Source organism: Streptomyces sp. NPDC051561, from assembly GCF_044454195.1.
Classification (GTDB): Bacteria; Actinomycetota; Actinomycetes; order Streptomycetales; family Streptomycetaceae; genus Streptomyces.
This window is the reverse complement of the sequence record NZ_JBITDM010000014.1, coordinates 1-111,285: the sequence shown is the minus strand read 5'-3', so window position 1 is coordinate 111,285 and position 111,285 is coordinate 1. Positions and strand designations below refer to the sequence as shown.

Below are 111,285 nucleotides of genomic sequence, written 5' to 3'. Positions count from 1 at the left end.
AGGGCGGACCGCTGCCGTGATTCCCGCGGCGGGCCGTGGCATACGGCTCGGGCCCGGCGCACCCAAGGCGCTGCGCACCCTGGGTGGAACCCCGATGCTGGTCCACGCGGTGCGTGCGATGGCCGCCTCGCGGGCCGTTTCCCTGGTGGTCGTGGTGGCCCCCTCGGACGGGGCCGGCGAGGTCAAGTCGATGCTCGACGAGTACGAGCACGCGCTGCCCGACCGGACCGAATTCCTGGTCGTGCCCGGTGGCGACACCCGGCAGGAGTCGGTGCGGCTCGGCCTCGACGCGCTGCCGGACGACATCACCGCCGTACTGGTGCACGACGCGGCACGGCCGCTGGTCCCGGTGGACACCGTGGACGCGGTGGTCGAGGCGGTACGGGACGGGGCGCCCGCCGTGGTGCCGGCGCTGCCGCTGGCCGACACCGTGAAGCAGGTCTCCCCGCGTTCCGGCGGGGCGCCCGAGCCGGTGGTCGCCACTCCTGAGCGGGCGCTGCTGCGCGCCGTACAGACGCCGCAGGGTTTCGACCGGGCGACGCTGGTGCGGGCGCACGAGACGGTGCCCGCGCAGGGCGAGGGCGCGACGGACTGTGCCGGGATGGTGGAGCGGCTGGGGGAGCCGGTCGTCGTCGTCCCCGGGCACGAGGAGGCGTTCAAGGTGACCCGGCCGCTGGATTTGGTGCTGGCCGAGGCGGTACTCGCACGGAGGAGGGCCAACGATGGCTTCTGAGAAGGAGAACTCTGCCGGGCCGGGGGCGAGGACGGGGCCGGCGACTGGTCCGGTGACTGGGCCGGTGATTCCCCTGGTGGGGATCGGGACCGACATCCACGCCTTCGAGCGGGGGCGTGAACTGTGGTGTGCGGGGCTGCACTGGGAGGGCGAGGAGTTCGGTCTCGCCGGGCACTCGGACGCGGATGTGGTGGCGCACGCGGCGTGCGACGCGCTGTTCTCGGCGGCGGGGGTGGGTGACCTCGGTGCGCACTTCGGGACGGGGCGTCCCCAGTGGGCCGGGGCGTCCGGCGTGACGCTGCTGACCGAGGCGGCCCGGATCGTGCGGGCCGAGGGCTTCGAGATCGGGAACGTGGCCGTGCAGGTCGTGGGCGTGCGGCCCAAGGTCGGCAAGCGGCGCGAGGAGGCGCAGAAGGTGCTGTCCGCCGCGGTGGGCGCACCGGTGTCCGTCTCCGGGACGACGAGCGACGGGCTCGGGCTGACGGGCCGGGCGGAAGGCCTGGCGGCGATCGCCACGGCGCTGGTCTACCGCGCCTGAAGGGGGAGATGCCGGGCCTGGCGGGGAACCGCCGGGCCCGAGTGGGGAAGCGGCTGCCGCCGGCGGCCGCTTTCCGGGCCGACTCTTGTTGCATGTCTCTTGCACGTACGCTTGACGTGCACGGATGCGGCAAGAGTGGAGGCGACGGATGTACGGCGCGATCGAGACGCGGGCGCCAGGGCGGCTCCGTGACGCCGGTGACGCAGGCTCCGGATACGTTCTGCGCCCCGCCACCGCGGAGGACATCGGTGGTGCGCGCGCCGTCATGCTCGACACCGTCTACCGGGACCTGAAGTCGGGGTATGTGCCCCGCTGGCACGCGGACATCATCGACCTCGACGGAACCTATCTGCGGCCCGAGCGGCGGACGCTCCTGGTGGTCGAGAGGGACGGGGAGATCGTCGCGACCGGGGCCGTCCGGGACCAGGGGCCGCAGTCGCCGCCCAATCCGGAGTGGGTCGCCGCGCGTTTCCCGTCCGGGGCGACCGCTCAGCTGTGCCGGATCTATGTGCGTCCCGAGCATCGCCGGCATGGGCTCGCGCGGGCGCTGGTGAGTGAATTGTGCGACTTTGTCGTCAAGGTCGGTGGGTATGAGGCGGTCTATCTGCACACCGATCCGGCCGTGCCGGGTGCCGAGCCGTTCTGGCGTTCGCTGGCGGCCGAGGTCTGTGACGAGCGGAAGCTGCCCGGTGGGGGGCAGGGCATCGTCCACTTCGAGCTGCCGTTCCCCGGGTGCTTGCCGCCCGCACCCTGCCCGCCCGCACCCCGCCCGCTCGCTAAGTGACAATCGTTTTCATGTAGGGTCGTGACATGTCCTTCATACGCCGCCGTCGTGTGCTGCCGCTGGCAGCCTCAGCCACCGTGCTGACCCTGTCCGTCACCGCCTGCGGAGGCGGTGGTTCCGGGTCGGCCGGGGGAGACGGCGGACGCCTGCGCGTCGCGCTCGCCTTCCCGCCCGCGCAGGCCATGTCGCCGTACGGGGACGACGCGGTGACCCTCAGCCGGCTCGCGGTGGTCGAGGGGCTGACCTCGCTCGGCAAGAACGGCGAGGCACTGCCCGCGCTGGCCACCGAGTGGAAGCCGGACGGCGACCGGGCCTGGACGTTCACCCTCCGCAAGGCCGCGTTCCAGGACGGGAAGGCGGTCGACGCCCCCTCCGTCGTACGCGCGCTGGAAGCCGCCGAGAAGGCCTCGCCCAAGCCGCGAGTACTCAGCGAGACGGACATCGACGCCACCGCGCAGGGCGCGCACAGCGTGCGGATCACCACGAAGAAGGCCGACCCGCTGCTGCCCCAGCGCCTCGCCAACCCCTCCCTCGCGATCCTCTCCGAGGGTGCCTACAAGCCCGGCGGCAAGGTCGACCCGGTGGGCCGCGCCACCGGCCCGTACACCCTCAGCAAGCTCAATGGCGCCGTCAGCGCCACGCTGACCAGGAACGACGGCTACTGGGGTACGAAGGCCAAGGCGCCCGGCGTCGACGTGAAGTTCATCGCCGACGGCAAGGCGAGGGCGAACGCGCTGCGCGCCGGGCAGATCGACATCGCGGAGTACGTCCCGGTCTCCCAGGCCTCGCTCCTGGAGCAGGGGCAGGTGCGCGAGGTGCCGACCGCGCGGACCAACAGCCTGTACCTGAACACGGAGCGCGGCGCCTTCGCCGATGCCGGACTGCGGGCTTCCGCACGGGCCGCCATCGACAGCAAGGCGCTGGTCGAGGGCGTCTACGAGGGGCGCGCCGACACCGCGCAGGGCCTGTTCGGACCGGGTGTCGCCTGGGCGGCGAAGCAGCGGGTGCCGGTCGAGGGGCGGCCCGCGGCGGCCCCCAGGGAGAAGGCGGCGCAGGCCGGGGAGATCGTCCTGGCCACGTACACCAACCGGCCCGAACTGCCGGAGGTGGCCACCGCCGTCCAACAGCAGCTGGAGCAGGCCGGGTTCAAGGTCCGGCAGGTGGTGCGGGACTACGCGCAGATGGAGGCCGACGCACTCGCGGGCAAGTTCGACGCGTTCATCCTGCCGAGGAACACCCTGCTCGACACCGGCGACCCGTCCTCGTACCTGAGCAGCGACTTCACCTGCGCCGGGTCCTTCAACATCTCGCAGCTCTGCGACAAGAAGGTCGACGCGGCGGTCGCGAAGACCGTCGAGGCGGTGGAAACCAAGGACCGGCAGACGGCGGAGATGCGCGCGGAGGCGGCGATCCTGTCGACGGACGCGGTGGTTCCGCTGGTCCACGAACGGTTCGTCCAGGGGGTCGCGGAGGGCGTCGAAGGCGTCTCGCTCGACCCGATGGAGCGGACGCTGGTCACCGCCGACACACGTATCGGATGAGAGCGCGGGGCCTTGCGGGGCGGGTCGTCGCGCTGCTCTGTGTGGTGCTGGCAGTCGGGCTGCTGCCCTGGCTGACCAGGAACGACCCCGCGTTGACGATCCTGCACGCACGGTACGCCGACCGTCCGCCGACGCCGGAGACACTGGCCGCGATCCGGGCCGAGACCGGGCTCGACGGCGGGCCCGTGCAGGTGCTCGGCGGGTGGTTCGGCGGGCTGCTGCACGGTGACTTCGGTACCTCGTGGGTGTCGGGCGCGCCCGCCGGGCCGGACGTGGGCGCGGCACTCGGGGTGTCGCTGACGCTGATGGGCTGCTCACTACTGGTGGCCGTGGTGCTGGCGGGGCTGCTGTGTCTGGGGACGCTGCGGCGTGGGGCGCGGCGGCGGATCGTCCGGGCGCGGGCCGGTGTGCTGGGGGCGGGACTTGCCGCACTCCCGGAGTTTCTGCTGGCGTCCGTGCTGGCGACCTTCTTCGCCGTACAGCTGGGATGGTTCCCGGCGGTCGGGTGGGGGACTCCCGGAGCCGTGGTGCTGCCCGCCCTGGCGATGGGGATTCCGGCGGGAGCGCTGCTCGGGCGGCTGCTGGACGACGCGCTTCCGGCCGCCTTCGCGGAGCCGTGGGCGAAGGCCGCCGCAGCGGGTGGGATACCCGGGGGCAGAGTGGCGCGGCACGCGGTCCGGCGGACGGTGCCGGGGGTGCTGCCGCAGTTCGGGTTCGTGGTGGTCGGGCTGACCGGCGGGGCGGTGGCGGTCGAGACGCTGTTCTCGATCCCGGGCCTCGGCGGGACCGCACTGGCGGCGGCGCTGGCCCAGGACCTCCCGGTTCTCCAGGCGTCGGTGCTGGTGCTGCTGGTGGTGGGGGCGCTGGCGGGACTGCTGGTGCGTGGGATCGGGCGGCTGCTGGTGGGGCCCGCGCTGCGGGACGGTGCGCTGCCCGCGCTGGTACGTCCGCGACTGTCGGCCGGGCGCGGACTGCGGTGGGCGGCGGTGCTGTTGACGGTGGTGTTCGTGGGGGTGGTGGTGGCCGGGTTGCTGCGGGATCCGTACGGGATCGACGCGGCGGCACGGCTGGGCGGCCCGAGCCTCGCGCATCCGCTGGGCACCGACTCGCTCGGACGGGATGTACTGGCCAGGCTGGGCCACGGGGCGGGGCGGACAGTGCTGATGGCACTGGTGGTGTCCGTGGTGACCCTGGTGGTGGGCGTGGCCGTGGGGCTGCTCCCCGGGGCCGGTGGCTTCACCGAGATGGTCAACGCACTGCCCGCGATCGTGGCGGGACTGCTGGTCGCGGGGGTCGCCGGGCCGGGCGCGGGGGCGGCCGCGCTGGCCGTCGCGGTGGTGGCCTGGGCGCCGCTGGCCGCGCACACGCGGGCGCTCCACGACCAGGAACGAGCGGCTCCGCACATCGCGGTGACGCGGTCACTGGGCGCGGGACGCTGGTGGGTGCTGCGACGGCACGTACTGCCGGGGGTGTGGCCGCCGGTGCTGCGGCACGCGGTGCTGCGGATCCCCGCCGTCGCGCTGGCGCTGGCGTCGCTGGGATTCCTCGGGCTGGGCGCCGCCCCGCCGGCCCCTGAGTGGGGCCGGATGCTGTCCGAGAACATGGCTTACGCGGAGAGGGCGCCGTGGGCGGTGCTGGGACCGGCGGGCGCCTTGGTCGTTCTGGGAATGATGGCGGTGCTGTGGGGGGCGGCCGGGGGTTCCTGGAGGTGGACCAAGACCGGTCCGGAGCGTGCCGTGGGCTCCGGGGCCATGGAGAGTGCGCCCGGGCCGTCCACAGCTGTGGACAAGGAATCGGCAGGGGTACGGGGATGAAGGAGGCGACCCGTCCGCCGGCGCCCGCGCCCGTCCCCGCTCCTGGTTCCGCTCAAGCAGCGGACACCTCCCTCGCCACCGGCACGCGGCGGACCGCCCCTTCCCGGTGGCGGGCTCTCGCCGAGGTGCGGGCCCTGCCCCCGTACATACGACTGCTCGCCGGGACCCAACTGGCCTTCAACGTCGGCTTCTTCGCCGTGCTGCCGTATCTGGCCCAGCACCTCGGCGGGGTGCTCGGGATGGCCGGGTGGGTGGTCGGGCTGGTGCTGGGGCTGCGGACGTTCAGCCAGCAAGGGCTCTTCGTGGTGGGCGGGGCGCTCACCGACAGGTTCGGGCCGAGGCCCGTGGTGCTGGCCGGTTGTGGTCTGCGGATCGCCGGGTTCGGGTGGCTGGCGTTCGCGGGGAGCACCGGGAGCGTCATCGGTGCCGTGCTGCTGATCGGGTTCGCGGCCGCACTGTTCTCGCCCGCGGTGGAGTCGGAGACCGCGCGGGAGGCGGTGCGGTACGAGGCGGCGAGCGGGACGCCGAGGGCGCAGGTGCTGGCGGTGTTCTCGGCGGCCGGTCAGGCGGGCGCGTTCATCGGGCCGCTGCTCGGGGCGCTGCTGCTGGGAGTGGGATTCCGGGCGGCCTGTCTGGCCGGGGTGGTCGTCTTCGTGGGTGTGCTGGCCGGGCACTGGCGGCTGATGCCGGCCAGAGAGGGCAGGCAGCCGAAGGAACACCGGCGCGGCGGGGTACGGGCGCTGGTGCGCAGCCCCGGATTCGGCATCGTCGCTCTGGCGTACGGCTGCTACCTCGTCTCGTACAACCAGCTCTATCTCTCGCTGCCCGCCGAGGTGGAACGGGCCACCGGGTCCCAGGCCGCGCTCGGCTGGCTGTTCGCACTGTCCTCGCTGCTGGTGGTGTGCGGGCAGCTGCCGGTCACCCGGTGGGCAGGGCGACGGCTCGGACTGCGGACCGCGCTGGTGAGCGGGCTGCTGGTGGTGGCGCTGGGGTTCGTGGTGGTGGCCGTATCGGTGCCGCTCCAGCTGCGCGGGGCTGGAGGGCTGGCGCCCGGGGCCGTGCTCGTGGTGCTGCTCACGCTGGGGCAGATGCTGCTGGTACCGGCCGCGCGCGCCCTCGTACCCGACCTGGTGGACGACCGGCACCTCGGTCTGGCGATGGGGGCGCTGTCGTCGGTGTCGGGACTGCTGGTGCTGGTGGGGAGTGCGGCGACCGGCGGGCTGACGGCCCGGGGCGGCGTGCTGCTGTGGGGCGTGCTGGCCGCCGTACCGCTGGCAGGCGCACTCCTTGCGCGGTGCCTGCGCCATGGCGGGCGGGCGGCGGGGTACACGTAGGACTACGTCAACCCGATGACGTATCGACCGAAAGGACCCACCGATGTCCGCCTCCCTCAGCGACCCGCTCAAGGCCCTCCTCGACAGCCCCGTCTTCATCACCGTCGCCACCATCCAGCCCGACGGCAGCCCCCAGCTGTCCCCGGTCTGGGTCAAGCGGGACGGCGACGACGTGCTCTTCTCGACCACCGTCGACCGGCGCAAGGAGAAGAACCTGCGCCGCGACCCCCGGGTAACCGTGCAGGTCCAGCCCGCCGAGTCGCCGTACACCTACGCCGAGATCCGCGGCACCGCCGAGATCAGCACCGAGGGCGGCCAGGAGCTGATCGACGAGCTGTCGCTGAAGTACACCGGCAAGAAGTACGCCGACTTCAACCCGACCTCCGTCAACGACGCCGAACGCGTCGTCATCCGGGTGCGCGCCCGCAAGGTCGTCGGCAGCATCTGAGCCGTACGGCAGACCCGCCCCCGCTCGTCACCGGGGGCGGGGTACGGGCCCGTTTCACGTGAAACACTCAGTACCCTTGTGGGGTGACTATTCGCCTGTACGACACCAGCGCCCGGCAGACGCGTGACTTCACCCCGCTCGTCCCGGGCTGTGTCTCGATCTACCTGTGTGGCGCTACCGTGCAGGGCGCCCCGCACATCGGGCACATCCGATCCGGACTGAACTTCGACATCATGCAGCGGTGGTTCGCCCACCGCGGCTACGACGTCACCTTCATCCGCAACGTCACCGACATCGACGACAAGATCATCGCGAAATCGGCCGAACAGGGCCGCCCCTGGTGGTCCATCGGGTACGAGAACGAGCGCGCCTTCAACTCCGGTTACGACGCGCTCGGTTGCCTCCCCCCGACCTACGAGCCCCGCGCCACCGGCCACATCCCCGAGATGATCGAGATGATGCGCGGCCTGATCGAGCGCGGCCACGCCTACGCCGCCGACGGCAACGTCTACTTCGACGTGCGCTCGTACGACGGCTATCTCGCTCTCTCCAACCAGGAGCTCGACAACCTCCTGCAACCCTCCGGCGAGGGCGAGACCGGCAAGCGCGACCCGCGCGACTTCGCCATGTGGAAGGCCGAGAAGCCGGGCGAGCCCAGCTGGGAATCCCCCTGGGGGCGCGGCCGTCCCGGCTGGCACCTGGAGTGCTCGGCGATGTGCCACAAGTACCTGGGCAGGGCCTTCGACATCCACGGCGGGGGGATCGACCTGATCTTCCCGCACCACGAGAACGAGATCGCCCAGGCCAAGGCGTTCGGCGACGACTTCGCCAACTTCTGGGTGCACAACCACTGGGTCACCATGGCCGGCGAGAAGATGGCCAAGTCCCTCGGCAACTCGGTCCTGGTCAGCGAGATGATCAAGACCTGGCGCCCCATCGTGCTGCGCTACTACCTCGGTACGCCGCACTACCGGTCCGCCATCGAGTACAGCGAGGAGGCCCTGCGCGAGGCGGAGTCCGCCTTCGCCCGTATCGAGGGCTTCATCCAGCGGGTGGCCGAGAAGGCCGGGGGCGTCGTCGAGGCAGCAGCCGAGGTGCCGCCCGCGTTCGCCGAGGCGATGGACGACGACCTCGGTGTCCCGCAGGCGCTGGCGATCATCCACACCACGGTCCGGCAGGGCAATTCCGCCCTGGCGGCCGACGACAAGGAAGCCGCCGTCGCGCGTCTGGCGGAGGTCCGCGCGATGCTCGGCGTTCTCGGTCTGGACCCGCTTGACGCACACTGGGCAGGCGAGTCCGATCGCGGCGAGGACCTCCACGGGGTCGTCGACACCCTCGTACGACTCGTGCTCGACCAGCGTCAGTCCGCGCGCGAGCGCAAGGACTGGGCGGCGGCCGACGCCATCCGCGACCAGCTCCAGCAGTCCGGGCTGGTCATCGAGGACAGTCCGTCGGGGCCGAGGTGGACGCTCGGGCCCCGCTAGCGGGGGCTGTCCCGTAGGGCCTTGAAAAGGGTCTTCCGATGTGCCGCCCGGGACCCCGGGCGGCACACTTTCATGTACGTACGTAGACGATCTGCATCGCCATGTGGATCGCCGGATCCACAGGAAACAGGTAGTCATGGCCGGCAACAGCCAGCGCAGGAACCGACGCACGACCAACAAGAAGGGCATGCAGGTCGGCAGTGGCGGCCAGCGCCGCAAGGGCCTTGAGGGCAGGGGCCCGACCCCGCCCGCCGAGGCCCGCAAGAAGCACAAGGCGAACCGTCTCGCCACCGCCAAGGCCAAGCACGCCCAGGCGCGCCGCCCCGCACCCCGCCGCGGCGGCGTCAAGGGCACCTCGGAGATGGTCGTCGGCCGCAACCCGGTCTACGAGGCCCTGCGCGACGGCGTCCCCGCGATCACCCTCTACGTCCAGCAGTACATCGACAACGACGAGCGGGTCCGCGAGATCCTCCAGCTCGCCGGCGAGCGCGGCAAGATCAACCTGATGGAGGCGCCGCGCCCCGAGCTGGACCGGATGACCAACGGCCTCAACCACCAGGGCGTCGTGCTCCAGGTCCCGCCGTACGAGTACGCGCACCCGGAGGACCTGGTCGCGGCCGCGCACGACAACCACGAGGACCCGCTGATCGTCGCCCTCGACGGCGTGACCGACCCGCGCAACCTCGGCGCCATCGTCCGCTCGGTGAACGCCTTCGGCGGCCACGGCGTGGTCGTGCCCGAGCGACGCGCGGCCGGCATGACCGCCGGTGCCTGGAAGTCCTCGGCCGGTACGGCCGCCCGCACCCCCGTCTCCCGCGTCACCAACCTGACGCGGGCGCTGGAGGAGTACAAGAAGGCCGGTGTCACGGTCGTCGGCCTCGCCGCCGACGGCGAGCACAAGGTCGAGGACCTGGAGCAGATCGGCGGCCCCGTCGTCATCGTCATCGGTGGCGAGGGCAAGGGCCTGGGCCGGCTCGTCGGCGAGACCTGCGACTACCGCGTGCGCATCTCGATGCCGGGCGGCGCCGAGTCGCTGAACGCCGGAGTCGCGGCCGGAATTGTCCTTTATGAGGCGGCGCGTCGCCGTAAGTAGTGGTTGGTTCTGCGCTAGGGGCCCCGGATTCGTCCGGGGCCCCTTCGTATGCCGGGGGCGTCCACCTGTGTTGACCTGCGAGGTCTGCCGGAAGGTGGGGATTTGACGGGTCTCGGACAGATCGACGCCGTCAAGGCAGTGTCCTAAACACACATCACTCGGTTAGATGAGTGTGGACACCAGAACACCCGGGTTCGACGATCAGCCCGCACTGAGCATGGTCAAGGTGCCCTGCGACCCGGCGCAGGTCATCGTCAACCACGCCAGTTTCCGTGTGCAGCTCGCGCCGAGCGCCGGGCGGTCCTCGCGTTCCTCCGGAGCGCCGGGCCGGAGCGCGCTGGACCAGCGCTCGCTGGACCGGACCGCGATGATCCCGGCGCTGAGCGGGGCCGGGGCAGCCATGGCGGGTGGTGCGGCCACGGCCGGTACCGCAGCCAGGCGCCGCCGGGCCCCCGTCGTCTGGACGGGGAAGTCCGCACCGGGCGACCCCGGCGCGGGCGGACTGCTACAGGCCGTACGGGACACGACCCTGACCCGCCCGGACGGTCCCGGCGGACCCGACGACCTCGACGCGGGCGCCACCCAGCTCATCCCACGGGTCGGCGCCCCCGACGACACCATGCGGACCCCGGTCGTCGGTGGCGACGGCGACGGCGAGCCGCACACCCGGATGCTGCCCAGAATGCGGCAGGCCGAGGGCGCGTACGACACCTACGAGGACGAACCCGCCTACGACGAGGACGAACCGCAGGAGGGGCGCTCGCGCACCGACGGGCGCGCCCGGCACTCCTTCTACCCCGACCGGCGGATGAACCTCGGTGTGGTGCTGCTGCCGCTCCGGGTCTTCCTCGGCTTCATCTCCATCTACGCCGGCATGGGCAAGCTCTGCGACCCCGTCTTCTTCGACGGCGGCGAGCGCGGCTCCATGGTCAAGTGGCTCAACTCGCTGCACCCCTGGGCGCTCGCCGAACCGCTGCGCGACTTCGCGCTCCAGCACCCGGTCGGTGCCGGGCTCAGCGTGGCGTTCCTCCAGGTCATCGTCGGTGTGCTGACGGTGCTGGGGCTCTGGCAGCGGGTCGCGGGCGTCATCGGGACGCTGCTCTCGGCGGCGCTGCTGCTGACCGTGAGCTGGAAGAGCGTCCCGGCGTACGACGCCCCGGACATCATCTATCTCGCCGCCTGGTCGCCGCTGATCATCGCGGGCGCCCCGGTGTACTCGCTGGACTCCCGGCTCGCGGGTGAGGCCTGGCGCACGCTGGGCCCGCGCAGCGAGATGTGGGAGCTGCGGCGGCGCGTCCTGCGCCGCGGGTTCCTGATGGTGGCGCTGGTCGTCGGTCTGACCCTGCTGGTCGGCTCGGTGCTCGGCGGTGCGGTCCGGTCCGCCGAGGTCGTCGTGCCCGGCCCCGAGGACGACCCGGTCAACCACCTGCCCGGCCGCCCGCTCCCCAAGGAGCCCGGCGCCAAGCGCACCGAACCGGCCCCGCGCAAGCAGGCCCCGTCGCCCACGGCCAGCGGTTCGGCCTCGCCGTCGACCCGCCCCAGCAGCACCGGCAGCCCGCGCGCCACCACCTCGGCGGGCACCACGGCAGGCCCCAGCCAGACCCGCGGCAGCACCGGACGCACCCCCTCCAGGGACACGGGCCCGGCCGCGACCACCGCGGGCCCGCCCGCCACCAGCACCGCGGGACCCACGTCCAGCGGCGGCACCGACGGTGGCAACGGCGGCTCCAGCACCGGTGGTTCGAGCACCGGAGGCTCCAGCGGCGGGAACACCGGGGGCTCCAGCGGGGGCAACGACAAGGTGATCGGCGGACTGCTCGGCTAGCGGGCCGTACGCACGACAGGACGGGAAAGGGCCCGGCACTTCAGGTGCCGGGCCCTTTTTTGTGCGTACGGCGGTGTACGGCAGCGGGGGTGCGGGGCCCGCGGTGCGGCCGGGCGGGTGTGGCCCTCAACGCCGGTGCGGCCCTCAACGGCCACGTGGCCCTCAACGCCCGTGCGGCCCTCAACGGGCCTGTGCGGCGAGTTCCTTGGCGGCCTCGGTCAGGTCCTTGGCGGTGTCGATGGCACGCCAGTAGGCGCCCTGGGGGAGCGGGAAGCCGGCCAGGCTGCGGGAGCGGGCGAGGCGCGGGAAGGTGGTGCGCTCGTGGTCGCCGAGGTCCGGGAGCAGGGCGGTGAAGGCGGCGGAGAAGACGTACACGCCCGCGTTGATCAGATACGGGGACGGCGGCGACTCGATGAAGTCGGTGATGTGGCCGAAGGCGTCGGTCTCGACGGCGCCCCACGGGATGCGGGGGCGGGCCAGCGCGAGGGTGGCGGTGGCGTCGCGTTCGGCGTGGAAGGCGGCCATCTCACGGAGCGAGAAGCGGGTCCAGATGTCGCCGTTGGTCGCGTGCCAGGGCTGCTCGGGGTGCGGGAGGTGCTGGGCGGCGTACTTGAGGCCGCCGCCCCGGCCGAGCGGTTCGCTCTCCACGACCGTCTGCACCCGCAGCGGGAGTTGGGAGGCGTTCTCGGCGAGCCAGTCCTGGAGGACCTCGGCGAGGTGGCCGCAGGAGACGACGGCGTCAGTGACGCCCTCCGCCGCGAGCCAGGAAAGCTGATGGCCGATGATCGGAGTCCCGGTTCCGGGAATCTCGACCATCGGCTTGGGGCGGTCGTCGGTGTACGGGCGCAGGCGCGAACCCTGCCCGCCCGCCAGAACGACGGCCTGGGTGGGCGTGGTGGGCGTGGTGAGGGTCATGCGGGGGACGATATGCGGCGCCCGGGGCGCCGCAGGTCACGGACAGGGCCGTACGTCGCGGTCAGTTGTGGAAGTGCGCGACACCGGAGGCGAAGGAGGTGTCGCAGACGGGGCGCGAATAGGACTGCGCGCGTGTGGGACCGTAGTGGGTGACGGCAGCACGGCCGAGCGCACGGGCGATCTGCATGCAGTGCTTGGCGAGCGACGGACGCCGCTCTACCTCGCGCTGGAGGTGCGTGAGCGCCGTGCCGGGGTCCTTTTCCTGAAGTTCCAGCAGCAGCCGGTCGCGCAGAATATCCTGCGGGGCACGGGACTTGGCCTTGGTGGACACGTCCTCGGCGGACGCGGTCAGGATCTGGGACTCGGGAGTGCCGGCCACCCACGGGACGCGGGTGACGGCAAGGGTCCCGGAGAGCACCAGGACGACGGGCAGTACGAGGGCGAGGGTTCGGCCGATTCGGCGGGCTGTGTGGGTCACGCGAGTGAGCGTAGCGGGCGGTGACGATTTGGCGACATTCAGTCACCCTCACGGGGGATGGTTCGAGCCCCCTTTTCGAATGGGGTGTTGACGCCCGAGGTCCGAATTGCCCGCTGTGCCGGGGTATTTGTCGACAGTGTGCGCAGGCGACCCGCGTATGCGGAAGGGACCCCGCGCCGAAGCGCGGGGTCCCTTCTGTCAGTTCACTCACCTGGCGGACGTACCCCGGTGGCAGTTGGCCCTCGGTGCCAGTCGGCCCCGGCGAGGGTCGCACTCGGTGGACGTCAGTCGCTGAGGCGCTCGCCCGTCTTGGTGGAGAAGACGTGCATCTCGCCCGGACGCGGGACGACGTGCAGCTCGGTGCCCTTGTCGGGGACGGCGCGGCCGTTGACCCGGACCACCAGGTCCTTGTGCTCGCCGCTGACGTCGGCGGAGCCGTAGACGTAACCGTCGGCGCCGAGCTCCTCGACGACGTTGACGGAGACGGCCAGACCGGCCGGGGCGTCGCTGGTGTCCTTCGACAGCGACCTGGCGGCCTCGCCGCCGCCGAGCTCGACGATGTCGAAGTGCTCGGGACGGACACCGACGGTCACCGTGGTGTCGCCCTTGTCCGCCGCGGCGGAGAGCGCCTCACGGCTGACCGGCACCACGCTGTTGCCGAACTTCACGCCGCCGTCGGTGATCGGGACCTCGACCAGGTTCATGGCCGGGGAGCCGATGAAGCCGGCGACGAAGAGGTTGGCCGGACGGTCGTACATGTTGCGCGGCGAGTCGACCTGCTGGAGGAGACCGTCCTTGAGGACCGCGACGCGGTCACCCATGGTCATGGCCTCGACCTGGTCGTGGGTGACGTACACGGTCGTGATGCCCAGACGGCGCTGGAGCGAGGCGATCTGCGTACGGGTCGACACACGGAGCTTGGCGTCGAGGTTCGACAGCGGCTCGTCCATGAGGAAGACCTGCGGCTCACGGACGATCGCGCGGCCCATCGCGACACGCTGACGCTGACCACCGGAGAGCGCCTTCGGCTTGCGGTCCAGGTACTCGGTGAGGTCGAGGATCTTCGCGGCCTCTTCGACCTTCTTGCGGATCTCGGCCTTGTTCACACCGGCGATCTTGAGCGCGAAGCCCATGTTGTCCGCGACGGACATGTGCGGGTAGAGCGCGTAGTTCTGGAACACCATGGCGATGTCCCGGTCCTTCGGCGGCAGGTGCGTGACGTCGCGGTCACCGATACGGATCGCACCGCCGTTGACGTCCTCAAGACCCGCGAGCATCCGCAGGGAGGTCGACTTGCCGCAGCCGGACGGACCGACGAGGACGAGGAACTCGCCGTCCTCGATGTCGATCTCCAGCTGGTCGACGGCGGGCTTGGTGGAACCCGGGTACACACGGGTTGCCTTGTCGAACGTGACTGTAGCCATGGTGATGTGCCCTTCTACCGGCAGGAACGTGCCGGACGATCCGAGTGGAAGGAAGATTGGTCTGGTCCACTGGGTGGACTGTCGGTGACGCTACCCGGGGATTTCGGTTCTGTCAGTAGTCCTGAGCTGTGAAATCCGCTGTCCATAGGGGCGGGCGCTCCGGTTAGACTTCTCGCACATGCCTCCTTAGCTCAGCTGGCCAGAGCAACGCACTTGTAATGCGTAGGTCATCGGTTCGAATCCGATAGGGGGCTCCAGCAGGGGAAACGCCCCGCACGGTTATCGTGCGGGGCGTTTTCGTGTGCAAAGAGGGTGGCGTCTTGCTGTGGTCTACCGCCCCGCGATCCGGTCCGCGATTCTGGCGATTGGGTGGGTGTCCGTTGTGCGGCCCGACAGTTCGCGACGGTCGGCTTCGCGGTAGGCGGCGTACATGGCCTGGACGCCGAGCCAGCGGAGGGGTTCGGGTTCCCATTTGCGGACGCGGTGGTTGACCCAGGGGAGGGTGGTCAGTTCGGTGGTGGTGCCCTGGCCGGAGTCCTGGAGGAAGAGGTCGCGGAGGGTGCGGGCGGCGAGGTTGGTGGTGGCGACGCCGGAGCCGACGTAACCGCCGGCCCAGCCGAGGCCGGTGGAGCGGTCGAGGGAGACGGTGGCGCACCAGTCGCGGGGGACGCCGAGGACGCCGGACCAGGCGTGGGCGACGCGGGTGCCGGCGAGGGTGGGGAAGAAGCGGACGAGGAGGTCGCGGAGGGCGGTGATGGTGGCGGCCTGGGTGCGGCCGTCGTTGTCGGTCTTCGAGCCGAAGCGGTAGGGGACGCCCCGGCCGCCGAGGGCGATGCGGTCGTCGGCGGTGCGCTGGGCGTACATGTAGGCGTGGGCCATGTCGCCGAGGTTCTCGCGGCCGTCCCAGCCGATGGTCTCCCAGAGGGCGGCGGGGATGGGGTCGGTGACGATCATCGAGCTGTTCATGGGGAGCCAGGAGCGGCGCTGGCCCTTGAGGCCGGCGGTGAAGCCTTCGGTGCAGCGCAGGATGTACGGGGCGCGGACGGTGCCGTACGGGGTGTGGGCGTGCTTGGGGGCGATCTCGGTGACGGGGGTCGATTCGTGGATCGTCACGCCGAGGGCTTCGACCGTTTCCGCGAGACCCTTGACGAGTTTGGCCGGGTGGAGGCGGGCGCCGTGCGGGGTCCAGGTGGAGCCGACGGCGCCGGTGACGCGGATGCGGGAGGCGGTGTCGCGGGCGCCGAGCAGTACGCGGTCCTTCTCGCCGAAGGAGAGTTCGGTGGTGTGGAAGGCGCGCAGACGGGCGAACTGGGCGGGTGTGTGGGCGACTTCGAGTACGCCGCCCTGGTGGATGTCCGCGTCGATGGATTCGGCGGCGGCGGTTTCGACGACCTCGGTGACGGTGTCGTTCATGGCCTGCTGGAGGCGGGCGGCGGCCTCCTGGCCGTGGAGTTTCGCGTAGCGGTCGCGGCCTGCGATGCCGTTGTAGAGCCAGCCGCCGTTGCGTCCTGAGGCGCCGTAGCCGCAGAACTTGGCTTCCAGGACGGTGATGTTGAGGAAGGGGACGGCCTTCTTGAGGTAGTACGCCGTCCACAGGCCGGTGTAGCCGCCGCCGACGATGCAGATGTCGGCGGTGGCGTCGCCGGGGAGGGGTTCGCGGGGGGTGGGTATGCCCTCGTCGGCGTACCAGAAGGAGATTCCTCCGTTGGTGGTGGGGGAGGTGCTGGTGCTGCTCATGCGGGCCTTCGTCCTGGTCGGCGTCCGGGCTGTGGTGCCGGGACGCTAGCGGGCGGGGGCGGGCTGCGGCAATGGGCGATCCGGGGGGTGGGGGCGGGTGGGTCTCGACGGTGTGTCGGGGGCGCCGGGCGGTGGTGCGGGAGTGGTGTGCGGGAGTGGTGCGGGAGTCGGAGGGCGGGTGGGCGCGACCTCGGGTGCGGTGCGGGCGTTGGGTGGGTATGACAGACGTTTTGTTCTTGCCGCCGCAGCTGACTCCTTCGCCCGTGCCCTCGCGTTTCGAGGGGCTGTCGCTGAAGCCGGAGAGGGTGGAGCGGATCAGTGATCAGCGGTGGCTGGTGTGGGTGACCGCGGATCAGTTGGCGGGCGGGGAGTGGGAAGGCGGGCGGCGGGGTTTCCTCGGGGGGAGCGCGGCCAACGAGGAGCTGACGGAGCTGCTGTGGCAGCGGCCCTGGGACTTCGGGGTGGTGGGGTCCGTGGTGCTGGGCGCGGAGGCGGTGCGGTGGGATCCGGCGGGGACCCGCAACCGGGGGCTGGTGCAGATCGCGGAGCCCGAAGTGGTGGACGGGGTGCAGCGGTTGGGGGTGCTGGAGCGGGCCGTGGCGGACGGGATGCCGGCGGACTGGCTGGGGCGGTCGGTGGTGCGGCTGGAGGTGGTGACGGGGCCCGCGGTGGGGGTGGTGCGCGGGGAGCTGGACGCGGAGGACCGGCGGCGGAACGTGGCGTCGGCGCAGGACGAACTCGTACGGGATCCGAATCTGTTGCGGCTGATGCGGGAGTTCAGGGCCGATGAGGTGCGGTTCGCGGTACGGCGCGGTGAGGTGCGGGAGCCTTACGGGGAGGGGTCGGCGCGGCGCTGCGTCACGGTCGAGGAGGCCACGGCGGCGCTGGCCTGTCTGGCGCCGGGCGCACGGCTGGAGGTGGCGCACGCGGCGGACAGCGCCCAGGGGCGTGAGCGGTTGTGGGCGGACCGGGCCGGGGCGGCGTACCGCACGGTCTTCAACGAGGACACCGAGGCGGTGGGGGTGCTGCGGGCGGTGGAGATCGCCCGGGAGGTTCGGGCCGTGGTGGAGCGGATGGGGCGGGGCAAGCGGTATCGCCATGCCCATCTGTGGCGTGATGTGCCCCAGTTGGTGGTGTGGGCGGTGGGGCGTCAGCTGCCGGTGGTGGAGCTGCACCGGGAGGAGCGGGGGCCGGGCGCGGTGGATTGGGACGCGCTGGTGCGGGAGCGGCTGGCGGGGCTGACGGTGGGGGTGGCGGAGGAGTTGCGTCGCACGTACGAGGAGATCCGGCCGACGGCGGAGACCGGGAGGCGGTTGCGGCACGAGGTGGTGCGGGGGCTGGGGTTCTGGGAGGAGTTGATGGGGGCGTACGGGGGCGGTTGGTCTAGTGGGTCCAGTGTGGGCTCCGGGGGTGGCGGCGCCGGGTGAGCGGGTAGCAGGCAAGGCCGAGGAGTACGGCGCTGAAGTGGCCGAGGTCGGTGAAGGTGCGGCCGTTGACCAGTGGCAGGGCGTAGAAGGTGAGGACGCCGAAGAGGTAGACGTACCGCCAGGGGGCGGGCAGGAGGTAGGTGAGGACGGCGACCACCCCGGCGAGTGCGTAACTCACCCCGACATCGAGGGTGTTGACCGATTCCGCCGGGGCCAGGTCGTGCCGGATCGCCCAGAGGAGGACGCCCTCGCTGAGGTAGGTGGCCCCGACGTGTGCGATCAGGGCGACGCTCAGCCAGCGCAGGGTGCCCAGGCGGTGCTCGACGGTGGCGTGGAAGAGGGTGTAGAGGACGGCGTACGGCAGCCAGCCGCGAAGTCCGTTGTCGCCGTCGATCCAGAACGCGGAGGAGATCAGGACGCGGGCGGGGTCCTCGGAGAGCTGACGGATGTTGGTGGAGCGCCGGCGGAGGAACTCGTCGGTGAAGGCGGGGTCCATATGGCTGATGACGACGGTGGTGAGGAAGAGGATCAGCAGCCAGAGGTAGGTGCCGGGGGCACGGCGGAGGTAGGACCAGACGGCTTGGACGGCGGTGCGGGGGCGGCCGGGCTGAATGGTGGTGGACATGGGGCGATTGTCCCGGTTTACCAGAAATTAGGTGCGTGGGGCCGCGCCGGAATCGTAGGGTCGGCCGGGTGAGCGATATCGAGATTCCGCAGGCGCTGGCCGAGACGCAGATCAGGTACGAGGGGGAGGCGGGCCGGGCGTTCGTCGAGTCGCTGCCGGGACTGGCGGCGGAGATGCTGGGCCGCTGGGAGCTGACCGTCGACGGGCCCTCGATGCACGGAATGGCCGCGCTGGTTCTTCCCGTGCGCCGCTCCGACGGCACCCGTGCCGCGCTCAAGCTCCAGGCGGTCAACGAGGAGAGCGAGGGCGAGGCGGACGCGTTGCGGGCCTGGGCGGACCTGGGTGCCGTACACGTACTGGACCATGAGCCGTCGAACGGCTCGCTGCTCCTTGAACGCCTGGACTCCGCACGGTCGTTGGACGACGAGCCGGACACCCGGCAGGGCGTACTGATCATCGCCGGGATGCTGGCCCGCTTCACGGCCGTGCCCGCCCCCGCCGGGATGCGCCGCCTCGGGGACATCGCTGAACGGATGGTCGCGGACACCCCCGACGCACTGAAGCTGCTCGACGATCCCGCCGAACGGAGGCTGGTCGCGGACTGTGCGGCGGCGGTACGGGAGGTCATGGGCGAGCCGGGCGACGCGCTGCTCCACTGGGACCTGCACTTCGAGAACGTGCTCGCCGGGACGGGCCGGCGTGCGGGATGGGTCGCCATCGACCCCAAGCCGCTGGCCGGTGACCCGGGCTTCGACCTGTGGCCCGCCCTCAACAACCGCTTCGACCCCGCCGACACGCAGTGGCGCTTCGACGCGATGACGGACGTCATGGGCCTGGACCGGGAGCGGGCCCGGGCGTGGACGCTGGGGCGGGTGCTGCAGAACGCGCTGTGGTCGGTGGAGGACGGGGAGGGGCTGGACGAGGACGATGTGGCGGTGGCGGAGGTGTTGCGGGGGACGGCGTAGCGGGGACGGGTCGTTGCGCAGGGTGGTTGCGTAGGGCGGTTGTGCAGGGCCGTTCCGCCGGACCTCCCGGACGGTGGCTCCGCCGGGATGCCCGGGCGGATTACCCTGCCGCCATGATCCGTAACGCCACTGTCGACGACCTGCCCGAGATCCTCTCCATGATCCGGGAGTTGGCCGAGTACGAGAAAGCCCTGGACGAGGTCCGGGCCACCGAGGAGCAGTTGCGCCGGGCGCTGTTCGGGGAGAGTCCCGCCGCGTACGCCCACATCGCCGAGACGGCGGACGGCGAGGTGGTCGGGTACGCGGTGTGGTTCCTCAACTTCTCGACCTGGCGCGGGGTGCACGGGATCTACCTGGAGGACCTGTACGTACGCCCCACCGCCCGCGGCGGCGGCCACGGCAAGGCACTGCTCACCGAGCTCGCGCGGACCTGTGTGCGCCAGGGCTACCAGCGCCTTGAGTGGTCGGTGCTCAAGTGGAACAAGCCGTCGATCGACTTCTACGAGTCGCTGGGCGCCCGCCCGCAGGACGAGTGGCACGTGTACCGGCTGACGGACAACGCGCTGGAGAAGCTCGGGAGTTGAGAGACGGAGTCCCGGGCGCGCGCGCTCTCACGGAATGAGGACCACCTTGCCGACCGTGCCGCGGCTCTCCAGGTCGTGGTGGGCCTTGGCCGCGTCCGCCAGCGGGTAGCGCTGGACGGCCGGGCGGAGTTCGCCGGAGGTGGCAAGGGCGAGGGAGCGGGTTTCCAGGGTGCGCAGGGGGTTGTCGCCGCCGACCTTGGCGAACATGGGCGGGCCGAGGACCTGCTGGGAGGTGATGCCGCGGTCGGCGAGTTCGGCGTCGGTGAAGGTGAGCGCCTCGCCGTCGTGGGGGCCCTTGTCGGACCAGCCGAAGACGATGTGTTCGCCGCCGGGGGCGAGGAGGTCGACGGCGGCGCGCCCGGTGGCACCGCTGACCGAGTCGAAGACGACGGTGGCGCCGGGGAGGTCGCGGGCGGCGAGGAACCCGGAGACGGCGTCCGGCCAGTCGGGGCGGGTGTAGTCGACGGCGAGGTCGGCGCCGTTGGCCTCGACCAGGGCGGTCTTGGCGGGGCCGCCCGCCAGGCCGATCGCGGTGCCGCCGGCGTTCTTGACGTACTGCACGAGCAGGGTGCCGATGCCGCCGGCGGCGGCCGGGATCAGCGCGACGGTGTCGGGGGTGACGTGGGTGAAGCCCAGGATGCCGAGGGTGGTGCGGCCGGTGCCGATCATGGCGACGGCTGCGGCTTCGTCGAGGGTGTCGGGGAGGGGGTGGAGCTTGGCGGCGTCGGTGACGGCGAGTTCGGCGTAGCCGCCGAGGGAGGGGGCGGGCAGGCCGAGGTGGGCGACCACGCGCTTGCCGAGCCAGGAGGGGTCGGTGCCCTCGCCGAGGGATTCGACGATGCCCGCGACCTCGCGGCCGGGGATGGCCGGCAGCTCGGTGGGGGCCGGGAACGGGCCCTGCATCCCCTGGCGCAGGGCGGTGTCCAGGAGGTGCACGCCGGAGGCCTTGACGGCTATCCGGACCTGACCGGGGCCGGGGGTGGGGTCCTCGGTCTGCTCGTAGGTGAGGTTCTCGGGCGGTCCGAAGGCGTGGAGGCGGATGGCGTGCATGGCGAACTCCCCTGTGTGTGAGCCTGGTTGACGGCACGAGCCGGTGACCTGTGTGGGTGTACCTGGCCGGTGGTGTGCGCCGGTTCGGCGGTACGGGGATCACTCTCGTACCTCAAGCGCTCTTGAGGTCAAGGTGGGCGAGGTCGCCATCGGGAAGGATGCCGCCGCGCAGGGCGAGGGAGGCGGCCTCCAGGGCGCTGTTGAAGGAGACCTCGGCGAGCATCCCGGGGGCGGCGACCTGGTCGCCCGCGAGGTAGACGCCGTTGCCGCGATCGATGGCGGGGCGGTCGCGCCAGGTGGTGCCCGGCAGGTCGAGTGCGCCGGTACGTCCGTCGGCGAGGGCCTCCGCGCGGTGGGTGACGCGGCTGCGCCAGCCCGGGAAGCCCAGGTCGAGGAGGTGTTCGGCGCGGGCGGTGCCGACGGACCTGGACTCGCCGGGCGCGAGGGGGAGTTGGGCCTGGATGAGCTGTTCGCCGGGCGGGGCGAGGGTCGGGTCCTGGGCGGTGAAGCGTTCGATCCAGCCGGGGGAGTCCAGGTCGGAGACGATGAAGGAGTCGTTGCGGCGGGTGCGCAGACCGAGGTCGAGGAGGGCGCTGCGGCCGCTCTCCCAGGCGAGGGAGTCGTCGCCGAGGAGGTGCCGGGCGGCGGCGAGGGAGGTCGCGACGATCACCGGGCCGTGGGCGGCGGCTTCGGCGAGGTCGCTGCCGGTGAGGCGGGAGCCGGTTTCGACGCGTACGCCGAGGGAGCGGGCGTGCGCGGTGAGGCGGCCCACGACCGAAGTCCAGCCGCCCACCGGGTACTTGGCCTCCGGCGGCGTGGCGAGCACCCGGTGCAGGCGCTCCTGCACGAAGCGGGCGGAGAGGGTGCCCGGGTCGTGGTGGAAGACGGCGACGCCGATGGCGTTCGCGGCGAAACGGGCGTGGCGGGGGCCGATGTGGCGGGTCGCCCAGGTGTGGAAGTCGGTGTCGACGGGGGCGGCACAGGCCTGCTTGCGGCCGAGGCGGAGTACCGGAAGCGGGGGCATCCGGCGGAGGGAGCCGTCGCGGTGGAAGCGGGTGAGGAGGGTCGCGCGGAGGGGGACGGCGGCGGCCGGGCCGATGAGGTCGCGCTGCTGGAGCCAGGTCCAGAGGGGGCCGCGGGAGTAGAGGGCGTGCGGGCCCTCGTTCGTCCTGTAGGGGGTGGTGGCGGTGCGGGCGCGGCCGCCGAGGGTGTGGTGGGACTCGTGGAGGTGGACGGGGGTGCCGGACTCGGCGGCGGTGATGGCGGCGATCAGGCCGGCGAGGCCGCCGCCGATGACGGTGAGGGGGGTGCGGGTGCGGGTGGTGGTGTTGTCGGTACTCACGGGGTGCCTTTCGGGTGGGGCGGAGTTGTCCCTTCTGGGGTGGTGACGGGTGAGGGGGGCGGGGGTGTGACATCGGGGGCGTTGTCAGTGGGGTGGGGGAGCATGGGGGGCATGGCACGTGAAGCGAAGAAGAAGCAGGTCCCAGCCGTACGACGCCCGGAGGTGCGGCTGCCTGAGCTGGTGGCCTTCGGGGAGGCGGGGCTGGAGTCGGAGGGGGATTACGACGGGCTGGAGTTCCGGGACCTGGACCTGGGCGGTCAGGAGGGGCGCGGGGCCCGGTTCATGGACTGCGGGCTGTACGGGGTGGCGCTGAACGAGACGCGGCTGAGCAGGGCGCGGGTGCTGGACTGCGTTCTGGAGCAGGTGCGGGGGGTGGGGACGCAGCTGGCGGAGGCGTCGTTGCGGGATGTGGAGATCGTCGACGCGCGGCTGGGCGGGACGCAGTTGCACGGGGCGGTGCTGGAGCGGGTGGTCGTGCGGGGCGGGAAGATCGACTACCTGAATCTGCGGAAGTCGAAGCTGAAGGACGTGGTCTTCGAGGGGTGCGTACTCGTGGAACCGGACTTCATGGACGCGAAGCTGGAGCGGGTGGAGTTCCGGGACTGCGTCCTGAGGGGTGCGGACTTCAGCGGGGCGACGATGCGTGACGTCGATCTGCGTACGGTGGCCGAGCTGGGCATCGCGCGGGGGCTGGACCGGCTGCGGGGGTCCGTCATCAGCCCCGCCCAACTCCTCGACCTGGCACCGCTGTTCGCGGCGGAGCTGGGGATTCGGGTGGAGATGTAGCGGGGCCCGGGGGGAGGTGCTGAGTCGGCGGGGCGCGGGGCAGGCGCTCAGTCGGTGATGCGCGGGAACTTGCTCATCAGGGACCAGATCACCGGGTTGTCGTCCAGCCCGTCGTGCATGTCCGTGAGGTCGGCGATCACGTCGTGCAGGAAGTCCCGGGCCTCGCGGCGCAGGAGTCGATGGCCGAAGGTCAGCGGGGCCTCCTCGACCGGCATCCAGTCGGCCTCCACGTCGACCCACCCGAAGCGGCGCTCGAAGAGCATCCGGTCGGTGGACTCGGTGAAGTCGATCTCCGCGTACTGGCGGTGCGCCGAACGGTTGCCGCGCGGGTCCTGGTCCAGCTGCTCGACGATGTCGCACAGCGCCCAGGCGAAGTCCAGCACCGGAACCCATCCCCAGGCTGTGGATACTTCCCGGTCCGCCTTGGTGTCCGCGAGGTACACGTCCCCGCAGAACAGGTCGTGCCGCAGCGACCGTACGTCCGCACGGGCGTAGTCCGTCTGCGGAGGGTCGGGGAAGCGGCGGGAGAGGGAGTAACCGATGTCGAGCACGTTGACGATGGTCGCACGGGGCGGGGCGGGGCGGAGAAACGTATCCGCTTGCACGTTCGGGTGAGGGTGAGGAGGTTCCGGGGCGGTGGTCCGGCCTACGCTGGGAGAGTCGCGCTGCGCGAAGGAGGTCCGTCATGGCACTGCCCGCACCGGAGTGGGATGCGTTCGAGTTCGAGGACGCGTCCGACGAGTTCCAGGACAAGAACCCGGCCATGTCGGTCGAGGAAGCCTTCGACAGGTTCAGCGCCGTCGCCCCCAGGGGCTGGCGCGTGGAATTGATCGAAGGGGACATCCACGTGACACCTCCCGCCAATGGCGAGCATGAAGAGATGGTGTCCGGAGTCGCGGAACAAGTGATTCTGCGGCGCGAGGACCGTGTGCTTCGTCCGTACACCGGCATCGGCCTCAACGTCCCCGGCGCCTCCAAGACCGGCAAGGTCGTCCCCGACCTCGTCGTCGCCCCCAAGGGCAGCTTCGACGACGAGCTGGAGTTCCACGACCCGGCCCCGGTACTCCTCGTCGCCGAGGTCACCTCCTCCGCCACCGCAGGCAACGACCGCGTCAAGAAGCTCCGGGGCTACGCCCGCGCCGGGATCCCCGTGTACCTGCTCATCGACCGCGAGGCGGGCAAGGCCCTCCTGTGCACGGAGCCCGCCGGTGACGGCTTTGTGAACAAGGTTCCGTACAGCATGCCGGGCAAGGTCCCGCTGCCCGAGCCGCTGGGCTTCGACCTCGACACGAGCGAGTTCTGACCGCACGCGCACGAACCGGATGAACCGCACGAACCGCACGCGCACGAACCGCACCCGCTCGAAAAAGGCTCACGGCAGCAGCCGCTGCTCCTTCGCCACCGCCACCGCGCCCGCCCTCGTGTCCACCCCGAGCTTGGCGTAGATGCGGCCCAGGTGGGTCTTCACCGTCGCCTCGCTGATGAACAGGGCGCGGGCGATCTCGCGGTTGCCCAGGCCGTGGGCGAGCTGGGCGAGGATGTCCGACTCGCGGTCGGTGAGGGTGGGGCGGCCGGCACCCCGCATCTGGGCCATCACACGGCTGGCGATCGGCGGGGAGAGGGTGGTGCGGCCCTGGGAGGCCGAGCGGATGGCGGCGAAGAGTTCCTCGGGGCGTTCGGCCTTGAGGAGGTAGCCGGTGGCGCCCGCCGCGATGGCCCGGGTGATGTCGGCGTCGGTGTCGTAGGTGGTGAGGACGAGGACGTGCGGGCCGGTGCCGGGTGTGCTGGTGGCGGCGATACGGCGGGTGGCCTCGACGCCGTCGATTCCGGCGCCGAGCTGGAGGTCCATCAGGACGACGTCGGGGGTCAGCTTGGCGGCCATGGCGACTGCCTCCTCGCCGTTGCCGGCCTCGCCGACGACCTCGATGTCGGGCTCGCTGGACAGGAGGGCGAGCAGTCCGGCCCGTACGACCACGTGGTCGTCGCAGAGGAGGATGCGGACGGGGGCGGCGGTCGTCATGGGGTGGGCTCCAGGGGGAGGGCGAAGGGGATCGCGGCGGAGAGGACGGTGCCCTCGCCGGGGGCGGACTCGACGGCGAGGGTGCCGCCGAGCTGCTGGACGCGGGCGCGGATGGCGGGCAGGCCGTGGCCGCGTACGTCGGTGGGGCCGGGCAGCGTGGCGAGGTCGAAGCCCCGGCCGTCGTCGGCGATGTCCAGGACCACCTGGTCGTCCAGGTAGGTGAGGGTGACGGCGGTGGTGGTGGCGCCGGCGTGCTCGCGGACGTTGGCGAGGGCGCCCTGCGCGATACGGAGCAGGGCGGACTGGACGCGGTCGGGGAGGGGGGTGGCGGTGCCGTCCAGGTGGAAGCGGGCGTTCTCGCGGGTGGCGACCGTACGGAGGGCTTCCTCCAGGCCGCCGCCCCTGGCGCCCGCCTCGGCCAGGTCGGCGGGGGCCAGGTCGTGGACGAAGCGGCGGGCCTCGGCGAGGTTGTGCTCGGCGATGGAGGTGGCGGTAAGGACGTGGCGGCGGGCGGTCGCCGGGTCCGTGTCCCAGGTGCGGTCGGCGGCCTGGAGCAGCATCTGCTGGCTGGAGAGGCCCTGGGCGAGGGTGTCGTGGATCTCCATGGAGAGGCGCTGGCGTTCGGCGAGGGTGCCCTCGCGGCGTTCGGTGGCGGCGAGTTCGCGGCGGGTGCGGATGAGGTCGTCGATGAGGGTGCGCTGGCGGGCGGTCTGGCGCTGCATGTACACGAACACGCCGGTGGCGATGGCGGCCACGGCGGGCGGCGCGAGCACCAGATTGGGGTCGAACCCGCCCTCGGCGAGCTGGAGTTGGGCCGTGACGACGAAAGCGGTGAGGAGGGTGACGAGGGCGAGTGCGGTACGGGAGGGCAGGGTGCGCAGCCCGGTGTACAGGAGCGGTACGGCACACCAGGCGAAGCTGGGCGCGAGGACGACCAGCACCACCCAGACGGCGACCACCGCGGCGAGGGCCGCGTGGGCGTGGGGCGGCTGGGTGGGTGCGTCGCCGGCTCCGGTCCTGGCCGCGTCGGTGCTGGCCGCGTCGGTCCTGGCACTGTCGGTCCTGGCCCCGGCTCCGGTCCTGGCCCCGCCCCCGGTGGGAGGGGGGTCGATGTCGGGTGCGGGATGCGCGGGGCGGACGTACAGCAGGGCGTAGAGGGCGGCGAGCGCGATGCTCAGGCCGATGATCCACGGGGTGCGGGTTTCGCCGGGGTGGCGCAGCAGGAAGCGCGCCAGGGAGGCGCCGAGCAGCAGGTAGAAGGCCGCGTGCATGACCAGGGCGAGCCAGCGGGAGTCCGGGTCGGGGTGGGGCCCCAGGCGGCCCTCGCCGTCGTACGTCCGCACCCTGCGCTCCTTGTCCGCCCCGTGTTCCTGGGCTCACCCGGGGCCGCGCGCCCGGACACCCGGGCGCGCCCGGTGCTCCGCCCGACCCGCACATACCGGCTCCGAACAGTACGTACACCCCCACCATGACCCACCGGGACCACCCCCGCATCAACCGATCGGCCGACCCCGGGGTCGGCCGCCCGGGCAGCCGGGAGCAGCCGGTGCACCGACCGTACGCGGGGGTGGGCGGACCCAGGATGGGAGGCAGACGGAGAGCGGCTCCCCCGCTGCTCTCCGTCTCCACGCTTCACTCCACTCCCTTCCGTAACGCAGCAGCTTGGAGCCCGCCATGAAGAAGCTCTCTCTCCGTGCCCGTGTCCTGACCGGTGGCGCCGCAGTCGCCGTCCTCGGTGCCGGCACCTTCGGGGCCGTGTCCGCCAACGCCACCGCCCCGGCCGCGGAGTCCGCCGCCGCCGTGAAGGCCGACGCCTCGAACCGCAACCTCCAGCAGTCCACGCACCTCACCGTCGCGGCCGCCACCAAGGCCGCCGAGGCCGTCCTCGACGCCGCGAAGAAGGAGAACCAGCGCGTCTCCGTCGCCGTCGTCGACCGCAACGGCAACACGATCGTCACCCTGCGCGGCGACGGCGCCGGCCCGCAGTCCCCCGAGTCGGCCGTGAAGAAGGGCTACACCGCCGTCTCCTGGAACGCCCCCACCTCCGAGCTGGTCAAGCGCCTCGCCCAGGCCCCGAACCTGAAGGACATCCCGGGCACCCTGTTCCTCGGCGGCGGCGCCCCGGTCCAGGCCAAGGGTGCGCCGATCGCGGGCATCGGTGTCGCGGGTGCGCCCAGCGGCGACCTGGACGAGAAGTTCGCCCAGGCGGGCGTGGCCGCGCTGAGCCGCTGAGGCTCGGTGCGCAGGGGAGCAAAGCGGGCCTGAGCGCGGGTTCCGGTGCGGGTGGGCGTATGTCCACCCGCACTAGGATCACCTGATGCAGCTGCCCCGCCGCCCCCGCCCCGCCCTGCTCGGCGCCGCCCTCGTCCTCGCGCTCGCGGGCACCTCCTGCACCACGGACGGCACCCCCAACGGCTTCGGCACCCCCGGTGCCCACGGCCTGCGCGACCCCCTCTTCCCCAAGCTGGGCAACGGCGGCTACGACGTCTCGCACTACGCCCTCGACCTGGACTACGACCCCGCCGCCCACCGCCTCAAGGGCACCGCCGAGATCACCGCGAAGGCGACCCAGGACCTGAGCGCCTTCAGCCTCGACCTCTCCAGGCTCACGGTCGACGGGGCGACGGTGCAGGGCGAGCAGGCCGCCGCGAGCCAGGCGGGGACGGAGCTGACGCTGCGGCCCCGGAAGGATCTGCGCAAGGGGGAGACGTTCAGGACGGTGGTCCGGTACTCCGGTGAGCCTGGCCGCCTCACCAACGCCGACACCGACCAGGAGGGCTGGCTCCGGTCCGAGGACGCGAAGGTGTCGGTGGCGGTGGGCCAGCCGACCGGGTCGATGGCATGGTTTCCCGGAAACAACCACCCGTCCGACAAGGCGACGTACGACATCAAGATCACCGTTCCCGAGGGTCAAACCGCTGTCTCCAACGGCGAGTTGAAGACTCCGCCCCGCACCCGCAACGGCCGCACCACCTTCGACTGGCAGACGCGCGAGCCGATGGCGAGCTACCTCGCGATGCTCGCGGTGAGCGACTTCAAGGTGTGGCGGAGCGAGGCCGTCGCGGAGCTCGCGGACGACGAGGAAACGCCCGTACGCAAGGTCCCCGTCTACGCGGCGGCCGAGGCGTCCATGGATGCGCCCAGCCTCCAACTCCGGCAGCGGATCCCGGAGATGATGGAATGGGCGGTGCTCAACTTCGGTCCGTACCCGTACGACTCGATCGGGTCAGTCGTGCTGCGCAAGGGCGATGTGGGGTACGCGCTGGAGTCCCAGACCAAGCCGGTCTACAGCGGGATCACCGGCGGCGGGAACTCTCTCGAAGACGCCCAGCTGCACGAGATCGCGCACCAGTGGTTCGGCAACTCGGTCTCGCCGAAGAGCTGGCGAGACATGTGGCTGAACGAGAGCTTCGCGACGTACGCGGAGTGGCTGTGGGACGAGGACCACGGGGGCGCCTCCGCCCAGGAGCAGTTCGAGGAGGCCTTCGAGGACGACAGGAACTGGGCGTTCCCACCCGCCGCCCCGCCGGGCCCCGCGAACATCTCGGACCACCCGGTCTACGGGCGTGGCGCCATGGTCCTGCACAAAATCCGACAGGCGGTGGGCGACGAGCCCTTCCTGGAAATCATCCAGGGCTGGGCCGCCGACCACCGCCATTCCAACGCCTCCACGGCCGACTTCACCGCGTACGTGGACGAGCGGACGGACAAGGATCTGTCCGACGTCTGGGAGAGCTGGCTCTACGGTGACGACCAGCCGTCAACTCCCGAGGGGTGACGCTTACTTGACGTTGACGCCGGTCCAGGCCGCCGCGACCGTCTTCGCCTCGGTGCTGTCCGCGCCGAACAGGTCGGTGGCCGCCTTCAGGGTCGCCTCGCGGGCGGCCTTGTAGTCGGTCGTCGAGGTCATGTAGGTCGACAGGGCCTTGTACCAGATCTGGTACGCCTTCTGCTGGCCGATGCCGGTGACCTTCGACCCGTCCTGGGTGGGCGAGTCGTACTTCACGCCGTTGATCTCCTTGGCGCCGCTGCCCTCGGCCAGCAGGTAGAAGAAGTGGTTGGCGATGCCGGAGGAGTAGTGGACGTCCACGTCGCCGGCCTTGTCGCTCCAGTAGTCCAGCGACTGGCCGTCCTTGCTGGGCTTGTCCATGTAACGCAGCGGCGTGCCGTCGCCGTTGATGTCGATCTTCTCGCCGATGAGGTAGTCACCGACGTCCTCCTTGTTCTTCGCGAAGAACTCCACGGCGGTGCCGAGGATGTCGGAGGTCGCCTCGTTGAGGCCGCCGGACTCGCCCGCGTACTCCAGGTTGGCGGTCGCCGCGGTCAGGCCGTGGGTCATCTCGTGGCCGGCCACGTCGATGGCGGTCAGCGGGTGGGTGTTGCCGATGCCGTCGCCGTACGTCATGCAGAAGCAGCTGTCGTCCCAGAAGGCGTTGACGTACGCCTTGCCGTAGTGGACGCGCGAGTAGGCGGCCTTGCCGTCGCCCGCGATGCCGTTGCGCTTCAGCTCGTCCTTGTAGAAGTCCCAGGTCATCGCGGCGCCGTAGGCGGCATCGGTGGCGGCGGTCTGCGGGTCGTCCGCCTTGCCGTTGCCCCACTTGTCGTCGGCGTCGGTGAACAGGGTGCCGGTGCCGGTCTGGCCGCCCTTGAGGTCGTAGGTCTTGTGGCCGCCGCGCTCCCCGTCGGTCAGCTCGAAGCCCGAGCCGCCCTTGGTGGAGGTCAGCGGGACCTCGCCGCTGTACATGCTGGCGCCGCTGCCGGTCTCGATCTCGTCGTACGAGTAGAGCTGCTTGCCGGTGGCTGCGTCGGTGACGGTGTGCAGCCGGCTCGGCGTGCCGTCCTTCTTCACACCGGTCTTCACGGTCTCGAACGCGAGGGTGGGCTTGCCGCTGACCGCGAAGATCACCTTGCGCGCACCGGCCGCCGCTGCCGACTTGAGCTTCGGGGTGGTCGTGGCGACGGCTATCTTCGCGTCCGTCGCCCGGTCGACACCCTTGACCTTGCCGCTCTTGGTGACATGGGTGACCAGGTCGCCGCCGAGGACGGGCAGACCGGCGTACGTCCGCTCGTAGCGGGTGTGCACCGTGCCGTCGGCGTCCTTGATGACGTCACGCGCGACGAGCTTCTCGCCGCCGCCGAGGCCAAGCGCTCTGGCCGTCGAAGTGGTCGCCGCCTGGGCGGACTTGATGTCGTTGGCCCGTACGGCGGCCGCACTCGCCGACTGGGCCTGGGCGCTACCGGCGTTCTGGGCCTTGTCCGGCGCCGCGGTGGCGGTCCCGGTTCCGGCCTGCACACCGACGACGACCATGGCGGCGGCCGCCACCATGGCGGCCGCACGCTTGGTGTTGAGAACAGAGCTCTTGTGGGGGTTCATGCGCTCTCCATCACTCGAATCCGTGGGGGGTATGAGGCTGAGCGATGTGAGAGTGACATCAAGGTGCCGAAGTTGTTCGCGTACAGACCAAACACTCACAACTCTTTGACCGGTACTTGCCGTTCATGGATCGGTTCTGTCGAGGTTACGGAGGAGGTGTGGCGCACTGGGATCACGGGGTGAACGATCTTCAGCCGGTGACCTCGAACGTCAGATGCGCGGACAGAGACCGCAGGAACTCCGCCGCTTCGAAGGTCGCCGCCGACGCCACCCGTCTCTCCAGTCCGGCTGGGCGGACACCTCGGCGGCCGTCGGATATGCGTGTGCACGGGCGGCGCCGACGTGGTTAACCTTTCGACTTCTCTGCTTACTCCCGTAGTTGGGGCACGTCCGCCCAAGGAGCTGATGCGTGATGTCACCCGTCCCCGCCGACCCCACCGCGGTCCACCCGATGCCCGAACAGCCCCGCGTCGTACTCCTCAAGCCCCTCGTCACCTCCCCCCTGATCGAGGTCGGCGACTTCACCTACTACGACGACCCGGACGACCCCAAGGCCTTCGAGACGCGCAACGTCCTCTACCACTACGGCCCCGAGAAGCTGATAATCGGCAAGTACTGCGCCCTGGGCGAGGGTGTCCGCTTCCTGATGAACGGCGCCAACCACCGTATGGACGGCCCGTCCACCTTCCCGTTCCCCATCATGGGCGGCTCCTGGTCCGACCACTTCGACCTGATCACCGGCCTCCCCGGCCGGGGCGACACGGTCATCGGCAACGACGTCTGGTTCGGCTACCACTCCAAGGTCATGCCGGGCGTCCGCATCGGCCACGGCGCGGTCGTCGCCTCCGGCGCGGTGGTGGTCGACGACGTCCCCCCGTACGCCATCGTCGGCGGCAACCCGGCCAAGCAGATCCGCCTCCGCTTCGACGAGAAGACCATCGAGCGGCTGCTGGCGGTGGCGTGGTGGGACTGGCCCCTGGACCACATCACCACCCATATGCGCACGATCATGGCGGGCGACGTGGCGGGTCTGGAGAAGGCGGCGGGGGAGTTGGCTGCATAGGGCCACATGGTGGGGGCCGCAGACGGCTGTCTCACCGAGACGTGCCTGACCTGTGCGTGGGTTGATGGCGGGGGGTGCCGTCGCTGTCGGCCGGGTGGTCAGTGAGGGAGAGCAGGCGGTACGTCGCCAGGCAGGTGGGACACGCGTGGAGGTGGCCGCCTCCTCCGGTCCCCGCGTGGAGGATGCCCACGGTGGTCGGCCGACCGGTTTCCTGCTTGCACCACGCGCACCACTCGCGGGGGAGTGCCGTGGCCCCCTCAACTTCCCGGCAGCCAAGTTCGATCAACTCCCGTACGCGGGAAGGGCGGCAGAGGGACGTGGGCCGGTCCCCGCGCGTAACCCAGTGCGGCCCGGGCGGCCCGACCCGTTCCGGATGCGGCACACCGAGCCATGCCCCCTGCCCCAGACACGTACCGAAGGCGCAGACCCAGGTCTCGGTGGTTCGGGGTGGGACGAGGGCGTAGTACATGGCGCTGTGGGGGTCGAGGATCAGGGGTCCGGCCGGCGATCCGTTCGCGGCGAGTGCGGCGCGGACCAGTTCTCCCGGGACGCGGACGGCGTCGAAACGCCGGCCGAGAGGGAGGAGGGCGACGCCTCGGTCCGCCCATTCCGCGTGGGTGTGGTCCGGAGTGTCGGAGGCTTCCGCCAGCCAGCGGGCTGTGGGGTGCGCACCTCTCCGGTCGCACTCGGTGTCCTGTGGATCCACGCCTCTGTCCGTCATCGCACTCTCACTTCCCTTGTGGGTACGGGCAGTACGCGACAACAAGCGTGCGTCGCCCTGCGTACACAAGTGACAGTGGACCGGTGGACCGGTCCAGTCAAGGCTGAGTCAGAATTCCGACCCCATCGGGTAGTCCTCTTCGGTCTCCCACAGCCTCCCGGGGGTAACTCCCTCTTCAGCGACCAGGGTTCGTCCCTCGGCGTCATAGGCGGTGTGCAGAACCACGGCGGCTCCGGCGGGCGGGTTCACGTTCAGCAACTCCGCTTCTTCGGGAGAGAGCAGGCGCACTGTGGTGATGTCCCGGCCCCGCTTCGGGCCGCGTCCCGTCTGCCGGGTCACGTAGTGCGTCGTACCTTCGGCGATCGGCCCTTCATCCGTGAGACGAGGGGCACCCTCCGCGACGTCCGAGCTGAACCAAGCCGTCACCAGCGTCAGTGGGCTGCCGTCCGGCAGGAGCAGGAGGCGCATCCGGCGCAGGGCGACTTCCCCCTCCGCGAGACCCAGGGCATTGGTGATGCGCGCGGGTGGGACCCGCCAATCCGGCCTGCCCAGGCGCCGGAACGGAGCGCCGCCGTCGATGCGCGCCCCCGACCGCCTGTTGCCCGCCGGGCGCGCCACCGGCGTCTCGGTGACAGCGAATCCGGCGCCTGCGCGCGCCACCACGAGGCCGTCCGTCCGCAGTACGTCCATGGCCTTGATGGCGGTGGCGCGAGACACATTCCACTGCTCGGCCAGATCCCGGCCGGAAGGCATCAGACACCCCGGCGCGAACTCACCCTCCGCGATCCGGGCCCGTAGCGTCTCCGCGATCTGCTCGTACTTCAGGGTCGCCACTCTTGCTCCTCAGGCTCTGATCAGCCGGACCGGTCCACCGGTCAATTTACGGCCGGCCCTCTGGCTACCGTCCAGCGGAGCGGCAGAATGCGTCCATGACGACGACTCCGGAAGTGGCGCGCTGCATTCTCGACTTCTACGGCTCGACCATCGACGAGAGCAGTCGCTTGTCGGGGTCGGCCGATGGGCGGTTGGAGATGGTGCGGACACAGGAGTTGTTGCGGCGACATCTGCCGGAGGCGCCGGCCAAGGTGCTGGACGTAGGAGGCGGGCCGGGGGTGCACGCGGCTTGGCTGGGGGCGGACGGGTATGGCGTGCATCTGGTGGATCCGGTGCGACGGCATGTCGAGCAGGCGCAAGTGCAAGGGTGCAGCGCGGAGTTGGGGGATGCCCGGAGCTTGAGTGCCGGGGACTCGACGTACGACGTGGTCCTGGTGATGGGCCCGCTTTATCACTTGGTGGAGGCGGCGGACCGGCGGCAGGCGCTGGCCGAGGCGTTTCGGGTGGTGCGGCCGGGCGGGCTGGTGGCTGCGGCGGGGATCAGCCAGTACGCGTCGCTGTTCGAGCACACGGCGTTCGGGCATCTGGACCGGGAGCCGGTGCGGGAGAGCATCGAGCGGATTCTGGCGTCGCATGTGCACGACGGGAAGCGTGGGTTCACCGAGGCGTACTTTCACAGTCCGGAGTTGCTGGGAGAGGAAGTACGGGGAGCCGGGTTCGGGGAAGTGGTGGTGTACGGGGTCGAGGGCCCGGCCTGGGCGCTGCTCAAGGCGACCGAGCAGTACGGGGGCGAGGGGGTTGCCGAGTCTTCGCTCTTCGCGTCGGCGTTGACTGCGGCGCGGCTGGCGGAGCCGTATCCGGAACTTCTCGCGGCGTCCTCGCACTTGCTGACGGTGGGAGTGAAGCCCCAGGTCGAAGGCTGAGCTTCGAGCGGCGAAAGTCGAGACGTTTTCTCTGAGGAATGGAGGGGGGTCTTACCCACCCTCCCTCCCCCTTCGCGGGCGCGACATGTGCCACTGCGGCATCAACTTGCCGCAGTGGTAAGTGAGATGACTTTTGGTAACCGTGTCGCGACGGGGGGTGTCGGGCGTGTACCGTGCGTCACGACTAACGACCCCCGGAGGCGCTACGAACGCCTCAACGGGGGTCTCACCAGTGAGATCGACGCCCGTAGAAAGGCGATCCCATGGCTGTCCAACAGCTTAGCCGTGCCCCGCACGCCCCCGCCCACCCCATGGCCAATCCCGGCTTCGGAAAGCAGTCCGCGCCTGATCAGGAGGCCCGGCACCGGGGTGAGTTCGCGCATCTGCCGGTGCGGGAGGCTGCCGTCGCCGGGTACATCGACCGGCTGCCGGACGGGGCCGACATCAGCATCAAGACGCTGGCGAGGGAGATGGCCGGGTACGGGCAACAGGCACTCGCCACCGCCCTGCGCACACTCTCCGAGGCGGGGCACCTGCGACGGTTCCGCGAGCCGCTGTGGGGCGCGGACGACACCGTGCGGTGGGTGCAGCGGACGTACTTCTCGCGGACGGCGCGGCCCGACGCCTGGTGGCAGTCGATGGTGCGGGGCGAGACCACGGAGGACCCGGCGCCCCAGGCGCAGGTCGAGGTGCGGGCGTACGAGGCGCTGGCCAGGCTGTCCCATCAGGTACCGCAGCTCGCGCTGTCCGAGAACGCGTGCGTGGAGTTGGCACCGTACGCGGCGGAGTGGCTGCGGCGGGGAGCCTCCGAGGACCGGTTGACGAGGGTGCTCGGGGTGCTGGTGCCCAGGGTGGTGCACAGCCCGTTCGCGTATGTGCAGTCGAAGCTGGTGCGGGAGCTGCCTCCGGAACTGCCGGGGCCCCGGCAGGGGGTGGCGGTCATGGAGTGCACCGGGTGCGGGGTGCCCGGTGCGGCCGAGGCCCTGCCCGGCGGACTGTGCAGGCCGTGCAGGAGCGTCCCGTACGTACGGGAGGAAGCGGGCCTGCCCGCCGACGTCGTCCACGGAAAGGCCCGGCGGCTGCGCGAGATCCACCGGGAGAGCGTGGCGCACCACACCGCGACGTAACGCAGGAAAGCCCTCAGCCGGATGCACCCGGCCGAGGGCTCCCTCAGGAAACCTGTGTGACTCAGACGTTGACGCCGAAGTCCTGGGCGATGCCCGTCAGGCCGGAGGCGTAGCCCTGGCCGACCGCGCGGAACTTCCACTCGGCGCCGTTGCGGTACAGCTCGCCGAAGACCATGGCGGTCTCGGTGGCGGCGTCCTCGCTCAGGTCGTAGCGGGCGATCTCGGCGCCGCCGGCCTGGTTGGCGATGCGGATGTAGGCGTTGCGGACCTGGCCGAAGTTCTGCGAGCGGTTCTCCGCGTCGTAGATCGAGACCGGGAAGACGATCTTGTCGACGTCGGCGGGCAGGCCGGCCAGGTTGACGTTGATCTGCTCGTCGTCGCCGTCGCCCTCACCGCTGCGGTTGTCGCCGGTGTGGACGATGGTCTGGTCCGGGGTCGCCTTGTTGTTGAAGAAGACGAAGTGGCCGTCGGAGTAGACCTTGCCCGCCGGGTTCACCGCGATGGCGGAGGCGTCGAGGTCGAACTCGGTGCCCGTCGTCGTGCGGACGTCCCAGCCGAGACCGACCGTTACGGCGGTCAGGCCCGGGGCCTCCTTGGTGAGCGAGACGTTGCCGCCCTTGCTGAGGCTGACTGCCATGGGATGTCCCTTTCCTCGTGGTGTGCGGGCTTCGGTACAGGTGCCGAAGCTGCCGTCACACCCTTTAACGCGGGCGGGTGCCTGGCAAGTTCCTGGTTTCTTTACTTTCTTTGCCAGAGTGTCCGCGAGTGAGGGAGGAGGAGGGGGAAAAGGGTGTGACGGGGGCGGTGCGAGCAGGGACTATGGACGTATGTCCGGGCCCTATTTCATTCGCGGTTCCGTCTCCCTGCCGGAGGCGGAGCTCATGTGGCGTTTTTCGAGGTCGTCGGGGCCGGGCGGGCAGCATGTGAACACCTCCGACTCACGGGTCGAACTCCGTTTCGACCTGGCGAAGACGGAGGCGCTGCCCGAGGTGTGGAAGGCGCGGGCGCTGGAGCGGCTGGCGTCGCGGCTGGTGGACGGGGTGGTGTCCGTCTGGGCCTCCGAGCACCGGTCGCAGTGGCGGAACCGGGAGACGGCGGCGGTCCGGCTGGCCGCCCTGCTGGCGGAGGCGAGTGCGCCGCCGCCGAAGCCGCGGCGCGCGACGAAGATCCCGCGCGGGATCAATGAGCGGCGGCTGCGGGAGAAGAAGCAGCGCAGCCAGACCAAGGGCGGCCGGTCCGGGCGGGGCTGGGACTAGACACCCTCTCTCAGCTCAGCTGGCGGTACTTTCCCCGGAAGTACGTGAGGGGGCCGCCGTCCGCGCTCGGGAGGTCCACCGAGAGGACGCGGCCGATGACCAGGGTGTGGTCGCCTGCCACCACCCGTTGCTCGGTACGGCACTCGACGACCGCCAGTGCGCCGCCGATGAGCGGGGCGCCGGAGACGTCGCCGCGCTTCCACGCGACGTCCTCGAAGAGGAGCCGGTCGCTCAGGCGGCCCTTCATGGCGAAGCGGCCCGCGATGTGGCGCTGGCTCTCGGAGAGGAGGGAGACGGCCCACAGCGGCTGCTCGTCGAGGAGGTCGTCCATCCGGGAGCCGTTGCGGACGGAGACCATCACCAGGGGCGGGTCCAGGGAGACGGACATGAAGGCCGTGGCGGTCATGCCGACGTCCTCGCCGCGCGGGCCGCCGTCCGCGTCATGGGCGGTCACCAGCGTGACGCCCGCCGTGAAACGGGCCATCGCCGCGCGGAACTCGTCGTTGCTCACCCCCACAGGATGGGGGATCGCCGCGGGACGGGGCGCAGGGACGGTGCCCGGGGCGTCCTGAGGGGTGGTTTCCGGGGTGGCTTCTGTCGTCTGGAACACTTGATCAACGGTAGGCGGCACCATGCCTCCGCCACATCGGACATAGGGACCAGACAGGACCTAGGTCCTCCGGCCAATACCCTCCGTTCGCCGCCCGTTTTCGGCCACGCGGGTGCCTTGAGCAGCCCGGGAGCGCTCCCACGCGCTACACATCAACTTCCGGTACATGCTTGTGACTTGAGTCACAGAGAGAAGTATTTGTTGACCCTGTGTACCGAGGGAGCAGCGCGCTGTGATTCAGTGGCGGTGGCAATCGGACGATGAGAAGCCTGGAGTTGCTGTCGTTGCTGTCGAGGTCTCGGGGAGCGGGTCATGGAGGCCGAGTCGGAGCCGTACGTCCGCCTTGCGACCCTGCGGCAACTGCACCGGGTGGTCGCTGACCTCAACACCGCCCGCAGCCTGTCCGACACCGTGCAGGCCGTCGCGAGCGGCATCGTGGCGGGGCTGGGATACGAGCTCGCCTGTGTGAATCTGGTGCGGCCGGACGGGGATCTGGTGGTGGCGGCGTTCGCCGGCAACACGGCGGCGGAAGCGCTGATCACCGGACGGGTCGGGTCGAGGAACTCCTGGGAGCGCCGCCTTTCGATGGGCGAGCGGTGGGGCGACCTCCACTTCATTCCGCACACCGAGGGCTGGGTGCTGATGGAGGACGACGTTCCGCAGTGGCACACCGAGGGCCCCGAGCCGCGATTCGCCGACGAGTGGCACCCGAGCGACCGGCTCTACGCGCCGATGTACGCCTCGGGGGGCGACGGCGAGCTGATCGGAGTCATCTCCGTGGACCGGCCCAGGGGTGGCCGGCGACCCGGGGCATGGGGCCAGGAAGCGCTCACGATGTACGCCTCCCAGGCCGCCATCGCGATCATCAACGCCCGGCTGCGGTCCAACATGCAGCGGGCGCTGGTCCGGCTGGAGCGGGAGCAGCAGGCGCTGCGGGCCAGCGAGGAGTCGTTCCGGCAGGCCTTCGAGTACGCGCCGAGCGGGATGGCGATCGCGGAGATGGGCGGCGACCAGCACGGGCGGCTGCTGCGGACCAATGACGCGCTGTGCCGGCTGCTGGGGCGTCCTGCCTCGGCGATGCGGCGGTACTCGTTCGCGGACCTGGTGCACCACGAGGACGTCGGGACCCTGCTGCGCACGTCGGCGGAGGGCGGCCGCGCCGAGCTGCGCCTCCAGCGGCGGGACGGCACCTTCGTCTGGGTGTCGCTGCGGAACTCGGTGGTGGCGGACACCGCCGACGGGCCGCGCTTCCTGCTGACGCACGTCGAGGACATCGAGGAGCGCAAGCGGCACGAGCTGCACCTCGCGCACCGCGCCTCCCACGACTCCCTGACCGGGCTGCCCAACAGCGCGGAGCTGCGCGCCCGGCTGAGCGCCCGGCTGTGCCGCAAGCCGCACGCGGTGCGGGCGACCGCCGTGGAGGCCCTGGACGCGGCCTACGACGGGGCGTACGACGAGGGCGTGACGTACGACGACGGGTACTTCGGTGACCCCATGGGCGAGAACGGCGACCCCGGGTTCTACGACCACCACGTGCACATGGTCGCGCCGCCGGAGGGCGCCGGGACGAACGGGTACCCGGACGACGGCACGAAGGGGCTGGCCGTCCTCTTCTGCGACCTGGACGGCTTCAAGTCCATCAACGACCGGTTCGGGCACGGGGCGGGCGACGCGGTGCTGATCGAGGTCGCGCGGCGTTTGACCACATGTGTCCGGGACGGGGACACGGTCGCGCGGCTCGGCGGGGACGAATTCGTGGTGCTGGCGGACGGACTGGGCAGTGCGGACGCCGCCGACCTCGCCGTACGGCTGCGGAACGCCATCATTCCGCCGATCCGGGTGGACGGCCGGGCGGTCCGGGTAGGTGCCAGTTTCGGCATCGGCTGGGCGGAGTGCGGGATGACCGTCGATGACGTACTGCAGTCCGCCGACCAGCGGATGTACATAGAGAAGCGGTCCCGGTCGAAGCCGCACCGGCGGGCCGGATAGCCGCTCCGCCGGGGTGTGGTGCGGTCAACATCCCCGGGGGCGTTCGCCCGTACCAGGTAGGCTCGCCCGGTCGGCGACGCTGGCGAACATGGTGAGGAGTGACGCTGGGATGACGGCCGGGAACAACGGCGCGAGCACGCCTGAGGACGACGATCCGTTCGGCTACCTCTACGAGGACGGACGCGCCGCGGGTGCTCAGCCGCCAAGCTCGGGCGGCGGCTACGGCTACCCGGGCCCGAGCTCGCAGCGCGGTGTCCCCAGGACGTCGTACAACCAGGTGCGGGCGGTCGGCGAGCGGCAGTACGGGCAGCAGCAGGGCCAGCCGCAGGGACAGCACAACGGTGGCGGCCAGGCCACCCAGGCGTTCCCGCAGCAGCAGCAACAGGGTTACGGCGGTGAGCAGGGCCAGCAGCAGTACGGGCAGCCCAACGCGCACTACGCGGCGCCCGAGACGCAGGGCGGTGCGGTGCCGCCCCGGCCGTACGCCGGCGACCAGGGCCGTGGCGGCAACGGCCGCGGCCGTGGCCCGAACACGCGTGGCCTGCTGATCGGCGCCATCGCGGTGGTCGCGGCCGTGGTGATCGGCATCGGTTCCGCGCTGTACTTCGGCAAGGACAAGGACGACAAGGGCAACCAGGCGACCGGCAGCAGTGCCGGCGCCGACGGTGGCCAGGGGCAGACCCAGGAACCCTCGCCGACGGCCGAGCCGGACGACGAGAAGCCGGTCGAGCTGCCGAAGGCGCAGGCGGGCGCGTTGACGCTGGCCCCGGGCATGACCACGGACAAGACGGTCAAGGGGGCGAAGTCGGAGAGCGGTGCGTACGTCCCGCTGAGCCAGCCGAACTCCTCGGCGACCTGGAACGTCAAGGTGCCCGAGGCCGGTGCGTACACGCTGTCCGTCGACTACGGCATCCCGGGCAAGGACGCCCACGCGGAGCTGACGGTCAACGGGAAGACGCACGGCTCCGGTGTGGACATGAAGAACTACGGCAAGAGCCCGGAGGGCGACTGGGAGAAGGGCTGGTCCAACACCTACTCCTTCATCAACCTCAACAAGGGCGACAACACCATCGTCATCTCGTGCGCGTCGGGGTGCCAGGCCAACCTGGACCAGGTGTCGCTGCACCCGGGACACGAGAAGCCGCAGTCGAAGTCGTAGCCGTCCGCGTACGTGTGTGAGTGCCCCGCCGGGTGGATCCGGCGGGGCACTCGTACGTCGTGGGTCAGCGGACGGTGTCCAGGAAGTGCGCGACCGTCGCGGCCATCGCGTCCCGCCCCGGGACCAGGTACTTGCGGGGGTCGACGGTGGCGGGATTCGCGTCCAGGTAGGCGCGGACCGCTCCGGTGAAGGCCGTGTTGAGCGCCGTACCGACGTTGATCTTGACCATGCCGGCGGCGACCGCGCGGCGGATCTCCTCGTCCGGGACGCCGGAGGAGCCGTGCAGGACCAGGGGTACGGGGACGGCCTGCTTGAGCGCGGCGATGAGGGCGTGGTCGAGGGCGGCGGTGCGCTCGGTCATCGCGTGGGAGGAGCCGACGGCGACGGCGAGGGCGTCGACCCCGGTGGCGGCGACATAGGCGGCGGCCTCGCGGGGGTCGGTGCGGACGCCCGGGGTGTGGGCGTCGAGCGGGGCCTCGCCGTCCTTGCCGCCGACCTTGCCGAGTTCGGCCTCGATCCAGATGCCGCGCTCGTGGCCCCAGCGGACCGCGTCCGCCGTCGCCTTGACGTTGTCGTCGTAGCTCAGCTTCGACGCGTCGAACATCGCGGAGCTGAACCCTGCCTCGTGCGCGGCGTGCAGCAGCTCCACGGAGACGACGTGGTCGAGGTGGAGCGACAGCGGGGCGCTCGACGCGCGTGCGACGGCGGCCGCGGCGGCCGTGAGGGCGAGGACGTTCCCGCCGTGGAACTTCACCGCGTTCTCGGAGATCTGGAGCACGGCGGGGGAGTCCCCGGCCCGCTCGGCACCGACGGCGATCGCCTCGGCATGTTCGAGAGTGATGACATTGAAGGCAGCCAGCGCGTGGCCTTCGCCGGCGGCAGCGGAAACGAGTTCACCAGTGGTGACCAGGGGCATGTGGTTCAGCCAATCATTGGACGGAGAGGAAAAGTTCACGGCTCTGGGCCGAGCGCACCGCTCAGCGGACACCGTGTACCGGGTGTTCGGTGACTTTGACCTGCGGCAGCAGCGCTTCGTACGTCCCCCGGTCGAAGTCCCCCGCCGTGGGCGCCGCCACCGTCGCTGCCGAAAGCGCCACCGCCCGAGCCAGCCGCTCCGGCCAAGGAACCCCGTCCACCAGCCCCGCCAGCAAGGCCGCCACCGCCGAGTCCCCCGCCCCCGTCGGATTGCCCTTCAGCGTCGCAGGCGGACACGCCTGCCAGGTCCCCGACTCGGTGGAAGCGAGAATCCCGTCCGCGCCGAGGGAGGCGATCACCGTGTGGGCCCCCCGGCGCCGCGCTTCCGCCGAAGCGGTCAACGGCTCCCTGGACCCGGTGAGTTGAGCCAGCTCGTCCAGATTCGGCTTGATGAGGTCGGGGCGCGCCGCGATCCCCCGCCGCAGCGGCTCCCCACTGGTGTCGAGGAGCACGGGCACCGATGCCGCTCGCGCACGGCGGATCAGCTCGGCGTACGCCCCCACATGGATCCCCGGCGGAAGACTCCCGCACAGTGCCACCGCCCGCGCCCCGCCCAGCAGTTCGTCGTACGAGACGAGGAAGGCGTCCCACTCGGCCGGAGTGATCTGCGGGCCCGGCTCATTGAGCTGGGTGGTGTCCCCGGTGGCCGCGTCCACGATCGCGAGGGTGCGCCGGGTGTTCCCGGCGACGGGAACGAGAGCGTCGGTGAGCCCCCCGGCGGGGACAGGCCCAGCAGTACCCCCGGACGCCTCCAAGTCCGCCAGCAGCCCCCGCAGAACCTCCCCCGTCGGTCCGCCCGCGAACCCCGTCACCACCGTCTCGTACCCGAGCGCCGCCAGCACCCGCGCCACATTCAGCCCCTTGCCACCCGGCCGCTCGGTGACGGACGTGACCCGGTGGGAGGTGTGCGGCACCAGCGCCGGGACGTGGTGCGTGAGATCGAGTGCGGTATTCAGCGTGACCGTCAGGATCATCGGCGTCATCGGCGTCATCGGCACGATCCGCGTTCACCCCCCAGCGGCCCAGGCCGCTCTCTAGAAAGCGCTTTCTGTACTTCCTGCCAGGGGGATCATGCCAAAAAGAAAGTGGCTGGCCCAGGGGGCGGGGCCAGCCACTTCGTACCAATCGCGCAAGTAATGCAGGGGGAAATCAGCCTACTTGGGGCTCAATCACCCATTCGCCCTTGCGCATCACGCCCACGACCGCGAAGTCCGCGTCGAGCACGACGAGGTCCGCGTCCTTGCCGTGCTCCAGCGAGCCGACCTTGTCGTCGAGACCGAGCAGCCGGGCCGGGTTCGCGGAGAGGGACCGTACGGCGTCCTCGACCGCCAGTCCGTCGATGGTGACCGAGCGGCGGAACGCGGTGTCCAGGGTGAGGGTCGAGCCGGCGATGGAGCCGCCATCGACCAGGCGGGCGACCCCGTCCCGTACCTCCACGGCCAGCGGACCGAGGTCGTACTGGCCGTCCCCGAAGCCCGCCGCGTCCATCGCGTCGGTGATCATCGCGACCCGCGCCGCACCCGCGTGGTGGTAGGCGAACTGGAAGGAGGCGGGGTGCAGGTGGGTGCCGTCGTTGATCAGCTCGACCGTCACCCGCTCGTCCTCCAGGAGCGCGACGATCGGGCCGGGCGCGCGGTGGCCGATCGCGGGCATCGCGTTGTAGAGGTGGGTGGCGACGGTGGCGCCCGCGTCGATGGCCTCGACGGTCTGCTCGTACGTCGCGTCCGTGTGGCCGATCGCGGCGATCACACCGTGCTCGGCGAGCAGGCGTACGGAGTCCAGGCCGCCGGTCATCTCGGTGGCCAGGGTGAACATCCTGGCGGTGCCGTGGGCGGCGTCCATCAGCTTGCGGACGTCCGCCGGGTCGGGGTCGCGCAGCAGTGCCTCGCTGTGCGCGCCCTTGCGGCACGGGGAGATGAACGGGCCCTCGAAGTGGATGCCCGCGAGGTCGCCCTGCTGGACGATCTCGGCGAGGAGGGAGGCGCGGGCGGCCAGGAAGTCCATCTCGCCGGTGACGGTGGAGGCGACCATCGTGGTCGTGCCGTGCTCGCGGTGCGTGCGTACCGCCCGGAGCACCTCCTGGGGCGTACCGGAGGTGAAGGACGCGCCGCCGCCGCCGTGCACGTGCATGTCGACGAAGCCGGGGACGATCCAGTGACCGGCGAGGTCGAGTGCGGGCGCCCCGGGGGTGGCGTCGTCGGGGAGCGCGCCCGCGATCCGGGTGCCGTCGACGATGACCCGGCCGCCGTCGACGGTGCCGGTGGGGAGCACCACCTTGGCGCCGGACAGGACCTGGACCTTGCTGCTGGCCATCAGTCGGATACCTCCGTGGAGTCCATGACGTCGTCGTGCATGGGGTGGTGGGGGGCGAAGTGGTGCGCGGGGCTGTCGCTGTCGTTGTACGTGGCCAGCAGGTCCCAGGCGAGGAGGCCCGCGCCCAGGCAGCCGGCCGTGTCGCCGAGTGCGGCGGGCACGAGGGTGGGCAGCTTCTGGAACGTGACACGTGCCGCTACCGCCGCACGCAGCGGTACGAACAGGGTTTCACCGGCCTCGGCGAGACCGCCACCCACGATGACCGTGCGGGGGTCGAGCAGGGTGAGCGCGGTGACCAGGCCGTCGGCGAGGGCGTCGATGGCGGCGTGCCAGACGGCGATCGCCCGCTCGTCGCCGCTCTCCACGGCCTTGGCGCAGTCGGCGGCGTCCGCCTCCGGGTCGCCGGAGGCCTCCGCCCAGGCGAGGGAGACGGCGGAGGCGGAGGCGTACCGCTCCAGGCAGCCGCGCTGGCCGCAGCCGCAGTCGACGCCGCCGGGACGGACCACGATGTGGCCGATCTCGCCGGCCCCCTGGTGGGCGCCGGCCTCGATGGTGCCGTCGATGCCGATGGCCCCGGCGATGCCGGTTCCCAGCGGTACGAAGAGGAAGCGGTCGGCGCCCTTGCCCGCGCCGATGCGGCCCTCCGCGAGGCCGCCGGTGCGGACGTCGTGGCCGAGGGCGACGGGGACGGGCGGGCGGTCGCGGCCGCCGTCGTGGTGCGGTCCGGAGAGGCGCTCGGCGATGAGGGCGCGCATCGGGACGTCGCTCCAGCCGAGGTTGGCGGCGTAGAGGGCGATGCCGTTCTCGATGTCGACGATGCCGGGGACGGCCACGCCGACGGCGGAGGCGCTCTCGCCGTAGTGCTCCTCGCCGTGGGCGCGCAGGTCCTCGGCGAACGCGAGGATCGACTCGACGACCGCGTCGGCGCCGCGCTCCCGGCCGGTGGGGCGGCGGGCCTCGTGGAGGAGGGTGCCGTCGGCGCCGACCAGGGCGGCCTTCATTCCGGTGCCGCCCACATCGAGGGCGATGACGTGTTTCACGGGGGTAGTGTCGCGCGTGGACCCCACACAGGTCTAGTCCACTGCGGGGTGGGGTGCGTCGCCGGGCCGGGGCGAAGGGGTGGCCCCGCCGCCCGATCGGGTGACGGGGCCTGGCCTGCCGGGCTTTCCGGGGCCCGGGTCTCAGCCCTCCAGGATCACGCTGCGCGAGAGGTTGCGCGGGTGGTCCGGGTCGTAGCCCTTGGACTCGGCGAGGACGACCGCGAGGCGCTGGGCGCGGATGAGGTCGGCCAGCGGGTCGGCGGTCGGGTGGGCGATGACGGTGCCGCCGACGCGGGTGACGTCACCGGCGAGACCGTCGGGGAGGCGGCCGAACATCCAGGCCACGCGGTTCGGGCCGGTGATGGAGATGGGGCCGTGGCGGTACTCCATGGCGGGGTAGGACTCGGTCCAGGCGCCCGCCGCCTCGCGCATCTTGAGGCCGGCCTCCTGGGCGAGGCCGTAGGTCCAGCCACGGCCGAGGAAGGTCCACTGCTCGGCGGAGGTGACGGACTCCGGGAGGGGCTCGGTGAGGGCGAGCTCGGCGTCGACGGCCGCCTCGGCGACGGTCTTCACGCCCTCGGCGAGGTCGCCGGAGAGTTCGAGGCCCGCGCGCAGGAAGGCCAGGGCGGTGGTGGCGAAGCGGGTCTGGACGACCGATTCCTCGTCGGCCCAGTCGAGGAGGGCGATGGAGTCCGCCGCCTCCATGACCGGGGTCTTGGGGTCGCCGGTGAGGGCGAGGGTGGGGACCTTGCCCTTGAGGTCGGCGAGGAGGGCGAGGACCTCGCTGGTGGTGCCGGAGCGAGTGATTGCCACCACACGGTCGTAGGAGCGGCCGGTCGGGAACTCGGAGGACGCGAAGGCGTCCGTTTCGCCCTGACCGGACGCCTCGCGCAGCGCCGCGTACGCCATCGCCATGAACCATGACGTGCCGCAGCCGGTGACCGCAACGCGCTCACCAGGCACGGGAAGGCCCTCGAAGCCGGCCGCGTACTCTGCGGCGCGCCGCCAGCAGGTCGGCTGGGTGGCAATCTCAACTGCGGTGCGGGACATGCGCGACTACTCCTCATTTGCCTGAACACGTGCGATGCGGACCTTCTTGACCTTGGTCCCGCACTGCTTAGCAGGTCCAGTGCGATTTGCGGAAGGTGTTGTGCAGGAGATACCCAGGTGGTGTAGACCTCGCGCCCACGCAGGGGGGCGAGTTACTGGACAACGTACGAAGACGTACAACTAGTACTAAAAGGGCAAAAGGGTGGAACGGGCTGTGCAGCGGCGCTACTTGGGTCTGACCGCGGCGATAGCCGCACTCGCGATGGCAACGACGGGCTGCGGGCTCATCGGCTCCGATGACCCCGAGGACGTAACCCTCAAGTTCGTCGCGGCGGACTACAACCTCGACGGCGGCGACAACACCAAGCAGTACTGGAACAAGCTCGCCCGCGTCTTCGAGGCCAAGAACCCGCACATCAAGGTCGACGTCCAGATCTACTCGTGGGACGACGTGGACCGCAAGGTCAGCGAGATGGTCGGCAGCGGCCAGGCCCCCGACATCGCCCAGATCGGCGCGTACGCCGACTACGTCGCCAGCGACAAGCTGTACAGCGTCGACCAGATGGTCTCGATCCCCACCCAGGCCAACTTCCTGGGCCCGCTCGCCAAGGCGGGCGAGGTGGGCCGCATGCAGTACGGCATGCCGTTCGTCGGCAGCAGCCGCCTGATGTTCTACAACAAGGACCTCTTCGACAAGGCCGGCATCACCCGCGCCCCGAAGACCTGGGACGACATCGCCGTCGACGCCAAGGCGCTGAAGGCCGAGGGTGTGAAGACCCCGTTCGCGCTGCCGCTGGGCCCGGAGGAGGCGCAGGCCGAGACGATGAACTGGATGCTGTCGGGCGGCTCCGGCTACACCGACGACATCGGCGCGTACTCGATCAACTCCGCCGGCAACATCACCGCCTTCTCCTTCCTCAAGGACAAGCTGGTCACCCCCGGTCTGACCGGCCCGGTCGCCCCCGGCAAGCTCAACCGCAAGGCCGCCTTCGAGTCCTTCGCCAAGGGCGAGGTCGGCATGCTCAACGGCCACCCCTCGCTGATGAAGCAGGCCGAGAAGAACGGCGTGAAGTACGAGATGGTGGCGCTGCCCAGTGAGGACGGCACCGCCAGGCCCTCGATGGGCGTCGCCGACTGGATGATGGGCTTCAAGCAGAACGGTCACCGCAAGGAGATCGGCAAGTTCCTCGACTTCGCCTACACCGACGAGAACGTGCTGACCTTCGCCGACGAGTTCGACCTTCAGCCGGTCACCATCAGCGCGACGGACGAGATGCTGTCCGACGGGAAGCACGCCAAGACCCGCAAGTTCCTGGACACCATGCCGACGGCGGAGCTGTACCCGGTGGGCAAGACCTCCTGGGCCAAGGTCAGCGAGAGCATCAAGGAGCAGATCGGCAAGGCGGTCGAGCCGGGGAGTACTCCGGGGGGTGTGCTGGGGGCGTTGCACCGGGAGGCGGTGGCGACGGACAGTGCGGAATAGGTTGCGCGCGGACGGGGCGCAATAGGCTGGGGCCCATGGCTTACGAGGGTGAGAACGAGGGGGCGGAGGCGTCCGGAAGGACGGAGCCGTCCGAGGGGACGGAGGCGTCGGAGGGGTCTGGGCGGGCCGCGTCCTCCGGCCCTGCTGGTCCCTCCGGCCCTGCTGGTCCCTCCGGCCCTGTCAGCCCCTCCGGCTCCTCCGCTCTGTCTGCGCGTGAGCTGGCTGTGCTGGCTGTGGAGCGGCAGGGGTGGGCGGGGCCCGGGGCGAAGGAGCGGGCCATTCGGGAGCAGTTGGGGATGTCGCCGACGCGGTATTACCAGTTGCTGAATGCGCTGCTTGATGACGTGCGGGCGGAGTCGGCGGATCCGGTGACGGTTCACCGGCTGCGGCGGGTGCGGGCGTCGCGTCGGGAACGTCGCTGAGGGGGAGATTTTCCCACTCCCACTCCCAACCCGCCCCTTTAGGGCGCGGCCGGTAGGGTCGGGGGTATGGGTACTCTTCCCGAACCGTCCACGCAGGTTGGCCGTGAGGGGCTGGCAGCTATTCTGGCCGCGCCTCAACAGGCGCTGGTGGCGCTGGATTTCGACGGCACGCTGGCCGATATCGTTCCGGACCCCGAGCAGGCGCGGGCGCATCCGGAGGCCGTTCCGGCGCTGGCCGCTCTTGCGCCGCAGGTGGCCTCGGTGGCGATTGTGACCGGGCGGCCGGCCGGGGTGGCGGTGCGGTACGGCGGGTTCGCCGGGGTTCCCGGGCTGGAGCATCTGGTCGTTCTGGGGCACTACGGTGCCGAACGCTGGGATGCGGTCACCGGCACCGTCCACGCTCCCGCCCCTCACCCCGGGATCGCTGCCGTTCGCGGCGAGCTGCCCGGTGTGCTCGACGCGCACGGTGCCTGGCGCGGCACCTGGGTGGAGGAGAAGGGGCAGGCCGTCGCCGTGCACACCCGTCGGGCGTCCGACCCGCAGGCCGCCTTCGAAGCGCTGCGCGGGCCCCTCGCCGAGCTGGCCTCGCGGCACGGGCTGATCGTCGAACCCGGGCGTCTGGTACTGGAGTTGAGGCCGCCCGGCGTCGACAAGGGGGCCGCTCTGAGCGAGTACGTGCGGGAGATCGGGGCGAGGGCGGTGGTGTACGCGGGTGACGACCTGGGCGACCTGCCCGCGTACACCGCCGTGGAGAAGCTCCGCTCGGACGGGGTGCCCGGACTGCTGGTGTGCAGCGGCAGCGCGGTGCCCGAACTGGCGGAGAGGGCAGATCTGTTGATGGACGGCCCGGCGCAAGTGGCGCTGTTCGTCGGCGAGTTGGCGGCGGCGCTGCGGGCGCGGGGGTAGGTGTGGGCCGGCCCCGGTGGTGCGGGGGATGCGGGTCGGCGACGTACCGGCGAAACCGATTTCCCACCGCACCGGAAACCACGTAGTGTCGTGTTCACCGACGCGGGGTGGAGCAGCTCGGTAGCTCGCTGGGCTCATAACCCAGAGGTCGCAGGTTCAAATCCTGTCCCCGCTACTGAAGGCCTGGGGCCCGGAACTCGAAAGAGTTCCGGGCCCCAGGTCGTTCCTGTCTGCGGGGGCTAGAGGGCCGGGGCGTCAGGGGTGGGGCTCCGGTCCCGGGTGCGGTGGTCGAAGTAGGCCCAGGCGAAGACGCTCGCGAGGAGTACCGCGCCCACCACCAGCACCCGCACGACCGTGGGCGCGCTCTCGGCGAGGAACGCGGTCAGGCCCGTCGCCCCGGCGCCGATGATCATGGTGAGGCGGCTGCTCAGGTACCTCCCCGGCTCGTCCGGGCCCGGGGACCCGTCGAGGGCCTTCGCCGCCGCCTTTGCGGGCCGGTCGGCGCCCTGGCGCTTTTTGGCCCGGTACTCCAGGGCGTAACCGATCGCCAGGTACAGGGCCATGACGCCGAGGACCAATCCCCATTCGCCCGGACTGTCCGTGCCGCCGCGCGCCAGATCCCACACCAGAATCCCCTCTCGCCGACTCCTTCAGGAGTCAACGGGTGCCCAGGGGAGGGGAGTTCATGACCGCAGTGCGTTCAGCTGTTCCAGGAACCACTGCTGCGGGGGCAGTGCCGTGGCCGCCGCCGCGAGCCGTTTGGTGCGTTCCGCGCGTTCGTCGGGCTGCATGGTCAGTGCCTCGTGCAGGGCGTCCGCGGTGCCCGTGATGTCGTACGGGTTGACCGTGATCGCGTCCTCGCCCAGCTCCTCGTGCGCCCCCGCCTCCCGCGACAGCACCAGCGCGCAGCCGTCGTCGGAGACCACCGGGACCTCCTTGGCGACCAGGTTCATGCCGTCGCGGATCGGGTTGACCAGGGCCACGTCGGCGAGGCGGTAGGCGGCCAGGGAGCGGGCGAAGTCGTCCTTGACGTGCAGGACGACGGGGGTCCAAGTAGGGGTGGAGTAGGCAGAGTTGATGCGGTCGGCGACGCGCTGGACCTCCGCCGTGTAGTCGCGGTAGACGGCGAGGTCCTGGCGGGAGGGGTAGGCGAAGGCGATGTGCACGACGCGTTCGTGCCACTCGGGGCGGGTGGCCAGGAGGTGCTCGTGGGCGAGCAGTCCGCGGACGATGTTCTTGGAGAGCTCGGTGCGGTCGACACGGACGACGGTACGGCGGGGGCGGCCGTCGGGGTCGGAGCCGATCTGCTCGCGGAGGGTGGCCAGCCGGTCCTCGACGTCGTCCCGGTGCGAGCGCTCGCGCAGGAAGTCGGCGTCGGCGCCGAGGCCGTGCACACCGATCCGCTTGCCGTCGAGTGCTCCCTCGCCGAGGTGGTCCACGGCGCAGGCGGTGAACGCGTCGGCCCAGCGGCGGGTGAGGAACGCGGCCCGGTCGGCGCCGAGGATGCCGCGCAGGAGTTGGTGCGCGATGTCGTCGGGGAGCAGCCGGAAGTAGTCCAGCGGCGCCCACGGGGTGTGCGAGAAGTGGCCGATGCGCAGGTCGGGGCGGAGCTCTCGGAGCATCCCGGGGACCAGGCACAGGTGGTAGTCCTGCACGAGGACGGTGGCACCGGGGGCGGCATGGTCGGCCAGGGCCTGGGCGAAGGCCTGGTTGTACGTCTCGTACGCCGCCCACTGCGCCCGGAACTCCACGTCGAAGACGGGCTCCAGCGGTGTCTGGTAGAGCAGGTGGTGGATGAACCACAGGACCGAGTTCGCGATGCCGTTGTACGCGGCGGCGTGGGTGTTGGCGTCGATGTCGAGCATCAGGACGCCGGGTTCGCGGATACCCCGGCGTACGGCCTCGCGGTCGCCGTCCCCGAGCGCCGAGCAGATCCAGAGCGCGTCGGCGTCAGGACCGATCGCGGAGAGCCCGGAGACCAGCCCGCCACCCCCGCGGCTGGCGGTCAGCTCACCGTCCTCGCCGAGGGCGTACGTCACCGGGCCGCGGTTGGAGGCGACGAGGACCCGGGAGGGCTGGTCGGCTGCGGGACCGGGCGTGGGCCGGGGGGCGGGCTGGGCTGTGGGCTGGGCTGTCATGTGGCGAAACCTAGCCCGTGCGGGAATCCCTCAAACGTGCGTGCGGGGGGTGGGAGGGGGCGGGCGCGGGCGGAGGGGGCGGGCTGTGTGCGCGGACAGGTCAGCCCCCGCCCGCCCGCGGTCGCGGACGGGCGGGGGCTCATCGGGCCCGAGCGGTGGCCGGCGGGTGGGCCGGCCGGGTGCCCGGGGTCAGCTGCGGCGGCTGCGGGTGGCGGCCACGGCGAGTACTCCCAGGGCGGTGAGGAGCAGGGAGATGCCGGTGAGGAGCTGCGTGCGGTCGTAGTCCGGGCCGGTCTCGGCGATCTGGGCCCGGGGGGCGGCCAGCGGCTTCGGGTGGGCGGCGGACATCGGCACGGAGCCGGAGCCCGGCTTGTCACCCTCGGTGGGCTTGTGGCCAGTCGGCTTTCCGGGCTTCACGACCAGGGTGATGAAGCAGCTGCGGTCGGTGCTGCCCGCGGTGCACTTGGAGCCCCGGTAGTCGGTGACGATCGGCAGGGAGTAGGTGCCCGGCCTGTCCGGCGCCGTGACCGTGTGCTTGATCCGCACCGTGGAGTGGGCCGGGATCACCCCGGTCCAGGTCTCCTTCTCCTCGCCCGGGGCCTCGGGCAGTTCGATGGTGACCGGCGGGGTGGGCTTCGGCCCCGGGTTGGTCAAGGAGATCACTACCGGGACGTAGCCGCCGGGCCCGATCCGGTCGTCGGGGACGTCCGTGCTGATGTCGACCGGCGGGGTCGGCCTGACGATCTCCGGGGTGACGGCGCAGGACGGGTCGGTCGAGCCGGGGTCGCAGTTGGAGCGGGGGGAGGTGACGTCGACCCCGTTGGTCAGCCTGCCGTCGCCGGTGCCCTCGGGGCCCAGCTTCACCGAGTACGTCACCCTGGCCTCGGCGCCGGGCGCCAGATCGCCCTTGAACTTCAGCGTCGTGCCCCGGTAGGTCACCTCGCCGGTGCTGGCCCTGGCGTCGTTGTTGTACTTCCCGTCGTCGAGGTTGCCCTTCAGGTCGTCGGAGAAGGTCGCGTCGGGGTACGGGAGCTTGCTGATGTTCTTCGCGGTGATCGTGTATCTGAGGGTGTCACCGGGGGCGGCCCGCATCGGGGTCACCCTCTTGGTGACTCTCAGGTCGGGGACGGGGACCGAGAGGGCCAGGGACGAGGGGACGTAGACGTCGCCGCCGGTGGTGAAGGTGAGGTTGGCCGAGGTCGCGCCCTGGGGGATCGCGCCGTCCGGGACCTCGAAGTCCTTGGCGTCGATGCTGAGGTTGTTGGGGACGTTGGGGTCGAGGGCGCCCTCGCTGCGGCTGATGAAGAAGTTGTTGTTCCTGCCGATGGACGGCTCGGTGACCGCCTGGCCGTTGACCAGGAACTGGTCCTTGTTGGTGTTCAGGTCGCCCTCGTACGCGCTCACGCTGGCGTGGATGTCGCCGGCGGTACGGAGGAAGCCGGTGACCGGAATCGTCGTCGCGGCCTCGGCCCTGCTGCGGGGGGACTTCTGGATGACGTGGCCGCCGTACACGTAGACCTGGCGGCGCTCGGGGGCGTGGGCGGCGTTCGGGGCGTCGTAGCCGTAGACGACGGTCAGGGACCAGCCGCCGACGCAGCCCTGGCCGGTCGGCGCCCAGACGTTGCCGACGGCGATCTCGGCGGGGGAGCCGGTGGGGGCGCCGGCGAACAGGCCGGTGATGTCGGCTTCGGCGGTGTAGTAGTGCGGGCCCTGGACGGCTTCCGGTGTGCGGACCGCGTGCTCGACGTCGACCGCGGTCTGCGGGCCGCCCGCGACCCGGACGACCGGGCGGGTGGTCAGGGGGTCGCCCGGCGGGAGGACGAGGGGCGGTTGTTTCTCCCTGCTGAGATCGCACATCCTGCGGGGTGAGCCGAACAGCAGGGTGCCCGCGTTGCCGCCCCAGTAGAGGCGGGCATGGGTGACCTTCGCGCCGGGGGGAATGGTCACCCGGCCCGTGCTGGAGTTGAAGGTCTGGGTCATCCCGCCGGTGTTGATGTTCTGCTCGACGAAGCTGTTGTTGTTCTTGGGGCCCCTGCCCTGAAGGGTTTCCTGGCAGTCGGCGGCGACGTCGGCGGGCGTGGTCGGGCAGCCCAGGACCGCGTTGCCGATCGTGGCGAAGTCCCCGTACAGCGCCGTCTCGTACCTGAGGCGGAAAGGGTCCACGACATTGGCCTGCGCGGGCGGAGCGGCCGCGACGAGCGCCGGGACGGCGAGTGCGGCCACCGCGAGGAGGGCTCGGGCGCGGGAGAGTCTCAGAAGGCGCATAAAACATTAGTTAAACGGATAATCCGGGCATTCTTGTGTTGCGCCACGCGAGGAGGGCCGGCCCCAGGAAAGGGCGGCGGGGGGCTGGGATTACGCCGCCGGGCGGGCCCGGTACTCCTGGATCTCGCACATCGGGGGGCGCTCCTCCGTGTCCACGGGGTGGGTGCGGGGGACGAAGGCGCCGTTCTCGCGCTCGAACTGGGTGAGCGAGGGCCGGATCAAGTGGCCCCGGGAGAGCCGGAGTTGGGCGGTTCGGTAGATGGAGGCCGCCATCCTGCCCAGTGCCTGGCCGTCCTGGTGGCGGTGCTTGCGGACACCCACGTCCACCTGGGCGAGTGCGTCGAGGCCGACGGTGTGCAGGGCGTCGATGAGGAGGCCGAGTTCGACTCCGTAACCGACGGGGAAGGGCAGCCGCTCCAGGAGGGTCCGGCGGGCCGCGTACTCACCGCCCAACGGCTGTACGAACCCGGCCAGTTGGGGCCAGTGGAGGTTGAGCAGGGGGCGGGCCATCAGCTCGGTGACGCGGCCGCCCTGGCCGGCGGTCCGGCCGGTGGCGGGATCGGCGGGTTCGGTGCCCAGCGGGCGGTCGTACGTCGCCTTCACGAAGTCGACGTCCGGCTCGGTCAGCAGCGGCCCGAGGATGCCGGAGACGAAGGAGGAGTCGAAGTCGATCAGGTCGGCGTCGACGAAGCAGACGAGGTCACCGCGGGTGACCAGGAGCGAGCGCCACAGCACCTCACCCTTGCCGGGCAGTGGCGGGACGCGCGGGAGGATGTCGTCGCGGTGGACCACCCTCGCACCGGCCGCCGCTGCCGCCTTCGCCGTGCCGTCGGTGGAGCCGGAGTCGATCACCACGAGCTCGTCCACCAGGGGGGCGGCCTGGCCCATCAGGTCCCGGCGGATCGCGGCCACGATCGCGCCGACCGTCGCCTCCTCGTCGAGCGCGGGCAGGACGACGCTGACGGTGGTGCCCCTGGCCGCCTTCGCGGCAAGCAGTCGCTCCAGCGGGCGGTCGGCGGCGGTCCAGGACCGCGCGGCCAGCCAGCGCTCCACCTCTTGCAGCACGCCCGTCACTCCTGACTCCGTCGCCTCGGCCGGCAGGCTGTGCCGGCACTCGTGTGATCCATCTCGCGGTCCGGACGCCTAGCTCTTGCCTCCGGGGGTTCGGTTACAGTCTTGAACAACGCGGAGAGACGTCGCATGTCGGGGTCGTCGCCGCACACAAACACCCGGGCCGCTCAGGCGCGCATCCGGAGTCATAGCGCTCATCCAGAGGGACTGAGGGAAACGGCCCGTTGAAGTCCCGGCAACCCCCCTGCCGACCGCGAGGTCAGGCCGGGAAGGTGCCAATTCCGTCTCGCGGCGAACGTCGTCGCGGGGAAGATGAGGAGGGACCTCGCCATCATGGCTGTGCAGACCACTGAGAACACCACCACCGCCGTAGACCTCGGCCCCGCCGCCGCGCTGTCCTGCCGCGAGTGCGGCGAGCGCTTCGAGCTCGGCCCGATCTTCGCCTGTCAGCTCTGTTTCGGTCCGCTGGAAGTCGCGTACGACCTGCCGACCGCGAGCCCCGAAGAGCTGAAGAAGCGCATCGAGGCCGGTCCGAACAACATCTGGCGCTACGCCCCGCTGCTGCCCGTCCCCGCCGACGTCGCCGAGCACCCCAGCCTGAACCCCGGCTTCACCAAGCTGGTCAAGGCGGACAATCTGGCCCGCGAGCTGGGCGTCACCGGCGGCCTGTTCGTCAAGGACGACTCGGGCAACCCGACCCACTCCTTCAAGGACCGCGTCGTCGCGATCGCCGTCGAGGCCGCCCGCGCCTTCGGCTTCACCACCCTCTCCTGCTCCTCCACCGGCAACCTGGCCGGAGCGGTCGGCGCCGCCGCCGCCCGGGCCGGCTTCCGCTCCTGCGTGTTCATCCCGCACGACCTGGAGCAGGGCAAGGTCGTCATGGCCGCCGTGTACGGGGGCGAGCTGGTCGGCATCGAGGGCAACTACGACGACGTGAACCGCTTCTGCTCCGAGCTCATCGGCGACCCGCTGGGCGAGGGCTGGGGCTTCGTCAACGTCAACCTGCGCCCGTACTACGGCGAGGGTTCCAAGACCCTGGCGTACGAGATCTGCGAGCAGCTCGGCTGGCAGCTGCCGGACCAGCTGGTGATCCCGATCGCGTCGGGCTCGCAGCTCACGAAGATCGACAAGGGCCTCCAGGAGCTGATCAAGCTCGGTCTGGTCGAGGACAAGCCGTACCGGATCTTCGGCGCCCAGGCGGAGGGCTGCTCGCCGGTCTCCACCGCCTTCAAGGCCGGGCACGACGTGGTCCGCCCGCAGAAGCCGAACACCATCGCCAAGTCCCTCGCGATCGGCAACCCGGCGGACGGCCCTTACGTCCTGGACATCGCCCGCCGTACCGGTGGCGCGGTCGAGGACGTCAACGACGAGCAGGTCGTGGACGCGATCAAGCTGCTGGCCCGCACCGAGGGCATCTTCGCGGAGACCGCGGGCGGTGTGACGGTGGGCGTCACCAAGAAGCTGATCGAGGCCGGTCTGCTGGACCCGGCCCTCACCACCGTCGTGCTGAACACCGGCGACGGCCTCAAGACGCTGGACGCGGTGGCCCCGACCACCGGCCCCTCCGCGACCATCCGCCCGAGCCTGGACGCGTTCCGCGACGCCGGCCTGGCACGCTGAATCACCCACGTAACGGAAGGCTGAACACCATGAGCGTCAAGGTCCGCATCCCCACCATCCTCCGTACGTACACGGGCGGCGAGTCCGAGGTCGCCGCCGAGGGCGCGACCCTCGCGGAGGTCATCGCCGACCTGGAGAAGAACCACACCGGCATCGCCGCGCGCGTGCTGGACGACCAGGGCAAGCTGCGCCGGTTCGTGAACGTGTACGTGAACGACGACGACGTGCGCTTCGAGAGCGGCCTGGAGACGGTCACGCCGGACGGCGCCGGAATCTCGATCATCCCGGCCGTCGCCGGAGGCTGACCATCGAGCACAGTGCCGGAGGCTGACCGTCCGGCGCAGTGCCGGAGGCTGAGCCGCCTCGAAAAGGCTCCCGTTAACGGAAGTTGCCCTCTCCGCTCACAAGCGGAGGGGGCAATTCTGCATGGTTGAAAGAGGTAGGATAGGGGAAGCCCCTCCGCTCGCCCGTGCCCCGTGCATATGAGAACGCGAGAAGATGAGGGTCGCGCGTTCGAGCCTTTTGTCGCCGAAGCGCACTCTATGTCCGGCCCGACTTGCCCCGGAATAACGTCAGTTGACCGTTCCGGGTGTTCAGGTGTGCCCAGAATTCTCGTCCAATTGACCTGTTGCAGAGGGCAGTTGGGCGGATACATTCAGCCGCGGTCGACGCGCTACGGCGCACACTCACCGCGTTCCTGTCGGCGGGTGGGGTCTGACCCGGGGTCGCGAAGTGCGGCCTCGCGCAAGGGCCAGTAATAGGGGAGTTAGGCATGGCTCAGGGCACCGTCAAGTGGTTCAACGCGGAGAAGGGGTACGGCTTCATCGCGGTCGACGGTGGTGCGGATGTTTTCGTCCACTACAGCGCGATCCAGATGGACGGTTACCGCACCCTTGAAGAAGGTCAGCGAGTCGAGTTCGAGATCTCGCAGGGCCAGAAGGGTCCGCAGGCGGACATGGTCAAGCTCGCCGTCTGATCTCGGCGCGATCGGCCACCGACGCACACTTCAGCGACTTATTCGGCACTCACGCGCCTAGGGCTCGTATCCCGTCATCAGGGGTACGGGCCCTTGGTGCGTTTGGCCCACGGTGGGTGCCGGCCCCCGCGATCTGTGGTAGCCGCTTGCACTCTCCTATGCCGAGTGCTAATCATTGGCGTTAGCACTCTCCCAGTGAGAGTGACAGAACTTGGACCAGGTTCGGTGAGGCCGAGAGGTGTCGGGGTAAGGAATCCCGGGCATCGCGAAGCCGTCCGTCGCGGGCACCGATCCCCCGGTCCGGAGAAATCCACCCCGTGGGAGGACCACTTCACATGGCCAAGATCATCGCGTTCGACGAGGAGGCCCGGCGCGGCCTCGAGCGTGGCATGAACCAGCTCGCCGACGCCGTCAAGGTCACCCTTGGCCCCAAGGGCCGCAACGTCGTCCTTGAGAAGAAGTGGGGCGCCCCCACGATCACCAACGACGGCGTCTCGATCGCCAAGGAGATCGAGCTGGAGGACCCTTACGAGAAGATCGGCGCCGAGCTCGTCAAGGAGGTCGCGAAGAAGACGGACGACGTCGCCGGTGACGGTACGACCACCGCGACCGTCCTCGCGCAGGCGCTGGTCCGCGAGGGCCTCCGTAACGTCGCCGCGGGTGCCAACCCGATGGCGCTGAAGCGCGGCATCGAGAAGGCCGTCGAGGCCGTCTCCGGCGCCCTCCTGGAGCAGGCGAAGGAGGTCGAGACCAAGGAGCAGATCGCCTCGACCGCCTCCATCTCCGCCGCCGACACCCAGATCGGCGAGCTCATCGCCGAGGCGATGGACAAGGTCGGCAAGGAAGGCGTCATCACGGTCGAGGAGTCGCAGACCTTCGGCCTGGAGCTTGAGCTCACCGAGGGCATGCGCTTCGACAAGGGCTACATCTCGGCGTACTTCGCGACCGACATGGAGCGCATGGAGTCGGCCCTTGAGGACCCGTACATCCTCATCGTCAACTCGAAGATCGGCAACGTGAAGGACCTCCTTCCGCTGCTGGAGAAGGTCATGCAGTCCGGCAAGCCGCTGCTGATCATCGCCGAGGACGTCGAGGGCGAGGCGCTCTCCACCCTGGTCGTCAACAAGATCCGTGGCACCTTCAAGTCCGTCGCCGTCAAGGCCCCGGGCTTCGGTGACCGCCGCAAGGCGATGCTGAACGACATCGCCATCCTCACGGGCGGCACGGTCATCTCCGAGGAGGTCGGCCTCAAGCTGGAGAACGCCGGTCTCGACCTGCTCGGCCGCGCCCGCAAGGTCGTCATCACCAAGGACGAGACGACCATCGTCGACGGTGCCGGCGAGAGCGAGCAGGTTGCCGGTCGCGTCAACCAGATCCGCGCCGAGATCGAGAACAGCGACTCGGACTACGACCGCGAGAAGCTCCAGGAGCGCCTGGCGAAGCTGGCCGGCGGCGTGGCCGTCATCAAGGCCGGTGCCGCCACCGAGGTCGAGCTCAAGGAGCGCAAGCACCGCATCGAGGACGCCGTTCGCAACGCGAAGGCCGCCGTCGAAGAGGGCATCGTCGCCGGTGGTGGCGTCGCCCTCCTCCAGGCCTCGGCCGTCTTCGACAAGCTGGAGCTCACCGGCGACGAGGCAACCGGCGCCAACGCCGTGAAGCTCGCGCTGGAGGCCCCGCTCAAGCAGATCGCCGTCAACGGTGGCCTTGAGGGTGGCGTCGTCGTCGAGAAGGTCCGCAACCTGCCGATCGGTCACGGCCTGAACGCCGCGACCGGCGAGTACGTCGACATGATCGCCGAGGGCATCCTGGACCCGGCGAAGGTCACGCGCTCCGCGCTGCAGAACGCGGCCTCCATCGCCGCGCTCTTCCTCACCACCGAGGCCGTCATCGCCGACAAGCCCGAGAAGGCCGGCGCGGCCGCCCCGGGTGGCATGCCGGGCGGTGACATGGACTTCTGAGCCACGGCTCAGCAGTTCGCGTCAGCTGTACGGACCGAGGGCGGCACCCCCTGCGAGGGGGGTGCCGCCCTCGGGCGTATCCGGGTGCCGGCCGCAGGGGTATCCGGGATCACACGGTGGCTGCCGGGGGAAATGGAATGCGCTCAGCCGCGGGCCGGTTGCACTCCATGCATACGCACATATCTCCATGCCCCCATGTCCCGTACAAGGAGCCCTTGTGTCAGCCACGCCCGCGAACCCCGCGCCCGCGACCCCCACGCCCTCCGCACACCGCGCCGCCGGCATCCTGTCCCGCCCGGTCCGTATCAACGGCCTCACCGTCCCCAACCGGATCGCCATGGCGCCGATGACCCGGATGTTCTCCCCGGGCGGCATCCCCACCGATGACGTGGTCTCGTACTACGCGCGCCGGGCCGCCGCGGGCGTCGGCCTGATCATCACCGAGGGCACCTACGTCGGCCACGACTCGGCGGGGCAGAGCGACAGCGTCCCGCGTTTCCACGGCGAGGAGCAGCTGGCGGGCTGGAAGAAGGTCGCGGACGCCGTGCACGCGGCGGGCGGCACGATCATGCCGCAGCTGTGGCACATCGGCATGGTGCGCGAGGCCGGTCAGCCGCCCTTCGCGGACGCCCCGCCGGTCGGCCCCTCCGGTGTGAACACCCCCGACTCCGAGGTCACCGGCAAGTCGATGACCCAGCAGGACCTCGACGACGTCGTCGCGGCGTTCGCCCAGGCCGCCGCGGACGCCGAGCGGCTCGGCTTCGACGGCGTCGAACTGCACGGCGCGCACGGCTACCTGGTCGACCAGTTCCTCTGGGAGGGCACCAACCGCCGCACGGACGCGTACGGCGGCGACCCGGTGGCCCGCGCGAAGTTCGCCGTGGAGATCGTGGCGGCGGTCCGCAAGGCCGTCTCCCCGGACTTCCCCGTCCTCTTCCGCTACTCCCAGTGGAAGCAGCAGGCGTACGACGCCCGCCTCGCCGAGACCCCCGAGGAGCTCGCCGCCCTCCTCACCCCGCTGGCCGACGCCGGCGTCGACGCCTTCCACGCCTCCACGCGCCGCTACTGGCTGCCGGAGTTCGAGGGCTCGGACCTGAACCTGGCGGGCTGGACAAAGAAGATCACCGGCAAGCCCACCCTCACGGTCGGCTCGGTCGGCCTCGACGGCGGCGACTTTCTGCACTCCTTCGCGGGCAAGGGCGCCGAGGCCGGCAACATCGACAACCTCCTGGACCGCTTCGAGAACGACGAGTTCGACATGGTCGCGATCGGCCGGGCGCTGCTCCAGGACCCCCAGTGGGCGGCCAAGGTGCTGGACGGCCGCTTCGACGAGCTGAACGCGTACGACGCGGCGTCGGCGCTCAAGACGCTCAGCTGACGGCTGACGGCAGACGGCAGACGGCGGAACAGCCGCGAAGGGCCGGGGCCGGAGGGATGCACGATCCCTCCGGCCCCGGCCCTTTCGCCGCGGGTGCCGCGGCTCAGACCCCCGCGGGCTGCTTCGCCGCGTCGGTGCCGTCGGGTGCGGGCTCGGTCACCCCGCCGGAGGCGACCGGTTCCGTATCGGCCGGTGCGTTCAGCTCCACCAGCATCGACTTGGTGAAGCCGAAGTAGTACGTGGCGAGGAAGCCGACCGCGTACCCGACCAGCAGGCCGCCCGCGTAGATGGCGACGGTGGTGCCCAGGCCGTGGTTGCCCTGGAGGAGCGGGAAGAGGGCCCAGCCGGACGGGCCGATGGCCGTGGAGCCGACCTTGTCACCGAGCATCGAGAAGAGTCCGACGAACGCACCGCCCGCCGCACCGCCCGCACAGGCCGTGATGAAGGGGCGGCCGAGCGGGAGCGAGACACCGTAGATCAGCGGCTCGCCGACGCCCAGGAAACCGGCCGGGAGGGCGGACTTGATGGTCGTACGGATCGACTTGTTCCGCTTGAGTCGCAGGTAGACCGCGATCGCGCAGCCGACCTGGCCCGCACCCGCCATGGCGAGGATCGGGAGCAGGACGGTGAAGCCCTGCTGCTCGATCAGGGTGGTGTGGATGGGGATGAGGGCCTGGTGCAGGCCGAGCATCACCAGCGGGAGGAAGAGGCCGCCGAGGACCAGTCCGGCGAACGCGCCGGTGTTGTCGAGCAGCCAGTTGGCGCCGGTGCCGATCGCGGTGGAGATCTCACCCGCGACGAACATCAGGCCGAAGATGGTGACCAGCCCGGAGATCAGCACGGTCAGGGTGGGAGTGACCAGCACGTCCAGCGACTCCGGTACCCTTCCCCAAGCTCTCGACTTCGCTCGACCAGGGGAGACCCCATTGCGGCACCACTTCTCGACGTGGACCGCGAGGACGGCGGCGGCCAGTGCGCCGAGCACACCGCCCTGTCCGGGCGAGAGGGTCTGGCCGAAGGCGTCCACCTTGGCGACGCCCGGGAAGACGATGATGGCGGCGACCGCACCGCCCAGGATCGGCGTGCCGCCGAACTCCTTGGCGGTGTTGAAGCCGACGAAGACCGCGATCAGCGCCATGAAGCCGGAGGCGATGGCGGCGAGCGCCGGGGTGACGCCCGGCAGCCAGCCCAGGTTGATCAGCAGGCCGTTGAGTCCGGCGATGATGCCGCAGCCGATCAGGGCCGGGATCAGCGGGACGAAGATGTTGGCGACCTTGCGCAGGAAGAGCTTGAACGGGGTGGCGTTCCTGGCCTTCTGCGCGGCCTTGATGGCGGCACCCTGAGCGGCCAGTTCCTCGGCGGAGCCGGTGTCCGTACCGGGGTCGGCGCCGGAGTCCGCACCGGGCCGCGGGGTGCTGCCGCGCTGCTCCTCCACCAGCTTCTCGAACTCGGGGGTGACCCGGGCGACCGTGCCGGGACCGAGGACGATCTGGTACGTGTCGTCCTCGACCACGCCCATCACGGCGGGCAGCGCCTTCAGTGCCTCGTCCTGGACGAGCGTGCGGTCGCGCAGACCCAGCCGGAGCCGGGTCATGCAGTGGACCACCGATGCGACGTTGTCTGCGCCTCCGACGAGCGGAAGGAGCGCGGCGGCGGTGGCGCGGTTCTTGTTTTCCGTGGTGCTCATGGTGCGTGGCCTTGCTGTGCGGGGGGGGGGGGGGGATTCCCTCGGAGTTACGGGGTGGTGGTGCGAGCCGCCGCCAGGGCGGCGCGGAGGTGGCCTTGCGCTTCGTCGAGCAGGGCCGTGGCGGTGGGGCCCTCGACGCTGCCGAGGATCACCAGGATGGCGCTCTTCACCTCCCCGTCGGTGGCGGCGAGGGCGGCCTCGATCTCGGTGTCGGCCGCGCCGGTGGCGAGGCCGACGATGCGGCGGGAGCGGGCGCGCAGCTTCTCGTTGGAGGCGCGGACGTCCACCATGAGGTTTCCGTACGTCTTGCCGAGCCGGATCATCACGATCGTCGAGATCATGTTGAGGACGAGCTTCTGGGCGGTGCCGGCCTTCAACCGGGTGGAGCCGGTGAGGAGTTCGGGGCCCACGACGACCTCGATGCCGTGCTCGGCGGCGGCCGCCAGGGCGCTGTCCGCGTTGCAGGACAGACCGGCGGTCAGTGCGCCCAGGCTGCGGGCGTGCTCGACGGCGCCGATGGCGTACGGGGTGCGGCCGGAGGCGGAGATGCCGATCACCGAGTCGTCCGGGCCCAGCTTCAGCGCGTCCAGGTCCTCCCGGGCCAGCTCCTTGCTGTCCTCGGCGCCCTCCACCGCCTTCACCATGGCGGAGGGGCCGCCCGCGATCAGGCCGACGACCTCGGAGGGGTCGGTGTTGAAGGTGGGCGGGCACTCGCTGGCGTCCAGCACGCCGAGGCGTCCCGCCGTACCGGCGCCCGCGTAGATCAGCCGGCCGCCGCGAGCCATCCGCTCCGCGATGCCGTCGATGGTGGCGGCGATCTGCGGGAGCCGGGCGGCGACGGCGGCGGGGACGGTGGCGTCCTCGCCGTTCATCAGGGCGGCCAGTTCCGCGGTGGGGAGCTGATCGATCTCGGCGAGTTCGGGGCGGAAGGCCTCGGTGGTGAGGGTGGCGAGCTGCGAGCGGAGTTCGCCGTAGGTGGGGTCGGTGGTGGTCATGTGGCGCGGCTTTCTCTGGTTTCCGGCGGTACGGGGGAGGGGGTGGTCAGCGGGAGCTGCGGGCGTCGTGGCGGTGGGCCAGGGCCTCGTACGAGGCGGCCAGGGCGGGGGCCGCACGGTCGTAGGTCCGCTGCGCCACCCCCACGAACAGGCAGTCCACCACCAGGAGTTGGCTGGTCCGGCTGGACATCGCGGCCGGGCGCAGCTCGCTCTCGCGGGCGGTGGAGGTGGTGAGTATGTGGTCGGCGTACTGGGTGACCGGGGCGCCGGGCCGGCCGGTGATCGCGATCGTGGTGGCACCGTGCTCGAAGGCGACCCGGAGGGGTTCGATGACGTCGGTGGTGCCGCCGGAGTGGGTGATCGCGATCGCCACGTCGCCCGCGCGGAGCTGGACGGCGTTGGTGACGGCCAGGTGCGGGTCGGTGTGCGAGTGCGCGATGACGCCGATCCGCAGGAGTTTCTGGGCGAGGTCCATGCCGACCAGGGAGGAGGCGCCGACGCCGTAGATGTCGACGCGGCGGGCGGCGACCAGGGCGTTGACCGCGGCGCCTAGTTGCACGGTGTCCAGGCCGGCCGCCGTGTCGGCGAGGGTCTGCTGCTCGTCGTGGGCGAGCTTGGCGACGACGTCCCCGATCGGGTCGTCGACCGCGATGTCGGCGGTGACGGCCGGGGCGGCCCCCGACTGCTGGTGTGCGGCGAGGCCGGCGAGGGCGAGGCGGAGGTCGCGGTAGCCGGGGTACCCCAGGAGGCGTGAGGTCCGTACGACGGTTGCCTCGCTCGTCCCGGTGAGCTCGGCGAGACCGGTCACGGTGAGCGCGGCACAGCCCGCCGGATCACCCGCGACGGCCTCGGCGACGCGCTGCATGGAGCGGGTCATGGAGGGGGCGAGGGTGCGGACCTTGGCGGCCAGGGCGGCGGGAGCCGGGGCCTGGACCGGGGCAGGAGCCGGGGCCTGGGCCTGGGCCGGGGCAGGAGCCTGGGCCTGGGCCGGGGCCTGGGCCGGGGCGCGACTGGAAGTTTCCTTCACTACTTTGCTCACATCTGAAAGGTATTTTCAGAGCGGGGTTCGGTCAAGGGGCCCAAAGTCACGGCTTCACCGGGTTCCACCGGGTCGCGCCGGTCGCGGGACAATGGAACGCATGGACCACACCGATCCCACCGGCCGCCTTGAGCAGGCCCTGCACACCGCCCGCGCCCTGGTGATGACCGACCTCACAGCCCGCGACGTGGCCGAGGCCCAGATCGTCTCCCTCGTCGAGGACGCGGTGGCGCACCGCAGGTGGTGGGTCGAGCAGTGGCCCGAGGGCGTCGACTTCGTCACCGGCCTGATCGCCCAGGACGTCCAGGACGCCCTCCTGGAGGAGTACGGCCGCTGGCCGCTGTGCCCGGTGTGCGAGGACCCGCACGCCCTGGAGGTCGAGCCGGAACTGGGCGTCGACCCGCACTGGGTGTGCACCAAGCAGGTGGTGGTGGTGGCGCCGGTCGGGGGTCTGACCTCATGGCCGTCTACATAGACCCGCCGACCTGGCCCGGCCACGGCCGGATGTGGTCGCACCTGGTGAGCGACGTCTCCTACGACGAACTGCACGCCTTCGCGGCGGGCATCGGCTGCCCGCCGCGAGCCTTCGAACGGGACCACTACGACGTCCCCGCGGAGCGCTACGGGGACGCGGTGGCGGCGGGAGCCGTGGAGATCGGCAGCAAGGAACTGGTGCGGAGGATCACCGGGGCGGGCCTGCGGCGAAGGAAGTTCGGCGGCGGGGCGCCGGGGGCGACGGCGCAGGGCGGCTGACACGGGGTCCCCGCTCCCACTCGCAGCCCACCCCCGTCCCCTACTCCTGCTTCCTGGCGTCCAGAAGCTCCCGATAGCGCTCCATGGTGCTGCGGAGGGACTCGTTCATCAGGGCGAGGAGTTCGGCGGCGGTCACGAAGCGGGCACCCGCCGGGGTGGTGGCCCCGAGGATGTCGGCCCCGCGCTGCGACTCGGCGACCAGGGCGTCGTTCGTCCGCGTGGCCGCGAGGAGGGACCGGAACCAGAAGTCGTCGTCGACGGCGTAGTGCTCGCGCCGCACGCCGGGGGCCCGTTCCCGCCGGAGCATGCCCTGCTGTTCGAGGAAGGTGACGGCGTGTGAGACGGACGCCGGGCTGATCCGCAGCCGCTGGACGAGATCGGCGGCGGTGAGGGTGCCGGTGTCGGTGATGTAGAGGCAGGCCATCACCCGGGCCATCATCCGGGGGAGCCCCTGGAGGACGAGAATTTCGGTGTACGACTCGGTGAAGCCCCGCACCGCTTCGGGGTCGCGGCCGTGGCCCGGGTCGGGGGCCGGTGGGGCGGCGGGCCGGCCGGCGGGCTGCTTGGCGCGGCGGGCGCGGTGCCGGGTGGCCTGCTCGGCCCGGCTCGCGGCGTAGCCCCCGGTTCCTCCGTTACGGGTGACCTCCCGCATCACGGTCGAGGCGGGGCGCCCCAACTGCCGCCCGATCTCCGCGTATCCGAGCCCTTCGGCGAGCCCTTCGGCGATCTGCCGGCGGTCCTCGCCGGTGAGCCTGCCTCCTGGCATGACTGCCGGTCCCCTCTCGGTCGACGTACCGGACATCCGGGTTCGGGAGCGTATGCCCTCCTCGGCAGTATGCAAGCGCCTGAAGTCCCATTGCAATACGGGTCGACGCGTCTTTGCGTTCACCTCCATTTTCATTGCAATGCTAAGCCAACTAACCCTGTAATTCCGCAAATTCGCGCGTCAAAGTGCGTTGCGGGATTGGTAAACGCAATGTAGCTTCCTACTCGTTCAGTGATTCCCGAACAGCCTGCGCCCGCCTCGGCGGTCGTCGATCAAGGAGCTTCATCATGAGCAAGGGCAACGGCGGTTTCTCGGAGACCGGGCTGCGCAAGATGCGCGACGTGCTGGCCGGGCACGTCGACTCCGGGAAGATCCCCGGGCTGGTCGCACTCGTCAGCCGGGGCGGCGAAACCCACGTCGAGGCACTCGGCACCCTGCACCACGAGGGCGGCGCCCCGATGCGCCGCGACACCATCTTCCGGATGGCGTCGACCTCCAAGCCGGTCGCGATGTCGGCCGCTCTGACCCTGGTCGACGACTGCCGGATCCGCCTCGACGACCTGGTCGAGCAGTGGCTGCCCGAACTCGCCGACCGTCAGGTCCTCAAGAGCATCGACGGCCCGCTGGACGAGACCGTCCCCGCCCGCCGCCCGATCACCGTCCGCGACCTGCTCACCTCCACCTTCGGCCTCGGCATGGATATGACCGCGCTGGGCACCCCGATCCTGAACGCGATCTTCGAGCAGGGCCTCACCCCCAACCTCCCCACCCCGATGCCCGGCCCGGACGAGTGGATACGCCGCCTCGGCACCCTGCCCCTGATGCACCAGCCCGGCGAGCGCTGGCAGTACCAGATCAGCGACGACCTGATCGGCGTCCTCGTCTCCCGGGTCACCGGCAAGACGTACGGGGAGTACCTGAGCGAGCGCGTCTTCGGCCCGCTGGGCATGGTCGACACCGGCTTCCACGTACCCGACGAGAAGATCGACCGGCTGCCGACGCTCTACGCCCCCGACGCGCAGACCGGCGAGTTCCACGTCTGGGACGAGGCCAAGGGCGGCCGCTGGAACGTGCCCCCGACCTTCCAGGGCGGCGGCGGTGGCCTGGTCTCCACCGCCGACGACTACCACGCGTACTTCCGGATGCTCCTCAACGGCGGCGTGCACGAGGGCGAACGCATCCTCTCCCGCCCCGCCGTGGAGCTGATGACCACCAACCGACTCACCCCCGAGGTACAGGCCGCCCGTCACGCCATGGCGGTCAACAACGTCCACATCTCCTTCGGCCAGGGCCAGCACGGCGGCTGGGGCATGGGCATGGCCGTCCGCACCTATCGCGGCGACTACGCCCCCGTCGGCCAGTTCGGCTGGGACGGCGGCGCGGGCACGTCCACCTACTCCGACCCCTCCAACGACCTGACCGGCATCCTCCTCACCCAGGTCGGCATGACGACCCCCGACTCGGCCCGCGCGTTCCACGACTTCTGGACGACGGTGTACCAGGCGATCGAGGACTGAGACGGGGCCCGGGGGCCGGAGGTGGCGGGCACGGCGGAGGGCCCGCCTCCGGGGGGGGCGAACCGAGGTAGGGATACCCCCAGGGTTATTTGTGTGTCTGGGGACACCGGGCTTCGGCGGGCTGTCCGGATGGAGGAAAGGATCACGGTTGCACAGGCTGAGCACGTACGAAATCCCGAACAAGAGGACCTTCCGTGTTCAGTCTGAAGAAGTCGTCGCGCCGTCGTACGGCACGCACCGTTGCCGTCGGTACTCTCGCGGCTGCCGCCTGTGTCACCCTCATGGCCGGCAGTGCCGGTGCGATCGTCAATGGGAGTGATTCCAGCGAGAGTTATCCGTTCATGGTGACGATCCCGGAGTCCTCACCGAAGAACGGAATTCTCGACGGCACCTGCGGAGGGTCGCTGATCGACCGGCAGTGGGTGGTGACGGCGGCTCACTGCGTGAAGGGTGAGATCGAGCTGGAGGGAACCGTACGGATCGGCAGCGACCACCGGAAGTCCGGTGGCACCGTGCGCGGGATCGACCGGATCCTGGTCCATCCCGGCTATGCCAACGGGGAGGGCAAGACCTCCAACAAGGACGACATCGCGCTGATCCGGCTGGACCGGCCGGTCCGCCAGAAGCCGGTCGCGATCGCGGCGGACGCGGGGCGGCCCGGCACCGCGACCCGGCTGCTCGGGTTCGGCACCACCGTTGACGGCGCGTTCAAGTTCGCGGAGCGGTTGCAGGAGCTGAACACCCGTAGGGCCGGCGTCCTTGAGTGTGCGCCCGGCTTCGCCGACGCTGCCCGGCTGTGCACCGTCAGTACCGTGCCCAAGGCCATGGCGTGCTTCGGCGACTCCGGCGGCCCGCAGGTGAAGAAGGGGAGGGGCGGGCGCTGGGAGCTGATCGGCGTCACCTCGGGCCCCGGCGCCCCGGGCGTGCCGTGTTCGCAGGGGCCGGGGGTGTATGCCAGCGTGCCCGCTCACGCGGGGTGGGTGGCGAGGACGATGAAGAGCAATGCCGTGGCGGAGGGTCGTGCGGGTGCGGGTGCGGGTGCGGGTGCGGGTGCGGGTGCTGGGGCCGGTTCCGGTTCGGGGTCCGGTTCCGCTTCCGGCCCGGACTCCGGCTCCGGTTCGGGGGCCGACCTTGCCGAGACCGGTGCTGGTGATCATGCTCCGGTGCTGGCCGGGGTCGCTGCCGGGCTCGTTCTCGCGGGTGGGGGAACTGTCGTCGGACTGCGTCGGCGCAGGGCACGTCACTCCGGCTGAGGGGCCGGCCGCCTCTCAGCCTGCTGGTGGCCCGTCCGGCGTCAACGGCTCTTGCGCTTGGCGGGCTTTGCGGGCTTTGCGGGCTTGGCCGCCGGGGGCGGGCCGGGCTGCTTGGGGCTGGAGGCGGAGGGGCGCTTGGGCGAGGTGGCGGAACTCTTCTTGCGGGGCTTCTTCATGGGGCCGATGGGGCCCACGTGCGTGCCGGGGTGGGTGGCGCCGTCCTGGAGGAGGACCGGGCCGAACTCCCAGGGGAGGGTGGCGCTGTGGGTCTCGTTGGGCGGGGTGATGACCAGCTTGGTGGCGCGGAGCTCGGACTCGGGGGCGTTGCCCTGGGCCGAGTACGGGAGGTAGGTGAGGGAGAAGGAGGCGGTGGCCTTCGGCTGGAGGGTGGTGGAGCGGGGCTTGCTGGTGGTCTCGCGGGCGAGGGACCAGGTGCCGTCGGGGAGGGTGTCGGTGGGGGCGCCGACCAGGTCCACGCCCGGGTAGCCGTTCAGGGTGCAGGGGGCGGTGGATTTGTTGGTGAGGTTGATGACGACCTCGTGCTGGACGTCGTCCTGAGCGTCGGTCCGGTCGCCGGACCGGCCGTCTTCCTGCTGGGTGCCGCTGCCCGGGGCGACCGCGAAGGTGAGGCCGGAGGTCTTGCAGGGGGCGGACGCCGCGATGCCGCCGCCGCCGATTCCGCCCGAGTCCGCCGCTCCGCCGGGCGCGGAGGGGGCGTGGGAAGGGGCGGAGGAGGCCGGTGGGGCGGGGGTGCCGGTCGCCTTGTCGGAGGTGCTGCCGCAGGCGGTCGCGGTGAGGCCTGCCGCCAGAACGGTGGCGAAGAGTGGGGCGGTACGGCGGAGGCGGCGCATGGTGCTCCTGGGGTTGAGCGGGGGCTGGTGCGTGGGTGGGACGAGGTGCGGGCCTCTGCCTATCGCACAAATGTGGTGTGGATGTGGGGAGGAGCGGGGGCGATGGGGCGAGGGTTACGGAAGTGGTGGGCGATGGGTGGGGTGCGACTCCGTCGGGCAAGGGGGCCGTCGGCGGCGGGACAGGGAGCGGCCCCCGTCCCAGGGGTGGGGCGGGGGCCGCGGTGTACGCGAGGGGGAGGGGGGCTACTGGTGCGCGAGGTCCTGGTGGGGGGTCTGCTTCGGCAGGGGGGAGGAGGCGATCAGGCGGGAGGTGGTGTCGGTGCGTTGCCAGCGGAGTGCGAGGAGGGTGAGGGCGACGGCGACGACGGTCATCGAGGCGCCCGCCCAGGCGGTGGAGAGGAAGCCCCAGCCCGCGTCGATGGTGGTGCCGCCGAGCCAGGGGCCACCCGTGTTGCCGAGGTTGAAGGCGGCGGTGGTGGTGGCGCCGGCCAGGGTGGGGGCGGCGCCCGCGACGTTGAACATGCGGGCGTTGAGGGCCGGGGCGGTGAAGAAGGCGGAGAAGCCCAGGGCGAAGGAGAGCGTGACGGCGACCGCGGCGGTGGAGCCGAAGAGGGCCAGGGCGACGAGCAGCACCGTGGAGGCGCTGATGCCGCCGATCAGGACGCCGAAGGGGCGGGCGTCGGCGACCATGCCGCCGACGGTGGTCCCGACCAGGGCGCCGACACCGAAGAGGCCGAGGACCCAGGGAACCCACTGGGAGTCCAGCCCCGCCACGTCCGTGAGGAGCGGGGAGAGGTAGGAGAAGGCGCAGAAGACACCACCGGCGGCGAGCGCGGTGATGGCGACCGAGACCAGCACCTGGCGGTCGCGGTAGATGCTCAACTCGCGCTTGAGCTGCGGCCGTTCGGCGGGCAGGGGGATCCGGGGGATCAGGGTGACGACGCCCACGAGGGCGACCGCGGAGGCCGCGCCGACCGCCCAGAACGCCGAGCGCCAGCCGAGGTTCTCGCCGAGGAAGGCGCCGACCGGGACACCGAGGACGTTGGCGATGCTCAGACCGCCGATCATGACCGCCATCGCGCGGGCCCGGGAGGTGACCGGGACCATGGCGATCGCGACGGCCGCGCCGACCGCCCAGAAGCCCGCGCAGGCGAAGGCGCTGATCACGCGGGAGGCGAAGAGGAGCTCGTAGGTGGGGGCGAGCGCGCCTGCTACCTGGCCGAGACCGAAGACCGTGATCAGGGCGATCAGGGTGGTGCGGCGGGGGAGGCGCAGCGTGGCCACCGCGAGGAGCGGGGCTCCGATCACCATGCCGATCGCGAAGGCGGAGATCAGCAGCCCGGCCTGCGGGATGGAGACGTCCATGTCGGCGGCTATCGGCGGCAGCAGCCCGGAGAGCATGAACTCACTGGTGCCGAGTGCGAAGACGGCGAGACCGAGCATGTAGACCGCGAGCGGCATACGCGCGCGGGTCTGCGGGGCCTTCGGGGCCTGTGAGGCTGATGGGGTCAGCGAGGCCGGTGGGGTCTGCGTGGGGCGCGGATGGGCGGGCGGCTGATCGGAGGAGGGCATAGCAGTGTTCAACAAGCTGCCGAACACTGCCATTCCCGTACTGGTCGATCGCCCAAATCAGCCACTTGGCGATGCTTTCAACTCCCTTGATGCATAAGCGCCATACGGACGGTAGAGATATGGATCATGACGACTACGGAATCCGACATCCGCGCCGCCGAAGAAGCGATCCGGGCCCTGGGAGCCGCTCTCGCCGGGATCGGGCTGCAGCTCCCGTCGCTCGCGCTCGACCCTGCTTCGTGCGCCCGTGACGTGCCCGCGCCGCTCATCGACCTGGGGCGGTGCGACGTACGGACGGCTCAGCTGCTGGCCTCGGCGCTGCGGGAGGCGGGGCCGGTGGTGGGTCGGGCGGGAGGGCCGGTGGTGGGGCCGGTGATGGGGGGTGCCTCGAAGGAGTAGGACACTCGCGCGAGAGCGTCCTACTTCTTCGAAGGGTGTACCGATGAGCGCGAGTGTGTTCAATGTGGCGATCGACTGTGGGGACGCGTACGCGCTGGCCACCTTCTGGAGCGAGGTTCTCGGGCACCCGGTGGACGAGGGTGACCGGCCCGGCGACGAAGCCGTCAGCATTCCGCTGCCCACCGGCATGAACCTGTACTTCGCCGAGGTGCCGGAGCGTAAGGGCGGCGCGGCCTCGAAGACCGTGAAGAACCCGGTCCACCTCTGCCTCCGGCCCGATGAGCGGCGGGACGACGAGGTGGACCGCTACCTCGGCCTCGGCGCCACCCTGCTCGACGACCGGCGCAAGCCCGACGGCGGGGGCTGGGTGGTCTTCGCCGACCCGGAGGGCAACGAGTTCTGTGTGCTGCGCAGTGCGGGGGAGCGGGCCGCAATGGAGGGATGAGGGGGCGGGCGAGGGGGGATCACGGCGTGAGCAGGCCCAGCTCCGTGGTGAGGTTGCGGCGGGCCGCGTCCTCCCAGTGCTTGGCGCCGTACGGGGTGCGGAACAGGCGCGGGAGGGCGAGGAGGTGGGTCAGTACGGCGGCGCGGCCCGTGCGGAAATCGGGGTCGGGGACGAAGGCGTACTCGGCACGGACCGCGGACGCGTAGGCGGCGTACGCCTCCGGGGGTGCGGCCAGGATCGCCAGGTCGGCGTCGCAGAGGGCCTCGCCGTTGGTGTCCTCGGGGTCCGGGTCGTGGGTGACGGTCAGCCGCACCAGCCGGGCCACCTCGGCGGTGGCGTCGGCGCTCAGGCCCAGCTCCGGCAGCGCGCGCTCGGCGAGACGGGCGGACCGGTCCTCGTTGGTGTCCCGGTCGGGAAGGTAGACCGCGTCGTGGAACCAGGCGGCGAGGCGCACCAGGTCCGGGTCGGCGGCGTGGCCGGCCAGGGTGTCCAGGTGCGCGAGGACCGCGGCGAGGTGGGTGACGGTGTGGTAGTGCCGCTGGGGCTCCGACCAGCGGGTAAGCAGATTCGCCGCGTACGGGGCAGGGTCGGCGGCCGGGGGTGACGGCGCCGCTGCGACCGCCGTGACCGCCGCGACCTCCGTGCCCGCCGCCGTGGCCTCCGCGTGTGCCGCGCCCGCGCCCGTGCCCGCGGCCGGGGGCCGGCGGAGGGTCTCGATGGTGGTGTTCCACCGGCGGAGCAGTGCCGCCTCGTCGTGCGGCGTCGTCATGCGGCTCGTCATGCGGCTAGTGTGCCGCGCCGCGGGCGCCCCGCGAATCCCGGGCCGCCCGTATGTACGCCCGTACCAGCGGACGGACGTCGTCCTTGCGCCAGGCCAGCGCGAAGCAGGACGGGGTGATGCCGTGCACGGGGACGGTCACCACGTCGCCACGCAGCAGCAGCGGGGCGTTTCCGGTGGCCACCAGCACCACGCCCTGGCCCGCGACCAGTGCCTCGTACGTCTCGTCGGGGCTCGCCACCACGGCACCGATCTTCGGCGGTGTGCCGCGCCGGGCGTCCGTGGCCAGCCAGTAGTCGCGCAGCGGACCGGCTGAGGGGGGCAGCGCGAGGAAGGGCTCGTCGAGGAGTTCGGCGAAGTCCACCCGGGCGCGGTCCGCCAGGGGGTGGGCGGCGGGCAGTGCGACCAGCCGGGGATCCTCCGCGAGCGTCAGATGGGCGAAGCGCGACTGGTCCGGCAGCGGCAGCCAGACGAACGCCACGTCGCTCGTGCCGTCCGCCAGCCCCGCCGACGCGTCGGACCAGTCGACCTGGTGCAGGGACAGCGTGGTCGTGGGGTGCTCGGCGGTGAAGCGCGAACGGATCGCCGGGAGCATGCCGCCACGGCCCGGGCTGGTGCTCATGCCGATGCGCAGCAGCGAGGCCGCCGAGGTGCGCAGCGCCTCCAGTGCGGAGATCCCCAACTGCCATTGGGTGAGTGTCTGTTCGGCGTACGGAACGAGGGTTTCGCCCGCCGGGGTGAGCGCCACCTCGCGGCGGTCGCGGGTGAACAGCTGCACGCCCAGCGTGCGTTCGAGCTGGCGTATCTGTTTGCTCAGGGCCGGTTGTGAGATGTAGAGCGACTCGGCGGCTCCGGTGAAACTCAACTCCCGTGCCACGGCCAGGAAATAGCGCAGATCGCGGGTGTGGGCATCGACGGGGGAGTGCATAACCGATGGCTATCACGAAGAGTCTTGGACGCGGTACGCCGGGTTGGCCGAGCATCGTTTTCACGGCGAGCGGGCCCGACGGCGGGACCGCCCCACGAGCGACGAGAAGGAATCACCTCATGAGCAAGGTCTGGCTGATCACCGGTGCGGGCAGCGGCTTCGGGCGCGCGATCACCGAGGCCGCGGTGGCAGCGGGCGACACGGTCGTCGCCACCGCCCGCCGTACCGGAACCCTGGACGAACTGGTCGCCGCCCACCCCGGACAGGTCGAGGCGGCCCACCTCGATGTCACCGACATCGCGGGCATCGACCCGGCGGTGGCCGATGTCATCGACCGGCACGGCCGGATCGACGTCCTGGTCAACAACGCCGGTCGCACCCACGTCGGCGCCGTGGAGGAGACCGGCGACGCGGAACTGCGCTCCCTCTTCGAGGTGCACTTCTTCGGCCCGGCCGCCCTGGTCCGCGCCGTACTCCCGCACATGCGTGAGCGCCGCTCCGGGGCGATAGTGCAGCTCAGCAGCATGGGCGGGCAGATGTCCTTCGCCGGCTTCGGGGCGTACAGCGCCACCAAGTTCGCCCTGGAGGGGATGAGCGAGGCGCTCGCCGACGAGGTCGCGCCGTACGGGATCAAGGTGCTGGTCGTCGAGCCGGGGTCCTTCAGAACGGGCCTGTTCGGCGGGTTCAGCGCGAGCGGTGAGACGGCGGCGTACGCGGAGAGCGTCGGGGCGACCCGGCGGATGATCGAGGGGAGCAACGGGGTCCAGCCCGGCGACCCGGCGAAGGCGGCGGGCGCGATCCTGGCGGCGCTGGACGCTCAAGTGACGCCGTTGCGGCTGCCGTTGGGCCCGGACGCGGTCGATGCCGTGCTCGGGCACCTGGACGGGGTGCGGGACGAGGTGCGGGCTTGGGAAAAGGTGGCGCGGGACACGGCGATCGAGGAGTGAGTGGCTCTAGGTTGGCGCGTATGACGACACATGAAGAGGGTGCGGGGGTTCCGGGGGCGGTGCGTGACGCGGGGCTGCCGGAGAGGTTGCTGCACTCCGAACTGGGGCCGTTCCTCGACCTGTTGAGGTCAAGGGCGACGGACGAGGACTTCGCGATACGGACCTGCTGTCCGGGGTGGTCGGTGCGGCATGTGGTCGCGCACTGCTCGGCGGCGCTGAACCGGGTCCTGGAGGTGCGGTACGGGAAGGGGGTCTTCTCCCCGGAGTCCAACGACCGTGACATCGCGGAGCGTGCGGGGTGGCCGGTGGGCGCGCTGCTCGACGAGCTGGAGCGGGGGTACCGGGAGGCGGGGGCGGTGATGGGCGCCTGGGAGGACGGGGCGCTGGACGGGATCGCACTGGGGGAGTGGACGCATACGGGGGATGTGCGGGAGGCGTGGGGGGTGGATGGGGCGTATGGGGGGCCCGGCGCCCGGCCCGCGGTGGAGTTGCTGGCCAGGCTGACGTACGTACGCAAGTTTCCCGCGCTGCAAGCGGAGTTGACCGATCTGGGGGAGACGGTGCGGTTGGGCGGGGAGGGGGAGTGCGCGAGGTATGCCGGGGACGTGCCGACGCTGATGCGGTTGTTCTCGGGGCGGCCGTTGACCGGGACGCGGTACCGGCTGGCCGGGGTGAAGGAGGCGGAGCTGGTCTTCTTCGACTAGGGGTACGGACGGGTTTGACCAGGGGTACGGAAGGGGCGGCTCCCGGGACCGAAGTGGTCCCGGGAGCCGCCCCGCACTGTCGCGAACTCCCATGTCAGGAAGCCGCCTTGAACCTCCTCAGGCGCAGGCTGTTGCCCACGACGAAGACCGAGGAGAAGGCCATGGCCGCGCCCGCGATCATCGGGTTGAGCAGGCCCATCGCCGCCAGCGGCAGGGCTCCGACGTTGTAGGCGAAGGCCCAGAAGAGGTTGGACTTGATGGTGCCGAGGGTCCTGCGGGAGAGGCGGATGGCGTCGGCTGCGGCCCGCAGGTCTCCCCGTACCAGAGTCAGGTCACCGGCCTCGATGGCCGCGTCCGTCCCGGTGCCCATGGCCAGCCCCAGATCCGCCTGGGCCAGTGCCGCCGCGTCGTTGACGCCGTCGCCCACCATGGCGACCGAACGGCCCTCCGCCTGAAGGGACTTGATCACGTCGACCTTGTCCTCGGGCATGACCTCCGCGATCACCTTGTCGATGCCGACCTCGGCGGCGACGGACTCGGCGACCGCCGTGTTGTCACCGGTGAGCAGGATCGGCGTCAGGCCGAGCGCCTTGAGCCGGCGGATGGCCTCCGGGCTGGTGTCCTTGACCGCGTCGGCGACGGTGAGAACGGCGCGGGCCTCGCCGTCCCATGCGACGGCGATGGCGGTACGTCCGGCCGCCTCGGCGTCCGCCCGGACGCGTTCCAGCCCGGCGGGAAGGGCCATGGACCAATCGGCGAGGAGCCTGGTGCGGCCGACCAGGACCGCGTGGCCCTCCACGATGCCCTGGACCCCCAGGCCGGGGAGGTTCGCGAAGTCCTCGGGGGTGGGGAGCTTGCCGGTCTTCGCGACCGCTCCGGCGGCGACGGCCTGGGCGATCGGGTGCTCGGACGCGTTCTCCAACGCACCTGCCAGACGCAGGACTTCGGACTCCTCGACGCCGTCCGCCGGGTGCACGGAGAGCAGGGTCATCCTGCCGGTGGTGACGGTGCCGGTCTTGTCGAGGACGATCGTGTCGACCTTGCGGGTGCTCTCCAGGACCTCCGGGCCCTTGATCAGGATGCCGAGCTGGGCGCCGCGGCCCGTGCCGACCATGAGAGCGGTCGGAGTGGCGAGGCCCAGGGCGCAGGGGCAGGCGATGATCAGTACGGCCACGGCGGCGGTGAAGGAGGCGGTCAGCCCGGCCCCGCTTCCGAGCCAGAACCCCAGCGTGCCGAGGGCGAGCGCGATGACGATCGGGACGAAGACCGCGGAGATCCGGTCCGCGAGCCGCTGAGCTGCTGCCTTACCGTTCTGGGCGTCCTCGACCAGTTTGGCCATCCGGGCGAGCTGGGTGTCCGACCCGACCCGGGTGGCCTCCACCACGAGACGCCCGCCCGCGTTGAGGGTGGCACCGGTGACGCTGTCGCCCACGGCCACCTCGACCGGCACGGACTCACCGGTCAGCATCGACGCGTCGACGGCCGAGGAGCCCTCCACGACCTTCCCGTCGGTGGCGATCTTCTCGCCGGGCCGTACCAGGAAGCGGTCGCCGGTCTTCAACTCGCCGATGGGGACGGTGACTTCGGCGCCGTCGCCGCGTACGAGGGTGACGTCCTTCGCGCCCAGGTGCAGCAGGGCCTTGAGGGCGGCCCCCGCCTTCCGCTTCGACCGGGCCTCGAAGTAGCGCCCCGCCAGGATGAACGCGGTGACTCCGGCCGCCGCCTCCAGGTAGATGTTCCCGGCGCCGTCGCTGCGGGCGATGGTCAGCTCGAAGGGGTGCGTCATGCCGGGCGTGCCCGCCGTACCGAAGAACAGCGCCCACAGCGACCAGAGGAACGCGGCCGAGGTGCCGACCGAGATCAGGGTGTCCATGGTCGCGGCGCCGTGCCGGGCATTGGTGAAGGCCGCCTTGTGGAAGGGCCAGGCGGCGTACGTCACGACCGGCGCGGCCAGCGTGAGCGACAGCCACTGCCAGTACTCGAACTGGAGGGCCGGGACCATCGCCATCGCGATCACCGGGACGGCGAGGACGGTGGCGGTGAGGAGGCGCTGGCGGAGCGAGGTGAGGGCGGGGTCGGCGGGTTCCTCCGCGTCCTGGCCGGCCGGGTTCTCCTGCTGGACGGGAGCCGGCTCCTTGGCGGTGTAACCGGTCTTCACGACGGTGGCGATCAGGTCGGCGACCTCGGTGTTCTCGCGGTCGTACTCGATCCTCGCCTTCTCGGTGGCGTAGTTGACGGTCGCCTCGACGCCGTCCATCCGGTTGAGCTTCTTCTCGATCCGGGCGGCGCAGGAGGCGCAGGTCATGCCGCCGATGGCGAGTTCGACACGGGCGGGCGCGGGTGCCGCCGGTGTCGGTGCCGGTGTTTTGACGGTCATGACCACTCCCCTTGAGGTGACGGGCCGGTTTGGCTTCGTGCGGGTGCCGGCTTACCCCCTAGGGGTATCGGCTGATGGGTTCATGTATACCCCCCTGCCCTATGGGATGCAAGCGTTCGCAGATACCCCCTGGGGGTATTTTCGGAAGAGGCGTGGTTGATCGCACCCGGCGCGGGGGTGGTGCGCCCCAGACGTAGGGGAACTAGTCTTGATATTGGACTAGACCAGGCGAGATCTATGGCGATCTACGGCGAAGGAAACGGAACCCCATGAGTGAGCGTGCAGTCCTGGAGGTGATCGCCCTCAGTGCCGAGGACGCGGTCGCGGCCCAGTCCGGCGGTGCCGACCGGCTCGAACTGGTCACCGACATGGCCGCGGACGGGCTGACCCCGCCCCGCGAGACCTTCGCCGCGATCCGCGCCGCCGTGGACATTCCACTGCGCGTGATGCTGCGGGCGGCGGACGGCTTCTCCGCCGGGACCCCCGGGGACGTGGACGCGCTGGTCGCGGACGCGCGGGCGCTGCGGGCCGAGGGTGCGGACGAGTTCGTCCTGGGCTTCCTGGACACGGACGGCACCGCGGACCTGGTCACGGTGGAGCGGCTGGCGGCGGAACTGGAGGGGTGCCGGTGGACGTTCCACCGGGCCATCGACCGGGCGGCGGACCGGGACGCGCTGCGGAAGTCGTTGGCGGACCTGCCGGGGCTGGACACGTATTTGACGGCCGGAGCGGCGGAGGGTGTCGACGCCGGGCTGTCGACGCTGCTCACCGAGGCGGCGAGGGCCGGGGAGCCGGGGTACGAGCCGCAGGTCCTGGTCGGTGGCGGGCTGAGGCTGGACCACCTGCCGATGCTGCGCGCGGGCGGGATCAACGCGTTCCACATCGGGGGCGCGGCTCGCCCGGAGGGCTGGGCACAACCGGTTTCGGCACGCGCGGTGGGCGAGTGGAGGGCCATGCTGGACGCCTGAGGGAGCACGGCCGCGCGGCCGTGACCAGCAAGAACGGCGATACGGCCCCGCGCCCCCGGAAGGGGCGCGGGGCCGTCTTCCGTCAGCCCTCCAGCGCCGCCGGCAGGGGCTCGCTGTGCCGGATGGTGAGGCCCGAGACGGCCCGGGTCAGCGCCACGTAGAGGCGGCGCAGGCCCGTGCGGTCGTCGGGCTCGGCGGCGACGACCGCCGCGGGCTCGTCGAGGACGACGTAGTCGTATTCGAGTCCCTTGGCGAGGGACGCCGGGACGAGGGTGAGCCGGGAGGCGGCGGTGGTCTCCTCGCCGGGCGACAGATGAGTGTGGCCGGCCGCGGCCAGCGCCCCGGCGAGGGCGGGGATACGGGCGTCCGCGGCGATCAGGCCGATGGAACCCTCGTGGGTGAGGGACTGCTCGCAGGCGGCGACGATGGCGGAGTCCAGGTCGGCGGGGTCCGGGACCAGCTCGACGGACATCGCGCCGGGGCTCTCGCGGACGGAGGTCACCGGGGCGAGACCGGGCGACATGTGGGGGAGGAGCCGGGAGGCGTAGGCGATGACGTCCCGGGGGACTCGGAAGCCCGCGGTGAGCTCCTCGACGACGGCGTCGGACTTGCCGAGATGGGTCAGAGCCTCGGGCCAGCTGTCGGTGGCCCACGGGGTGGTGCCCTGGGCCAGGTCGCCGAGGATGGTCGCCGAGCCGGTGCTGCACCTGCGGCCGACCGCGCGGTACTGCATGGGGGAGAGGTCCTGGGCCTCGTCGAGCACCACATGGCCGAGGGAGTGGGTGCGTTCGACCAGGTCCCGGGCCTCGTCGATGAGTACGGCGTCGGCGGCCGACCACTTGGCGGAGCGGGTGGAGCGGGCGGGCTTGGGATGCAGGACGGTGCGCTGCTCGTCCGGGGTCAGGATGCCCTCGGCATGGGTGGCGAGGAATTCGGGATCGGCGAGGAGGCGCAGGACGAGCTTCGCCGGGTCGACCGGTGGCCAGATGACCTTGACCGCCTGTTTGACCGCCGCGTTGCGCGCCACCGCGTCCTGGACGCGGTCGTCGGGGGCCTCCCCGGCCTCCTCCATCCGCACCAGGATCTGGTGCGCGATACGGCGCGGAAGTGCCTCGCGGGCCGCACCGTAACGGATCTCCCGGGCCTGCAACTCCCGGACGATCTCTTCGAGTTCGTACGCCGCGACCCGCCAGCGGCGCGACCCGCGGACCACCACGACCGGCTCGGTCGGCATCGTGACGTGCGAGCGGAGCGCCCGGCGCAGCACCTGCGCCATCCGGGCGTCGCCCTTGATGACGGCGGCGGACGCCTCGTCGGCCCCGCGGATTTCGAGGATCACGCCCTCGCCGGTGGTGGTGACCAGGTCGTCCACCGTGGCCTGCTTCACCTCCAACTCGCCCAGCGCCGGAAGGACTTGCTCGATGTAGTGGAGGAAGGACCGGTTGGGTCCGATGACCAGGGTGCCGGTGCGGGCGAGACGGTCGCGGTGGGCGTAGAGCAGGTAGGCGACACGGTGCAGGCCGACGGCGGTCTTTCCGGTGCCTGGACCGCCCTGGACGCAGACCGAGCCGGACAGCCCGCTTCGTACGATCTCGTCCTGCTCCGGCTGGATCGTGGCGACGATGTCACGCATCGGGCCGACGCGCGGACGCTCGATCTCCGCCTGGAGGAGCTTGCTGGTGAGGGGGTCGTCGGCGGCTGACGGGTCGGAGAGGTGCTCGTCCTCGTACGCCGTCAACTCGCCCGACGTATAGCCGAACCGGCGGCGCAGCCCGACGTCCTGGGGGTCCTTCTTGGAGGCGCGGTAGAAGGGCTGGGAGACCGGGGCGCGCCAGTCGATGACCATCGGGTCGCCGTCGGCGTCGTGGACGTGCCGGCGGCCGATGTAGAAGCTCTCGCCGGGGGTGCCCTCGGCCATCTCGGCGCCGACCGTGTGCAGGTAGTCGAGGCGGCCGAAGAAGAGGGGGGTGTGGGAGAGGTCCGCGAGGGCCTTGATGCGGTCCTCGATCTGGGCGGTGAGGACGACGGCGTTGACCCAGTTCGCGGTGACGTCCTTGATGTCGAGGTTCTCGACGTCCTCGCGCATGGCGCGCAGGGCGGCACGGGACGCGGCGAGGTGGGCGCGCTCCCGGGACAGGGGGTCGGTTTCCCCGGCGGTACCGGGATCCCCGGCGGTACTGGGATCGGTGCTGCCAGTAGTGCTGGGGTTGGTGGCGTGCGCGGGCACGGTGAAGCCTCCGGCTGGGTGAGCAGGCCGGGCAGCCGGGTTCCTTGCGGCGGCCGGGGTCCCGGCGGGCTCCGCGCGAGGACGCGGGGCGGGCCGTGAACCGGGGCGGCCGGGTGTGCGGCGCGGCTCGGCGGGGGGTCACGTACTGACTGCCGCCCGGTTTCCGGCCGGGCGACGCGCGCGCTCCCTGGGAGGGAGGCGGGGGAGGGGAAGATCCTAGCCGGGGAGAGGAGTGCTGGCGAGTGCAATTCCGAGGGGGCCGTGAGGTGGGGGCGCGGCCCCGCGCCCCGCCCCACCCCCGCGCACCGCGCCGTACGGCACACTGGAGGTTTGACCGCCCGCGGAAGGACTCACGGCGTTGAATGGACCCCTCATCGTCCAGAGCGACAAAACGCTGCTCCTGGAGATCGATCACGACCAGGCCGACGCCTGCCGTCGCGCCATTGCCCCCTTCGCGGAGCTGGAGCGCGCGCCGGAGCACATCCACACCTATCGCCTCACCCCGCTGGGACTGTGGAACGCCCGAGCCGCCGGGCACGACGCCGAGCAGGTGGTCGACGCGCTGGTGGAGTTCTCCCGCTACCCGGTGCCGCACGCGCTGCTGGTGGACGTCGCCGAGACGATGGCGCGGTACGGCCGCCTCACGCTCTCCAAGCACCCGGTGCACGGCCTGGTCCTGACCAGCACCGACCGCCCGGTCCTGGAGGAGATCCTCCGCTCCAAGAAGATCCAGCCGCTGGTCGGCGCACGCCTCGACCCGGACACCGTCGCCGTGCATCCCTCCGAGCGCGGCCAGATCAAGCAGACGCTGCTCAAGCTGGGCTGGCCCGCCGAGGACCTCGCGGGTTACGTCGACGGTGAGGCGCACCCGATCGAGCTCGCCGAGGACGGCTGGGCCCTGCGCCCGTACCAGAAGCAGGCCGTGGAGGGCTTCTGGCACGGCGGCTCGGGTGTGGTGGTGCTGCCCTGCGGCGCGGGGAAGACGCTGGTCGGGGCCGGTGCGATGGCCGAGGCCAAGGCCACCACGCTGATCCTGGTGACCAACACAGTCTCCGCCCGTCAGTGGAAGCACGAACTGATCAAGCGGACCTCGCTCACCGAGGAGGAGATCGGCGAGTACAGCGGTACGAAGAAGGAGATCCGGCCGGTCACCATCGCGACGTACCAGGTGCTGACGACCCGGCGGAAGGGCGTCTACCCGCACCTGGAGCTGTTCGACTCCCGGGACTGGGGGCTGGTGATCTACGACGAGGTGCATCTGCTGCCCGCGCCGGTCTTCAAGTTCACCGCCGACCTCCAGGCGCGTCGCCGGCTGGGCCTGACCGCGACCCTCGTACGGGAGGACGGGCGCGAGTCCGACGTCTTCTCGCTGATCGGGCCCAAGCGCTTCGACGCCCCGTGGAAGGAGATCGAGGCGCAGGGGTACATCGCGCCCGCCGACTGTGTGGAGGTACGGGTCAACCTGACCGACTCCGAGCGGCTGGCGTACGCGACCGCCGAGCCCGAGGAGAAGTACCGCTTCTGTGCCACCACCGCCACCAAGCGGAAGGTGACGGAGGCGCTGGTCGCCAAGCACAAGGGTGAGCAGACCCTGGTCATCGGCCAGTACATCGACCAGCTCGACGAACTGGGCGAGCACCTGAACGCCCCGGTCATCAAGGGGGAGACCCCCAACTCCCAGCGCGAGAAGCTCTTCGACGCGTTCCGCACCGGCGAGCTGAACGTGCTGGTCGTCTCGAAGGTCGCGAACTTCTCGATCGACCTGCCCGAGGCGACGGTCGCCATCCAGGTGTCCGGCACGTTCGGGTCGCGGCAGGAGGAGGCCCAGCGGCTGGGCCGGGTGCTGCGCCCGAAGGCGGACGGCCACGAGGCGCGGTTCTACTCGGTGGTCGCCCGCGACACCATCGACCAGGACTTCGCCGCCCACCGGCAGCGCTTCCTGGCCGAGCAGGGCTACGCGTACCGCATCGTCGACGCGGACGACCTGCTGGCGGAGGGCTAGCCGCTCCCGGTACGTCGGCGGGCGGGGCCGGGGCGGTTTCCTTTCCGCCCCGCCTCCCCGCCGCCCCGCCTCCCCGCCTCCCCGGTCACAGCGTGAACAGTGCGCCGAGGGAGGCGACCGCCGCCGTCGCCGCGCCCACGACCAGCCACCACCTGGCCGCCCTGCGCTTGCGCCGTGAGGTCAGGCACAGCGAGGCGACCAGGAGTGCGGCGGCGGCGGACAGGGCCGCGCCCGAGGTGGAGATCGCCCCCCGGATCTGCGCGCAGGCCTCGGGGTCGCACTTGTCGAGCGCCATCGGCGAGAGCCCCAGGAACATCAGGTCGGCCAGCATCAGCGGCACCAGCAGCAGCGCCGCCCCCAGCCGCACCCACTTCGCGGACGGGTCGTACTCCGGCGAGTCCCGCAGCCTGCCCAGCGGGCTGTCCGGGCCCCAAGTGGGAACGCCGTGGCCCGGGTTCGGGCCTGGGGCGGGGCCGGGGCCGGGGAGGGTGCCGTCGAGTCGCGTCATGCGCCCAGTGGACCGCGTGGCGGGGCCCGGGCGCCTGGGGCGGCGTACTCAGAAAAGTACTCACTTCCCGGTGCGGGGCCCTGGAGCCGGACGCGGCGTCCGGGCCCGGGTTCTCAGGTTCCCATGACGGTGAACGCCGACACCGCCGCCATCAGCGAACCCAGCAGCAGCATCCACCTGGCGTCGCGATGGCTGAGCCGCGCCGGGAGGCGCAGGGCGGCGGCCAGCAGGACGACGGCGGTCAGCATCAGGAGGCCGCCGGGCACGGTCCGTCCTCCGAGCCCGGAGTGGGCGGCCACCAGCAGCAGGAGGAACGTGTCGATCACGAGGACCGGTACGAGCAGCACCAGGGCGCCACATCCCATGCGGGTCGCCAACTCCTGGTCCGTGCCGTCCGGGTCGCGAGGAGTGCCGCCACCGTTGCCGCCGCTGTCCTGAGCGGGGTTGAACTCGGGGAGAGTGTCGCCGTCGCGTGTCATGAGCACAGTGCATCGTGGGCGCGCCACGGGCGCCTGGGGCGGCGTACTCAGAAGCGTACTCAGGTCCCGGTTCGGGATTCCGTGGCTGCCGCACCGGACTTCTGCGCCGGGAGGGGGGAACCGGCTGTCCGGGCGCCGCCGTTGCGCATCCGCCAGGCCATCCAGCCCAGTACCACCAGGCCTGCCAGCGGGTACGGAGAGAGGCCCGGCTGCTGCCACCACGGCAGTTGGACGTCCAGGTCGCCCTTGTGGGGGATGGCCCAGAAGCTGCGGCAGGTGAAGAGGAGGGCGAGGAAGGCGGCGGTACGGAAACGGCGTTCGGCGCAGAGCAGGGCGAGCAGCGGGACGCACCACACCCAGTGGTGGGACCAGCTGATCGGGGAGACCAGGACCATGGTCAGCGCGACGACGACGATGCCCCACTGCTCCATGCCCAGGAGCACCGCCCGGCGGGCGATCCACAGGCCGGCGAGGCCGACGAGGGCGGCGGTGGCGAACCACACCAGGCCCGGCTCCATGGTGTTCATGGCGCGGGCCAGCATGCCCTGGAGGGACTGGTTGTCGACGATCCACACCTTGCCGACCCGGTCGGTCTCGAACATCCGGCGGGTCCAGAAGTCGAGGCTCGCGGAGGGCAGGACGAGGATGCCGAAGAGGACGGTGGCGACGAAGGAGGCGAGGGCGGTGAGGCCGTTCCTGATCCGGCCGGTGACGAGCAGATAGACGATGAAGATGGCCGGGGTGAGCTTGATTCCGGCGGCGATGCCCAGGCCGACGCCCTTGCCCAGGGCGCCCTTCGGGCGGGTCAGGTCCCAGAGGACCAGGCAGGCGAGCGCCAGGTTGATCTGCCCGAACACGAAGGTCTGGAAGACCGGCTCCAGCCAGATCGCGAAGGCGGTGGCGAAGAGGACAAGATCGGGGCGGCGGGGGAGCTTGGCGAAGCGCCAGGACAGCCGCACCAGGAGGGCGAGGAGGGCGAGGTTGCCGAGGAAGAAGCACACCTTCATCGCGATGACCGGCAGCCAGGTCGTCGGCACGAAGAGGATCGCCGCGAAGGGCGGATACGTGGCGGGCAGGTTCCACTCGGTGGTGACGAAGTCGTACAGGCTCGTCCCGTCGACCACGGCCTGACCCTCCGCCCGGTAGACGAGGGTGTCGCCCAGCGGGATCCGGGTGGCCAGGAAGAGAGCGATCAGCGCGGCCAGCGAAACCGCCAGCGAGAGGCGCGCCCAGAGCAGGGTGCGGGGGTTGGTGGCCGGCGGTTCTTGGGAGCCGGCGCTCGCCGTACGGGGCTTGGCCACGCGGGAACTCACGCGGTCGTCGGCGCGGGCTTTCTCGGTCCGGTCTGTCGTCACCCGACAACCCTATGAGGCTTCACCACACCCCGGCCACGCCGTCCTGGACCCGCGCGGAGACAGGAGGGGGAGCGGGGGCCCGGTGGTCCCGTCGGGGAAGGGGGTCATTGTCGGGCTGGGGTGCCCGGGGGCGGGACACCTGCGGGCCTTGTGTCCCGGGGGCGGGGTCTTTCGGGCTGAGGTGTTCTGGGGGTGTGGGCATGTCGGGGCTGAGGTGTTCTGGGGGTGTGGGCATGTCGGGGCTGAGGTGTTCTGGGGGCGGGGGCACGTCGGGGCTGAGGTGTCCCCGGGGCGGGGGCATGTCAGGGCCGGGGTGTCCTGGAGGCGGGCACCTTTGGGCCGGAGCGTCCCGGGGCGGGGTGCCTCGGGGTGGGGTGGGCTACTCGCGGGAGGTGCCGGCTCGGCCGTCGGCCCAGGCGTCGCGTTCGTGGCGCCAGTCGCGGTGGCCGGGCTGGGGTCGTTCCTCGCGCCAGTCGTCGGCGTGGTCGCCGAGGAGTACGACGCTGACGGCGGCGCCCGCGAAGATCCGGACGGCTCGCAGCGCGCGGGTGACGCGGTGCGGGTTGTCCGAGATCGCGGTGGCACCGGAGTGCCGACTGCCCGCTGTGCGGGCTCCTGCCATTCCTGCTGCTGCACCTGGGGTGACCGTTGCTGTACTCATGAATCCATGGTCCCGCGCAGGCCTTTAGGACACATCGGACCCGGGGTTGAGCCTGCACCCCGATCCTCTCCACCCCCAGGGTGACCCGCGCGCGGATCCTCACCCGGAGGTCTTACGGGGCCCAGCGGATCCAGCGGATCCAGCGGATCCACTGGCTAACGGCTGAGGCGTTTGGCCCGCCAGATCAGATAGAGCGTGGTGGCGACGGCCGCCGTGCGCAGCAGGACGGGCCACAGGCCGGTCATGGCGGTGCCCAGCGCATCCCCCTGGGTGGACAGCGGCGCACCCCAGCGGTCCTCCGTGCGGCCCCACAGCCAGACGGCGCCGCCGACCGCGACCAGTCCCGGCAGGCCCAGTACCGCCCACTTGGCCTGGGTCCGGGTGAGCCGGCGGGAGAAGTACGCGAGGAACCAGCCGCCCGCCAGGGCCGGCAGATTGCCCAGTACGGCCCCGGTGACCAGCAGCAGGGCGGCCAGCAGCAGGAAGGGGCTGCCGCGCGGTATCACCGGGCCACGGACCGGGAGGTCGTCCTCGACCGCTTCTTCGACGGGTGCGGCGGTACGCCGGCGGAGGCGGCGCGGGATCAGCCGGCGGGCCGGGGCCTCCTCGGCGTCCTCGTCCCCCTCGGCGGACTCCGCTTCCTCCTCGTCCTCCTCCGGCGGCGGCTTGAGTATCTCGGGGATCTCCACACCCCCGGTGAAGCCGGGCACGGAGGTGCCGAGACCGCCGAAGGGGCCGGGCTCGGTGCGCCACCACTCGTCGGTGCCGGTGCCGAGTTCATCCGTACCGGCGAGATGGGGACCGGTGGGATACGGGACGGAGGGGCCGGACTCCTTGCCGAAGTCGACGGGGGAGCTGGGGTGAGCGGGGCCGGTGCGTCCGGTGGGACCAGTGGGGTCCTCGTCCTTCGGGCCGCGTGCCGCGCCGCTGCCCTTGCGCTGCCTGGGCAGCACCCTGCGCGACGTACGCGAGGACAGAGTGGCCTCGACCCCGGTGCCGCCCGCCGCCTCCACGATCTCGTCCGGGGTGCCCAGCCTGCCGAGGATGCGCTGCACGGCGGCGGCGCTGTCCGGGCCGCCGATCGCCTTGGCGCGCTGGCGGTCGATCTCCCCGCGCAGGGTGGAGACCAGGCGCATCCGGTCGCCGGAGTTCAGCTGCTGCTGTTGGGCGAGGTCGCCGACCCGGCTCAGATAGTCGAAGACCAACTGGTCGCTCTCGATGCCCACGACGTCCGTCCCCGTCCCCTGTCGGTACTGCCGATAGTGCCGGTAGTGCTGGCGTTGCACCGGAAACCGTGGCGGTTCCGGCGTTTCCGGTGGTTTCCGGGTGTTCTCGTTCCGGTACCCCGCAAGTGCCCGCCGGTCACACCCAGTTGCCGGTCCACCCGCCTCCGACGTTAGCGCCTGCCGCGCCTGACGGTGCCCCGCAGGGGCTACCGTGGGGCGGATGGGGACCAGCGAGCGCGACCTGGAGGCGCACGTGCCCGAAGGAAACATCCAAGGCGGCACCACCGGCAGCACCTGGGCCGACACGGCTGCCGTCATGTCCGGCGCCACTTCCGGGGGCAGCCGGGCCACGCCCCCGCGCACCCTCGCCGAAGCGCTCCGTACCCGGGACGACGCCTCGCTGGCCGCCCTGCTGCGGGCCAGGCCCGACCTGCTCTCGCCGGTGCCCGGGGACCTCGGGCTGCTCGCCACCAGGGCCGGCACACGGGCCTCCGTGGTGCGTGCCCTGGAACGGCTCGACCGGTTCGCACTCCAGACCGCCGAGGCGCTCGCGGTGGCGCCGGACCCGGCGACGTACGACGCGCTCAGGGCCCTGATGTGTGGCGACGAGGGCGATCCGGCGGTCGAGGCCGCGCTGCCCGGCGCGGTACGGATGCTGCGCGAGCAGGCGCTGCTGTGGGGGGCCGACGACCGGCTCCGCCTGGTGCGCACCGCACGCGAACTGCTCGCGCCGTCGAACACCCACCCCTCCCCGACCGGCCTGGGCCCGACCGTCGCCGAGGCCACCGCCGGGATGTCCCCGACCCGCCTCCAGGGCATCCTGGGCGCCATCGGTCTGTCCACCACCCATGACCCGGTCTCCGCCGTACACGCGCTGACCTCGCTGTTCACCGACCGGGCGCGGATGGACGCGCTGCTCGACACCGCGCCCTCCGACGCGCTGACCGTGCTGGACCGGCTGGTCTGGGGGCCTCCGTACGGCGAGGTCAGTGCGGACCCGGCGCCGCCGGTGCGCTGGCTGCGGGACCACGGGCTGCTGCTGCCGACCAGTGCGCGCACCGTCGTACTGCCGCGCGAGGCGGCGCTGCATCTGCGGGTGGGACGCGCCCACCGCACTCCGGAGCCGGTGGCTCCTGGGCTGGTCGAGGCGTCCACGCACACCGCGAGGATGGTGGATCTGACGGCGGCCGGGCAGGCGTTCACCACCCTCTCGACGGTCGAGGGGCTGCTCAAGGACTGGGACCGGGGCGGCCCGCCCGTGCTGCGGTCCGGCGGGCTCAGCGTCCGCGATCTCAAGCGCACCGCGGCGGCCATGGACCTGCCCGAACCCGCAGCCGCCTTCTGGCTCGAACTCGCTTACGCCGCCGGGCTGCTGGCGTCCGACGGGGAGAGTGACGAGCGCTACGCGCCGACCCCCGCGTACGACGACTGGCTCGGTCTGCCGCCGGAGGAACGCTGGTCCCGGCTCGCCGTCACCTGGCTGCGCGGCACCCGTACCGCCGGTCTGGTCGGCGGCCAGGACGCCAAGGGCCGCACCCTGTCCGCGCTCGGCCCCGACCTGGACCGCTCGGTCGCCCCCGAGGTGCGCCGCCGGGTCCTGGCCCTGCTCGCCGAACTCCCCGAGGGCACCGCCCCCGACCCCGACTCGGTCCTCGCCCGGCTCCGCTGGGAACGCCCCCAGCGCGGTGCCACCGGCGACCTCCGCACCCGCCTCGCCCTGTGGACCCTCGACGAGGCGGAACTGCTGGGGGTCACCGGGCGCGGTGCGCTGGCCGCGCACGGGCGGGCGCTGGCGGGCCTGGACCGCGCCCCCACCAGCCTGTTCGCGCACGCCCCGCTCCCCACCGAGAGCGAGTCCGCCGGGCACGCGCTGCGCGCCGCGACGCTGGTCGCCCCGCTGATCCCGGAACCCCTCGACCACGTACTCCTCCAAGCCGATCTGACCGCTGTCGCGCCGGGCCCGCTCAGGCGCCCGCTGGCCGAGATGCTGGCCGTGATCGCGGATGTGGAGAGCAGGGGCGGGGCGACCGTGTACCGGTTCACCCCGGGGTCGGTGCGCAGGGCGCTGGATTCGGGTCTGGCGGCGTCGGATCTGCACGCCTTCCTCACCGAGCACAGCCGGACCCCCGTACCGCAGCCGCTCAGTTACTTGATCGACGACGTGGCGCGCAGGCACGGGCATCTGCGGGTGGGTTCGGCCTGTGCGTACGTGCGGTGCGACGACGACGCGGTGCTCGGCGAGATCCTGGCCGACAAGCGGTCAGGCACGCTCGGGCTGCGCCGGCTCGCGCCGACCGTGCTGGCCGCCCGGGTGGAGGCGGTGGCGCTGCTCGACGGGCTGCGCGCGATGGGCTTCGCGCCCGCTGCCGAGTCCGCCGCCGGGGATGTGCTGATCACCCGTGCCGACGCGCACCGCACCCCGGCGCGGACCGCGCCGGTGCCGGTGCCGGAGGGCCCGCCGGTGCCGGACGAGACGCTGCTCGATGTGGCGCTGCGGGCGATCAGGGCCGGGGACATGGCGGCCCACGCGGTGCGCAGGGAACCGGACGCCGCCGCCTCCAACGGGTCCGCGCTTCCCCGTACTTCGTCCGCCGAGACCCTCGCCACCATGCAGGCCGCCGCGATGACCGGCTCCGCGCTGTGGATCGGTTACGTCAACGCGGACGGGGCGGCCAGCCAGCGGGTGATCGCCCCCGTGCGGGTGGAGGGCGGCTTCGTCACGGCGTACGACCACACGGCGGACGAGGTGAAGACGTACCCGCTGCACCGGATCACCGGGGTGGCCGAACTGGCCGACGAATCAGCCTAGTTCGGCCTGGCCGGCCCCGGCCTGACCCGCCTCGGCCCGTCAGGCGGTCTCGGGCTCCGGGCCGGGCGCGGGTTCCGTCTCCCGGTAGCGGCGGCGGTGCACCACGTGCCCCAGCCACCGCCCCAGCACCAGATATCCGAGCAGCGCGCCCGCCGTATTCATGAACACGTCGTCCACGTCGAAGGCCCGGCCCGTGACGATCGCGCCCTGCACCAGCTCGACCAGCACCATCACCGTCACCGACAGCAGGAACATCCGCAGGAACCGCAGCCGCCGCGACCCGACCACCGGCAGCAGCACCCCGAACGGCACCCCGAGCAGCACGTTCCCGCCGATCTGCTTGCACGCGGCGAGGAAGGTGTAGTCCTGGAGGTACTGGCGCAGGGACGCCCCGGGCTTGAGGTTCGAGTGCGCGATGCCCTCGGAGGCGGGCGAGGGCACCAGGGTCAGCTTCGCCAGTACGACGGCGAACGCCACCAGCGCGAGAAAGGCGAGCGCGATCGCCACCACCCGGAACAGCACCCATCCCCAAGCTCTCAGCTTCGTTCGAGCACGGGAGGCCCCATCCCAGGGCGTCCGGGGCGGCGGCGCGGGCCGCGTGGCGACGGTGTCACCGGAGGCGGTACGAGGCCGACGCCACCAGGTCCGGGGCCCCGCCGCATCCGTCGCGCGGCCCTCGTCCGGCGGGGCGGCCCGCGCCTTGTCCGTCGCGGCGGTACCGCGCTGCGCAGTGCGGCCGCGCGCCCACGCGCCGAACCCCGTGCCGCGCCCGGTCTCCCCGGGCGCGGGGGAGCCCCGCTTCCCCTCCTCGGCGCCGCCTCCCGGGCCGCCGCCCCGCTTCCGGAGCAGCTCCGGTGCCCGCTGCCACCAGGCCGGTCCGCCGGCTTCCTTGATTCCCCTGGTACGTTCCGCTCCCGCAGTCATGCCCACGCGGATACCCCGACACCTCCCGCTCACGCGGCCGGCCCCGGGGGCGTACGGACGCAACCTCCCGCGCACCGCGGTTACTTCCTCGTCAGGTCCCGCTCCAGCTGGTCCAGGATCTTGTTGGCGGCGGTGTAGCCGATGCCCTGGATCCACAGCTGGTCGTCGACGCCGAAGACCTTGCCGGCCTTGACCGCCGGAATGCCTTTCCACAGCGCCGAGTCGAGGGTCTGGGTCTGCTTGGCCTTCGCCGGGTCGCCGTACGTGGAGTGGAAGAGGACGTCCGCGTCCTGGCCCGCCAGATCGATCTTCTCGGGGCTCACGTCGTACGAGAAGCCGTCCTTCGCCCTGTCGGTGACCGGCGGGCGGCTCACGCCGATGTCGGCCAGCACGGTGGCGATGTAGTTCTTCCTGCCGTAGATGCGGATGTCGGCGCCCTCGACGAAGCGGACGACATTGACCTTGGTCGCGGCGGCCTTCTGCCTGCCGCCGATCGCCTCGGTGACCTTCCCGGCGTGCGCGGCGTACTCGTCGACGACCCTCCTGGCCTCGGCCTGCTTGCCGAGCGCCACCGCGTGCAGCTGGAAGTTCTCCTTCCAGGGGAAGCCGGTGCCCTCGGTCATCACGGTCGGGGCGATGGCCCTCAGCTCGTTGTACTTGTCCTCGTGGCGGACCTTGCTGGTGAGGATGAGGTCCGGCTCAAGCTCGGCGATGGCCTCCAGGTTGGGGGTCATCATCTCGCCTACGTCCTTGATGCCGGCGACCTTGTCGGCGGGGAGGTAGTGGAGGAAGCCGGACTCGACATCGGCGTGCGTGGAGCCGACGGGCTTCACCCCGAGGGTTATCGCGGAGTCCAGTTCGGCGGTGTCCAGGACGACGACCCGCTTCGGCGCCTCGGGGACCCGGACGTCCCCCATGGCGGTCTTCACGGTGTGCGTCCCGGCGCTGCCGCCGGACTTCCCGGAGCCCTGCCCCGTACCGGAGTCACCGGATCCGCCCGAGCCCCCGCACGCACAGAGGGTGAGTGCGCCGATGGCGGCGAGGGAGACGGTGGCGAGCGTGCGGCGGCGGTTCGGCGAAGGCTTCGGGGACGTCATGGGCTGCACGGGCTTCATGAGGTGGCTGCCTTTCGGAGAGGGGGCACAGCGGTGTCACGGACCGGCGGCGCCCACGGCGCCCCCGGCACGACCAGCGGCGATCCCGTCACCGGGTCCGGGACCACGACCGACTCCAGGCCGAAGACCTCCCGTACGAGATCCGCCGTGACGACCTCGGCGGGCGGCCCCTCGGCGACGATCACGCCCTCCTTCATGGCGACGAGGTGATCGGCGTACCGGGTGGCCTGGTTGAGGTCGTGCAGCACGACGACGACCGTGCGGCCCTGCTCGCGGTTGAGCTGGCGCACCAGGTCCAGCACCTCCACCTGGTGGGCGATGTCGAGGTACGTGGTCGGCTCGTCCAGGAGCAGCAGATCGGTCTCCTGGGCGAGCGCCATGGCGATCCACACGCGCTGCCGCTGGCCGCCGGAGAGGGCGTCCACGGGGCGCTCGGCGAGCTCGGCCACATCGGTGCGCTCCATGGCGGCGGTGACGGCCCGCTCGTCCTCCTCGGACCACTGCTTCCACCAGGCCTGATGGGGCTGGCGGCCGCGCGACACCAGGTCGGCGACGGTGATCGCCTCGGGTGCCACCGGGGTCTGCGGCAGCAGGCCGATCGAGCGGGCGATCTGCTTGGTGGGGATCTTGGCCAGCTCGGTGCCGTCCAGCAGGACCGCCCCGCCCTGCGGCTTCAGCAGCCGGCCCAGCGCGCGCAGCGTGGTCGACTTGCCGCAGGCGTTGGGCCCGACGATGACGGTCACCCGCCCGTCCGGAACGGCCAGTTCCAGCTCGTGTACGACGGTCCGGTCCTCGTAGCCGAGGGTCAGCGAGGCCGCCCGCAGCCGTGCGCCGCTCTCCGTGGCCGTATCGGAACTCATGCCTTGCCTCCTGTACGGAGCCCACCGTGTCCACGCACGATGAGCCAGATCAGATACGGGGCCCCGACGGCGGCGGTCAGCACACCCACCGGCAGCTCGGTCGGCGAGAACAGCCTGCGCGCCAGCAGATCCCCGAACACCACGATCACCGCGCCGAGCAGCGCCGAGCACACCAGCGGAATCTGCGCGGTCCGGGTCATCCGGCGGGCGATCTGCGGTGCGAGGAGCGCCACGAAGTCGACCGGTCCGGCCGCCCCGGTCGCCACCGAGGCCAGCACCACGCCGAGCGCCACCAGCCCGAGCCGGACCCGCCCGAGCCGTACCCCCAGCGCCACGGCGGTGTCGTCGTCCATACCGGCGGTGCGCTGCGCCCGCGCGGCCCACGCGACGGCGGGCAGCAGCACGAGGAGCACCCATGCCAGCACGGTGGCCTCGTCCCAGCCCCGCCCGTTGAGCGACCCGGTCATCCAGATCTGCGCCTGCTGCGCGACCAGGTAGTCGCCCTTGGTCAGGAACAGCTGGGTGACCGACTTCAGCGCGATCGCGAAGCCGATCCCGATCAGTACGAACCGTGTCGCGTGCAGCCCGCCGCGCCAGGCGAAGAGGTAGACGAGGGCGGCGGCCAGCACCCCGCCCGCGACGGACAGATACGGCAGGACGCCCGCCGACGTCACCCCGAAGATCATCGCGCCGACGGTCAGCGCACTGGCGCCCTGGCTGATGCCGATGATGTCCGGGCTGGCGAGCGGGTTGCGCGCCACGGTCTGGATCAGCGCCCCGGCCACCCCGAAGGCCAGCCCGACCAGCAGTCCGACGGTCATCCGGGGGAGCCGGAGCTTCCCGACGAGGAGTTCGCTGTGCGAGTCCATGCCGAGCAGGACCCGCAGGACCTCCCCGGGCGGTACGAAGCGCTCGCCCACGCAGAGGTACGCCACACACACGGCGGCGAGCAGCACGGCGAGAGCGGCGGCGGCGACGGTGGCGCGCCGGTGCAGCAGGAACGAGGCCCGGCCCGCCCGGACCAGCTGGTATCCGGCAGGACGGGTACGGGAGGCGACGGCGGCGGTACTCATGCGGGCACCGCCTTCCGGCGTACCAGCGTGACCAGGAACGGCACCCCGATCAGCGCCGTCATCACACCCGCGGGCACCTCGCTCGGCGGGAACACGATCCGCCCGACGACATCCGCCACCAGCAGCATCACGGGCCCGATCAGTGCCGCCATCGGCAGCATCCACCGGTGGTCACTGCCCACCACCGCCCGCGCGATGTGCGGCACCGCGAGCCCGATGAACGCGATCGGCCCGGCGGCGGCCACCGCCACCCCGGTCAGCACGGTCGCGCCGAGCCCGCCCACGATCCGTACCGTCGCGACCTTCTGCCCGAGCCCCTTCGCCACGTCCTCACCCAGCGCCAGTGCGTCAAGTCCCCGCGCCACGGCCAGCACCAGCACCAGCCCCACCACCAGGAACGGCCACACCTGCCCGACGATGTCGGACCCGCGCCCGGCCAGCGCCCCCACGTTCCAGAACCGGAACTCATCCATCGCGGCGGCCTTGGTCGTCAGCACCGCCATCGTCACCGACACCAGCAGCGCGTTGAGCGCGGCCCCGCCCAGGGCCAGCTTCACCGGGGTCGCACCACCGCGCCCGCCGGAGGCGATCGCGTACACGGCGACGGAGGCGATCGCGGCGCCGGTGAAGGCGAACCACACATAACCCGTCAGCGTGTGCACCCCGGCGAACGCGATCGCCAGCACGACGCCGACGGAAGCCCCCTGGCTGATCCCGAGGATCCCCGGGTCCGCGATGGGGTTACGGGTGATGCCCTGCAAGGCCGTCCCGGCGAGGGCGAGCGCGGCGCCCACCATGATCCCGAGCACCGTCCTGGGCACCCGCATCTGCCGTACGACCTCCGCGTCGGCGGAGTCACCGCCGTGCAGCAGCGCGTCGAACACGGTCGACGGGGCGATCCCGCGCGCTCCCACGGCGAGGCTGAGCAGTACGGCGAGTGCGAGGGCGACCAGGGCCGCCACCGTCCAGCCGATACGTCGGGTCACCGTCGCCCGCCGGGGCCGGGGTGCCGGCTCGGCGGGCGGGAGCGGGGCTGGCCCGGTCACGGGTGGGGCGGTCGGCATCGGTCCCATTTCTCAGGCTGTTCGCGAAGGCTTGTCCCGGGGGCTCGGCGAGGGGCTTCACGAGGGTCCCGCCGGGGCCACTTAGGCGGCCCTAAGTGTACGTCCGGGGGTTTTGGCCGGCCCCGGCACAATGGCGGACATGAGCACGCATGCAGACCACACGCATCCGACCGTCGCCGAGGGCGCCGGACCCGTCGTCGGCTTCGACCTCGATATGACCCTGATCGACTCCCGCCCCGGCATCAAGGCCGCCTACCAGCAGCTCACCGCCGAGACCGGTGTCCCGATCGACGCGGACCTGGTTGTCTCCCGGCTCGGCCCGCCGCTGGAACACGAGATCGCCAACTGGTTCCCCGAGGACCGCGTCGAGGAGATCGCCAACCGCTACCGCGCCCTCTACCCCTCGTTCGCCATCGCCCCCGCCACCGCCCTGCCGGGCGCGCGGGAGGCGGTCGCAGCGGTACGGGCGGCGGGCGGCCGGGTGGTCGTGGTGACCGGGAAGTGGGAACCCAACGCCAAGCTCCACCTGGAGCACCTGGGCTTCGAGGTGGACGCGCTCGCCGGGAACGTCTGGGCGGAGGGCAAGGCGCTGGCCCTGCGGGAACACGGGGCGAGCGTCTACGTCGGTGACCACCTGGGCGATGTGCGCGGGGCGCGCGCGGCGCAGGCACTGGCGGTCGGCGTGACCACGGGTCCCTACGACGCCGAGGCGCTCCGGGAGGCCGGGGCGGACGTGGTGATGGCGGACCTGACGGAGTTCCCGGCGTGGCTGGCGGCGTACCGGGGGGCGGTTGCGGCCGCGTAGGACTCCTGGAAGAGCAGCAGGGCACTTCGGCGGCGAAGCGCCCTGCTGCTCCGGGTGAGGTGTCCTGCGTCTCTGCGCGCCTGCCGCGTCCTACCGCGCGGGCGTTACGTCCCGGACCGCGTCGACCAGCCACATCCGGGCGTCGCCCACCCGGTCCGGGTCGGTCAGTTCGGGGACCGGGCGGTCGTGCCGGGCGGCCAGTTCGGTCTGCGGGGTGATGCGGGCCGACCAGCCGTGGGCGGCCAGCCAGGCGCGGGGGTCCTCGACGGTGGAGTGCCAGGAGGCGCCCACCTTGCGCAGCCTTTCGTGGACGGCGCGGAGCTGGGGGAGGTCGGTGTACGCCTGGTTGATGTGCTCCAGGGCGAGCCGGCTGCCGGGGGCGCAGAGGTCGCCCAGGCGCTTCAGCAGGAGGTCGGTGTCGGCCGGTTCGAGATACATCAGCAGGCCCTCGATCAACCAGGCGGTCGGCTGCTCCGGGTCGAAACCGGCGGCCAGCAGCTCGGCCGGCCAGTCGTCGCGCAGGTCGGCGCGTACCGCCGTCCGCTCGCAGGAGGGCTCGGCCCGCTGCACGCCGAGCACCGCTTCCTTGAAGGCGGACAGCCCCGGCAGGTCGATCTCGAAGAGCCGGAAGCCGTCCGGCCAGTCCAGGCGGTACGCCCGGGTGTCGAGCCCCGCGGCGAGGACGACCGCCTGTCGGCAGCCGGAACGGGCCGCCTCGCGGAAGTAGTCGTCGAAGAAGCGGGTGCGCAGCACGAAGTGACCCTGGTTGAGGCGGCCCGCCTCCGCGACCTGGATCCAGCCGACGGCGTCGACGAAGGCCTGGGCGTACGGGTCGGCGAAGAGCCGGTCGGTCCTGGCGTCCTCGGTCGCCCTGGCCTGCGCGATGATCACCGCGGTCCGGCTGACGCCGCTGGTGGGGCGGGAGGAGGCGCCGGGCGGAGCGGGAGGGGCCGAGGCGTCGGCCGCAGTGGGGTGGGCCGACGGGGTGGCGGTCGGCGGAGCGGGGGTCAGCGGCGTGCTGGTCATGGGCGGATGTCCTCCGGGGTCAGGTCGGTGTCCATGGTGAGTCGGTAGGTCGCGCGGTACACCGGCCCGTCGAAGGCCACCCGCATGAAGGTGTCGCGCAGCAGGCAGGCGAGGGGGCTTCGGAAGCGGCTGAAGGCCGCGTTGGCGCGGGACCGGCGGGCGATCTTCCGGGTGCGGGCGATGCGCCGTTGTCCGTAGGCGGCGAGGGCGCCGGCCGGGGGGCCGCCACGGGCCTTCGCCAGGCACTGGGCCAGTACCACCGCGCCCTCGATGGCCTGGTTGGCGCCCTGGCCGAGGTTGAACGTGACGGGCTGCGCGGCGTCACCGACCAGGGTGACGCGGTCGGTGCTCCAGCGGGGCACCGGGTCCCGGTCGACGACGTCGACCGGAAGGATTCCGCTGTCCTCGGTGGCCCCGATCAGCTCGGGAACGGGGGAGGGCCAGTGGCCGAACTCCCGCAGCAGCGCCTCCCGGATGCCGGAGCCGAGGTGCGGGGCGCCTTCCGCGAGACGGCGGGCCGGGCCGTCGCAGAGGACCGCGTCCCAGTACACCGAGTCGTCGTCGGTGCGGTAGTAGACGAACCAGGTGCCCTCGCCGAAGGTGTTCACGAACACCCCCGGGGGGACCGCGCTGTGCGGCAGCGCCGCCGATCCCTGACAGGCCGTCATGCCCACCCGGTGCGGGGCGGGTTCGTACGGCATCAGCTGTGCGCGCACCGTCGAGCGCAGGCCGTCCGCGCCTACCAGGAGGGGGCCGCGTACCGCACTGCCGTCCTCGAAGCGGGCCGTCACCCCGTCCGGGGTCTCCGTGAAGCCGGTGCAGCGGGCGCCCAGCCGCAGGTCGTCGCCGACCAGTTCGGTGAGCATGCGGTGCAGGGCGGGGCGGGCGACCGTGTACGCGGGGGCGCCGTACGCGCGGGCGCCGTCGGTGAGTGACCAGTCGGCCAGCTTGCCGCGCGGCCGGGAGGCGAAGCGATAGCGACGTAACTCCGTTCCCACCGCGTCGAGTTCCTTCTCCAGGCCGATGGCGCGCAGGGCGAGTACGGCGTTGTGCCAGATGACCAGGCCGTTGCCGGAGGCCGCGGTGCGCAGGGCGGGGGCGCGTTCGTACGCCTTCGCGGGGATGCCGGCGGCGCGCAGGGCGAGCACGGTGGTCAGCCCGGCGATGCCACCGCCCGCGACGATGACGTCGCCGCCCGCACCGCCGTTGTCGCGGAAGTCGTCGGCCATCGGGTCTCTCCTCGGCTCGGGGTCGGTCGGGAAGGGTCGGTCGGGAATGGGTGGAAGGTAGGCCCCCGTCGGGGCCGCCGTCTTCCCGCCGCGGTGCGAACCAGGTCGCCCTCCGCGCGGGGGAGAACCCCTCCGCCGGGAGGAGCGCACCGCACCCACGGGGGGAGATCTCCTCCCCGGTGAGGAGGGCCGATCTCGCCCGGCGGCCGGAAGACCGGGCCCCGCCCGCCCGGGCACGCTGACTGCCGTCCGCCACCGGAACGAGGGCCGGCGGACATCCGTACGCCGCCCAGGAACCGACCGTCCGCACGGGAAGCCCGCACGGGAATCCAGCACGGGAAGCCCGCACGGACAGGGCGGCGAGAGCAGAGAGGCATTCCGATGGAGCGATTCGCGATCAGCTTCCACGTCAAGCCGGGTACCGAAGAGGTGGTCAGGGATCTGCTGGCCACCTACACCCCGCCGGAGTGGGAGACCCCCGACGGGGCCCGGCTGCTCGGCACCTCGATCTTCATGAAGGACGGTCTGGTCGTCCGGTTCATGGAGATCGACGGCGGGCTGCCGCGGGTGATGGCCCACCTCGCCAGGCAGCCCGCCATCCAGGAACTGGAGCGCAAGCTCGACGAGTTCCTGCTGGAGCCGCGCGACATGAACTCACCGGCCGGCGCCCGCGCCTTCTTCCAGCGGGCCATGATGGAGCACGTCACCACCCGCGTCGCCGTCTTCGACGGGCCGGACGCATGAGCGCCGGCCGCACCCTGCTGGTGACCGGAGCGACCGGCCGGCTGGGCGGTGCGACGGTACGGGCCCTCGCCGTGCGCGGGGACCGGCTGCTGCTCACCGGGCGCAACACAGCCCGCCTCGACCAGCTCGCCGCAGAGGTCAACAGCCAGGCAAACGAGGGGAGTTACCCGCCGGGCACACAGGTGCGGACGCTCACCGTCGACGCCACCGAGCCGGAGGGCGCACAGCACGCCGCCGCGGAGGCGGTCCGCGGGTTCGGCCCACTGGACGGGCTGGTGCACCTGGTGGGCTCCTTCTCCGTGGGGCCCGTGATGCTCACCGACGTCTCCGCCTACGAGGACGTGCTGCGCGCCAACTTCCTGTCCGCGGTGGTCGCCACCCAGGCGGTACTGCCGCACCTGGGCGAGGGCGGCCGGCTGGTCTACTTCGGCACCCCGCTCTCCGACCAGCCGCTGGCCGCCATGTCGTCGTACGCGGCGAGCAAGGCGGCACTGGTCGCCTGGATGCGCTCGGCGGCCCACGAGGTGAAGAAGCGCGGCATCCACGCCAACGCGATCTCGCTGACCCTGGTGGAGACCCCCGAGATGCGCGCGGAGATGCCGCAGGTGGACCCGGACCTCACGGTGGACGCCGAACTCGTGGGCCACGCCGTGCGGTTCCTCACCGGGCCCGACTCGGAGGGGATGTACGGGAGCGTGGTCCCGGTGGTGGGGAAGTTCGGCTTCACCTCCGCGCTGGCGGGCGGACCGCCGCCCGGAGTGCGGGGCACCGCCGGTGCGGGTGCCGGTGCCGGAAGGCCGGGTCGGTGAGCGCGCCGCAGGCCCGGGTGGTCTTCCTGATCAGGGTCCCCGCCGAACGGCGGCAGGACTTCCTGGACGCCTACGACAAGATCCGCTTCCTGGTCGCGGAAGGGGTGCCGGGGCACGTCAAGGACCAGGTCTGCCAGTCCGCGACCGACCCCGAGCAGTGGCTCATCACCAGTGAGTGGCGCCGGCTGGCCGACTTCGAGGCCTGGGAGGAGACCCAGGCCCACCGCGATCTGGTGAAGCCGATGCGCGACTGCTTCACCGAGGCACGTTCGCTCCGCTTCCACATCCGTACCTCCACGGCACACGAAACCGCACACGAAGGAGACACCCCATGACCACCACCCAGGACCCGGCCCAGGCCCTGCACACCGAACTCACCGCCATGCTCGCCGCGGTCGGCCTCGACCCGGCCCTCGGCGAGGCCGCCTTCGAGCGCACCTTCGACGCCCTGGGACTGGACTCGCTGGCCCGGGTCGAGCTGGCCAGCCGGATAAAGAGCCGGTTCGGCGTCGACATCGAGGAGCAGATCGAGCCGGAGAGCACCCCGGCCGACATCGAGGAACTCATCGGCGTCCTTCCCACCGTCACCGTCTGACCCGCCGGCTCCGACCGGCCGCACAAGACACCCAGAGACACCCGGAGACACCGAAGAGCCCTCAGAGACACCGAAGAGCCCCCAGAGACACCCAGCAAGACCCGCAAGAGACTCGCAACAGACACGCAAGGGACAAGGGTTACGTGATGATCGGGCACACCGACAACTCCATCGACATCGACGCTCCCGTCGGTTTCGTCTGGGACCGGACGAACGACCTGCGCCGCTGGCCGGAGCTGTTCTCCGAGTACGCGAGCATCGACATCCTCGAAGAGACACCGAACTCGGCCACCTTCCGGCTGACCATGCACCCGGACGAGCAGGGCCGGGTCTGGTCCTGGATCTCCTCGCGGCACTGGGACCGGGACGCCCTGGTGGCCAGGGCACGACGGGTGGAGACCGGGCCGTTCGAGTTCATGAACATCAGCTGGACCTACGAGCAACTTGCCCCCGACCGCACCAGGATGCGCTGGGTGCAGGACTTCCACATGAAGCCGGAGGCGCCACTGGACACGGCGGCGATGACCGACCGGATCAACCACAACAGCGGCGTCCAGTTACGGCTGATCAAGGAGCGGGTCGAGCGGGCCAGGTGCACGGTGGTCGGCATGAGCGACGTACCGTCGAACACGAGGCGTGGCGGTGACCTGCGGACCCTGCTCGCACCCGCCAACTCCGGTACGTCCGCCGGTTTCTGCGGCGCGGTCCGGCTGGCGCCCGGCGAGGGCGTCTCCGAGCACTACCACCCGTACTCCGAGGAATACCTCTTCGTCGCCACCGGCGAGCTGCGCGTCGACCTCGACGACGAGGCGGTCAAGGTCGGCGCCGAGCAGGCCCTGCACATCCCCCGCGAGGTGCGCCACCGGCTCACCAACACCGGGGACACCGAGGCCCTGGTGGTCTTCCAGATCGGCCCGCTGGCCCCTGAGCCGCACCTCGGCCACGTGGACACCGAGCCCTACCCGGACGAGCGGCAGCAGGCGGTCGCCCGATGAGCGCACGGACGCCTGCGAGCACACGGACGCCGACGAGCACCCGGACGCCGACGGGTACACCGGGCGGCGCACGCGAGCCCGCCCGCCGGGCCGTCGTCACCGGTATCGGGGTGATCGCCCCCGGCGGCTCCGGGCGCGAGGAGTTCTGGCAGCGCATCACCAGCGGCAAGTCGGCCATTCGCACGGTGAGTTGCTTCGACCCGGCTCCCTTCCGGTCGCGGATAGCCGCCGAGTGCGACTTCGATCCGGCCGCGCACGGGCTGAGCCCCCGGGAGATCCGGCGCACCGACCGGTTCGCCCAGTTCGCGCTGGCCTCCGCCGCGGAGGCGGTGGAGGACGCCGGGCTCGACCTGACGGCTCCCGGCACGGACACCGGGCGCGTCGGGGTCAGCCTCGGCTCGGCGGTCGGCGCGTCGATCACGCTGGAGGAGGAGTACGTCGTCGCCAGCGACCACGGCCGCGAATGGGAGGTGGACCCGGGCCACCTGATGCCGTTCCTCTACCAGGCGCTGGTCCCGTCGAGTGCCGCGACCGAGCTGGCCGTACGGTTCGGGGCGCGCGGCCCCGCCGCCGTGGTGTCCACCGGCTGCACCTCCGGCATCGACGCGATCGGGCACGCGCTGCGGCTGATCGAGGACGGGGAGGCGGACGTCATGATCGCCGGGGCGTCGGACGCCCCGATCACCCCGATCACGGTGGCCTGCTTCGACGCCATCCGGGCCACCAGCCCGCTCAACGACAGCCCCCAGGAGGCCTCCCGGCCCTTCGACGCCGACCGCAAGGGCTTCGTGCTCGGCGAGGGCTGCGCGGTGCTGATCGTGGAGGAGCTGGAGCACGCCAGGGCCAGGGGCGCCCGGATCTACTGCGAGGTGGCCGGCTACGCGGCCCGCGCCAACGGCTTCCACATGACCGGACTGCGCCCGGACGGGAAGGAGTTGGGCGAGGCGGTCAAGGACGTGATGAACCAGGCCCGGCTCGACCCGGAGGACCTCGGCTACATCAGCGCACACGGCTCGGGCACCCGGCAGAACGACCGGCACGAGACCGCCGCCTACAAGTACGCGCTGGGGGACGCGGTACGCCGGGTCCCGATCAGCTCCATCAAGTCCGTGATCGGGCACTCGCTCGGCGCGATCGGCTCCATCGAGATGGCCGCCTGCGCGCTGGCCATCGACCGGTCGGTGGTGCCGCCCACCGCGAACCTCACCACCCCGGACCCCGAGTGCGACCTGGACTACACCCCGGTCACGGCACGGGAGACGACGGTGCGCCACGCCCTGTCGGTGGGCAGCGGGTTCGGCGGCTTCCAGTCCGCGATGGTGTTCTCCGAGTTCTCGGAGGCCGCACGGCCCGCCGGGTCCTCCGGCCGGAAGGTGGCGACATGAAGGCACGAGTGAGTACGGCGACGGGCGCACGCCCGCCGGTGATCACCGGCATCGGGGTGGCCGCACCCACCGGTGTCGGTGTGCGCGCCCACTGGGAGCGCACCCTGGAGCGGGTCGGCCGGATCTCCCCGGTCGAGTCCTTCGTCGCGGCCTCTCTGCCCTATCCGCCCGCAGGGCAGATCCCCGACGCGGACTTCGACGCGAGTGACCACGTCGACAGCAGACTCCGGGTGCAGACCGACCGCTGGACCTGGCTGGCACTGGCGGCGGGCCGGCTCGCGTTCGCCGACGCCGGGCTCGATCCGCAGGAGCACGATCCGTTCGAGCTGTCCGTGGTGACGGCGAGCTCGTCCGGCGGGAACGTCTTCGGGCAGCGCGAGATCCACAACCTGTGGAAGGAGGGGCCGCACGCGGTGACCGCGTACCAGTCGATCGGCTGGTTCTACGCGGCGAGCAGCGGCCAGCTCTCCATCCGCGACCAGCTCAAGGGCGCCTGCGGGGTGCTCGTCGCCGACGGTGCGGGCGGGCTCGACGCACTCGCCCAGGCGGGTCGGCTGATCCGGCGGGGCACCGGGGCGGTGCTGGTCGGCGGTACGGAGGCGCCGCTGTCGCCGTACGCGATGGCCTGCCAGGCCAAACAGACCACGTTGAGCGGGGACAAGGACCCCGCGACGGCGTACCGTCCGTTCGCTGCGGACAGTGCGGGGCACGTGCCGGGCGAGGGCGGCGCGCTGTTGGTGGTCGAGGACGCCGAGTGGGCGGAGCGGCGGGGCGCACCGGCCCCGTACGCGCGGGTGCTGGGCACCGCGGCCACCCACGACGCCCATGACCCGGTACTGCCCGCACCCGGCCACCGGGAACTGGCGCGTGCCCTGCGGGAGGCGATCGCGCGCGCCGGGCTGACCCCGGCGGAGATCGACGTGGTCTTCGCCGACGCCGCCGGGGACCGTGAGCTGGACCGCCGGGAGACGGACGCCCTGGTGGAGGTCTTCGGCCGGCGCGCGGTGCCGGTCGCGGTGCCCAAGACGGCCACCGGGCGGCTCAACTCCGGTGGCGCGCCGCTTGATCTGGCCTGGGCGGCGCTCGCGCTGACCCACGACACCATCCCGCCGTCGGTCAATCTGAACCCCGGCCAGGACGACGACCTGGACGTGGTGACGACCGCCCGCGAGGGGGCCGGACTGCGTACCGCGCTCGTGGTGGCCAGGGGCGTGGGCGGGTTCAACTCGGCCGCGGTGCTGGGGCTGCCGGAGGGAGGAAGGCGGCAGATCTGACGGAAGGGTGCACAACTGCGGGCCGTGGGGCGGGAGTTGCCCCACGGCCCGCAGTGCTGTGCTCGGGAAACACGCTCAGGGCACGCGCCCGGGACCCCCGCTCAGGACACCACGTCCTTGCGGGCGAACCCCCGGAACGCCAGTGCCAGGAACACCATCGAGTACGCCAGCGACAGCGAGACCCCCTGGGCCATCTGCGACCAGGCGATCTCCGGCCGCAGCGCGTCCAGCCAGGCGTACTGCCAGTGGGTCGGCAGGAAGTCCCGTACCCCGCCCAGCGCGGTGACCGCGTCCAGCATCGTCGACACCACGGTCAGCCCCACCGCGCCGCCGACCGCGCCCAGCGGGGCATCGGTCACCGTGGAGAGCCAGAACCCCAGGGCGCCGACCAGCAGCAGGCTCCCGTACACATAGCCGATGATCACCAGCACCCGCCAGGCGATCTCGGAGCCCGGCATGGTGCCGCCGCCCGGCAGCCGCACACCGCCCCAGCCGTACGCGGCCGTACCGGCGGCCAGCGCGACGGCTGCCAGCAGCAGCACCGTCAGCGCGCTGTACCCGAGCGCCACTACCAGCTTGGTGAACAGCAGTCGGGCGCGCGGCACCGGGGAGGCCAGCAGATAGCGCAGCGACGACCAGCCCGCCTCGGCGGCCACCGTGTCCCCGCAGTACAGGGCGATCACCACCGGCAGCAGAAAGCTGATGGAGGCGAACAGGGTGAAGGCGAGGAAGTTCGGCCCGGAAGCCGTCGCCGTGGTCACCAGGGCGGGGCTGCCGCCGTCCGGGTCGCTGGGCGAGCCGCCGACGGCGAACGCCAGCAGCAGGAGCAGCGGGAGCAGGGCGACCAGGGCGAGCACCACCAGGGTGCGCCGCCGCCGCAACTGCCGTACCGCCTCCACCCGCAGGGGCAGCGTGGTCCGGCCGCGATAGCCGGGCGCGGCAGGCTCAACAGGGCTGATCCGGTGGGTGGTGGTCATTTCTGTTCGCCTCCGGTGAGGGTCAGGAACGCGTCCTCCAGGCGGAGGTGGTCGCTGGTGATCTCGCCGACCTCGCCCGCCGCGACGAGCCGGCCCCGGTCCATGACGACCAGGTGGGTGCAGCACTGCTCGACCTCCGCGAGGAGGTGGCTGGAGACGACGACGGTGCGGCCGGTGGCGGCGTAACGGGTCAGCACGTCGCGCATCTCGCGGATCTGGCCCGGGTCGAGGCCGTTGGTCGGCTCGTCGAGGACGAGCAGGTCGGGCAGGCCGAGCATGGCCTGGGCGATGGCCAGGCGCTGACGCATGCCCTGCGAGTAGGTGCGTACCGCGCGGTCCAGCGCGGTGCCGAGGCCGGCGACGGCCAGCGCCTCCTCCACGTGGGCGTCGGCGGTGGGGCGCCCGGTGGCCCGCCAGTACAGGTCGAGGTTCTGCCGGCCGGTGAGGTGCGGCAGGAAGCCGGGGCCCTCGACGAACGAACCCAGCCGGGAGAGCACCGGAGCCCCGGGGCGCACCGGGTGCCCGAAGATCCGCAGCTCGCCGTCGTCCGGGTGGACCAGTCCCATCAGCATCCGCAGGGTGGTCGTCTTGCCCGCCCCGTTGGGGCCGAGCAGCCCGAGGACCTGGCCGCGTTCGACGCTGAGGGAGAGGTCGCGGACCGCGTAGTCGCCGCTGCCGCCCGCGTACCTCTTGCTCAGTGCCTCGATCCGCAGGGGTACGTCGGCGAGTCCGGGGTCCGGCGCGGGCGTCGAGCCGCCCCGGCGCAGCGGCAGCAGCAGTACGGCGGCCAGTACGAGGGCGGCGGCGGGCAGCACCGGCACCCAGCCGGGAGTGGCGTCGCTCGCCGGTGCGGTGAGGCCCGCCACGGTGGGCACGGTCAGCGCGCCGGCGCGCACCTGGTGGGTGGCGGGCGCCGCCGGGGAGGCGTAACCGAAGTCGGTACTGGAGACGACGAGACGCATCCGGTGCCCGGCCGCGAAGAGGTGGTCGACGGCGGGCAGCGTGACGCGCACTGTGCCACTGCTCAACGCCCTTATAGGAGTGACGAGTTGCTGGGGCAGGGTCTGGCGTCCGTCCGGGGCGGCGTCGTACAGCTTGACGAAGAGGACCGCCTCGCGTTCGGTGCGCACGGTGAGGTCGAGGGTGGGGGAGCCGGTGAGGTGGAGGGGCTGGGTGAGCGGCGGGGCGTCGAAGGCGGCGTGCTGGCCGACGGGGGCGGCGGAGGCGGGGCGGCCTCCGGCGGGGCCGCCGACGCCGGGGCCGTCCGCGCCCGGTGCGCCGCCCACGCCTGCGGGGAGCTGGGACAGGGCGGCCAGCGCGCCGAGTCCGGGGCCGCCGGTGAGGGTGGGGGGAGTGCCGCCGGGCGGGTTGATCAGGATGCGTGGCGCGGGGTCGAGGGGCACGGTCCGGCGGGCGGTGCCGTCGAGGCCGGGGTAGCGGTCGGCGGTGGCGCCCTGCGGGGCGGCCTCGTCGTCGGCGCCGGGGCCCGCGGTGGCCGCGCCGGCGGTGCGGCTGACGCGGAAGGCAGGCCCTGCGGCGGGGGACTTGGCGTCGGCGGGCCCGGGCCCCGTGGGCCGGTGCTTGAGATACGCGTCGAACCAGGCCACCGTACGGTCGGCGATCCTCGGCTCCTCCCGGTCGCCGCCGTCATGGCCGCCGGCGATCCAGTCCACGGCGACGGGTGCGCCGTTCGCCGCGACGGCGGCGGCGAGGGCGTCGCCCTGGCCGAGCGGGAAGAGGGAGTCGGTGCGGCCCTGCACCACCAGTGTGGGCACGCGGATCCGTTTGCCGTACGTCGCCGGGCTCACCGACCGCAGCAGCTTCGAGGTCCGTTCGTCCGCGCGGCCGTGCGCGGCCGCGCGGACGAAGGCCGCGCACACCTCCGCCCCGAAGCGTCCGCACTGCGGGTCGCGGGGGTCGGTGAGGCCCTGAGCGAAGAAGACCCCGGCCCACAGCTTCTTGAACACCCCTTGCGGGAACAGGGCTTGCTCCAGGTCCCAGTAGGTGACCGACGGTACGAGCGCGTCGATGCGGCGGTCCCGCGCGGCGGCCAGCAGCGACACCGCGCCGCCGTAGGAGCCGCCCGCCATGCCGATCACCGGGTCGCCGGTCCGGTCGAGGGCGACCTCCGGGCGGGTGGCCAGCCAGTCGACGAGTCGGACGGCGTCGGCCACCTCGCCGTCGGCCGCGTTCAGCCCGATGCGTCCTTCGGAGGCGCCGAACCCCCGGGCGGAGTAGGTGAGTACGGCGTAACCGGCGCGCGCGAGCCGCTCCGCGCGGTCCCGCTCGCTGTCCTTCGTACCGCCGAAGCCGTGGGCCAGGAGCACGGCGGGACGCCTGTCCTTCGCCGCTCCTCCCGCCCTGCCCGAGGGCAGGTAGTACGAGGTGTCGAGGCGGATCCCGCCCGCGCCGGTCAGGGTGCGGTCCTGGCGGTGCACGGGGGCGGGGTCGTCCTCCGCGGCGGCGACCGTCCAGGTCAGGACGGAGGCGGCGCAGAGCAGCGCGGCCAGCAGGGCCATGGCCAACGGCCTGGTGCGGAGGCGTAATTGGGGCCGGTGCGGCCTGAATGAGGGCATGGCGAAGCAACCACCTTTCGGATGGGGGGAGTTGAGGGAGGCCGGTCGGAGTGGCGGGGCAGGGTTTCTGCGGGGGCGGTCAGCCGTTCATCGGAAGCCGCACCCGGAACGTCGCCCCCTTCCCGGGACGCGCCTCGACCTCGACGGTCCCGCCGTGCGCCGCGACCGCCGCCGCGACGATCGCGAGCCCGAGCCCGGACCCCTCCTCGCGGGATCCGTCGGGCAGACCGCGCGCGCGGGCGGGATCGGCCCGGAAGAAACGCTCGAAGACATGGGCGGCCTCCTCCTCGGTGAGCCCCGGCCCCAGATCGGCAACCTCCAGCACGGCTGCCTCGGAAACCTCGACCGTGGTGGGCCGGTAGGCCCCGGAAGCTCCGGCCGGTCCGGAAGCCACGGCTGTCTCGGAAGCTCCGGCCGCCCCGGAGGCCCCGGCCGCCCCGCCAGCCCCGGGCTCCCCCGATGCCCCGGCCCCCCTCCCGACCCGTACCCATGCCTCCGTCCCCTCCGGGGTGTGGTGGCGGACGTTGGCCAGCAAGTTGGCCAGCACCTGGCGCAGTCGGTCCGCGTCGCCGCGTACCACGACGGGGCCGCCGGGGCCGGTCTCCAGCAGCAGCGGGTGGCCGGGAGCGCGCACCCGGGCGTCGTCGACGGCCTCCGCGGCGAGTGCGGACAGATCGACCGGGGCCAGGGCGAGCGGAAGACCCTGGTCCAGTTTGGCGAGCAGCAGCAACTCCTCGATCAGCGAACCCATACGGCGGGCCTCCGACTCGATCCGCCGCATGGCGTTGGCCAGGTCCTGGGGCCGGTCCGCGGCCCCCCGCCGGAACAGCTCCGCATATCCCCGCACGGTCGCCACCGGCGTACGCAGCTCGTGCGAGGCGTCGGCGACGAAGCGCCGCAGCCGGTCCTCGGAGCGCTGCCGCTGCACGAAGGCGGACTCGATCTGCCCGAGCATCGCGTTCAGCGCCGCGCCCAGCCTGCCGACCTCGGTGCGCGGACCGGCCGCCGGGATCCGCCGGGCCAGATCGCCGTCACCGATCGCCGCGGCCGCCACCGCGATCGACTCCAGGGGGCGCAGTCCGCGACGTACCGCACGCCAGGACAGCAGCGTGACGGCCAGCAGGGCCAGTACGGCGGACGTCCCCGCGACGACCGCGGTACGCCGGACCAGCTCGTCGGCGCCCGAGGTCCGCATGCCCACCAGCAGGATCCCGTCCGGTCGCGCGGAGCTGTGCAGCAGCCAGTGGGTGTCGCCGTCGGCGGTGTCCGGCACCTGGTGGAAGGCGCCCCCGCTCGGGTCGTCCGCGGTGGCCGCCCCGGGCCACAGCCCGGACGGCAGGGTGGCGGGCAGATCCGGCCGGGAGCCGAACCCGGAGGTCTGCACGACCTGCCCGTCCGGGGACCTGAGCTGGAAGAACGAGGGGATGTCGCCCTGTTCCGCGGTGGCGCCCCAGACGGCGGCCAGCTGGTCGCCCTGGCCGCCGGTGACACCGAGCCGGGCGCCCGGCGCGTCACCGAGCGTGCGGTGCAACTGCCGGGCCGCCGCCTGGAGGACCTCGTCGCTCTGATCGTGCCGCCAGTCCTGGAGGGCGCCGAAGGTCGCCCCGACGGACATCACCATCCCCAGTGCCAGCAGCCCGGCCAGCACCAGCACCAGCCGCACCCGCAACGTCATCGCGCGTCCGCCTGCGGCCCGGCACCGGGCCCCGGCTCCTGAACCCGTACGACATACCCGATCCGCGGCACCGTCTGGATCAGCGCCGGCGCGAACACATCGATCTTCCGCCGCAGGTACGAGATGTACGTCTGGACCACCGCGTCGCTTCCCCCGAAGTCGTACTCCCAGACGTGGTCCAGGATCTGACGCTTCGACAGCACCCGCCCCGCGTGCGCCACCAGGTACCGCAGCAGCTTGAACTCGGTGGGCGTCAGATCGACCGGCGTCCCGTGCCTGCGCACCTCGTGCGCCTCGTCGTCGATCTCCAGGTCCGCGAAGACCAGCCTGGCGTGCTCCCGCGGATGCTTGGAACGGCGCAGCACCGCGCGGATCCGGGCTATCAGCTCCTCCAGGCTGAACGGCTTGGTGACGTAGTCGTCGCCCCCCACCGTGAGCCCGGCGATCTTGTCCTCGGTGGCGTCGCGCGCGGTGAGGAAGACCACCGACGCCTCGCAGCCCGCGCTGCGCAGCCTGCGGGTGGTGTCGATGCCGGAGCCGTCCGGCAGCATCACATCCATCACGATGAGGTGCGGACGGAAGGACTCCACCTTGCTGACGGCCGTACTCCCGGTGCCGGCCACGGCCGTCTCGAACCCCTCGTAGCGCAGAGCGGTGGCGACGAGGTCCGCCAGATAGCTCTCGTCGTCGACGACCAGGACACGCAGTTTCGTTGAGTTCACGCCCCAAGTGTTGCCCGGGCCGGGCGAGTTCGGCGGTGCGCGGGCACATTGACAGAGATCTCTCAGAACGCTCCATGGGGCGTCCCAGAACTCTTTGCTGATCTGGTGTCATGAAGAAGCCCGCCATGGAAAAACTCTGTGACTTCGTCCTGGGACGGAGGCGACTCGTACGGACGCTCGTCGCGGTTCTGCTGCTGGCCGGCGGCGGCGCCATCGGCCTGCTCATCCCGAACATGGACGAGCGCAACGCCTACCCCGGCCTGCCCGGCTACGAGGCCAACCAGCAGATCGCCGGGACCTACGGCAGCGGCGGCTACGAGCGCCCGTTCGTCCCCGTGGTCACGCTCCCCGAAGGGCAGCGCGCCGATGACCCCGCGAACACGGCGGCCCTCGGCCGGGCCTTCGACGCGGCGGCCGCGAAGATCGACGCCCGGGTCGCCTCCTATGCCAACACCCACGACGAGCGCTTCCTCGGCGAGAGCGGCCGGACCACGTTCGGGCTGGTCTTCGGCGGCCCCGTCGAACAGGGCGGACTGCCCGGCAGCGCGCTCGGCGAGGCCCCCGCACACGGGCCTGTGATCGCGGACGCGATGCGCGGAGAACTCCCGCCGGGCTCCGAGGTGCAGGTCACCGGCCTGGACGCGCTGGCGACCGGCGCGGACGCGGGCGGCCTCAACGTACCGGTGAAGCTGGTGGTCACGATCGGGGCGGCGATCGTGGTGCTGCTGTACGTGTTCCGCTCCGCGCTCGCCTTCGTACCGCTGCTGACCGCACTGGTGGCGGTGCCGGTGTCGTTCCTCGGGCTGCTGGCGGTGAGCCCGTTCATCGCGGTGCACGAGACGACGGTGATCATGCTGCCGCTGTTCGGGGTGGGCATCGCCATCGACTACGCGCTGATCCTGGTCACCCGCTGGCGCGAGGAGGAGGCCAAGGGACACCACGGCGACGAGGCGGTCCGCCGGGCGATGGCCACCTCCGGGCACGCCGTGGTGTTCTCCGCGGGTGCGGTCGGCATCGGCCTGGTCACCATGGTGCTGCTGCCCATTCCGCTGATCCGCAGCCTGGGCGTCGGCGGGCTGATGGTCACCGCCGCGAGCGCCCTGATCTCGCTGACCCTGCTGCCGCTGCTGCTGTCCTCCTCCTCGCGCCGGCTGGCCCGCCGCCGGGAGGCCGGACGGCCCGAGCGGGCGGCCCTGGCCAAGGAGGCGCGGGCGGGCCGCTTCTGGACGGGTGTCGCCCGCCGGGTGGTGCGCTTCCGTCTGCTGACCGCCGCCCTCAGCGGAGCGGCCCTGCTCGCCCTCTCGGTCACCGCCGTCGGCCTCAACCTGTCGGTGCCGACCACCGACCACCTCGCCGACTCCGGCGCGGGCCGGGCCGGACTCACCGCGCTCACCCAGGACGGAACCATCCCCTCCGGCACCCTGACGTCCTTCGACGTGTACGTCCCCGCAGGCACCGACCGGGCAGCCGTGGCCGCCACCCTGCGCGACACCGACGGCGTGTACGCGGTCGCCGCCCCGCAGGGCCCCGCCTGGCAGAAGGAAGGCTCCGCGCTGCTGACCGTCCTGCCCCGCGACGAGGGCGGCACCGCGGCGGGCGAGGACACCATCGCCCGGGTCGTGGACGCGGTGCCCGACGGGGTGCTCGTCGGCGGCAACGTCACCCAGCAGATCGACTACGTGGACGTCACCTACACGGCCTTCCCCTGGATGCTTGCCGCACTGTCCCTGGTGACGTACCTGATGCTGGCGCGCGCCTTCCGCTCGCTGCTGCTGCCGCTGAAGGCGATCCTGCTCAACCTGCTGTCGCTGGGCGCGGTGCTCGGCGCGATGGTGATCCTGTGGCAGTGGGGCTGGGGCACCGAGGCGCTGCTCGGCATCACCCCGGACGGCTCGATCGGCACCTTCGTACCGGTGACGATCTTCGCGTTCCTCTACGGGCTGTCCATGGACTACGAGGTGTTCATCCTGGCCAGGATGCGCGAGGAGTACGACCGTACGGGCTCGACCAGGGCGGCGGTCATCAACGGTGTCGGACGCACCGGACGGCTGGTCACCTGCGCGGCGCTGATCCTGTTCTGCTCGTTCGCCTCGATGGCGTCCGGAGGCGAACTCGACGTCTCGATCTTCGCCTCCGGCATCGCGCTGGGCATCCTGCTGGACGCCACCCTGGTCAGGGGCCTGCTGGTGCCGGCGGTGGTCGCCATGATGGGCAAGTGGAACTGGTGGCTCCCCGACTGGGCCGCCCGGCTGCTGCGGGTCGCTCCCTCGCCGGTGCGGGAGGAGGCCGCGTGGGACGAGGACGGGGACGACGGGGAGGGGCCCGGTGGTGACGGTTGTGGCGGGGACGGTCCTGGCGGGGACGCGGAGCACGGGCCGGCCGGACGCGCCGCCCCCGCGGGCGGCGTGCCGGGCCTCCAGCGCAGCGACGCCTAGGGCGGGGGGGGGGGGGGGGGGGGGGGGGGGGGGGGGGGGGGGGGGGGGGGCGGGGGGGGGGGGGGGGGGGGGGGGGGGGGGGGGGGGGGGGGCGGGGGGGGGGGGGGGGGGGGCCCGGGGGGGGGGGGGGGGGGGGGGGTGGGGTGTGAGTGCGGGCG

At 71.7% G+C, this 111,285-nt stretch carries 100 protein-coding genes, 2 tRNA genes, 2 pseudogenes and 1 riboswitch (1 of these 105 only partly in view); of the genes and pseudogenes, 54 read left to right on the top strand and 50 right to left on the bottom strand.

The window, feature by feature from the left end:
* The 10 genes from ispD to ACIA73_RS27315 form a co-directional block, all read left to right on the top strand.
* On the top strand, window positions 1-733 hold the 3' portion of the coding sequence (ispD, locus tag ACIA73_RS27360; protein WP_399441394.1) for a 2-C-methyl-D-erythritol 4-phosphate cytidylyltransferase. Its footprint begins 59 nt before the window's first position; the window shows 733 of its 792 coding nt (coding positions 60-792); its start codon lies off the left edge, out of view; the stop codon is at window positions 731-733.
* Window positions 723-1,271, top strand: a complete 549-nt coding sequence (ispF, locus tag ACIA73_RS27355) for a 2-C-methyl-D-erythritol 2,4-cyclodiphosphate synthase (protein WP_399441393.1) — start codon at window positions 723-725, stop codon at window positions 1,269-1,271. Before ispD ends, ispF begins: the two co-directional genes overlap by 11 nt.
* Before the next feature lie 148 nt (window positions 1,272-1,419).
* A complete protein-coding gene (locus tag ACIA73_RS27350) occupies window positions 1,420-2,055 on the top strand; it encodes a GNAT family N-acetyltransferase (protein WP_399441391.1) in 636 nt (211 codons plus the stop codon).
* A gap of 26 nt (window positions 2,056-2,081) precedes the next feature.
* Complete coding sequence (locus ACIA73_RS27345; protein ID WP_399441390.1) at window positions 2,082-3,596, top strand: ABC transporter substrate-binding protein; 1,515 nt, start codon at window positions 2,082-2,084, stop codon at window positions 3,594-3,596.
* Entirely contained in the window at window positions 3,593-5,410 is a 1,818-nt protein-coding gene (locus ACIA73_RS27340; protein WP_399441389.1) for an ABC transporter permease subunit, read from the top strand. The genes ACIA73_RS27345 and ACIA73_RS27340 overlap by 4 nt, the downstream gene beginning before the upstream one ends.
* Window positions 5,407-6,744, top strand: a complete 1,338-nt coding sequence (locus tag ACIA73_RS27335) for an MFS transporter (protein ID WP_399441388.1) — start codon at window positions 5,407-5,409, stop codon at window positions 6,742-6,744. Before ACIA73_RS27340 ends, ACIA73_RS27335 begins: the two co-directional genes overlap by 4 nt.
* A gap of 43 nt (window positions 6,745-6,787) precedes the next feature.
* Window positions 6,788-7,192, top strand: a complete 405-nt coding sequence (locus ACIA73_RS27330; RefSeq protein ID WP_399441387.1) for a PPOX class F420-dependent oxidoreductase — start codon at window positions 6,788-6,790, stop codon at window positions 7,190-7,192.
* A gap of 83 nt (window positions 7,193-7,275) precedes the next feature.
* Complete coding sequence (gene cysS, locus ACIA73_RS27325) at window positions 7,276-8,676, top strand: cysteine--tRNA ligase (protein ID WP_399441386.1); 1,401 nt, start codon at window positions 7,276-7,278, stop codon at window positions 8,674-8,676.
* A gap of 136 nt (window positions 8,677-8,812) precedes the next feature.
* Window positions 8,813-9,769, top strand: coding sequence for a 23S rRNA (guanosine(2251)-2'-O)-methyltransferase RlmB (gene rlmB / locus ACIA73_RS27320; RefSeq protein WP_399441385.1), 957 nt, complete (start codon window positions 8,813-8,815; stop codon window positions 9,767-9,769).
* Between the two features lie 166 nt (window positions 9,770-9,935).
* Complete coding sequence (locus ACIA73_RS27315; RefSeq protein ID WP_399441384.1) at window positions 9,936-11,594, top strand: DoxX family membrane protein; 1,659 nt, start codon at window positions 9,936-9,938, stop codon at window positions 11,592-11,594.
* A 180-nt stretch (window positions 11,595-11,774) separates the two neighbouring features.
* Here the strand turns inward: ACIA73_RS27315 and ACIA73_RS27310 are convergent, their stop codons facing one another.
* From ACIA73_RS27310 to ACIA73_RS27300, 3 genes are all read right to left on the bottom strand, one after another.
* Window positions 11,775-12,509 (bottom strand): NDP-sugar synthase, encoded by a 735-nt coding sequence (locus ACIA73_RS27310; protein WP_399441382.1) that lies wholly within the window; start codon window positions 12,507-12,509, stop codon window positions 11,775-11,777.
* A gap of 61 nt (window positions 12,510-12,570) precedes the next feature.
* Window positions 12,571-12,987, bottom strand: coding sequence for a hypothetical protein (locus ACIA73_RS27305; RefSeq protein WP_399441381.1), 417 nt, complete (start codon window positions 12,985-12,987; stop codon window positions 12,571-12,573).
* Window positions 12,988-13,271: 284 nt separating this feature from the next.
* The gene (locus ACIA73_RS27300; RefSeq protein ID WP_399441380.1) at window positions 13,272-14,411 is read right to left on the bottom strand and encodes an ABC transporter ATP-binding protein; all 1,140 of its coding nucleotides are present in this window, start codon (window positions 14,409-14,411) and stop codon (window positions 13,272-13,274) included.
* 180 nt (window positions 14,412-14,591) lie between these two features.
* Here ACIA73_RS27300 and ACIA73_RS27295 point away from each other — a divergent pair.
* Window positions 14,592-14,668 (top strand) — tRNA-Thr (locus ACIA73_RS27295).
* A 73-nt stretch (window positions 14,669-14,741) separates the two neighbouring features.
* Here the strand turns inward: ACIA73_RS27295 and ACIA73_RS27290 are convergent.
* Window positions 14,742-16,148 (bottom strand): NAD(P)/FAD-dependent oxidoreductase, encoded by a 1,407-nt coding sequence (locus ACIA73_RS27290; RefSeq protein ID WP_399441379.1) that lies wholly within the window; start codon window positions 16,146-16,148, stop codon window positions 14,742-14,744.
* 263 nt (window positions 16,149-16,411) lie between these two features.
* On the opposite strand from ACIA73_RS27290, the gene ACIA73_RS27285 reads away from it, so the two are divergent.
* Entirely contained in the window at window positions 16,412-17,575 is a 1,164-nt protein-coding gene (locus ACIA73_RS27285) for a hypothetical protein (RefSeq protein ID WP_399441378.1), read from the top strand.
* On the opposite strand, the gene ACIA73_RS27280 is transcribed toward ACIA73_RS27285, so the two are convergent.
* The gene (locus tag ACIA73_RS27280) at window positions 17,532-18,200 is read right to left on the bottom strand and encodes a rhomboid-like protein (RefSeq protein ID WP_399441377.1); all 669 of its coding nucleotides are present in this window, start codon (window positions 18,198-18,200) and stop codon (window positions 17,532-17,534) included. The genes ACIA73_RS27285 and ACIA73_RS27280 overlap by 44 nt on opposite strands.
* A 68-nt stretch (window positions 18,201-18,268) precedes the next feature.
* On the opposite strand from ACIA73_RS27280, the gene ACIA73_RS27275 reads away from it, so the two are divergent.
* Together ACIA73_RS27275 and ACIA73_RS27270 are read left to right on the top strand one after the other, a co-directional pair.
* Window positions 18,269-19,165, top strand: coding sequence for an aminoglycoside phosphotransferase family protein (locus ACIA73_RS27275; RefSeq protein ID WP_399441376.1), 897 nt, complete (start codon window positions 18,269-18,271; stop codon window positions 19,163-19,165).
* A 113-nt stretch (window positions 19,166-19,278) separates the two neighbouring features.
* Window positions 19,279-19,749 carry a GNAT family N-acetyltransferase gene (locus ACIA73_RS27270; protein ID WP_399441375.1) on the top strand — a complete coding sequence of 157 codons (471 nt, stop codon included), beginning with the start codon at window positions 19,279-19,281 and terminating at the stop codon, window positions 19,747-19,749.
* A gap of 27 nt (window positions 19,750-19,776) precedes the next feature.
* Here the strand turns inward: ACIA73_RS27270 and ACIA73_RS27265 are convergent, their stop codons facing one another.
* The gene (locus ACIA73_RS27265; protein WP_399441374.1) at window positions 19,777-20,799 is read right to left on the bottom strand and encodes a zinc-binding dehydrogenase; all 1,023 of its coding nucleotides are present in this window, start codon (window positions 20,797-20,799) and stop codon (window positions 19,777-19,779) included.
* Between the two features lie 112 nt (window positions 20,800-20,911).
* Window positions 20,912-22,141 (bottom strand): NAD(P)-binding protein, encoded by a 1,230-nt coding sequence (locus tag ACIA73_RS27260; RefSeq protein ID WP_399441373.1) that lies wholly within the window; start codon window positions 22,139-22,141, stop codon window positions 20,912-20,914.
* A gap of 111 nt (window positions 22,142-22,252) precedes the next feature.
* Here ACIA73_RS27260 and ACIA73_RS27255 point away from each other — a divergent pair, with 111 nt between their 5' ends.
* Window positions 22,253-22,927 carry a pentapeptide repeat-containing protein gene (locus tag ACIA73_RS27255; RefSeq protein WP_399441372.1) on the top strand — a complete coding sequence of 225 codons (675 nt, stop codon included), beginning with the start codon at window positions 22,253-22,255 and terminating at the stop codon, window positions 22,925-22,927.
* Window positions 22,928-22,974: 47 nt separating this feature from the next.
* Here ACIA73_RS27255 and ACIA73_RS27250 read toward each other — a convergent pair whose 3' ends face one another.
* The gene (locus ACIA73_RS27250) at window positions 22,975-23,478 is read right to left on the bottom strand and encodes a hypothetical protein (RefSeq protein WP_399441371.1); all 504 of its coding nucleotides are present in this window, start codon (window positions 23,476-23,478) and stop codon (window positions 22,975-22,977) included.
* Between the two features lie 134 nt (window positions 23,479-23,612).
* On the opposite strand from ACIA73_RS27250, the gene ACIA73_RS27245 reads away from it, so the two are divergent.
* Window positions 23,613-24,230 (top strand): Uma2 family endonuclease, encoded by a 618-nt coding sequence (locus tag ACIA73_RS27245; protein ID WP_399441370.1) that lies wholly within the window; start codon window positions 23,613-23,615, stop codon window positions 24,228-24,230.
* A 69-nt stretch (window positions 24,231-24,299) separates the two neighbouring features.
* Here ACIA73_RS27245 and ACIA73_RS27240 read toward each other — a convergent pair whose 3' ends face one another.
* Both ACIA73_RS27240 and ACIA73_RS27235 read right to left on the bottom strand, forming a co-directional pair.
* The gene (locus ACIA73_RS27240; RefSeq protein ID WP_399441369.1) at window positions 24,300-24,947 is read right to left on the bottom strand and encodes a response regulator; all 648 of its coding nucleotides are present in this window, start codon (window positions 24,945-24,947) and stop codon (window positions 24,300-24,302) included.
* Window positions 24,944-26,218, bottom strand: coding sequence for a sensor histidine kinase (locus tag ACIA73_RS27235; RefSeq protein WP_399441504.1), 1,275 nt, complete (start codon window positions 26,216-26,218; stop codon window positions 24,944-24,946). The genes ACIA73_RS27240 and ACIA73_RS27235 overlap by 4 nt, the downstream gene beginning before the upstream one ends.
* Before the next feature lie 403 nt (window positions 26,219-26,621).
* Between ACIA73_RS27235 and ACIA73_RS27230 the strand changes: the two genes are divergently transcribed.
* Both ACIA73_RS27230 and ACIA73_RS27225 read left to right on the top strand, forming a co-directional pair.
* Window positions 26,622-27,179, top strand: coding sequence for a heme-binding protein (locus ACIA73_RS27230; RefSeq protein ID WP_399441368.1), 558 nt, complete (start codon window positions 26,622-26,624; stop codon window positions 27,177-27,179).
* A gap of 85 nt (window positions 27,180-27,264) precedes the next feature.
* Window positions 27,265-28,725: a M1 family metallopeptidase gene (locus ACIA73_RS27225; RefSeq protein ID WP_399441367.1), complete on the top strand. Its 1,461-nt coding sequence runs from the start codon at window positions 27,265-27,267 to the stop codon at window positions 28,723-28,725.
* A 3-nt stretch (window positions 28,726-28,728) separates the two neighbouring features.
* Here the strand turns inward: ACIA73_RS27225 and ACIA73_RS27220 are convergent, their stop codons facing one another.
* Window positions 28,729-30,321 carry a M4 family metallopeptidase gene (locus ACIA73_RS27220; protein ID WP_399441366.1) on the bottom strand — a complete coding sequence of 531 codons (1,593 nt, stop codon included), beginning with the start codon at window positions 30,319-30,321 and terminating at the stop codon, window positions 28,729-28,731.
* A 412-nt stretch (window positions 30,322-30,733) separates the two neighbouring features.
* Between ACIA73_RS27220 and ACIA73_RS27215 the strand changes: the two genes are divergently transcribed.
* Window positions 30,734-31,384, top strand: a complete 651-nt coding sequence (locus ACIA73_RS27215) for a CatB-related O-acetyltransferase (RefSeq protein WP_399441365.1) — start codon at window positions 30,734-30,736, stop codon at window positions 31,382-31,384.
* A gap of 31 nt (window positions 31,385-31,415) precedes the next feature.
* Here ACIA73_RS27215 and ACIA73_RS27210 read toward each other — a convergent pair whose 3' ends face one another.
* Together ACIA73_RS27210 and ACIA73_RS27205 are read right to left on the bottom strand one after the other, a co-directional pair.
* A complete protein-coding gene (locus tag ACIA73_RS27210; RefSeq protein ID WP_399441364.1) occupies window positions 31,416-32,105 on the bottom strand; it encodes a hypothetical protein in 690 nt (229 codons plus the stop codon).
* Between the two features lie 108 nt (window positions 32,106-32,213).
* Window positions 32,214-32,939, bottom strand: coding sequence for a GntR family transcriptional regulator (locus tag ACIA73_RS27205; protein WP_399441363.1), 726 nt, complete (start codon window positions 32,937-32,939; stop codon window positions 32,214-32,216).
* A gap of 95 nt (window positions 32,940-33,034) precedes the next feature.
* On the opposite strand from ACIA73_RS27205, the gene ACIA73_RS27200 reads away from it, so the two are divergent.
* The gene (locus ACIA73_RS27200) at window positions 33,035-33,862 is read left to right on the top strand and encodes a class I SAM-dependent methyltransferase (protein WP_399441362.1); all 828 of its coding nucleotides are present in this window, start codon (window positions 33,035-33,037) and stop codon (window positions 33,860-33,862) included.
* A gap of 263 nt (window positions 33,863-34,125) precedes the next feature.
* Window positions 34,126-34,989 carry a hypothetical protein gene (locus ACIA73_RS27195; protein WP_399441361.1) on the top strand — a complete coding sequence of 288 codons (864 nt, stop codon included), beginning with the start codon at window positions 34,126-34,128 and terminating at the stop codon, window positions 34,987-34,989.
* A gap of 61 nt (window positions 34,990-35,050) precedes the next feature.
* Here the strand turns inward: ACIA73_RS27195 and ACIA73_RS27190 are convergent, their stop codons facing one another.
* The gene (locus ACIA73_RS27190) at window positions 35,051-35,626 is read right to left on the bottom strand and encodes a TerD family protein (protein ID WP_399441360.1); all 576 of its coding nucleotides are present in this window, start codon (window positions 35,624-35,626) and stop codon (window positions 35,051-35,053) included.
* A 190-nt stretch (window positions 35,627-35,816) separates the two neighbouring features.
* Between ACIA73_RS27190 and arfB the strand changes: the two genes are divergently transcribed.
* Window positions 35,817-36,245 carry an alternative ribosome rescue aminoacyl-tRNA hydrolase ArfB gene (arfB, locus tag ACIA73_RS27185; RefSeq protein WP_399441359.1) on the top strand — a complete coding sequence of 143 codons (429 nt, stop codon included), beginning with the start codon at window positions 35,817-35,819 and terminating at the stop codon, window positions 36,243-36,245.
* Window positions 36,246-36,255: 10 nt separating this feature from the next.
* Here arfB and ACIA73_RS27180 read toward each other — a convergent pair whose 3' ends face one another.
* Complete coding sequence (locus tag ACIA73_RS27180) at window positions 36,256-36,756, bottom strand: flavin reductase family protein (RefSeq protein WP_399441358.1); 501 nt, start codon at window positions 36,754-36,756, stop codon at window positions 36,256-36,258.
* A gap of 411 nt (window positions 36,757-37,167) precedes the next feature.
* Here ACIA73_RS27180 and cdgB point away from each other — a divergent pair, with 411 nt between their 5' ends.
* Both cdgB and ACIA73_RS27170 read left to right on the top strand, forming a co-directional pair.
* Entirely contained in the window at window positions 37,168-38,844 is a 1,677-nt protein-coding gene (gene cdgB / locus ACIA73_RS27175; protein ID WP_399441357.1) for a diguanylate cyclase CdgB, read from the top strand.
* 109 nt (window positions 38,845-38,953) lie between these two features.
* Entirely contained in the window at window positions 38,954-40,003 is a 1,050-nt protein-coding gene (locus ACIA73_RS27170; protein ID WP_399441356.1) for a carbohydrate-binding protein, read from the top strand.
* Window positions 40,004-40,067: 64 nt separating this feature from the next.
* Here the strand turns inward: ACIA73_RS27170 and ACIA73_RS27165 are convergent, their stop codons facing one another.
* From ACIA73_RS27165 to ACIA73_RS27145, 5 genes and pseudogenes are all read right to left on the bottom strand, one after another.
* Window positions 40,068-40,919, bottom strand: a complete 852-nt coding sequence (locus ACIA73_RS27165) for a ketose-bisphosphate aldolase (protein WP_399441355.1) — start codon at window positions 40,917-40,919, stop codon at window positions 40,068-40,070.
* Window positions 40,920-40,980: 61 nt separating this feature from the next.
* Entirely contained in the window at window positions 40,981-41,952 is a 972-nt protein-coding gene (locus ACIA73_RS27160) for a 1-phosphofructokinase family hexose kinase (RefSeq protein ID WP_399441503.1), read from the bottom strand.
* Window positions 41,953-42,127: 175 nt separating this feature from the next.
* The gene (nagA, locus tag ACIA73_RS27155) at window positions 42,128-43,291 is read right to left on the bottom strand and encodes an N-acetylglucosamine-6-phosphate deacetylase (protein WP_399441354.1); all 1,164 of its coding nucleotides are present in this window, start codon (window positions 43,289-43,291) and stop codon (window positions 42,128-42,130) included.
* An 89-nt stretch (window positions 43,292-43,380) separates the two neighbouring features.
* Window positions 43,381-44,331: pseudogene (locus ACIA73_RS27150) on the bottom strand (ROK family protein); the annotation flags it as partial.
* Between the two features lie 141 nt (window positions 44,332-44,472).
* Window positions 44,473-45,381: an SIS domain-containing protein gene (locus ACIA73_RS27145; protein ID WP_399441353.1), complete on the bottom strand. Its 909-nt coding sequence runs from the start codon at window positions 45,379-45,381 to the stop codon at window positions 44,473-44,475.
* A gap of 202 nt (window positions 45,382-45,583) precedes the next feature.
* Here ACIA73_RS27145 and ACIA73_RS27140 point away from each other — a divergent pair, with 202 nt between their 5' ends.
* The 4 genes from ACIA73_RS27140 (at window position 45,584) to ACIA73_RS27125 (ending at window position 48,367) form a co-directional block, all read left to right on the top strand.
* Complete coding sequence (locus tag ACIA73_RS27140; protein ID WP_399441352.1) at window positions 45,584-46,864, top strand: ABC transporter substrate-binding protein; 1,281 nt, start codon at window positions 45,584-45,586, stop codon at window positions 46,862-46,864.
* A 203-nt stretch (window positions 46,865-47,067) separates the two neighbouring features.
* On the top strand, window positions 47,068-47,286 hold the full coding sequence (locus tag ACIA73_RS27135) for a DUF3263 domain-containing protein (RefSeq protein WP_399441502.1): 219 nt from the start codon (window positions 47,068-47,070) through the stop codon (window positions 47,284-47,286).
* A gap of 66 nt (window positions 47,287-47,352) precedes the next feature.
* A complete protein-coding gene (gene otsB / locus ACIA73_RS27130) occupies window positions 47,353-48,192 on the top strand; it encodes a trehalose-phosphatase (RefSeq protein WP_399441351.1) in 840 nt (279 codons plus the stop codon).
* Window positions 48,193-48,293: 101 nt separating this feature from the next.
* A tRNA-Met gene (locus ACIA73_RS27125) sits at window positions 48,294-48,367 on the top strand.
* Between the two features lie 64 nt (window positions 48,368-48,431).
* On the opposite strand, the gene ACIA73_RS27120 is transcribed toward ACIA73_RS27125, so the two are convergent.
* The 4 genes from ACIA73_RS27120 to ACIA73_RS27105 form a co-directional block, all read right to left on the bottom strand.
* On the bottom strand, window positions 48,432-48,818 hold the full coding sequence (locus ACIA73_RS27120; protein WP_399441350.1) for a hypothetical protein: 387 nt from the start codon (window positions 48,816-48,818) through the stop codon (window positions 48,432-48,434).
* A 57-nt stretch (window positions 48,819-48,875) separates the two neighbouring features.
* Window positions 48,876-50,330: a trehalose-6-phosphate synthase gene (locus tag ACIA73_RS27115; protein WP_399441348.1), complete on the bottom strand. Its 1,455-nt coding sequence runs from the start codon at window positions 50,328-50,330 to the stop codon at window positions 48,876-48,878.
* Between the two features lie 189 nt (window positions 50,331-50,519).
* Entirely contained in the window at window positions 50,520-52,595 is a 2,076-nt protein-coding gene (locus tag ACIA73_RS27110; RefSeq protein ID WP_399441347.1) for a hypothetical protein, read from the bottom strand.
* Window positions 52,596-52,685: 90 nt separating this feature from the next.
* Complete coding sequence (locus tag ACIA73_RS27105; RefSeq protein WP_399441346.1) at window positions 52,686-53,660, bottom strand: glucosyl-3-phosphoglycerate synthase; 975 nt, start codon at window positions 53,658-53,660, stop codon at window positions 52,686-52,688.
* 197 nt (window positions 53,661-53,857) lie between these two features.
* A riboswitch (SAM riboswitch) is annotated at window positions 53,858-53,985 on the top strand.
* A 14-nt stretch (window positions 53,986-53,999) separates the two neighbouring features.
* Between ACIA73_RS27105 and thrC the strand changes: the two genes are divergently transcribed.
* The 5 genes from thrC to ACIA73_RS27080 all read left to right on the top strand — a co-directional run bounded on the left by thrC (window position 54,000) and on the right by ACIA73_RS27080 (window position 59,598).
* A complete protein-coding gene (thrC, locus tag ACIA73_RS27100; protein WP_399441345.1) occupies window positions 54,000-55,286 on the top strand; it encodes a threonine synthase in 1,287 nt (428 codons plus the stop codon).
* Window positions 55,287-55,315: 29 nt separating this feature from the next.
* Window positions 55,316-55,591, top strand: coding sequence for a MoaD/ThiS family protein (locus ACIA73_RS27095; protein ID WP_399441344.1), 276 nt, complete (start codon window positions 55,316-55,318; stop codon window positions 55,589-55,591).
* Between the two features lie 467 nt (window positions 55,592-56,058).
* Complete coding sequence (locus ACIA73_RS27090; protein WP_005315736.1) at window positions 56,059-56,262, top strand: cold-shock protein; 204 nt, start codon at window positions 56,059-56,061, stop codon at window positions 56,260-56,262.
* Window positions 56,263-56,597: 335 nt separating this feature from the next.
* Window positions 56,598-58,220, top strand: coding sequence for a chaperonin GroEL (gene groL / locus ACIA73_RS27085; protein ID WP_399441343.1), 1,623 nt, complete (start codon window positions 56,598-56,600; stop codon window positions 58,218-58,220).
* A 217-nt stretch (window positions 58,221-58,437) separates the two neighbouring features.
* Window positions 58,438-59,598, top strand: coding sequence for an NADH:flavin oxidoreductase (locus tag ACIA73_RS27080; RefSeq protein ID WP_399441342.1), 1,161 nt, complete (start codon window positions 58,438-58,440; stop codon window positions 59,596-59,598).
* Window positions 59,599-59,701: 103 nt separating this feature from the next.
* Here ACIA73_RS27080 and ACIA73_RS27075 read toward each other — a convergent pair whose 3' ends face one another.
* From ACIA73_RS27075 to ACIA73_RS27065, 3 genes are read right to left on the bottom strand one after another with little or no spacing between them, the layout of a single operon-like run.
* Entirely contained in the window at window positions 59,702-61,285 is a 1,584-nt protein-coding gene (locus ACIA73_RS27075) for a PTS transporter subunit EIIC (protein ID WP_399441341.1), read from the bottom strand.
* 47 nt (window positions 61,286-61,332) lie between these two features.
* Complete coding sequence (gene murQ / locus ACIA73_RS27070; protein WP_399441340.1) at window positions 61,333-62,280, bottom strand: N-acetylmuramic acid 6-phosphate etherase; 948 nt, start codon at window positions 62,278-62,280, stop codon at window positions 61,333-61,335.
* A 46-nt stretch (window positions 62,281-62,326) separates the two neighbouring features.
* Window positions 62,327-63,190, bottom strand: coding sequence for a MurR/RpiR family transcriptional regulator (locus ACIA73_RS27065; protein ID WP_399441501.1), 864 nt, complete (start codon window positions 63,188-63,190; stop codon window positions 62,327-62,329).
* A 229-nt stretch (window positions 63,191-63,419) separates the two neighbouring features.
* On the opposite strand from ACIA73_RS27065, the gene ACIA73_RS27060 reads away from it, so the two are divergent.
* Both ACIA73_RS27060 and ACIA73_RS27055 read left to right on the top strand, forming a co-directional pair.
* Window positions 63,420-63,794, top strand: a complete 375-nt coding sequence (locus ACIA73_RS27060; protein ID WP_399441339.1) for a hypothetical protein — start codon at window positions 63,420-63,422, stop codon at window positions 63,792-63,794.
* Complete coding sequence (locus tag ACIA73_RS27055; protein WP_399441338.1) at window positions 63,779-64,072, top strand: DUF4031 domain-containing protein; 294 nt, start codon at window positions 63,779-63,781, stop codon at window positions 64,070-64,072. The genes ACIA73_RS27060 and ACIA73_RS27055 overlap by 16 nt, the downstream gene beginning before the upstream one ends.
* Window positions 64,073-64,112: 40 nt before the next feature.
* On the opposite strand, the gene ACIA73_RS27050 is transcribed toward ACIA73_RS27055, so the two are convergent.
* The gene (locus ACIA73_RS27050) at window positions 64,113-64,838 is read right to left on the bottom strand and encodes a helix-turn-helix domain-containing protein (protein WP_399441337.1); all 726 of its coding nucleotides are present in this window, start codon (window positions 64,836-64,838) and stop codon (window positions 64,113-64,115) included.
* Window positions 64,839-65,125: 287 nt separating this feature from the next.
* Between ACIA73_RS27050 and ACIA73_RS27045 the strand changes: the two genes are divergently transcribed.
* From ACIA73_RS27045 to ACIA73_RS27035, 3 genes and pseudogenes are all read left to right on the top strand, one after another.
* On the top strand, window positions 65,126-66,355 hold the full coding sequence (locus ACIA73_RS27045; RefSeq protein ID WP_399441336.1) for a serine hydrolase domain-containing protein: 1,230 nt from the start codon (window positions 65,126-65,128) through the stop codon (window positions 66,353-66,355).
* A gap of 194 nt (window positions 66,356-66,549) precedes the next feature.
* Window positions 66,550-67,348 (top strand): annotated as a pseudogene (locus ACIA73_RS27040) (S1 family peptidase); the annotation flags it as partial.
* Window positions 67,348-67,608, top strand: coding sequence for an LAETG motif-containing sortase-dependent surface protein (locus ACIA73_RS27035; RefSeq protein ID WP_399441500.1), 261 nt, complete (start codon window positions 67,348-67,350; stop codon window positions 67,606-67,608). The pseudogene ACIA73_RS27040 and the gene ACIA73_RS27035, both read left to right, overlap by 1 nt.
* A 41-nt stretch (window positions 67,609-67,649) precedes the next feature.
* Here ACIA73_RS27035 and ACIA73_RS27030 read toward each other — a convergent pair whose 3' ends face one another.
* A complete protein-coding gene (locus ACIA73_RS27030) occupies window positions 67,650-68,459 on the bottom strand; it encodes a DUF4232 domain-containing protein (RefSeq protein WP_399441335.1) in 810 nt (269 codons plus the stop codon).
* Window positions 68,460-68,702: 243 nt separating this feature from the next.
* Window positions 68,703-69,920: a Cmx/CmrA family chloramphenicol efflux MFS transporter gene (locus ACIA73_RS27025; RefSeq protein WP_399441499.1), complete on the bottom strand. Its 1,218-nt coding sequence runs from the start codon at window positions 69,918-69,920 to the stop codon at window positions 68,703-68,705.
* Window positions 69,921-70,157: 237 nt separating this feature from the next.
* Between ACIA73_RS27025 and ACIA73_RS27020 the strand changes: the two genes are divergently transcribed.
* Window positions 70,158-70,430, top strand: a complete 273-nt coding sequence (locus ACIA73_RS27020; protein WP_399441334.1) for a hypothetical protein — start codon at window positions 70,158-70,160, stop codon at window positions 70,428-70,430.
* Window positions 70,431-70,473: 43 nt separating this feature from the next.
* The gene (locus ACIA73_RS27015; RefSeq protein ID WP_399441333.1) at window positions 70,474-70,875 is read left to right on the top strand and encodes a VOC family protein; all 402 of its coding nucleotides are present in this window, start codon (window positions 70,474-70,476) and stop codon (window positions 70,873-70,875) included.
* A gap of 19 nt (window positions 70,876-70,894) precedes the next feature.
* Here the strand turns inward: ACIA73_RS27015 and ACIA73_RS27010 are convergent, their stop codons facing one another.
* Together ACIA73_RS27010 and ACIA73_RS27005 are read right to left on the bottom strand one after the other, a co-directional pair.
* Entirely contained in the window at window positions 70,895-71,656 is a 762-nt protein-coding gene (locus tag ACIA73_RS27010; RefSeq protein WP_399441332.1) for a hypothetical protein, read from the bottom strand.
* Window positions 71,657-71,660: 4 nt separating this feature from the next.
* The gene (locus tag ACIA73_RS27005) at window positions 71,661-72,581 is read right to left on the bottom strand and encodes a LysR family transcriptional regulator (RefSeq protein ID WP_399441331.1); all 921 of its coding nucleotides are present in this window, start codon (window positions 72,579-72,581) and stop codon (window positions 71,661-71,663) included.
* A gap of 119 nt (window positions 72,582-72,700) precedes the next feature.
* Between ACIA73_RS27005 and ACIA73_RS27000 the strand changes: the two genes are divergently transcribed.
* Entirely contained in the window at window positions 72,701-73,528 is an 828-nt protein-coding gene (locus ACIA73_RS27000; RefSeq protein WP_399441330.1) for an oxidoreductase, read from the top strand.
* 20 nt (window positions 73,529-73,548) lie between these two features.
* Window positions 73,549-74,232, top strand: a complete 684-nt coding sequence (locus ACIA73_RS26995) for a maleylpyruvate isomerase family mycothiol-dependent enzyme (protein ID WP_399441329.1) — start codon at window positions 73,549-73,551, stop codon at window positions 74,230-74,232.
* Between the two features lie 94 nt (window positions 74,233-74,326).
* Here the strand turns inward: ACIA73_RS26995 and ACIA73_RS26990 are convergent, their stop codons facing one another.
* A complete protein-coding gene (locus tag ACIA73_RS26990; protein WP_399441328.1) occupies window positions 74,327-76,609 on the bottom strand; it encodes a heavy metal translocating P-type ATPase in 2,283 nt (760 codons plus the stop codon).
* 269 nt (window positions 76,610-76,878) lie between these two features.
* Here ACIA73_RS26990 and ACIA73_RS26985 point away from each other — a divergent pair, with 269 nt between their 5' ends.
* Window positions 76,879-77,577, top strand: coding sequence for a copper homeostasis protein CutC (locus ACIA73_RS26985; RefSeq protein ID WP_399441327.1), 699 nt, complete (start codon window positions 76,879-76,881; stop codon window positions 77,575-77,577).
* 82 nt (window positions 77,578-77,659) lie between these two features.
* Here the strand turns inward: ACIA73_RS26985 and ACIA73_RS26980 are convergent, their stop codons facing one another.
* Window positions 77,660-79,804, bottom strand: coding sequence for a HelD family protein (locus tag ACIA73_RS26980; RefSeq protein ID WP_399441326.1), 2,145 nt, complete (start codon window positions 79,802-79,804; stop codon window positions 77,660-77,662).
* A 358-nt stretch (window positions 79,805-80,162) separates the two neighbouring features.
* Here ACIA73_RS26980 and ACIA73_RS26975 point away from each other — a divergent pair, with 358 nt between their 5' ends.
* The gene (locus tag ACIA73_RS26975; RefSeq protein ID WP_399441325.1) at window positions 80,163-81,806 is read left to right on the top strand and encodes a DNA repair helicase XPB; all 1,644 of its coding nucleotides are present in this window, start codon (window positions 80,163-80,165) and stop codon (window positions 81,804-81,806) included.
* Between the two features lie 85 nt (window positions 81,807-81,891).
* On the opposite strand, the gene ACIA73_RS26970 is transcribed toward ACIA73_RS26975, so the two are convergent.
* The 5 genes from ACIA73_RS26970 to ACIA73_RS26950 form a co-directional block, all read right to left on the bottom strand.
* The gene (locus ACIA73_RS26970; RefSeq protein WP_399441324.1) at window positions 81,892-82,314 is read right to left on the bottom strand and encodes a hypothetical protein; all 423 of its coding nucleotides are present in this window, start codon (window positions 82,312-82,314) and stop codon (window positions 81,892-81,894) included.
* Window positions 82,315-82,427: 113 nt separating this feature from the next.
* Window positions 82,428-82,793 (bottom strand): hypothetical protein, encoded by a 366-nt coding sequence (locus tag ACIA73_RS26965; protein WP_399441323.1) that lies wholly within the window; start codon window positions 82,791-82,793, stop codon window positions 82,428-82,430.
* 59 nt (window positions 82,794-82,852) lie between these two features.
* The gene (locus tag ACIA73_RS26960) at window positions 82,853-84,031 is read right to left on the bottom strand and encodes a glycosyltransferase 87 family protein (RefSeq protein ID WP_399441497.1); all 1,179 of its coding nucleotides are present in this window, start codon (window positions 84,029-84,031) and stop codon (window positions 82,853-82,855) included.
* A 496-nt stretch (window positions 84,032-84,527) separates the two neighbouring features.
* Complete coding sequence (locus ACIA73_RS26955; protein ID WP_399441322.1) at window positions 84,528-84,809, bottom strand: hypothetical protein; 282 nt, start codon at window positions 84,807-84,809, stop codon at window positions 84,528-84,530.
* 155 nt (window positions 84,810-84,964) lie between these two features.
* The gene (locus ACIA73_RS26950; RefSeq protein WP_399441321.1) at window positions 84,965-86,035 is read right to left on the bottom strand and encodes a hypothetical protein; all 1,071 of its coding nucleotides are present in this window, start codon (window positions 86,033-86,035) and stop codon (window positions 84,965-84,967) included.
* Between the two features lie 316 nt (window positions 86,036-86,351).
* On the opposite strand from ACIA73_RS26950, the gene ACIA73_RS26945 reads away from it, so the two are divergent.
* The gene (locus tag ACIA73_RS26945; RefSeq protein WP_399441496.1) at window positions 86,352-88,844 is read left to right on the top strand and encodes a helicase-associated domain-containing protein; all 2,493 of its coding nucleotides are present in this window, start codon (window positions 86,352-86,354) and stop codon (window positions 88,842-88,844) included.
* A 39-nt stretch (window positions 88,845-88,883) separates the two neighbouring features.
* Here the strand turns inward: ACIA73_RS26945 and ACIA73_RS26940 are convergent, their stop codons facing one another.
* The 5 genes from ACIA73_RS26940 to ACIA73_RS26920 form a co-directional block, all read right to left on the bottom strand.
* On the bottom strand, window positions 88,884-89,768 hold the full coding sequence (locus ACIA73_RS26940; protein WP_399441320.1) for a VanZ family protein: 885 nt from the start codon (window positions 89,766-89,768) through the stop codon (window positions 88,884-88,886).
* 80 nt (window positions 89,769-89,848) lie between these two features.
* The gene (locus tag ACIA73_RS26935) at window positions 89,849-90,865 is read right to left on the bottom strand and encodes an ABC transporter substrate-binding protein (protein WP_399441319.1); all 1,017 of its coding nucleotides are present in this window, start codon (window positions 90,863-90,865) and stop codon (window positions 89,849-89,851) included.
* A 14-nt stretch (window positions 90,866-90,879) separates the two neighbouring features.
* The gene (locus tag ACIA73_RS26930; protein ID WP_399441318.1) at window positions 90,880-91,743 is read right to left on the bottom strand and encodes an ABC transporter ATP-binding protein; all 864 of its coding nucleotides are present in this window, start codon (window positions 91,741-91,743) and stop codon (window positions 90,880-90,882) included.
* Window positions 91,740-92,816, bottom strand: coding sequence for a FecCD family ABC transporter permease (locus ACIA73_RS26925; protein WP_399441317.1), 1,077 nt, complete (start codon window positions 92,814-92,816; stop codon window positions 91,740-91,742). Before ACIA73_RS26925 ends, ACIA73_RS26930 begins: the two co-directional genes overlap by 4 nt.
* Entirely contained in the window at window positions 92,813-93,880 is a 1,068-nt protein-coding gene (locus ACIA73_RS26920; RefSeq protein ID WP_399441316.1) for a FecCD family ABC transporter permease, read from the bottom strand. Before ACIA73_RS26920 ends, ACIA73_RS26925 begins: the two co-directional genes overlap by 4 nt.
* A 139-nt stretch (window positions 93,881-94,019) precedes the next feature.
* Between ACIA73_RS26920 and ACIA73_RS26915 the strand changes: the two genes are divergently transcribed.
* Entirely contained in the window at window positions 94,020-94,685 is a 666-nt protein-coding gene (locus tag ACIA73_RS26915; RefSeq protein ID WP_399441315.1) for an HAD family hydrolase, read from the top strand.
* Between the two features lie 90 nt (window positions 94,686-94,775).
* Here ACIA73_RS26915 and ACIA73_RS26910 read toward each other — a convergent pair whose 3' ends face one another.
* Complete coding sequence (locus tag ACIA73_RS26910) at window positions 94,776-95,711, bottom strand: SAM-dependent methyltransferase (RefSeq protein ID WP_399441314.1); 936 nt, start codon at window positions 95,709-95,711, stop codon at window positions 94,776-94,778.
* Window positions 95,708-96,940, bottom strand: coding sequence for an FAD-dependent oxidoreductase (locus ACIA73_RS26905; RefSeq protein ID WP_399441312.1), 1,233 nt, complete (start codon window positions 96,938-96,940; stop codon window positions 95,708-95,710). The genes ACIA73_RS26910 and ACIA73_RS26905 overlap by 4 nt, the downstream gene beginning before the upstream one ends.
* Before the next feature lie 381 nt (window positions 96,941-97,321).
* On the opposite strand from ACIA73_RS26905, the gene ACIA73_RS26900 reads away from it, so the two are divergent.
* The 7 genes from ACIA73_RS26900 (at window position 97,322) to ACIA73_RS26870 (ending at window position 102,742) form a co-directional block, all read left to right on the top strand.
* Window positions 97,322-97,684, top strand: a complete 363-nt coding sequence (locus ACIA73_RS26900) for a SchA/CurD-like domain-containing protein (protein WP_399441311.1) — start codon at window positions 97,322-97,324, stop codon at window positions 97,682-97,684.
* Window positions 97,681-98,493 (top strand): SDR family NAD(P)-dependent oxidoreductase, encoded by an 813-nt coding sequence (locus ACIA73_RS26895; protein ID WP_399441310.1) that lies wholly within the window; start codon window positions 97,681-97,683, stop codon window positions 98,491-98,493. The genes ACIA73_RS26900 and ACIA73_RS26895 overlap by 4 nt, the downstream gene beginning before the upstream one ends.
* Entirely contained in the window at window positions 98,490-98,828 is a 339-nt protein-coding gene (locus ACIA73_RS26890; RefSeq protein WP_399441308.1) for an antibiotic biosynthesis monooxygenase family protein, read from the top strand. The genes ACIA73_RS26895 and ACIA73_RS26890 overlap by 4 nt, the downstream gene beginning before the upstream one ends.
* The gene (locus ACIA73_RS26885; RefSeq protein ID WP_399441307.1) at window positions 98,825-99,088 is read left to right on the top strand and encodes a phosphopantetheine-binding protein; all 264 of its coding nucleotides are present in this window, start codon (window positions 98,825-98,827) and stop codon (window positions 99,086-99,088) included. Before ACIA73_RS26890 ends, ACIA73_RS26885 begins: the two co-directional genes overlap by 4 nt.
* A gap of 146 nt (window positions 99,089-99,234) precedes the next feature.
* Window positions 99,235-100,083 carry a cupin domain-containing protein gene (locus ACIA73_RS26880; RefSeq protein ID WP_399441306.1) on the top strand — a complete coding sequence of 283 codons (849 nt, stop codon included), beginning with the start codon at window positions 99,235-99,237 and terminating at the stop codon, window positions 100,081-100,083.
* Complete coding sequence (locus ACIA73_RS26875) at window positions 100,080-101,468, top strand: beta-ketoacyl-[acyl-carrier-protein] synthase family protein (RefSeq protein WP_399441305.1); 1,389 nt, start codon at window positions 100,080-100,082, stop codon at window positions 101,466-101,468. The genes ACIA73_RS26880 and ACIA73_RS26875 overlap by 4 nt, the downstream gene beginning before the upstream one ends.
* A complete protein-coding gene (locus ACIA73_RS26870) occupies window positions 101,465-102,742 on the top strand; it encodes a beta-ketoacyl synthase N-terminal-like domain-containing protein (protein WP_399441304.1) in 1,278 nt (425 codons plus the stop codon). Before ACIA73_RS26875 ends, ACIA73_RS26870 begins: the two co-directional genes overlap by 4 nt.
* Before the next feature lie 101 nt (window positions 102,743-102,843).
* On the opposite strand, the gene ACIA73_RS26865 is transcribed toward ACIA73_RS26870, so the two are convergent.
* The 4 genes from ACIA73_RS26865 to ACIA73_RS26850 form a co-directional block, all read right to left on the bottom strand.
* Complete coding sequence (locus tag ACIA73_RS26865; protein ID WP_399441303.1) at window positions 102,844-103,719, bottom strand: ABC transporter permease; 876 nt, start codon at window positions 103,717-103,719, stop codon at window positions 102,844-102,846.
* Window positions 103,716-106,295 carry an alpha/beta fold hydrolase gene (locus ACIA73_RS26860; protein WP_399441302.1) on the bottom strand — a complete coding sequence of 860 codons (2,580 nt, stop codon included), beginning with the start codon at window positions 106,293-106,295 and terminating at the stop codon, window positions 103,716-103,718. The genes ACIA73_RS26865 and ACIA73_RS26860 overlap by 4 nt, the downstream gene beginning before the upstream one ends.
* 79 nt (window positions 106,296-106,374) lie before the next feature.
* The gene (locus ACIA73_RS26855) at window positions 106,375-107,970 is read right to left on the bottom strand and encodes a sensor histidine kinase (RefSeq protein ID WP_399441301.1); all 1,596 of its coding nucleotides are present in this window, start codon (window positions 107,968-107,970) and stop codon (window positions 106,375-106,377) included.
* On the bottom strand, window positions 107,967-108,692 hold the full coding sequence (locus ACIA73_RS26850) for a response regulator transcription factor (protein ID WP_399441300.1): 726 nt from the start codon (window positions 108,690-108,692) through the stop codon (window positions 107,967-107,969). Before ACIA73_RS26850 ends, ACIA73_RS26855 begins: the two co-directional genes overlap by 4 nt.
* Window positions 108,693-108,802: 110 nt before the next feature.
* Here ACIA73_RS26850 and ACIA73_RS26845 point away from each other — a divergent pair, with 110 nt between their 5' ends.
* Window positions 108,803-111,127, top strand: coding sequence for an MMPL family transporter (locus tag ACIA73_RS26845; RefSeq protein ID WP_399441299.1), 2,325 nt, complete (start codon window positions 108,803-108,805; stop codon window positions 111,125-111,127).
* Window positions 111,128-111,285: the final 158 nt, after the last annotated feature.

Coding starts and splice junctions, on each gene's coding strand:
- ACIA73_RS27350 (WP_399441391.1), top strand. CDS start 1,420: ATGTACGGCGCGATCGAGACGCGGGCGCCAGGGCGGCTCCGTGACGCC.
- groL (WP_399441343.1), top strand. CDS start 56,598: ATGGCCAAGATCATCGCGTTCGACGAGGAGGCCCGGCGCGGCCTCGAG.
- ACIA73_RS27215 (WP_399441365.1), top strand. CDS start 30,734: ATGTCACCCGTCCCCGCCGACCCCACCGCGGTCCACCCGATGCCCGAA.
- ACIA73_RS27110 (WP_399441347.1), bottom strand. CDS start 52,595: ATGCGCCTTCTGAGACTCTCCCGCGCCCGAGCCCTCCTCGCGGTGGCC.
- ACIA73_RS27005 (WP_399441331.1), bottom strand. CDS start 72,581: ATGCACTCCCCCGTCGATGCCCACACCCGCGATCTGCGCTATTTCCTG.
- ACIA73_RS26995 (WP_399441329.1), top strand. CDS start 73,549: ATGACGACACATGAAGAGGGTGCGGGGGTTCCGGGGGCGGTGCGTGAC.
- ACIA73_RS27170 (WP_399441356.1), top strand. CDS start 38,954: ATGACGGCCGGGAACAACGGCGCGAGCACGCCTGAGGACGACGATCCG.
- ACIA73_RS26935 (WP_399441319.1), bottom strand. CDS start 90,865: ATGACGTCCCCGAAGCCTTCGCCGAACCGCCGCCGCACGCTCGCCACC.
- ACIA73_RS27245 (WP_399441370.1), top strand. CDS start 23,613: ATGGCACTGCCCGCACCGGAGTGGGATGCGTTCGAGTTCGAGGACGCG.
- ACIA73_RS26900 (WP_399441311.1), top strand. CDS start 97,322: ATGGAGCGATTCGCGATCAGCTTCCACGTCAAGCCGGGTACCGAAGAG.
- ACIA73_RS27030 (WP_399441335.1), bottom strand. CDS start 68,459: ATGCGCCGCCTCCGCCGTACCGCCCCACTCTTCGCCACCGTTCTGGCG.
- ACIA73_RS27090 (WP_005315736.1), top strand. CDS start 56,059: ATGGCTCAGGGCACCGTCAAGTGGTTCAACGCGGAGAAGGGGTACGGC.
- ACIA73_RS27220 (WP_399441366.1), bottom strand. CDS start 30,321: ATGAACCCCCACAAGAGCTCTGTTCTCAACACCAAGCGTGCGGCCGCC.
- ACIA73_RS27290 (WP_399441379.1), bottom strand. CDS start 16,148: ATGAGCAGCACCAGCACCTCCCCCACCACCAACGGAGGAATCTCCTTC.
- ACIA73_RS26895 (WP_399441310.1), top strand. CDS start 97,681: ATGAGCGCCGGCCGCACCCTGCTGGTGACCGGAGCGACCGGCCGGCTG.
- ACIA73_RS27270 (WP_399441375.1), top strand. CDS start 19,279: ATGATCCGTAACGCCACTGTCGACGACCTGCCCGAGATCCTCTCCATG.
- ACIA73_RS27025 (WP_399441499.1), bottom strand. CDS start 69,920: ATGCCGCTCGCGGTCTACATGCTCGGTCTCGCCGTCTTCGCACTCGGC.
- ACIA73_RS27160 (WP_399441503.1), bottom strand. CDS start 41,952: ATGATCCTGACGGTCACGCTGAATACCGCACTCGATCTCACGCACCAC.
- ACIA73_RS26945 (WP_399441496.1), top strand. CDS start 86,352: ATGTCCGGCGCCACTTCCGGGGGCAGCCGGGCCACGCCCCCGCGCACC.
- ACIA73_RS26845 (WP_399441299.1), top strand. CDS start 108,803: ATGAAGAAGCCCGCCATGGAAAAACTCTGTGACTTCGTCCTGGGACGG.
- arfB (WP_399441359.1), top strand. CDS start 35,817: ATGTCCGGGCCCTATTTCATTCGCGGTTCCGTCTCCCTGCCGGAGGCG.
- ACIA73_RS27035 (WP_399441500.1), top strand. CDS start 67,348: ATGAAGAGCAATGCCGTGGCGGAGGGTCGTGCGGGTGCGGGTGCGGGT.
- ACIA73_RS27265 (WP_399441374.1), bottom strand. CDS start 20,799: ATGCACGCCATCCGCCTCCACGCCTTCGGACCGCCCGAGAACCTCACC.
- ACIA73_RS27015 (WP_399441333.1), top strand. CDS start 70,474: ATGAGCGCGAGTGTGTTCAATGTGGCGATCGACTGTGGGGACGCGTAC.
- ACIA73_RS27010 (WP_399441332.1), bottom strand. CDS start 71,656: ATGACGAGCCGCATGACGACGCCGCACGACGAGGCGGCACTGCTCCGC.
- ACIA73_RS26870 (WP_399441304.1), top strand. CDS start 101,465: ATGAAGGCACGAGTGAGTACGGCGACGGGCGCACGCCCGCCGGTGATC.
- ACIA73_RS26885 (WP_399441307.1), top strand. CDS start 98,825: ATGACCACCACCCAGGACCCGGCCCAGGCCCTGCACACCGAACTCACC.
- ACIA73_RS27165 (WP_399441355.1), bottom strand. CDS start 40,919: ATGCCCCTGGTCACCACTGGTGAACTCGTTTCCGCTGCCGCCGGCGAA.
- ACIA73_RS27235 (WP_399441504.1), bottom strand. CDS start 26,218: ATGCACGCGGCCTTCTACCTGCTGCTCGGCGCCTCCCTGGCGCGCTTC.
- ACIA73_RS27315 (WP_399441384.1), top strand. CDS start 9,936: ATGAGTGTGGACACCAGAACACCCGGGTTCGACGATCAGCCCGCACTG.
- ACIA73_RS27330 (WP_399441387.1), top strand. CDS start 6,788: ATGTCCGCCTCCCTCAGCGACCCGCTCAAGGCCCTCCTCGACAGCCCC.
- rlmB (WP_399441385.1), top strand. CDS start 8,813: ATGGCCGGCAACAGCCAGCGCAGGAACCGACGCACGACCAACAAGAAG.
- ACIA73_RS26855 (WP_399441301.1), bottom strand. CDS start 107,970: ATGACGTTGCGGGTGCGGCTGGTGCTGGTGCTGGCCGGGCTGCTGGCA.
- ACIA73_RS26865 (WP_399441303.1), bottom strand. CDS start 103,719: ATGACCACCACCCACCGGATCAGCCCTGTTGAGCCTGCCGCGCCCGGC.
- ACIA73_RS27310 (WP_399441382.1), bottom strand. CDS start 12,509: ATGACCCTCACCACGCCCACCACGCCCACCCAGGCCGTCGTTCTGGCG.
- ACIA73_RS26905 (WP_399441312.1), bottom strand. CDS start 96,940: ATGGCCGACGACTTCCGCGACAACGGCGGTGCGGGCGGCGACGTCATC.
- ACIA73_RS27055 (WP_399441338.1), top strand. CDS start 63,779: ATGGCCGTCTACATAGACCCGCCGACCTGGCCCGGCCACGGCCGGATG.
- ACIA73_RS27345 (WP_399441390.1), top strand. CDS start 2,082: ATGTCCTTCATACGCCGCCGTCGTGTGCTGCCGCTGGCAGCCTCAGCC.
- nagA (WP_399441354.1), bottom strand. CDS start 43,291: ATGGCCAGCAGCAAGGTCCAGGTCCTGTCCGGCGCCAAGGTGGTGCTC.
- ACIA73_RS27210 (WP_399441364.1), bottom strand. CDS start 32,105: ATGACGGACAGAGGCGTGGATCCACAGGACACCGAGTGCGACCGGAGA.
- ACIA73_RS27255 (WP_399441372.1), top strand. CDS start 22,253: ATGGCACGTGAAGCGAAGAAGAAGCAGGTCCCAGCCGTACGACGCCCG.
- ACIA73_RS26930 (WP_399441318.1), bottom strand. CDS start 91,743: ATGAGTTCCGATACGGCCACGGAGAGCGGCGCACGGCTGCGGGCGGCC.
- ACIA73_RS27230 (WP_399441368.1), top strand. CDS start 26,622: ATGAAGAAGCTCTCTCTCCGTGCCCGTGTCCTGACCGGTGGCGCCGCA.
- ACIA73_RS27225 (WP_399441367.1), top strand. CDS start 27,265: ATGCAGCTGCCCCGCCGCCCCCGCCCCGCCCTGCTCGGCGCCGCCCTC.
- ACIA73_RS26940 (WP_399441320.1), bottom strand. CDS start 89,768: ATGACTGCGGGAGCGGAACGTACCAGGGGAATCAAGGAAGCCGGCGGA.
- ACIA73_RS27045 (WP_399441336.1), top strand. CDS start 65,126: ATGAGCAAGGGCAACGGCGGTTTCTCGGAGACCGGGCTGCGCAAGATG.
- ACIA73_RS27095 (WP_399441344.1), top strand. CDS start 55,316: ATGAGCGTCAAGGTCCGCATCCCCACCATCCTCCGTACGTACACGGGC.
- ACIA73_RS27300 (WP_399441380.1), bottom strand. CDS start 14,411: ATGGCTACAGTCACGTTCGACAAGGCAACCCGTGTGTACCCGGGTTCC.
- ACIA73_RS27060 (WP_399441339.1), top strand. CDS start 63,420: ATGGACCACACCGATCCCACCGGCCGCCTTGAGCAGGCCCTGCACACC.
- ACIA73_RS26920 (WP_399441316.1), bottom strand. CDS start 93,880: ATGCCGACCGCCCCACCCGTGACCGGGCCAGCCCCGCTCCCGCCCGCC.
- ACIA73_RS26970 (WP_399441324.1), bottom strand. CDS start 82,314: ATGACGCGACTCGACGGCACCCTCCCCGGCCCCGGCCCCGCCCCAGGC.
- ACIA73_RS27335 (WP_399441388.1), top strand. CDS start 5,407: ATGAAGGAGGCGACCCGTCCGCCGGCGCCCGCGCCCGTCCCCGCTCCT.
- ACIA73_RS27190 (WP_399441360.1), bottom strand. CDS start 35,626: ATGGCAGTCAGCCTCAGCAAGGGCGGCAACGTCTCGCTCACCAAGGAG.
- thrC (WP_399441345.1), top strand. CDS start 54,000: ATGGCTGTGCAGACCACTGAGAACACCACCACCGCCGTAGACCTCGGC.
- otsB (WP_399441351.1), top strand. CDS start 47,353: ATGGGTACTCTTCCCGAACCGTCCACGCAGGTTGGCCGTGAGGGGCTG.
- ACIA73_RS27340 (WP_399441389.1), top strand. CDS start 3,593: ATGAGAGCGCGGGGCCTTGCGGGGCGGGTCGTCGCGCTGCTCTGTGTG.
- ACIA73_RS27200 (WP_399441362.1), top strand. CDS start 33,035: ATGACGACGACTCCGGAAGTGGCGCGCTGCATTCTCGACTTCTACGGC.
- ACIA73_RS27000 (WP_399441330.1), top strand. CDS start 72,701: ATGAGCAAGGTCTGGCTGATCACCGGTGCGGGCAGCGGCTTCGGGCGC.
- ACIA73_RS27075 (WP_399441341.1), bottom strand. CDS start 61,285: ATGAGCACCACGGAAAACAAGAACCGCGCCACCGCCGCCGCGCTCCTT.
- ACIA73_RS26860 (WP_399441302.1), bottom strand. CDS start 106,295: ATGCCCTCATTCAGGCCGCACCGGCCCCAATTACGCCTCCGCACCAGG.
- ACIA73_RS26915 (WP_399441315.1), top strand. CDS start 94,020: ATGAGCACGCATGCAGACCACACGCATCCGACCGTCGCCGAGGGCGCC.
- ACIA73_RS26985 (WP_399441327.1), top strand. CDS start 76,879: ATGAGTGAGCGTGCAGTCCTGGAGGTGATCGCCCTCAGTGCCGAGGAC.
- ACIA73_RS27195 (WP_399441361.1), top strand. CDS start 34,126: ATGGCTGTCCAACAGCTTAGCCGTGCCCCGCACGCCCCCGCCCACCCC.
- ACIA73_RS27115 (WP_399441348.1), bottom strand. CDS start 50,330: ATGACAGCCCAGCCCACAGCCCAGCCCGCCCCCCGGCCCACGCCCGGT.
- ACIA73_RS26880 (WP_399441306.1), top strand. CDS start 99,235: ATGATCGGGCACACCGACAACTCCATCGACATCGACGCTCCCGTCGGT.
- ACIA73_RS26910 (WP_399441314.1), bottom strand. CDS start 95,711: ATGACCAGCACGCCGCTGACCCCCGCTCCGCCGACCGCCACCCCGTCG.
- ACIA73_RS27050 (WP_399441337.1), bottom strand. CDS start 64,838: ATGCCAGGAGGCAGGCTCACCGGCGAGGACCGCCGGCAGATCGCCGAA.
- ACIA73_RS26990 (WP_399441328.1), bottom strand. CDS start 76,609: ATGACCGTCAAAACACCGGCACCGACACCGGCGGCACCCGCGCCCGCC.
- ACIA73_RS27240 (WP_399441369.1), bottom strand. CDS start 24,947: ATGACGACCGCCGCCCCCGTCCGCATCCTCCTCTGCGACGACCACGTG.
- ACIA73_RS26965 (WP_399441323.1), bottom strand. CDS start 82,793: ATGACACGCGACGGCGACACTCTCCCCGAGTTCAACCCCGCTCAGGAC.
- ACIA73_RS26875 (WP_399441305.1), top strand. CDS start 100,080: ATGAGCGCACGGACGCCTGCGAGCACACGGACGCCGACGAGCACCCGG.
- murQ (WP_399441340.1), bottom strand. CDS start 62,280: ATGACCACCACCGACCCCACCTACGGCGAACTCCGCTCGCAGCTCGCC.
- ispF (WP_399441393.1), top strand. CDS start 723: ATGGCTTCTGAGAAGGAGAACTCTGCCGGGCCGGGGGCGAGGACGGGG.
- ACIA73_RS27020 (WP_399441334.1), top strand. CDS start 70,158: ATGACGACTACGGAATCCGACATCCGCGCCGCCGAAGAAGCGATCCGG.
- cdgB (WP_399441357.1), top strand. CDS start 37,168: ATGGAGGCCGAGTCGGAGCCGTACGTCCGCCTTGCGACCCTGCGGCAA.
- ACIA73_RS27280 (WP_399441377.1), bottom strand. CDS start 18,200: ATGTCCACCACCATTCAGCCCGGCCGCCCCCGCACCGCCGTCCAAGCC.
- ACIA73_RS26925 (WP_399441317.1), bottom strand. CDS start 92,816: ATGAGTACCGCCGCCGTCGCCTCCCGTACCCGTCCTGCCGGATACCAG.
- ACIA73_RS27145 (WP_399441353.1), bottom strand. CDS start 45,381: ATGTCCCGCACCGCAGTTGAGATTGCCACCCAGCCGACCTGCTGGCGG.
- ACIA73_RS26955 (WP_399441322.1), bottom strand. CDS start 84,809: ATGAGTACAGCAACGGTCACCCCAGGTGCAGCAGCAGGAATGGCAGGA.